Source organism: Micromonospora parva (assembly GCF_040649675.1).
GTDB lineage: Bacteria > Actinomycetota > Actinomycetes > Mycobacteriales > Micromonosporaceae > Micromonospora > Micromonospora parva.
Genome location: NZ_JBEZFX010000011.1, coordinates 1 through 111,210 on the forward strand (window position 1 = coordinate 1; position 111,210 = coordinate 111,210).

Here is a 111,210-nt window from a genome sequence, read left to right on the forward strand (position 1 = left end):
ACTTCCTCCTCCCGGGGGGGGGGGGGGGGGGGGGGGGGGGGGGGGGGGGGGGGGGGGGGGGCCCGGCGCGGGGGGGGCCCCCCCCCCCCCCCCCCCCCCCGCCCGGGTGTGCCGGTGTCGCCACGCGCTCGCCGGACGCGGTACGGTGCGTGGCATCTCGGCACATCGGAGGTCGCTTCATGCCTACCGTCGTCGTTCTCGCGCTGACCCTCGCCCTCGCCCCGGCGCCCTCGCCGTCGGCCACGTCGAATCCGCTCGGCGACATCATCGGTGGGGTCGGTCAGATCGTCGACGACCTGCTCGGCGGCGACCCGCCCAGTGCCGCTCCGACGCCGAGCGCCACCGCGACCGGGGTGCCCACGCCCGGTCGGCCACCGGCCGCCGGTCAGCCCACCCCGGTGCGGACCACGGCGGTCCCGGCGCCCGCCGGTTCGGTGGGTGATGCTCCCGCACCCGCCGCCCCCGCCCCTGATCGCCGCCCCGTCGGCGAGAGCACCGACACCCGCGAGGTCGTCGTGCCGCAGCGCGACGGCGACACCCCCGAACCGGCCGCCCCGCCGGTGTTCGCCAGCCCCACCCGCGACGCCTGGCCACCCGCGTCGTACCTGTTGGTCGTCGTGCTGCTCGCGGTGCTGGCGCTGCTGCTCCTGCGCCGCCGGGCCCCGGCCCCCGCCGTTGCCGCACCCGCGCCGGACCCCGGTCCCGTGCCGGATTCCGGTCCCGCACCGGATCCCGGCCCGGTTCCGGACAACGACAACGTCAGCCGCCTGCCGACCAGCCTCAACGCCATCTACGAGATGGGTCGGCTGGATGAGCGACTCGAACAGGAACGGCGGCGGCGCACCTGATGGCACACCGCCGCCGACGGTCTCAGCGCGCCGGGTAGCCGCCCTCACGCCGGGGGATCTCGTCGTCGTACGCCCCGACCGGGCCGCTGTAGCGGGTCTTGCCCTTCGGGTACGGCCAGGCGTTCGCGGTGCAACCGTGCAGGCCCAGCGTCTGCTGCTGCATCACCGGCGCCGCCCGGCCCCGCCCGGGGCACCGCTCGTGGCCGTACCCGAGTTTGTGTCCCACCTCGTGGTTGACCATGTACTGCCGGTAGGTGTCGAGGCTCGCGCCGTACCGCGGCACCCCCTTGACCCAACGCGCCACGTTGAGCACCACCCGGGCACCGTTGCGGCACGAGGTGTAGGCGTCCGGCACGTCCTGGCAGAGCGTGTCACGGGTGCCGGGGGTCGCCAGGTAGATGGTGAAGTCGGTCGGTTCACCGGCACCGACCCGGCGCAGCCGCCACGCCCCGCCCGCCGTCCACCCGCGCGGGTCGTTCAACGTCGTGGTGATCGCGGTCGCGATGTCAGCCGTCGCCAGGCCCTGGATGTCGCGCTCCACGGCGACCCGGTAGCGCAGCAACCGGCCGCCCGTCGCGCGTCCCGGCGTCGTCTCGCCCGACGCCACCGACCAGCGGTTACCGCCGGTGGCGGGGTAGGTCACCGGGATGACCGCTGGGGAACTGGACCGCACCTCGGTGGTCGCGCTCGGCCGCCCGGCGGGTGTCGCCGGCCCGGCGGGCAGCTCTCCGGCGGCGACCGGCTCGGTGGCCGGTTCCCCGGCGGCCGGCAGACCGCATCCGGTGAGCAACACCATCACCAGCAGCGACGCCATCGATGCGGGACCCCAGCGGCGGGTAACCTTCGTCGACATGTCTCTCCCCTCGCGCAACGCTCAGTGGTGGCGCGGAGGAGAAGACGGGTGACCGGGGCGAAAAGTTGATGTGACCCAGCGCTCAACCTTTTGCCGGCCCCGCCCGTCTCTAGCTCTGTGGCACGGGGAGGGTTCGCGGTGGCGCGGGGGGACGCGGATTTCGTGGAGTTCGCGCGGGCGGCGTCCGCGCGACTGGTGCACGCCGCGTACCTGATGACCGGCGACCACCACCAGGCCGAGGACGCCGCGCAGACCGCGCTGGTCCGTACCTACGCGTCGTGGTCACGGATCCACGACGACGACGCCTACGGGTACGCGCGCCGCACGCTGGTCAACCATCTGGTGGACGGGTGGCGACGGCCGATGCGGGAGTACCCGACCGACGAGGTGCCGGAGCAGCGGCGTGACGACGTGGCCGACGACGTGGCAACCCGGCGCTGGTTGATCGCCATCCTCGGTGCGCTCAGCCCTCGGGAGCGCGCCATCGTCGTCCTGCGCTACTACTTCGACCTGCCGGAGGCGCAGGTGGCCCGGGAACTTTCGGTATCCGTCGGCACCGTCAAGAGCACCAGTTCGCGGGCTCTGGAGAAGTTGCGCAGCGCCACCCCCCGGATGGCCGATGAGGAGGCGCGCCGATGAGCGAGCTGGAACGGCTCCGCCACGCCATGCGGGCGACCGAGCGTCCCGACGCGGGGCTCGATCTGAGCGCCGTGATGCGCGAGGGACGTCGGTTGCGTACCCGTCGGCGCGTCGCCGCGGCCGGGGCGGCGACGCTCGCGACCGGCCTGGCCGCCGCGGTCGTCGCGGTGGCGGTCGGCGTGTCCGGGCCGGGCGATCCGACGCCGACCGAGCCTCTGCCACCGGCCGCTGTCGCTCCACCGACGGTCGCTGACTCGCCGTCGGCGCAGAAGTCGCCGGACCGCACGGCACCTCCGACGCTGGCCAGCGACACGCCACTGGCGAAGCCGTTGGGCCAGTTGGTGGACAGCGGGGTACGGCACGGCAGTGAGCGCCGCATGTACTACTTCGTCCCGGTGTCCGTGCCCGGCGTACCCAAGGTGTCCATCGGCCTGGCCGCCGGTCGCCAAACCACCGGCGGCTCGCTGACCACGGACCTCCTGGTCAACGACGTCGAGGGCAGTGACCGCAGCGCCGGGTTCCACCAGATCGGCTACGACGAGGGGTCTGCCGCCGCGCCGGTGCCCACCTTCGGCTACTTCGTCGGCCCCGCCAAGCGGATCATCGGCACCGTCGACGGTCGGCAGGTCGACGCCCGGGTGACGCGGTGGAGTCTCGACAGCCAGGTGGTGATCTTCTGGTTCGATCCGGCGCACCTCACCCCGGGGGAGCGGCTGGACGGCATCATCGCCCGCGACGGCGGCGGCCGTCGACTCTGACGCGCTGCCGCCGCTCAGGCCAGCCGACGCTCGATGGTCACCGTCGTCCCCTCGGCGGTGGAGACCAGTCGCACGTCGCCGTAGGCGTTCATCAGCAGCGCGCCGCGCCCCCGGTCCATCGCCGGTCGGCGGTCCCGCCAGGTGCCGAAGTCCCGTACCGAGATCCGGACCAGGCCGCCACCCAGTTGGACGCGCACCCGCACCTCCGGGCGGCTGGGCCGCTGCGCGTGCTCGACGGCGTTGTTCATGGCCTCGGAGGCGGCGAGCAGGAGATCCTCCAGGACGTCCGGGTCAACGTCCAGCTCACCCAGGGCGCCGCGCACGTCCCGACGCAGCGCCGCCGCCGAGGTGGGTTCGGACGGGTACGTCCACCCGACGTCCAGGAGATCGCCCAGTACGTCCGGGTCGGCCGGCGTCGGCGGAAGCACCGCCGCGTCGCGGACGGGTTCGACAGCCGGGTCCGCCGTGACGGGGCCGACCGGGGCCGGGTGCGAAGGGGGAGCGGAGGCGGCGACGGTCGCCGGTTCGCCGCCGAGGGCCGCCGCGGGGGTACGGTCGCGGGCCCGGCGGATGCTGGCCCGGATCCGGGCGACCAGCTCGGCTGCGGCGAACGGCTTCACCAGGTAGTCGTCGGCGCCCAGGCTCAGGCCCTCCACGCTGGCCTCACCGCCGGCACGGGCGGAGAGCACCAGCACCGGCAGCGCCCGGGTCGCCGGGTCCGCCCGGAGCCGGCGCACCAGGTCGAAGCCGTCCATCACCGGCATCATCACGTCGGTCAGCACCAGGTCCGGCAGGTCGCGGTGGATCTCGTCGAGGGCCTGCTGACCGTCGGTGACCTCCCGCACCCGCCAGCCCTGCGCGGTGAGCAGCCGGGTGAGGTACGCCCGCATGTCGGCGTTGTCGTCGGCGAGCAGGATCCGGGCCCCGGCCAGCTCGTCCGTGGTCGTTCGGGTCGCGGGGTCGGGTTCGGTCACCGCGTCGCTCGGTTCGGTGAGCCAGCCCACCGCCTCCTCGACGGCGGCCCGGGCCGCGTCACCCCGCCCGCCGACCGTCGGGCCGCTGACCGCGGTGCGGTGCGTCGCCGACCACGGCAGCGTCACAGTGAACCGGCTGCCGACGCCCACCTGGCTGGTCACTCGGACGTCGCCGCCCTCCAGCCGGGCCAACTCGTGCACCAGGGCCAGACCGATGCCCGTGCCCTCGTGACTGCGCGAGCGGGCGCCGCGTACCCGATGGAAGCGTTCGAAGAGTTTCGGCAGGTCCCGTTCCGCGATGCCGATGCCGGTGTCCGCGACGGTGAGACGCACCTCCTCGTCGTCGGCGTCGAGGGTGACCCGGATGCGGCCGATGAACGTGTACTTGAGGGCGTTGGAGAGCAGGTTCGTGACGATGCGTTCCCAGTTGACCGGGTCGACAGAGACCGGCCGGGGCAGCGGTGGGCAGCTCACCTCGAGGGTCAACCCGGCCCGCTCGACGGCGGCCCGGAACACCCCGGCGAGCTCGGCGGTCAGCGCGGCCAGGTCGACCACCCGGGCGTCGCTGCGCGCCCGCCCGGCCTCCAGGCTGGAGAAGGTGAGCAGGCTGTTGACGAGCGTCAACAGTCGCGTCGCGTTACGCCAGCCGGTCTCCACCCGCTCCCGCTGCACCGGTGCCAGCGGCGCGGTGGCGTCGGTGAGGGCGTCGGTCAGCGGGCCGAGGATGAGGGTCAGCGGGGTACGGAACTCGTGGCTGACGTTGGCGAAGAAGTCGGTCTTGAGGCGGTCCAGTTCCGCCATCGCCTCGATGCGGCGCCGCTCCTCCTCGTACTCCTGGGCGTTGCGCAACGCCACCGAGATCTGCTGGGCGAGGAGCTGGTGGAACGAGCGGTACGCCTCGTCGAGCCCACGGCTGGGGCTCACCCCGGCGAGCAGGACGCCGCGGGGCTGACCCTCGTCGGCGGAGGACAGCGGCAGCGCCAGCGCGGTGCGGACCGGGTCGTCCCACGGGCCGGCGGGCAGCGGCAACCGGTCGGCGACGTCGGTCACCTCGGTCGCCCGGCCCTCGGCCGCGTCCGCCAGCCCCCAGGCGTACGCGGGCGGGCCCGGGTCGGTCAGCTCGACGGCGTCCGGCAGGGTCTGGGCGTGCCGCCGGTCGCCGCCGGTGCAGGCGATCCGGCGCAGTGTCGTGCCGTCGCGCAGGTAGATGGCGGCGAACGGCACGTCCAGGGGGTGGTCGTCGATCACGCCGACCAGCCGTGCGCCGGTGGCGTCCACGTCGACGGTGCGCCCGTCGCCGAGCACTGACAGGTCGCGCAGGAGGCGCAGCCGACGTTCGCCGATCACCTGCTGGGTGACCTCGCTGCACACGGTCAGCACGCCGACGGTGCGCCCGTCGTCGTCGCGGGCGGGGGCGTGCGAGACGCTGAAGTACGCCTCTTCGCGGTAGCCGGCCCGGCTGAGCAGCAGTTGCAGCGCGGGGACCCAGCTGGCCACCGAGGTCGCCATGGCCTCCTCGACCAGTGGGGCGAGCACGTCCCAGACCTCGGCCAGGGTCACCCGCACGTCGTCGCCGAGCGCGGCGGGGTGCTTGTCGCCGATCAGCGCCGAGTAGGCGTCGTTGTAGAGCTGGGAGTAGTTCTCGCCCCAGAGCAGCAGCATGGGGTACCGGGAGGAGAGCACCATCCGGACGGCGGCGCGCAGGCTCTGCGGCCATTCGCTGACCGGGCCGAGCGGGGTGCGGGCCCAGTCCAGCTCGGCCATCAACCGCCCGGTTTCGCCGCCGCCGAGGAACAGGTCGCTGCTGGGTCGTGTCACGCTCGATCCGACCCCATCGCAAGCCCCCGTTCCGGGCCTGACGACCCCTGCCGCGTTACCTACCCATCCTGACACTTCTACTCAGCTGTGCTGACGCCGGTACCCACCGTCGAACCGGCGGCGGTTCGGGACGAACGACCGATGCCTAGTACATCGACATCTGTAATTGTCTCGGGTATCCCTCCGACCCCGAGGAGCCCCCATGAGAGGCAGAACGCTGAGCGCGAGAGTCGCGCTCGCCGTGTTCGCCGCGACGACCGTGACGCTGGCCGCCCAACCGGTGACCGCGTCACCCCCGACCGCCACGACGGTGGCCCGGCCGATCGCCGGGTCCGTCGCCGCACTCGCAGCGCCGGACATCTCCGTCAGCAACGTCCAGGCGCACCTGACCCAGTTCAACGCCATCGCCACCAGCAACGGTGGCAACCGACGGGCCGGCTCGGCCGGCTACACCGCCTCGCTCACCTACGTCAAGACCAGGCTCCAGTCGGCCGGCTACACCGTCAGCGAGCAGTACTGCTCCAGTTGCACGTACCCCTCGAACAACCTCATCGCCGAGTGGCCCGGCGGCCCGGCCGACCAGGTGGTCATGTTCGGCGCGCACCTGGACGGCGTCTCGGCCGGTCCGGGCATCAACGACAACGCCACGGGTTCCTCGACCCTGCTGGAGAACGCGCTGGTCCTGGCCGTGCAGAACCCGACGATGACCAAGCGGGTGCGGTTCGCCTGGTGGACCGACGAGGAGCAGGGGCTCAACGGCTCCCGGTTCTACGTCAACTCGCTCACCAGCACCCAGCGCGGCTACATCAAGGGTTACTACAACTTCGACATGGTCGGCTCGGTCAACGGCGGCTACTTCATCAACCGGGTCACCTCGACCACCGCGGTGCCGCTGAAGGCGTACTGGGACTCCCTGGGCCTGCAACCGGAGGAGAACGTCGAGGGGCAGGGCCGCTCCGACGACTACTACTTCCAGCAGGCCGGCATCCCCACCTCGGGCTACGCCGCCGGGGCCAGCGCCCGCAAGACCAGCGCCCAGGCGGCCAAGTGGGGTGGCACCGCCAACTCCGCGTACGACCCGTGCTACCACCGGTCCTGTGACACCACCGCCAACGTCAGCGCCACGGTGCTGAACCGGGCGGCCGACGGTGTCGCGTACGCGCTGTGGCAACTCGCCGTGGGTGGCGGCACCCCGACCTGCGTCGGTGGTCAGGTGGTCGGAAACGGCGGCTTCGAGAACGGCAGCACGCCGTGGACCGCATCCTCCGGGGTGATCACCAACTCCAGCAGCAAGCCGGCCCGGACCGGGTCGTACAAGGCGTGGCTCAACGGGTACGGCAGCACCCGCACCGAGACCCTGTCCCAGTCGGTGACCGTGCCGGCCGGGTGCGCCAGCTACACGCTGTCGTTCTGGACGCGCATCGACACCGCCGAGACGACCACGTCCACGGCGTACGACAAGCTGACCGTGCGGATGGGCTCGACCACGCTGGCGACGTACTCGAACCTCAACGCCTCCAGCAGTTACGTCCAGCGCACGCTCAACGTGGCTGCGTACGCCGGGCAGACGGTGACGCTGACGTTCACCGGCACCGAGGACTCCTCGCTGCAGACCAGCTTCGTGATCGACGACGTGACGTTGCAGGCGAGCTGACCGCGTACCCGAGCAGGGCCGCCGCCGGCAACCCGGCGGCGGCCCGTCGCGTCGTGGTCAGGGAAGCTGGGGGTAGAGCGCGGCGACACCGCCGGCCAGCCCGGCCTGTACCCGCCGACTGACGTCGTCGGCGACGATCTCGTACGCGTCGGCCTCGACGCCGTCGACCGCGATCTTGGCGATCTCCGCCGGGTCGGACTTCGGGCCGGTGATGTCGGCGGCCATGTCGGTGTCCAGGTAGCCGACGTGCAGGCCGGCGACCCGGACGCCCTGGTCGGCGAGGCGCACGCGCACGCCGTTGGTCATCGACCACTGCGCGGCCTTGGCGACGCCGTAGGCCCCGTGGATCGGGGAGCTGAACCAGGACAGCACGGAGAGCACGTTGAGGATCGTCCCGCCGCCGTTGCCGGCGATGATCGGCGCGAACGCCCGGACCATCGACAGCGTGCCGAGGTAGTGGGTCTCCAGTTCCTGCCGCAGCACGTCCAGGTCGCCGTCGAGGAGGTCGGCTCGGAAGTCGGTGCCCGCGTTGTTGATCAGCAGGTTCACGTCGCCGGCCAGCGCGGCGGCGGCGGCCACCGATGCGGGGTCGGTGATGTCGAGGCGTACCGGCGTCACGCCAGGCAGGTCGACGCGGTCGGGGTTACGGGCGCCGGCGTAGACGGTGGCGCCCCGGGCGAGGAGTTCGGCGGCCAGGTGGCGGCCGAGGCCACGGTTGGCGCCGGTGACGAGGGCGGTGCTTCCAGCGAGCTTCATGGCCGTCACGCTATCCGAGCTGACTTCTGTTGAGCAAAGTCAGCTATCTCACCGGAGCGGGGCGAGCGAATCGGGAATACGACCCGGACGCGCCCACAGCCGGACCGGTGACGACTCGTATCCTTTCCGCGAACCTCCGTACGAGCCGAGATGGGAGACGGTGTGAGCAACCAGGCCGAAACGTTGGAATTCCAGGCCGAGGCGCGTCAGCTCCTCCAGTTGGTGGTCCACTCGATCTACTCGAACAAGGACGTCTTCCTGCGGGAACTCATCTCGAACGCGTCCGACGCACTGGACAAGCTCCGGCTGGCCACCCTCGTCGACAAGGACCTCGTCGCCGACACCGACGACCTGCACGTCGCCCTGGAGATCGACCGCGACGCCCGCACCCTCACCGTGCGGGACAACGGCATCGGGATGACCCGCGACGAGGTCGTCCAGCTGATCGGCACGATCGCCAAGTCGGGCACCGCCGAGCTGCTGCGCCAGCTGCGGGAGTCCGCCGACGCCCACGCCAAGCAGGACCTCATCGGCCAGTTCGGCGTCGGCTTCTACGCCGCGTTCATGGTCGCCGACCGGGTCACCCTGCTGACCCGCAAGGCCGGCGAGACCGGCGGCACCCGCTGGGAGTCCACCGGCGAGGGCACGTACTCGATCGAGGCGGTCGACGAGGCGCCGCAGGGCACCGCTGTGACACTGCACCTCAAGCCGGCCGACACCGAGGACAACCTGCACGACTACACCGTCGAGTGGACCGTCCGCGACATCGTCAAGCGCTACTCCGACTTCATCGCCTGGCCGATCCGGATGAGCGTGGAGCGGCCCGGCGCCGACGGTGAGGCCCCCACCAGCGAGGTGCAGACCCTCAACTCCATGAAGGCGCTCTGGGCGCGACCCCGCGACGAGGTCGACGCCGCCGAGTACAACGAGTTCTACAAGCACGTCAGCCATGACTGGGCCGACCCGCTCGAGGTCGTGCACATGAAGGGCGAGGGCACCTTCGAGTACGAAGCTCTGCTGTTCCTGCCCAGCCACGCCCCACTGGACCTGTTCTCCCCACAGGGCCGCCGTGGCGTGCAGCTCTACGTCAAGCGCGTCTTCATCATGGACGACTGCGAGGCGCTGGTCCCGACGTACCTGCGCTTCGTCAAGGGCGTGGTCGACGCGCACGACCTGTCGCTGAACATCTCCCGGGAGATCCTCCAGCAGGACCGGCAGATCCAGATCGTCCGCCGCCGCCTGGTCAAGAAGATCCTCGCCACGGTCAAGGACCTCAAGGCCAACCACGCCGAGCGCTACCGCACCTTCTGGACCGAGTTCGGCGCGGTGGTCAAGGAAGGGCTGATCGACGACACCGACAACCGGGACACCCTGCTGGACATCCTGTCGGTGGCCTCCACCAACGACCCGGCCGAGCCCACCGACCTGGCCGGCTACGTGTCCCGGATGAAGGACGGCCAGAGCGACATCTGGTACGCCACCGGCGAATCCCGGGCCGCCATCGAGAACTCGCCGCACCTGGAGGCGTTCCGGGCCAAGGGGCACGAGGTGCTGCTCCTCACCGACCAGGTCGACGAGGTGTGGGTCGAGCGGGTCGGCACGTACGACGGCAGGACGCTGCGCTCGATCGCCAAGGGCGAGATCGACCTGGACACCGACGAGGAGAAGCAGCAGGCCGAGGCCGAGCGTGAGCAGCAGCGACAGGAGTTCGCGGCGCTGCTCGACTGGCTGGGGACCACCCTCACCGACAGTGTCCGGGAGGTGCGCCTGTCATCGCGGCTGACCACCTCGCCGGCCTGCGTCGTCGGCGACGCCCACGACCTCACCCCGACCCTGGAGAAGATGTACCGGGCGATGGGGCACGAGATTCCGCCGACCAAGCGGATCCTGGAGATCAACCCCGGGCACCCGCTGGTGTCCGGGCTGCGCAAGGCCCACGAGCAGGGCAGCGACCAGGTGGCCCTGACCGAGACCGCCGAGCTGCTCTACGGCTTGGCGGTGCTGGCCGAGGGTGGCGAGCTGACCGACCCGGCCCGCTTCACCCGGACGCTCGCCGACCGGCTGGCCCGCACCCTGTAACCGTAGGGGGATCGCTCGCCCGCTGCTAACGTCACGCGTTCCGCGCGAGAAGGTGGAGTCCGTCGGTGCTCAGGATGGTGCTGCGTACGTCAGCTGCTGTGGTGGCCGTCTGTACGGTGACCGCTTGCGGTTCCTCACCGGCTCGTACAGCGGATCGGTCAGCGGGCGAAGCGATCCCCTCCGCGGCGCAGGCGACGGGCTCGGCCACAGCCACGAAGCCGCCCGAGCCAGCAGTTCCGGCGACGGGCGGGCCGGGCTATTCCGCCGCGTTGTCCGCACGCCTGGTCGCCACGGACTCGGTGCCGCCAGGATTCACTGTGGAGATCGCGACAGTCATGTCGCCTGATGCCGGGGAGCAACGCTCAGAAGCCTGCTCGGGCAGCATGATCCCGCTGTTGTCAGCGAGGCGGCTGACCGGGACTCCGTCAGCGATGGCCGCGGCCACCCTCAGCTATGACGCGGGCCCGGATGACCTGTGGGTGGGGACCGAAGTCCTCAGGACATACGCCGATGACGGTGCACGACGGGCAACGGCCGACCTGCGAACCTTGATCGGCCGTTGTCCCACCGTCGCGTCGTCCAGCCAGGGCGGCAGCCATCGCTTCGCGGTGGCAGCAGGGCCGCGGTTGGGCGATGACAGTATTCACGTCAGGTGCAGCGCGACGTACGGTGCCGACACGCTGAAGTGCGACAGCGTCCTCGTCCGGATCGGAACCACTCTGGTGGTCATCCAGGAGGAGGGCAACAAACCCGGCGGTGACAGATACCTGCACCAGCTCGCCGAAGCTGCGCTCCGCAGATACCAGGCGACCGCCTGAATCGCCTTGTCAGGCCGGGCCGTGGCCGTGTTCGTCACGCCTGCTGTGCCGGCCTGATCGAAAACGGTCCACGATGGTCACTGCACAGACGTCGATCGCCCGCAACCGCTGCGGGACCCACCCCGCGTGGCCCGGTGAAAGAGTTCACAAGAGGTGGGCGACCGTCACCGACCGTGCCTAACGTCGGTCGGGTTCGCCAACGCGGACACCACGGCCGGCAACGCCAAATCCTGCCCCCGGTCGTCGGAACCCAGTCACCCGGGCAGGAGCGGGGGACCCACACGTTCCTCGGTGCATGTCACCTCGGGGTGAAGCCGCCATCGCGCGGCCGGGCTCCTCGGCCCGAACCCGACAGCTCACCTCGCCGGCGTGGAGGAAGCTCACATGACGTCTGTCTACACCCCCCGTCATCGACGGGTCACCACCCGCCGCCTCGCCGTCGGCACCCTTGCCGTTGGCGCGGTCACCGGCGCCGTCGCCCTCTTCGGGCCGGCCGCCCCTGCGCAGGCCGCCGTCAACTGGGACGCGATCGCCAAGTGCGAGTCCGGCGGCAACTGGAAGATCAACACTGGTAACGGGTACTACGGCGGGCTTCAGTTCTCGCAGAGCACCTGGGCCGGTTACGGCGGCAAGAAGTACGCCGCCCGCGCCGACCTGGCCAGCCGCGGCGAGCAGATCGCCATTGCCAAGAAGGTGCTCGACGGGCAGGGCATCGGCGCGTGGCCGACCTGCGGCAAGAAGGGCGGCTCCGCGACCAAGCCCACCGCGAAGCCGTCGACCAGATCCACCGAGAAGTCGACGACGTCGACCGCGAAGCCCACCAAGCCGCAGGAACGGTCGTCGCGTGGCGAGCAGCCGGCGACCCGCGACCACCAGCGCACCGCGCCGGTGGCGGGCGGCCAGACGTACCTGGTCAAGTCGGGCGACACCCTGTCCGAGATTGCTGCCGAACAGCGGGTGGCCGGCGGCTGGCAGGCCCTGTACGAGGACAACCGGCAGGTGGTCGGAGCAGACCCGGGTCTGATCTTTCCGGGTCAGCGGCTCAGCCTCTGACGGATGACACACGAACGCTCGGCCGGGTCACCGGCCGAGCGTTCGTGTGTGTCGTGCTGTCAGCCGGGGTGCCCGTGCCTCGTGCGGGCCGCCGTCACGCCGCCGAGGCGGACGCCTTCGGCCCTCGATGCGACGCTGCCGGGCCGGCGTTCCAGCCCCAGCGGGAGGCCGGCACCGCGGACTCCCCGGGACGGCCCGCGCCCACGTCGTCACTGTCGTCGCCGTCGGTGGTCCTCTCGACCGAGTCGGGCGTGCTGCGGGACAGTCGCAGCGAGTGCTCGGCGCCGTTGCGGGCCGTGCACGGCCAGGACTGCCCGGCGCACTGAAGGTTGCGGCACCGGCCCTCGTCGTCCGGCTCGTGTGCGCTCAGCACATCGACCGCCAACTGCCACAGCAGCGGGTCGGTCACGTCGTGCGGACGCTCGGCGGTGCGGCTCGGTCGGTTGCTGGTGTCGTCGGACATCATGGCCCCCCTCGTCAGGCTGTACCCCCCAAGGGTCACCCGTCAGCCGCCAGCTAAACCGCCGACCTGCTGTGATGTGTCTCTGCTCGCAACTCGACCGCGGACGCCGCACGCGTATCGGTCAGTCCGGCAGGAGTGGCATCTCCACCCCCGGCTCCCGGTTGAGCAACACCGCCCGGGTCAGCGCCGCCGATCCGAACCGGTCGCGGACCGCGTCCACCGCAGCGTCCAGATCGGAACCGGCGTCAGGCTGGAACGGCAGCTCAGGCTGGACGGGGTTGTCGTCGAGATTGCCCACCGAGACACCGATCAGAGTGACACCACGGCGATCGATCTCGGGCAGTGCCGCGCGCAGCAGCGCACGCGCGGCGGCGAGCAGTGGCGTGGTGTCCGCCGTCGCCTTCCCCACCGTGTGCGAGCGGGTCGCCCGGGTGTAGTCGCCGAAGCGCAGCCGCAACACCACCGTGCGGCCGGACCGTCCGGCCGCCCGCATCCGCCGGCTGACCCGGTCGACCAGGCCGGCGAGGATGGCCTCCAACTCCGTCGAGGCGTGCGGGGTGCGACTGAGGGCGTGCTGCGCGCCCATCGACCCGCGCCGCCGCCCCACCTGCACCGCCCGGGGGTCGCGGTTGTGCGCCAACGCGTGCAGGTGCCGGCCGGCGCCCGCCCCGAGCATCGACACCAGCGCCGCCTCGCCGAGGCGGGCCACCTCCCCGACCGTACGGATCCGGCGCTCCCGCAACTTGGCGGCAGTGACCGGGCCGACTCCCCAGAGCCGTTCCACCGGCAGTGGATGCAGGAACGCCAGCTCATCGTCCGGCGCGACCACCAGCAGGCCGTCCGGTTTCGCCACAGCGCTGGCCACCTTGGCCAGGAACTTCGTGCGGGCCACCCCCACCGTGATCGGCAGGTGGACCTGGTCGCGGACCTCCCGGCGCAGCCGTTCGGCGATCTCGGCCGGCGGCCCGACCAGCCGCCCCAGCCCACCCACGTCGAGGAACGCCTCGTCGATGGAGAGCCCCTCGACCAGCGGCGTGGTCTGCCGGAAGATCTCGAAGACCGCGCGGCTCGCCGCCGTGTACGCCGACATCCGGGGCGGCACCACTATCGCGTCCGGGCAGAGCCGACGCGCCTGCTGGCCGCCCATCGCGCTGCGGACACCCCGCGCCTTCGCCTCGTAGCTGGCCGCGAGCACCACCCCACCACCGACGATCACCGGTCGGCCCCGCAGGCGCGGGTCGTCGCGCTGCTCGACCGACGCGTAGAACGCGTCCAGGTCGGCGTGCAGGATGCTGGCGCCGGGCGACACGTACACATGTTCGCATGGCGCCCGGCCGATGCGGCAGTGAGCTGGGCGAACGCCCGATCAGTCGAGGCAGAACTCGTTGCCCTCGGGGTCGGCCATGATGAGGTGACCGGCGGCCAACGGGGGAGTGGGCTCGTGCCGGCCGAGGCGCTTCGCGCCGTGCGAGACGAGCCGTTCGGCCTCCGTCTCCAGGGCCGCCATCCGCGCGTCACCGGTCAGCCCGGGGGCGGCCCGGACGTCGAGGTGGACGCGATTCTTCACCTGCTTGCGTTCCGGCACCCGCTGGAAGAACAGCCGTGGTCGCGCGCCCTCGGGGTCGACCACCGCCGACGCGTCGTTGCGGTTCTCCGGCGGCACACCCATCGCCTCCAGCGCCTGGTCCCAGGATTCGAAGTCTCCGGGTGGGGCCTGCACCTGGTAGCCGAGCGCCTCGGCCCAGAACGTGGCCAACCGGGCCGGGTCGGCGCAGTCGAAGGTGATCTGCACGTCGCGGATCACGGCGGATCCCTGGTGTCTGATCTGGTCGGTCATGAACTGAGCCTCTCGCGGATAGCGGACAGGGTTGTTCCGCTATCCGTGCAACGATCGACGAATGACCGTCGAGGCAACGACCGAGCGGGTGCTGCGCCTGCTGGCGCTGCTGCAACGACGACCGTCCTGGACGGCCGCCGAACTCGCCGTCGAGCTGGGGGTCACCGGCCGTTGCGTGCGCCGCGACGTGCAGCGCCTGCGGACGCTCGGTTACCCCGTGCACGCCGTCTCGGGCGTCGGCGGTGGCTACCAACTCGGTGCGGGCACCCGGCTGCCGCCGTTGCTCCTCGACGACGAGGAGGCGATCGCCACGGCGGTCTCGCTGCGGCTGGCCTCCGGCGGCACCGTCGCCGGGGCGGGCGAGGCGGCGCTACGGGCACTCGCGAAGCTCGACCAGGTGATGCCGTCGCGGCTGCGCGCCGAGGTGCGGGCGGTGCACGGCGCCACCGACACCCTCATCGGCCCGGTCGCCGAGATCGACGCGGAGCTGCTGGTGACGCTGGCCCGCGCCTGCCGGGACGGGGTGCGCGTTCGGTTCGACTATCCCGGCCGGGGCGCCGGGGGCCAGGAACGGACTGTCGAACCGATCCGGATGGTCACCACCGGCCGCCGCTGGTATCTGATGGCCTGGGACGTCGACCGCGACGACTGGCGGACGTTCCGGCTGGACCGGATGCGGGCGGTGGTGGCGACCACCTGGCGGTTCCGGGCCCGCGAGCACCCCGATCCGGTGGCCTTCGTGCAGCGGGCGGTGACCGGGGCGCCGTACCGGTACCTCGCCCGGGTGCGCGTGCACGCCCCGGCCGACCAGCTGCGCGAGGTGGTCCCGCCCCAGGTGGGACGGGTCGAGGACGATCGTGACGGGTGGTCGGTGCTGGTCCTCGGCGGTGACAGCCTGGACTGGCTCGCCGCGCACCTCGCCCGGCTGAGTTACGAGGTCGAGGTGTTGGAGCCTGCCGAGCTGCGCGAGGCCGCGGGCCGGCTGGCCCGTCGCCTCGCGGTGCTGGCCGGTGCGACGTCGGAGCCCGACGCGCGGTGACGCAGCGTGTAGTGCCGCAGCGACACCGGGCCGCCGTCGGGAGCGGTCCACGGCGCCGTGCTCGTGCCGACGCACCGCCATCCCGCGCGCTCGTACAGCGCGACGGCCGCGGTGTCACCGGCGGCCACCTCCAGCACCAGGTCCGTCGCGCGTGTGGCCGCCCACCGGCGGGCCCGGTCCAGCAGCGCGCTGCCCAGCGCCAACCCCCGGGCTTTCGGCACCACGAAGAGACGGGCGACCTCGGCCGTCGGCGGGGCCAGCGGCCCGCCCGCCGGATCGGGCAGCCGGTGCACGGCGATGTGACCCACGACGGCAGCGTCGTCATCGACTGCCACCCAGGCCCGCGCCGGCTGCGGCTCGCGGAGCCAGCGGTGCGGGTCGGCGGGCCAGTTCAGCGGGTACCTGTCGACCCGGTGAACCTCGGTGAGCGCCGCGACGCAGCCGTCCAGGTCGGTGGCGCGCCGCCGGCGGATGCCCGGTGGGTTCACAGGTCGTCGAACGGGCTGGCGTAGCGGAACTCGCCCCGGATCGACTCGTTCCAGGCGTGCAGTGGCCGAGCCATGAAGTACTGCGGCCCCCACGGCTGCGGCGGGGTGACGCCCAACTCGACGGCCGGCCGGAACCCGAAACGCGGGTAGTAGTCGGGGTGCCCGAGCAGGACCACCAGCGGCTCGTCCCGCGCGTCGGCCGCGCCGAGCACCGCGTGCATCAACGCGCTGCCGACGCCGCGCCGCTGCCAGTCCGGCAGCACTCCCAGCGGCCCCAGGCCCAGCGCCACCGCCGCGCCGCCTACCAGGCCGCGGGTGGCCACCACGTGACCGACCACCTGGCCGTCCGAATCGACCGCCACCAGGGAGTACGCGGGCAGCCAGCCCTCGTCGACGCGCAGCGCGTCGACGAGCGTCGCCTCGACCGGTACGCCGTCACCGCCATCGGCCTTGGCGAAGGCCGCGGAGTGCACCGCGCGAATCGCGTCGACGTCGGCGGGTGTCTCGCGTCTGATCAGCACCGCGCCACCATAGACGCGGTGAGTTGCCGGCTCCACGCGTTTATCGCCGGCACCGATCTGCCGGCGGTCGTCGTGGATGGCGGTCGTGGTGGCCGGCGGGCGGCACTTCGCGGACATGGCGGGGAGACGCGTGATGTCTGTGAGTCATCATGATGACTCACAGACATCAAGCTCAGCCGACGGCGGTGGCTGACGGCGGGGCGCTGCCGCCCTGCGGCGCCTCCGGGACCATCAGTCGGATGATCTCCGCCCGGTCGGCGGGCGAGGGCAGCCCCCATTCCGGCCGGTAGCCGTACACCTCATGCAGTGGCGTGGAGCCGGTGCGACCGTCCAGGATCTCCACGGCGTCGGTGCCGATCAGGCCGGGGTGTTCGACGCCGCAGGCCTCGGCGACCTTGGTCAGGTCCCGGCGCAGGGTTCGCACGTAGTTGGCCGCCCGGACCGACTTCGACGCCGGGTCCAGGCCACGGGCGAGCCACGCGTTCTGCGTGGCGACACCGGTGGGGCAGGTGTCGGTGTGGCACTTCTGCGCCTGGATGCAGCCGATCGACAGCATCGCCTCCCGACCGACGTTGACCAGGTCGCAGCCGAGCGCGAACGCCACGATGGCGTTGTCCGGCAGGCCGAGCTTGCCGGCGCCGACGAAGACCACCTGCTCGTGCAGGCCGTGCTCGGCGAAGATCTTGTACACCCGGGAGAAGCCCTGCTGGAACGGGAGCGACACGGAGTCGGTGAAGATCAGCGGTGCGGCGCCGGTGCCGCCTTCACCGCCGTCGATCGTCACGAAGTCCACACCCCGGCCGGTGTTCCGCATCAGGGTGGCCAGCTCCTGCCAGAAGCCCAGGTCACCGACGGCCGACTTGATGCCGACCGGCAGACCGGTCTCGGCGGCCAGCAGCTCCACCCAGTCGAGCAGGCTGTCGCAGTCGGAGAACTCGGCGTGCCGGGACGGGCTGACGCAGTCCTGACCGGCCGGGATGCCCCGGGTGGCGGCGATCTCGGCGGACACCTTCGCCCCGGGCAGCAACCCACCGAGGCTCGGCTTGGCGCCCTGGCTCAGCTTGATCTCCAACGCCTTGACCGGGGCCCCGGCGACCAGGTCCTTCAGCCGGTCGAGGCTGAACCGGCCGTGCTCGTCGCGGCAGCCGAAGTACGCCGTGCCGAGTTGGAAGACCAGCTCACCACCGTTGCGGTGGTACGGCGACAGGCCGCCCTCACCGGTGTTCTGCAGGCAACCGGCGAGCGCCGCACCCTTGTTGAGCGCGGTGACGGCGTTGCCGGACAGCGAGCCGAAGCTCATCCCGGAGATGTTGACGACCGACTCGGGGCGGAACGCCCGGGCCCGCCCCCGTGCCGCGCCGAGCACCTTCGCGCAGGGCAACCGCACATCGTGCCCGGCGGCCGGTGACGACGGAGGCACGGCACGGCCGAACGTACGGTGCTTGATGATCGGGTACCCGGGGGTGTACTCGATGTCGTTGTCCGTACCGAAACCGAAGTAGTTGTTCTCCTGCTTGGCCGACGCGTACACCCAGCGGCGCTGGTCGCGGGTGAACGGCCGCTCCTCGTTGTTGCCGGCCACGATGTACTGCCGAAGCTCCGGCCCGATCGTCTCCAACAGATAGCGGGCGCGGCCGAGGATCGGGAAGTTGCGCAGCAGCGCGTGATCGCGCTGGATCAGGTCCCGCGCGGCGAGCGCCGCGACGGCGGTGGCGACGGCGGGTACGGCTCGACGGGCCCAGGTCATGCCCGGGAGTCTTTCCGCCCGGGCGGCGGATCAAACCGGTGAGCTGGCTGGTGGCGGTGCGGGTGCCCCCACACCGCCACCGGACGCTCAGCGGTGCCGGAACGACTCGCGGATCGATCCGCCGACGATCGTGCACCACGTGCTCGTGCTGAGCTTGCCGTTGCGCGGCAGCCCGTGCAGCGCCTGGAGCTCTTGCACCGCGCTCCGGGTGGCGTGGTCGTACGCCCCGGTCACGGTGACCGCGTACCCCTTGGTGGCGAGGATTTCCTGCACGGCAGTCACCGGCGCTCCGCTGGCGTGCTGGTCCAGCTCAGGCACCAGGGTTTCCCAGGTCGGGGTGGTGAGAGTGGCGTCCACGTCCACAGCGATGCCGTTGCGGGCCTGCCAGTCCTGCACGGCCGCGACGGTCGCGGCGTCGAACGTGCCGCTGACGGTCACCGGGTAGCCCCGGAAGGCGAGCAGGTGCTGCACCACCCGGACCGAGGGGGAGTTGACGAAGCGCCACAGGTCCGGCCAGCGGCGCGCCGGCACGTCACCGAGCGTGGTGCCGAGGGCGGCGTGCACGCGCCGCCGCAGCTCGGGGAACTGCCGGTAGAAGGCCGCGCCCGGGCACTCGGTGGTGCGGAAGTCCCAGTGGCCGAAGATGTCGTGCGCGTGCAGCCCGTACTGCCGGCAGATCGCGACGCAGAGCTTGACCAGCGAGTCGGTCAACGCCTTCGGCGGGGTCTCGGTGACGTAGGTGCCCTCGTTCTCGATGCCGATCGCCCGGCCGTTCTCACCCGGGCAGTGCGCCGAGATCATCTGCCGGTCGCCGGCTTCGAGGCGCTCCAGACTGCCCCGGCGGCCCTCCAGCACGTAGCCGCCGCGGCTGACCGTGAAGTGCTGGCCGGTGTCCGACCAGCCGTTGCCGTCGATGTGCAGGTCCTGGCAGTCGTGGGCGAGCTTCACCGCCTGCTCACGGGAGTAGTCGGTGACGTTCGGGAACGCCATGTGGTGCACGATGATCTTGTTGGTGGCGATGGCGCTCACCGACAGCGGATCCTTCGGCGGGCGGGCGGCCCACTCGTCACAGCTGATGATCCAGTCCAGGTCGGTGCCCGGCGCGGCCTGCGCTGCGCCCGGGAAGGCGAGTTCGCTCCCGACGACGGCGACCGTGGCGGCGCCGAGACCGGCCCGCAGCAGCGTCCGGCGATCCACTTCGGAATGGTCGACGTGCATGGCATCTCCTCCTGCGGCCGACGGCGGGGGATGAAAAGTAGCTCCAGTGGCCGCACGTACTCCGGAGAATATTGCCAAGACTCGCCCGCGCGCTAGAGGGCCGGCAGAGCTCGTGATCACCGGTGTTTCCGCGCGCCGGGTCGGGGGTAGGTCGGGGCAGACCGATCCGGCTGCCCCTTAAGGAATGACCAGATGAGTGACAACGTCAGCGACGCGGTGGGCGACGCGCTCCGCTCGGTGATGCTCTTCCTGCCCAAGGCCGTCGCCTTCCTGGCGATCCTGGTGGCCGGATGGCTGATCGCCAAGGCGGTACTGAAGATCGTGGAGAAGGTCCTCGAACGGGTGGGCTTCGACCGCGCCGTCGAACGCGGCGGCATCCGCCGCGCGTTGAGTCGCTCCCGGTACGACGCCAGCGACATCGTCGCGAAGCTCGCCTACTACGCGGTGCTGCTGTTCACCCTCCAGCTCGCCTTCGGCATCTGGGGGCCGAACCCGATCTCCGACCTGCTCGGTGCGGTGATCTCGTGGCTGCCCCGGGCCTTCGTCGCGATCGTCATCGTCGTGGTCGCCGCCGCCATCGCCAACGCGGTCAAGGACATCATCAGCGGCGCGCTCGGCGGCCTGTCGTACGGCCGGGCGCTGGCCACCATCGCCTCGGTGTTCATCCTCGGCCTCGGCGTCATCGCCGCGCTGAACCAGATCGGGGTGGCCACCGCGGTCACCACTCCGGTGCTGATCGCCGTGCTGGCCACGATTGGCGGCATCCTCGTCGTCGGTGTCGGCGGCGGCCTGATCCGTCCGATGCAGAGTCGGTGGGAGTCGTGGCTGACCCGCGCCGAGCGGGAGTCGCGGCTGATCGCCGAGCACGCCCAGGCGTACCGGGCCGGTCGCCGCGACGCCGAGGCGGAACTGGCCCGCGCTTCGGCCCCCACCAGCGACCCGGAGGCCACCCAGGTGGTGACCCGCCCCGCCGACACCGACGCCACCCAGGTCGTGCGCTTCCCGGTCAGCTCCGACGCCGACGACACCACCCAGGTGGTCAGCCGCTCGGCCGACCCCGACGTCACGCAGGTGGTGGGCGCCGGTGCCGGCTCCGACACGACCCAGGTGGTCACCGGCGGCACCGACCGAGCGGTGCCCGGCCCGCGCGCCGGCGACGACAGCGAGACCACCACTGTCATTCCGCCGGTCGACCGGCGCTGACATCCGGCGTTACGGCGGGGCGGGATCGACCTGATCCCGCCCCGCCTCGCGTTCTGCGCACCGCCTCGCCTACCCGGCCCGGTTCGCGCTGCCCGCACGCCGAAAGCGCTGGCCGCCACCGCGCCGGTTGTCTAGCATCGCGGGCATGACCTGGCGACATTGATCCAGCGGCGTAGGCCGATCCCGTGGGCCACCACGGGCACCGCACGTCCGGTGTCCGTCTCCACTCCCACGGGAAGGCCCCATGATCTCCATCGTCTCGCGCGTGCCCGACCCGGCGGTCCGCCGGCTGACGGCGACCCTCTACGGGTACGCGTTCCTCAGCGACCTTGTCCTGCTCTACCCGCTGTACGTGGTGTTCTTCGCCGACACCGGGCTGTCGGTGGGGCAGATCGCGTCGCTGTTCGTCATCTGGTCGGCCGCCGGAATCCTGTTCGAGGTGCCCTCCGGCGCGTGGGCCGACGTGCTGTCCCGCCGGCTGCTGCTGTGCCTCGCCCCGCTGGTGGCCGCCGCCGGTTTCGCGCTCTGGGTGCTGCTGCCGTCGTACCCGGCGTTCGCTGGTGGTTTCCTGCTCTGGGGCGCCGCTGGCGCGCTGGTGTCCGGTGCCCTGGAGGCGCTGGTCTGGACCGAACTGGACCGGCTCGGCGCGGTCGGCCGGTACGCCCGGGTGCTCGGGCGGGCACGGACGGCGGGTGTGCTGGGCGTGGTGCTCTCCGGAGTGCTCGCCGGTCCGGTGCTCGCCGTCGGCGGGTATCCGGCGGTCGGCGCGGCCAGCGTGGCCGCCTGCCTGCTCGCCGCGATCGCCGCCACCCGCTTTCCGGAGCACCGCGCGCCAGCCGCCGCACGCGTCACGGTCGCCGAGCCGGTGCCGGCTGCCGGGCCGGTGAATGCCGCACCACCCCGGCCGGACCAGCCGGACACCGCCCCACCGGCGGGCCCGGACGAGCCGGACACCGTCCCGCCGGCGAGCCCGGACGACGATGCCGACCTGGGATGGTGGGACACGCTGCGGGCCGGGGTGGCGCAGGTCCGCACCCGCGCGCCGGTGCGGTCGGCAGTGCTGCTGGTGGCGGTGGTCGCCGCCGACTGGGGTGCCCTGGACGAGTACACCCCGCTGCTCGCCCTGGACACCGGTGTCGGGGCGCAGGCCGTCCCACTGCTGCTCCTGCTGCTCTGGGCCGGGGTGACAGTCGGTGGGCTGCTCGCCCCGGCGGGGGAGCGGCTGGGCGGCCGAGGGTACGCCGCGCTGCTGGGGCTGGTCGGCGTCGCGCTGGCCGGCGGTGCACTGCTGCGGCACCCGGCGGGGTTCGTGCTGATCGCGGTGGCCTTCGGCGCGGCGCAGCTGGCCACCGTGCTGGCCGACGCCCGGTTGCAGGCCCGGATCACCGGCACCAGCCGCGCCACCGTCACATCCCTGGCCGGGATGGCCACCGACGTCCTGATCATCGTGACGTACGCCGGTTACGGCCTGCTCGCCACGGCGGCCGGCAACGCGGTGGCGTTCGCGCTGACCGCCGGGGCGTACCTCGTGGTGGCGCTGGTGTTGCTGACCCGCCGCCGGCGCCGCGCGGTGGTGCCCACCGGTGTGGTCGCGGCGGTGACGCCCGGCCGGCACTGACCGGGGCCCGGCGGCGGCCCGAGGGGGTCGCCGCCGGGCCGTGTGGTCAGCCGTCCAGGTGCAGGAACGACCACTGGTGGCCGTCGACGTCCCGGAAGCCACGCATGTACATCGGCCCGTTGGCCATCCCCGGCCCGAGCGACTCGCCACCGGCGACGGCCGCCTGGTCGACCAGCTCGTCGACCTGCCCCCGGCTCTGCGCCGACAGCCCGACGATGACCTCCCGGCTGGTCTCCGTGTCCGGGGTGGCGACACCGGTGAACCTCTCGAAACCCGAGCGCAGGTGCAGCACCAGCCGGGTGGTGTCGGAGATGGTGAGCACCATGCTGTCGCCGTCCGGCTCGCCCTGGTCGCTGGTGAAGCCGATCGCCCGGTAGAACTCGGCGGCGGTGGTCAGGTCGCGCACCGGCAGGTTGATGAACGTCATGGTCATCGGTGGCCTCCGTCCGTTTCGAGCAGTGCCTTGAGTGCGGCGAGTCGTTCCCGCCAGTACGCCTTCAGCTCCGCGGCCTGCTCAGCCCCGGTCAGCTTCTCGTGCAGGACGCTGACCCGGGCCTTTGACTCGCCGACAGCGTCGATGCCGACGACAATCCGGGTCGGGCCACCGGCCCAGCCGGCCCGGAAGATCCGGGGCGCGGTGGCGGTGCGGACGCGTACCTCGACGTCGGGCAGCCAACGGGCGCTCTCGCCGGTCTTCGCCATCCGGTCCGGACCCGGGCCTTGAACGATCTCTGGGTGGTCATCACATGCTCCCGGTCAACGGCACGGTCACCGGGACTCACGCTCGCGCCGACCCTGCCGGAGTGGGGCATGTGGCACCACGTCCCGAGGGCTCCAGGCCCCCTTTGCCTCCGCGTTGCCGGCGGCGTGAGCGCCGGGAGGGAGGTGCGGCGCAGGACGACGCCGACGTCATCGTACGCCCCGACCGGCCGTCGGCGCAGCCGTCAGGGCTGGTCACCGTCGAGGTAGACCCACCGGCCGTCCTCGCGGACGAACCGGCTGTGTTCGGTCACCGTGCCGGGCCGGCCCCCGTGCCGGTAGTGGGCGTGGAAGCTCACCGTGCCGGCGGCGTCGAGTAGGCCGCCCCGCTCGGTCCGCACGATCTCCAGTCGGGTCCACCGCTGCCCCGGGTCGAGCTCCAGAGAGGCGGGCCGGGTCGACGAGTGCCAGCTGCGCAGCAGGTAACCGGAGTCGCCGAGGGCGAAGGCGCTGAACCGGGAGCGCATCAGGGCCTCGGCCGTCGCCGGGGCGTCGCCCGTGTGCGCCGGGGCGCAGCAGTCCGCGTACGCCCGGCCGGAGCCGCACGGGCACACCCGTCCCGCCGTCGCGTTCGCCCGCCGGCGTCCCGCACCCTTGCCCACGTCGCTATCCTGCCGCACCCGTTCTAGTCCAGCGGCACCGGCAGTGGCACCGGCCGCTTGGCCACCCGGTCGTCACCCGAGGACCGGCCGCGCAGGTGCCGGACCAGCCAGGGCAGCAGGTGCCGGCGGGTCCAGGCCAGCTCGGCGCCGAACACCTCACCCCGGCGTCGCCGCGCGGCCGGTGGCAACGGTTGCGTCCAGGAGTCGTCGAATCCGGGCAGACCCGCCGTGTACGCCAACGCGGCGGCGATCCGCTCGTGCCCGGCGCTGTTGGCGTGCAGCCGGTCGTCGCTCCACAGCCGGGGATCGGAGGAGACCGGGTGGGCACCCAGGTCGAGGAGGGTGGCGCCGGTCCGCGCGGTGGCGGCCCGCAGCGCCTCGTTGAGCGCCAGCATGCGACCCCGCAGGGGCCGGGCCAGCGGCATCACGGGCGCCGGGTCCGGCATCGTGAACGTCAGCACGGTGGCCCCCTGATCGACGAGCGCCTGCTGCATCGCCGCCACATCACCGGCGACCTGGTCCGCGTCGAAGGAGGGGCGCAACACGTCGTTCATGCCGGCGACGACGGTGGCCAGGTCGGGGGCCAGGTCGAGGGCCGGCTGGAGCTGCTCGGCCCGGATCAGCGCGGTGGTCCGGCCACGGATGGCCAGGTTCGCGTATTCCAGACCGCCCTGGGCGCGGGCCACCGCCAGGGCGAACCGGTCGGCCCAGCCCCGGTAGCCGCCGGCGCCGTCCGGGTCGTCGAGCCCCTCGGTGGTGCTGTCGCCGATCGCCACGTACCGCTGCCACATCACCCGGGCGAGGTTAGCCCTCCGGCACCTCGGGCGGACCGTCGACCGGTCGACAACGACGGTTGACGATCCTCCCTAGACTCGCGACATGACGCGAGCCCCTGCGGTGGCACTGGCCCCGAACGTCTGGCGTATCCCCACTGTCGGCCGTTCGGCCGTCAACTCGTACGCCTTCGTCGACGACGACGGCAGCGTCACACTTGTCGACTGCGGGCTGGCCAAGGCGCCGGCCCGGATCGTGCGCGGGCTGGCGGCGATCGGCAAGGTGCCGGCGGACGTCACCCGGATCGTGCTCACCCACGCGCACCCCGATCATGCCGGCGGCGCGGCGGAGTTGGCCCGCCGTACCGGTGCTCCGGTCGCGGCGCACGCCGCCGACGTGGCGTACGCGCAGGCGGGCCGCGCGCCGGTCAGCGACCCGGCGGTGACCGGCGGCCGGCTCTTCGCCCGGCTCAACAGCGGCCGGTTTCCGGCGGTCGAGGTGGCCCAGCCGCTGGCCGACGGGGACCTGCTCGACGTCGGTGGCGGCCTGCGGGTGGTGCACACCCCGGGGCACTCGCCCGGGCACGTGTCGCTGCTGCACGAGCCGACCCGCCTGCTGATCACCGGGGACGCGTTGTTCAACGTGCTCGGCGTCCGGTGGCCGATGCGGTGGCTGTGCAGCGACTTCCAGATGACCCGGGAGACCGCGCACGTGCTCGGCGAGTTGGAGTACGACCTGGCGGCCTTCACCCACGGTCCCGAGTTGACCGACAACCCCCGCGACCGCATCCGCGCCTTCCTCTCCGCGCATCGTTGAGCGGCCCGCCGGCGGGCCTCACAGCCAGCCGGACCGGCGGAACAGGCGGTACAGGAACACTGCCGCCGCCGCCATCAGGGTCAGCGCCCCGGCGTAGCCGTAGCGCCAGGCCAGCTCGGGCATGTGGTCGAAGTTCATGCCGTAGATGCCGGCGATGCCGGTCTGGGTTGCCGCGATGGCCGCCCAGGCGGCGATCTTGCGCATGTCGTTGTTCTGCTCCACGGCGAGCTGCGCCAGCCGCGACTGGACGATCGAGGTGAGCAGGTCGTCGTACGCGGCCACCCGATCCACCGCCCGGCTCAGCCGGCCGTCCACGTCGACGAACCAGCGGTGCAGGGCGCGCGGCGGGCCGTCGGGTTCGAGCAGCGTACGCATCGGCGCCTGCAACGGCAGGACCGCCCGCTTGAACTCCACCACCTCCCGTTTGAGCTGGTAGATGTGCTGGATGTCGGCCGTGCGGTCGCGGGCGAACACCGCCTCCTCGACCCGCTCGAGGTCGCGTTCCACGTGCCCGGCCACCTCCAGGTAGGAGTCGACCATGCGGGCGCAGACCGCGTACGCCACCGCCCACGGGCCGGCGGCCAGCAGCGCGGGGCGGCGCTCGATGTCGGCGCGGACGCTGCGCAGCGCCCCGGCGGCACCGTGCCGCACAGTGATGGCGAAGCGGTCACCGAGCAGCACCATGACGTCCCCGGTGTCGATGACCTCCGAGGTGTCGGTCAACTCGTCGTGCTCCACGTACCCGGCGGTGCGCAGGACCAGCAGCGTGACCGGCCCGTTGCGCTGCACGGTGGGCCGGTGCCCGTCGGCGAGCGCCTGTTCGACGGTCAGCTCGTCGAGGCCGAAGGTCCGGCCGACCGCGGCGAGCACGGCCGCGCCGGGATCGTGCAGTCCGAGCCACACGAAGGCGTCGCGGCCGTGCCGGGCCCGGGCATACGCGTCGGCGTAGTGGAGGTGACCGGGTTCCCGGCGGCCGTTGACGTAGACGGCGCAGTCGACCACGGCGTCCGGGTTGGACCGACGGGGGGTGGGGGAGCCGTCCTCGATCCGTCCGAGCAGTCGATGGGCCAGGGCCCGTACGCGTCGACCTGCTCGGTCCCGTACCGGTCGCTGATCCACCGCGTGCCTCCCCGCCGCCGACGCACCACCTCGATCAGGGATGGTGCCACCGCATTCTGCCGAGCAGTGCCCGGCGCACGGCAGCGGGGCGGCGGTGCGGGTGACTGAGGCGGGCCACCCCGTTCAGGCGGTGCGGGTGGCGAAGACGACGACGTTGTCGACGTAGTTGCCGCTCGTGGCGTCGAACCGGCCGCCGCAGGTGATCAGGCGCAGCTCGGCGGCGTCCGCCGGGCCGTAGACCAGCGTGGTGGGGAAGTGCTCCTTGGGGTACGCGCGAACGGCGTCCACTGTGAACGTCGCGACCCGTGCGTCGGCGCGGGTGACCTGGACCTGCTGCCCGGCGCGGAGCCGACCGAGGTCGAAGAAGACCGCCGGCCCCGACGGTGCGTCGACGTGTCCCACCAGGACGGCGTTGCCGGTCTCGCCGGGGCTGACCCCGTGCCGGTACCAGCCGGCGAGGGTGGGCCGGTCCAGTGGCGGCACCTCCAGCACCCCGCTGGCGTCCGCGCCGACGGGAACGATGTCGGCGCGGACGCCGATGGCGGGGATCTGCACCCGGACCGGCGCGGCGGGTGGCAGCGGGGCCAGGTCCGGTGCGAGGTGGGTGCGGGTCGGCGCGTCGGCCGACGGTCGCGGTGGCCGGGCCGGGTCGGCGGTGAGGCCGACGGTGATCAGCCCGAGCCCGGTCACGCCGAGCAGGGCGACCACTGCCGGTAGGGTCCGCCGCCACCACACCTGCGCACCTCCGGGTGGGTTCGTCGGGGTGCCCGCGCCGGTGTCACCGGCGCGGGCACCCGTCTCAGGGATGGAACGGCCGCCGGTCAGGCGACAGTGGACACCGGACGGCGCCGGCGGATCAGGATCACCGCGCCGGCGAGGGCGGTGCCGAGCAGTGTGCCGCCGGCGGCGAGAGCGCCGGTGTCACGGTTGTCGCCTCCGGAGCCGGCGGGCGCGCCGCCGATCGGGGTGACGGTGAAGGTGGCGGTGCCGGCCGAGCTGCCGTCGCCGCAGGTGGCCGCCACCGTGTAGGTGCCCAGGGTGAACCCGGCGGTGAAGAGTTCGGCGCTCAGCCCGCCGCCGGCGGCGGCCGTGGTGGATCGGACGTTCTGGTCGCGGTTGGGGCCGGTGACCCGGAAGAGGGCATCACCCGACTTCGGGTTGCAGGTCGTCGCGGTGAGCACGACGGTTCCACCGACCGGGGTGGTGGCCGGTGACACGGTGGTGTCGGCCAGTGCGGCGCCTGGCAGCAGGAGCGTGCCGAGGCCCACGCCGAGCGCCGCCGAGCAGAGTGCTGTTGAGACCTTCATACGCGTCTTCCCTCACTTTTCGTCCGCTGACTGCGTGGGACGTCGTTCGGGTGGCCAACTCCGTGACTAGCACCGGTGTGCCCAACACTAGGTGGGTTGGGTCCTCGATCAGGTGAAAATGAGAAATCCTCGTTGCCGTCACGTGTCCACCCGAAGGCGGGGAGAGCCGCGAGCTGTCGCCGCTGGGTCGATGGCGAGGTATTGCCGGCGACGCCGCGAATGAGGCGCTGCTTAGTGCGGGCCGGCTGCCCTGGCCGGCCCGTTGCCGTGGGTCAGCCCGCCGGGGTCGGTTCGGGCATCGGCTCGCCGGTCTCCACCAGCGTCTTGAGGCTGGCCAGCAGCTCCGGCCAGCCACCGCTGCCGTCGAGTTGGCCGCTGATCGCCCGGTGCATCTCGCTGTCGGGGGAGAAGTCGTCGTGGATGACTGTCAGTCGGACGGCTCGGTCGCCGTGCGGCTCGATCTCGAAGGTCACCTTCGACCGGCGCTCGCCGAGCCGGGCGGCCAGCTCCTCGGCGGACCAGCCGAAGTGCTCGGCGTGCTCGGGCTGGAAGCCGTGCCAGCTGTAGGAGAGGCGGCGGTACGGCTCGGCGACGAGCACCCGCTGGCCCAGGTCGCGGGGCTCGACGTCCGGCGCGTCCTGCCACAGCACCGGCGATCCGGCCTGCCAGTCCGACATCAGCGCCACCCCACCCCAGTAGCGGCGGGTGAACGCCGGTTCCGTGAGCGCGGCCCACAGTCGCTGCGCGGTGGTGGTGACGTAGGTCGTGTAGACGAAGGTGGGGCTTTCCATGGCTTGTCGCTCCAATGCGGTGGTCAGGTCGGCGAGGGCGGCGGCGCGCTCGCGGTCGTAGCGGCTGAGCCACCGGTCGGCGATGGCGTTGATGGGGGCGGCGTTGAGGTAGTGCAACTTCTCCCGGCCGCGGCGCACCGTGGTGACGAGATTGGCGGCCTCCAGCACCGACAGGTGCTTGCTGACGGCCTGTCGGCTGGTGGCCAGCCCGTCGCAGAGCTCCCGCAGGGTCTGTCCGTTGCGGTCGTTGAGCCGGTCGAGCAGGCGACGCCGGCTGGGGTCGGCCAGCGCCCGGAACGCGTCGTCCATCGACCCTCCCGACAATAGGCAACCCGGCGGTTGCGTATCAACTTAGGCAGCCAGCAAGTTGCCTGTCAATCGGGCTCGCACGCCCGCGCCGACGCGTCCGCCCCGATGGGCTCTGCGTCGTCGCCACCATGGCGACGCGCGGTCGGGCGCGGCGGTGTGGCAGCGTGGTGCGGGTGACCGACTCCGCGCCGCTCGACGTCGACCTCGCGCTGCTCGGTGGCGGCGGCGCGGCGTCACTGCTGCTCGCCGCACTGGACCGACACGGCGTCCGGGATCAGCGGATCGCCATCGTCGACCCGGTGCGCCGACGCGGTCAGGACCGCACCTGGGCGTTCTGGGGCCACCCCGACACCGACCTGGACCCGCTGCTCAGCGCGAGCTGGCAGCAGGTCGAGGTGGCGACCGCGGCGCGCCGCCGCGTCCTGGACCTCACCCCGCTGCGGTACGCCATGCTCCGCTCCGGCCCGGTCTACGACCGGGCTGCCGACGCCGAGCGACGCCTGCACGCCACCCGGATCGTCGCGCCGGCCGACACGGTGCGCGACGACGGCACCCGGGTGCTGGTGCGTACCGGCGACGGGCGCACCGTACGGGCCGGCTGGGTGCTCGACTCGCGTCCCCGCCCGCCGGCCCGAGCGGGGCGAACCACCTGGTTGCAGCACTTCCGGGGGTGGTGGCTGGAGGCGGACCGGCCGGTGTTCGACCCGACCCGCGCGGTGCTGATGGACTTCCGCACCCCGCAGCCGCCCCGGGGCGTCTCCTTCGGCTACGTGCTGCCGGTCAGCGACCGCTACGCCCTGGTCGAGTACACCGAGTTCTCGCCGGACCTGCTCACCGACGCCGGGTACGACGCGGCGCTGACCGGCTACCGGGACCTGCTCGGCCTGGACCCGGCCGGGTTGCGGGTGCGCGAGGTGGAGAACGGGGTCATCCCGATGACCGACGCGCCCTTCCCGGCCCGGCCCACCCCCCGGGTGGTCCGGCTCGGTACGGCCGGTGGCGCGACCCGCCCCTCCACCGGTTTCACCTTCTCCGCCATGTACCGCCAGGCCGACCAGGTGGCCCGCGCCCTCGCCGCCGGCCGGGCGCCGGTGCCCGCGCCGGCGTACCCGCGCCGGCACCGCTGGATGGACGCGGTGGCGTTGCGGGCGCTGGACCGGGGTGGGGTGGGCGGTCCGGAGTTCTTCGACCGGCTCTTCGACCGCAACCCGGCCGAGCGGGTGCTGCGTTTCCTCGACGGCGGCACCACTCCGGCCGAGGAGGTCGCGATCATGAATTCGACCCGGCTGGTGCCGATGATCGCCGCGACCGCTGGTGACGCCGCAGACCGGGTGCGCGACCGGCTGCGCCCCACCCGGCCCGCGCCGGCCATCCCACCGGCGGTGGTGGGTGCGGCGCCCGGCGCGGCCGGCGCACCGCGTCCGACCTGACCGGGGTCGACTCCCGCCCCGAGCGGGTGCCGTGCGGCGCGGGCGTCGCGACGCGCCGGCCCCGAGCGGGGAGGACGACGTCCGCGCCCGGTAGGTTGCCGGGCATGGTGGACGCGGTGGCCGGCAGGGGCGTGCAGATCTGGACCGACGGGGCGTGCAGTGGCAACCCCGGCCCGGGTGGTTGGGGTGCCCTGCTGCGTTACGGCGATCACGAGCGGGAGTTGTGCGGCGGTGAGGCCACGCCCACCACCAACAACCGGATGGAGCTGATGGCGGCCATCCAGGCGTTGGAGAGCCTGAACCGGCCGGTCACCGTGGAGCTGCACACCGACAGCACGTACGTGCGCAACGGCATCACCAGTTGGCTGGCGTCGTGGAAGCGCAACGGGTGGCGGACCGCCGCGAAGCAGCCGGTGAAGAACGCCGACCTGTGGCAGCGGTTGGAGGCGGCCTGCGAACGGCACGAGGTGACCTGGCTGTGGGTCAAGGGGCACAACGGGCACCCGGAGAACGAGCGGGCCGACGGGCTCGCCAACAAGGGCATGACCGAGGCGCGGGCCGCGCTGACCAGCCGCTGAGCCGGGGTCAGCGGGTCGCGTCGGGGTGCCCCGGCATGCTGGAGCCACCACCGCTGCTGCCGGAGGAACCACCGGCGACGCCCGAGTTGTCGGGCTCGGTCACGATGTCCGGCCGGACGTCGGTGTCCGCCGGTGCGGGGACCTCGGTGTCCGTCTCGACCTGCACTAGTGAGGTCTGGCCGGCCTCGTCCTCGCTGTGCTGCGGGTCGCCCGGCTGTTCACCTTGGCGATTTCGGTAGCCCACGCCGTGCCCCCCGTCGATGCCGGTTCGCGTCGGCGCTGGCTACCCGGCGTCGTCCCGGCCGAAACCTCGTGCTCAGCGGCGGCGGCCCCGATGGGCGCGGGCCGGGGACCGGGTCGGCTGGCGGACCGGGGTGAGTGGCAGCGCCGTCCAGTGCGCCGGCCGGGTGAGCGTATGCGGCAGCCCGGTGCGGGTGTCGCCCCGGGCGGCGTCCAGTTGGGTCTGGTGCAGGAAGAGCGTGCGCCGCAGGTCCGCGCCCCGCAGATCGGCCCCGCGCAGGTCCGCGCCGGTGACGTCGGCCAGGCCGAGATCCGCTCCGCGCAGATCGGCGCCGATGAGCAGCGCCCCGCGAAGGTTGGCCCGGCGAAGGTCGACCCGGCGCAGGTCCACCCCGAGCAGGTGCGCGCCCCGCCGGTCGGCACCCACGGGGGCCCGGGCCGCGTCGCTGGCCCGGGACAGCAGCGGGTTGACCCGGGCCCGGTGGGCGTCGACGTCCACCGCGCGAAGCCGCGCGGGGTCACCCTCGGTGAGTGTCAGCGTCTCCGCGCGGGCGCGTTCCAGATCGGCGCGCAGGTCGGCCGGCGGGCGCAGCGCCACCGCCTCGGTGAGGTACCAGAGCAGTTCGTGCAGCGGTCGCAGCACCGCGAAAGCCTCCGCCATCGCCGGCAACGTCTCCGGCGCGTCCCGCCAGTCCCGCCCGCCGAAGGTCACCTGGGCGACCTGCTGCCCGGCGCCGAAGCAGTCGAACACCGTGCAGCCGGGAAAACCGCGTTGCCGCAGCTCGGTGTGGATGCCGCAGCGGTGGTCGGGGCGCAGGTTGGGGCAGGGCGAGCCGGCCGGCTTGTCGATGGCGAAGTCAGTCGACGCGGCGAAGGCGGGCACCACGCAGCACAGCCCGAAGCAGCGTCCGCAGTCGGCGCGCAGCTGCGCCGCCCCGGACGGCGGTGCGGTGCGGTCCGACACGCCGACGGTCCTCCTGACGATCAGGTGGTCACCATTGTTTCCTGTGCCGCGCCGACCGGGCCGGTCGGGGGTCACCGTGCGTGCGGTCAGCGGCCGTCGCCGCCGATGCTGGTCAGACCGATCGCCAGTCGTCGTTCGGCAACGCCGCTGCCTGGGGGCCCATCAGCAACATGCCCCCGTCGACCGGCCAGGACGCGCCGGTGACGTAGCTGGCGGCGGGGGAGGCGAGCAACGCGACCACGGCGGCCACCTCCCGGGCGTCGCCGGGCCGACCCACCGGCACGCCGGGCCGTTCCTGGGTGAACGGGTCGACGTCCTCCTGACCGGTCATCGGGGTGGCGATCTCGCCCGGGGCGACGGCGTTGACGGTGATCCCGTCGGCGGCCAACTCCTGGGCCATCACCCGGGTCAGCAGCCCGAGCCCGCCCTTCGCGGCGCAGTACGCGGCGGAGCCCACCCGGGGCGCGTGCTCGTGCACGCTGGTGATGTTGATGATCCGCCCACCGGTGCCGGCGGCCCTCATCCGTCGCGCGGCCCGCTGGGCGCACAGGAAGGGCGCGTCCAGGTCGACGGCGAGCACCTCGCGCCACTGTTCCCACCCGGTGTCGACGAACGGGGTGGAGGCCCCGACGCCGGCGTTGTTGACCAGTACCCCGATGCCGCCGAGCCGGTCGGCCAGCTCGTCCACCACCGCCGCCGCGTCCGGCAGTCGGGTCAGGTCCACCTCGGCGAGCTCGCAGCGCCGGCCCGTCGCGCGGACCTCGGTGGCTGTCCGCTCGGCGCCGTCGGGATCGCCGTACCAGGTGATGCCGATCTCGAAGCCGGCCGTGGCCAGCGCCACCGCGCAGGCCTTGCCGATGCCGGAGTCCGCGCCGGTGACGACCGCGATCCTCGGGTAGTTCTCGTATCGCTGCGGCATGCTGGCGCACTACCCCCGCAGCGCCGGCCCAACCGCCACGGGCACCCGGACCGCTCTGCCGGCGGCGTACGGTCGCCTGATGCGTATCACCCGGTTCACCCACGCCTGTGTCCGCATCGAGCACGAGGGAGGGGTGCTGGTCGTCGACCCGGGGACGTGGAGCGAGCCGACTGCCCTGGTCGGCGCGGACGCCGTCCTGGTCACCCACGAGCACACCGACCACGTGGACGTGTTGCGGCTCGCCGGTCTCGGTGTCCCCGTGTACGCCCCGGAGGGTGCCCAACTGCCGGATCTCGCCCCGCTGCCGGTGACCTGGGTCCGCGCGGGGCAGCGGTTCACGGCCGCCGGCATGTCGGTCAGCGCGCACGGTGGACGGCACGCCGCGATCCACGAGGGGCAGCCCGACTGCCCGAACCTCGGCTACCTGATCGCTGATCACCTCTATCACCCGGGTGACGCGTTACACGTGCCGGACGAGCCGGTGCACACGGTGCTCGTCCCGGCCCAGGGGTCCTGGCTGCGGCTCGACGAGGCGATCCGATTCGCCGGCGCGGTGGGCGCGGCGGCGGCGTACCCGGTCCATGACGCGCAGCTCAACGACCGTGGCCTGGCCAGCGTCGCCGGCTGGTTCGGCGAGACGATCCCCGGTTACCGTCACCTGATGCCCGGCGACACCGCCTGACCTCTGTCGTCACCGGCCGTCGGAGTGCGGAATCGGGGCGCGGCTCTGGTGAGCACCGCGGTGGCCGTGGGGGCGGACCACTCGTCGGTCAGCTCGGTCACGAGGTCGGCGACCAGCCGGGTCACCGCCGGCTCGGCGCCCGGGTGCAGCGCCTCGGCGACGATCAGCACCGACGAGGTGCCCGCCCGCACGGCCGACCAGCCGCTCTGCCGGTTCGTCCACCGTCGGGCGTGCGCCCGCCCGACGGAGTCGACGAAGGTCACCTCGCCCGGCTCGGGATGCTCGGTGTCGCCCGCGAAGCTCAGGTACGCCTCGTCGCCGTGCGCCGGCCGGACCACCAGGTCGCCGTCGATCCGGTCCAGGTCGAGTGCGGCGACCGGGATGGCGTACGCGGCCGAGACGGCGTTGCACAGGTCGACGAGCGGGTGCACCCGGGGCAGTTCGCCGTCCAGGCGCAGCCGGCGCAGCAGCGCCTCGGCGGCGCACCGGTACCTGGTGGGCCGCAGGCCCATCGCCGCGTACGCCCGCCGCCATGCCTGGATCTCCGGGAACCCGCTCTCGGGCCCGGCGGCCAACCGCCGCCGGGCCTCGGTGAGGTAGCTGGCCGCGTGTCGGGTCACGTCGGCGGTGGCGGTGATTCCGGAGGCCAGCACCACCCCGGCGATCAGATCGGGGTACGCGTCGCGAAGCTGTGGGGAGTGTTCGAACTGCACTGTGGTCCTATCGTTCGGTGAGGGCGAGGGTCACGCCGAGCGCGACGAACGTGCCGGCGGCGGATCGGCGCAGCCAGTCGGTGACCCGGGGTCGGGTCAGCACCCGGTCGCGGACCCGGGCCGCGAAGACGCCGTAGCCGCTGAACACCACGAAGGTGAGCAGCATGAACACCGCCCCGCAGCCGAGCATCGCGCGGGTCGAGCCCGGTGCCGTGGTGTCCACGAACTGCGGCAGGAACGCGACGAAGAACAGCGTCGGCTTCGGGTTGAGCAGGTTGACCAACACCCCGGAGACGATCACCCGCAGCGCCGGGCGGGGCGGGGCGTCGGTGGTCACGGCGAAGGCGTCGCGATCGCGGGCGATGGACCAGGCCAGGTAGAGCAGGTAGCCGACGCCGAGATAGCGGACGGTCTCGAACGCCGCCGCGCTGGTCTGCATCAGCGCGGCCAGCCCGGTCATCGCGGCCAGCAGGTGCGGCAACGTGCCCAGCGTGCAGGCGAACGCGGCGAGCACCCCGGCCCGGGCGCCCCGGGACAGCCCGGCGGAGAGCGTGAAGATCACCCCGGTGCCGGGGGTGACCACCACGATCAGCGTGGTGATCAGGAACGGGATGGTCACGGTCGTCCTCCGGCGGAGTTGGCAGGTCTGGCTCCTGCTCACTCTGCTGCCACAATGGTCCGATGGGCAGAGCCAAACCGACGGCGTCCGAGAGGTCCATATCGGCCGGGTCCGACTTCCTGCACCTGACCATCGCCGACGCGGCGCCGGGCGGGCGCGCCGACTGGCTGACCGACCGGCTGCGCCAGGCCATCGCCGACGGTCGGGTGCCGGTCGGTGACCGACTGCCCCCGACCCGGGTGCTCGCCGCCGACCTCGGCGTCTCCCGGGGTGTGGTCACCGAGGCGTACCAGCGGCTGACCGAGGAGGGGCACGTCGCCGGTCGGGGCCGCGCCGGCACCGTGGTCGTCGCCGCGCCGGCCGCGCCCACCCCCACCCCGGCCGCCGCGCCGGCACCGGTCGCGACCTTCCCACCGGCACCGGGCACCGACATCTTCGACGCGGTACGCGCGGCGCCCGCGACGATCGACCTGACGCCCGGCGTACCCGACCTGGCCGCTTTTCCCCGCACGGACTGGCTACGCGCCGAACGGACAGTGCTGCGCCGCCTCGCCGCGGCCGACCTCGGCTACGGCGACCCCTGCGGCACGCCCGCGCTGCGGCAGGCCGTCGCCGCCTGGCTGGCCCGCAACCGTGGCATCAGCGTCGACCCCGCCGAGGTGATCATCGTGGCCGGCGTCTCGCAGGCGCTGGGGCTGCTCGCCCAGGCGCTCACCGCGGCCGGCGTCGACCGGATCGCGGTCGAGGACCCGGGCTCGCTCGGAGTGCGCCAGCACCTGAACAACTGGCGGATGGCCACTCCGCCGATCAGCGTCGACGACGCCGGCCTGCGGGTCGATGAGTTGGCCGCCAGTGGCGCACCGGCGGTGATGCTCACCCCCGCGCACCAGTTCCCGACCGGCGTGGTGCTCGACGGTGACCGCCGTCGCCACCTCGTCGCCTGGGCGCGGGCCGGCGGCCTGATCATCGAGGACGACTACGACGCCGAGCACCGCTACGACCGCCCCCCGGTGCCGGCGCTGCGCGGTCTGCTGCCCGAGCAGGTCTGCTACGCCGGCAGTGTCTCCAAACTGCTCGCCCCCGCCCTGCGGGTCGGCTGGCTGCTCGTGCCCCCGCGACTGCGCGACGCGGTGGTGGCCGCCAAGCGCAACGCCGACCTGGGCAACGCCGTGCTGCCGCAACTGGTGCTGGCGGAGTTGATGACCTCCGGTGCCTTCGAACGCCACCTGCGGCTGCTGCGCCGCCGACACATCCGCCGACGGGACGCCATGATCGCCGCGCTGGCCCGCGCACTGCCGTCCGCGACGGTGCACGGCGCCGCCGCCGGTCTGCACCTGATGATCACGCTGGACGACGCGGTGGTCGACACCGAGTTGGCGGCGGCGACGCTGGCCCGGGGGGTGAAGGTGCAACCGCTGTCCTGGCACTGCCAGCGGCCCTACCGGCCGGGCCTGGTGCTCGGCTACGCGGCCCGTACGCCCACCGAGATCGACGACGGCGTCGCCGCTGTCGCCGCCGCACTCCGCGACCGCTGACCCGCGGCGATTGACCGCCCGGGTCAGCCCAGGAACAGCTGGACGAGCACCAGCACGGCGAGCAGCGCCGGCCCCCGTGAGCCCTGCCGCAGCAGGTCGACCGGGATCATCCCGAACGGCGTGTTCACCGTCGCGCCGCCGTAGTTGATCGGCGGGCGGGTGCCGGCGCGGAACGCGGCAGCCACCACCCCGAGCGCCAGCGTGGGCGCCAGCCAGGGCGGCCCCGGGTCGACGGTCGGCAGGGTCAGCAACCACCACAGGCCCGCGCCGACGGCCGGCACCACCACGTGGATCCCGCGCAGCAGGTTGTCGCTGCCGCCGAGCGCCCGGCGCAGCCCGGGTGAGCGGCTGACCGCCCGCAGACCGCCGGTCAGCCGGTCGGCGGCGAGGTAGGCGAACACCACCTGCGCGGCCCCCGCCAACCCGGGCAGGGCGAGCGCCGCCGCGTACTGCACCCCGAGCAGCGCCGCCCAGATCAGCACGGCGCTCGGGTGGCGGCGCAGCCGGCGTACGTCGGCCTGCAGCAGCGCCCACCAGCCGGGGCCCGGAAGGAACCGGCGGCTGCGCACCCGGCCGATCCGGCGCCAGCGGCGGCTCTCCACCAGGCCGGCGAGCAGGCTCGGATCCAGCAGGATCGTGGCCGTGGCGGCGGCGTTGGCGAACTGCGCGCCGGTGGTCAGCGAGGCCCGGTCGACCCGGGGGAGCGCGCGTACCGCGAGGACCGTGCCCACGACCGCGAGGGGCACCGCGACGGCGACCAGCGCGACGGTCGGCGTCGTCGCCGGCCGGGGCAGCCCGTCGCCGAGGCGACCCACGAGCACCACCACCGTGGTGATCACGGCCGCCGCCGCCATCGGCACCGCCCCGGCCACCGTCGGCCAGCGTCGCCCCGACCGGCTGCTCTGGGCGACGACGCTGAGCGCCAACGCGGCCACGCCCCACCCCGCGCCGGCCGCCGCCGCCCAGCCCAGCGCGGCCGGTTCGCCGACCCCGGCCAGCGCCGCCACGGCCACGGCGAGCGCCGCGGTGCCGGTCGCCGCGCCCACCAGCAGCAGCACGAAGCGCGGCGCCAGCCAGGCCCGCCGGTCGATGGGCGCGCTGGTCGCCCAGCTCTGCGTGGCCGGGGTGACCAGCAGCGGCCCCAGCGCCCGCAGGCCCCGCCAGGCGAGCCCCGCGCCGGCCAGCAGCGCGGCGACCGCCAGCCACCACCGCACCCCCGGCTCGGCCTGCCCCACGGTGGGGGAGTCCAGCAGGTTGCGGCTGGCGCTCACCGCGAACCAGCCGTACATGCCCACGAACAGGACAATGACGTACGCGTCACCGAGCACGTCGCCGAGGGAATGGTCGTGGTGTCGACTGCGGGCCCGGCGCAGGCGCGTCCGCACCTGCCGGGCGGTGGGCACTCCGGCCGGCGCGTCGGCGACCGTGGCCGGCGCGGCGGTCACTTGCCGATCTCGATGCGCTCGTCGACCACCGCGTCGATCAGCTCCGGGTCGTGCGAGGCCAGCAGCACGGCCACGCCCGCCGCCCGTTCCCGCAGCAGGCGGTCGGCGAGCCACTGCCGCCCGCGGACGTCCAACCGCTGCTCGGGCTCGTCCAGGATCAGCACCCGGCGTGGGCGGACGAAGCAGGACGCCAGCGCCAACCGGCGGCGCTGCCCGCTGGACAGCGTCACCGGCAACTGGTCGCGGGCCGCCTCCAGACCCAGCTCGGCGAGGACTTCCCCGACCGGTTCGGCGTCACCCCCGTGGGCGTACGCGACCAGCTCCAGATGCTCGACCACCGACAGGTCGGGGAAGAAGTCGATGTCGTCCAGGGCCGCCGCCACCAGCGCCCGCACCTGAGGGTCGGTCTCGTCGGCCCGGCGGCCCTGCACCAGCACCTCACCAGCGTCCGGCCGGTCGGCGCCGACGACACAGCGCAGCAGGGTGGTCTTCCCGCTGCCGTTGGGGCCCAGCACCACCGCGATCCGGCCCGCCGGGAGCGTGAAGCTCACCTCGTCGAGCACCACCAGGTCGCCGAAGTTGCGGCTGAGTCCCCGTACCGAGAGCGCGTCCACGATCACAGAGTCTCGCAGAGCGGTGCCACCGACCAACCCGAGCGACCTACGTCACGCGGCGCTCGGCGTCCTCCTCGAGTCGGGCGTCGGCGGCGGCCAACCCCTGCGCGTCGGCGACCTCCTCGGCCACCGCCGCCGCGTCCGCCCAGTGCCGCCGCGCGTCGGCCCGGTCGCCCAGCGCGGCGCAGGCGTCACCCAGGTAGAGCAGGGTACGCGCCAGCCCGGCGCTCGCTCGGGTCTCCTCGCGCAGCCGGCGGCTCTCGGCCAACAGCTCGTACGCCGTCCGCGCCTGCCCCGGGGTGCTGCTCAACAGCGTCGCCCCGGCGTTGAGCAGCGCCGTCGCCCGGCTGGTCGGGTCGTTGACCGACTCGTACTCGCGCAGCGCGGCCCGCCACGCCTGGGCGGCGTCCAGGTGCTCGCCGAGGGCCGCGTGCACCAGCACCAGGTTGGTCAGCGCCGCAGCGTACCCGCGCGCGTCGCCCACCGACCGGAACGTGTTGGCCGCCCGCACCAGGTGGTGGTGGGCGGTGTCCGGTTCTCCCCGGGCGAGGTGGGCCGCGCCCAGGCCCAGGTCGGTGAGGGCGTGCCCGGCCCGGTCCGCGCCGGAGCGGTGCCGGCGGGACATCTCCAGGTGCTCCACCGCGTCGTCGAGCTGCCCCAGGTCGAGCAGGGCCAGGCCGAGGTTCATCCGCGCCTGGGCGTTGCCCCGCCGGCCCCGCTCGTTGACCGCGAGGGTGAGCGCGGCGGCGGCCCCCTGCGGGTCGCCCCGGCGTCGACGCAGCACCCCCAGCTCGTTGTGCGCCCACCCGGCGATCTCCGGGCGGTCGTCGGCGGTCGGGGTGGCCAGCACGGTGCGGCAGACCTGCTCCCACTCGTCGAGCCGCTCGGCGTACGCCAGCCACCCGCACAGCGCCACGGCCAGCCGGAACCACCACCGGCGGACCCGGCGGGGCAGGGTCTCCTTCGCGCCGGCCGGCACCCGCACCACCGCCAGCAGCAGCTCCTGGTGCAGGTCGAACCAGCCGTACGGGTCGTCATCGAGCGGCAGCGACCACTCCCGGTCCGGTGGGGAGCCGAGCACCGCCAGGTTGGCCGCGTGCCGTTCGGCCCGGCGGGCCAGGTGCCGGGTCAGCCGGGCCTGCGCGGCGACCCGGGCCCGGGCCGGATCCGCGTCGCGCAGGTGCAGACGGGCACTGCCGGCCAGCAGGGGGCGGATCTCGTACCGGTCGCCCGGCGCGCCGACCACGAACGCGGCGGCGGCCAACCGGTCGAGCAGCGCGGTCACCAGCTCGGGATGCCGCCCGGCCAGCGCGGCGATGGTGGGCCGGTCCACCGGGGCGGGCACCAGCGACATCAGCCGGTACAACCGTCGGGCCTGACGGGGCAACGCCTGGTACGCGATGTCCCGTTCGGTGACCAGACGGGCCGCCGGCGACACGGCGAGCCGTTGGTGCGGTGGCGTCTGCACCGCGCGGCGCAGCGCCTCCAGCACGTCGGAGTGCCGCCAGCCGTGTTGGGCCGTGCGGTAACCGAGGGCGCGCACGGTGCGCGGCTGCCGCCCGCACAGGTCGACGATCTCGCGGACCGCCGGGTCGGTGCGCGGGTCGGCGCGCCGGATCCGGGCGGCGGGCGCGGCCCCGCCCGCCGTCGCGAACAGCTCCACCGCCTCGGACGTGCCCGGCTCGGCGATCCAGTGCGCGACCACGCCCTCCAGACCGACCAGCGCCGGACCGCCGGCGAGGAGCAGGCGGCAGGTGCGCGCGGTGGGCGGCAACAGCGGCCGGACCTGGTCGGGACGGTCGACGTTGTCCAACACCAGCAGGATCTTGCGACCGTCGAGCTGACCGCGCAGCGCGTCGGCGGCGGCGGCGAGCGCGTCCGGCCGGCCGGAGGTCGGCGGGGCGGTGCCCAGGATCCGGGCCAGCGCGGTGAGGACCTGCCGGGCCGAGCGGGGTCGGCCACGCCGCCGCAGGTCGAGGTAGTACTGCCCGTCCGGGAAGTCCTCCCGGCACTGGTTCGCCGCCTGCACCGCGCACGCGGAGGTGCCCGCCGCGCGTCGTCCCAGCACCGCCACGGCGTGCTCCCGGGCGAGCAGCGCGACAAGCGCGTCGACGTGCTCGCGGCGACCGGTGAACTCGGCCGTGTAGGGCAGGGTGGGCGCCCCGGTGGCCGGTGTGGTGAGGACCTCGGTCGGTTCGGGGCCGACCTCGTGACCGGCCCGGCGGCGGCGCACCTCGTACACCACGTAACCCAGCACGCCGCCGGTGGCCAGCACGATGGTCACCGGCCCGAGCACGCTGGCCACCAACTCGGAGAGGAGATTGCCGGCCAGGTTGCCGGCCACGTTGGCGAGGATGCTGCCGATCACGCCGCCGATCGCGATCAGCGCGGGCCAGCGCGAACCACCGCGCGCGCCACCCGGCCCGGTCACCGCACGCCCCCGGAGACCAGCCCGGCGACCAGGTGCCGCCGGGAGAGGACCACGAGCACCACCGGCAGCACCGAGGCGAGCACCGAACTGGCCGCCAGCGCGCCACTGTTGCTCACGAAGCTGCGGGTCTGCTCGGCCAGGAACGGCCCGAGCGGCGACGCTCCCGACGCGCTGAACAGCCGACCCACCACCAGGTCGTTCCAGACCTGGACGAACTCCAGCACGGAGACCGCTACCACCGCCGACAGGTTGTGCCGGGCCAACCGGCGCAGGGTGTGCCACCACCGGCGCCCACCCAGCCGGGCGTCGCGGACCTGCTCGACCGGCAGGTCGGCGAACGCGTTGCGCAGCACCAGCACCGCGAACGGCACACCCAGCGCGATGTGCACCAGGGCCAGGCCCTGAGCCGTGCCGGAGGAGAGCACCAGCCCCAGCACCTCGTTGACCGGCCCGGCGATGACCTGGATCGGCACGACGCTCGCGGCCAGCAGCAGCAACCCGGTGGCCTGCGCGGCCGGCCCGGTCAACCACGCCAACGGGTACGCGGCCAGCAGCGCGACCACCAGCACCGTGGCGGTCACCGCGGTGGCCAGCACCAGGGTGAAGCCCAGCGTGCGCCACAGCTGGGTGCCGGTGAGCAGGTCGCGGTAGGACTCGCCGTTCGGCGGCGCGGACCACCAGCCGCGCGCGGCGGCGTCCACCCTGCCGTGCGCCGAGGTGGCGACCAGCACCGCCAGCGGCACCAGCCAGGCGACCGCGGCACCCGCCGCGAGCAGCCGGAAAACCCGCCGGGGCGGGGCGACCGGAGCGGGCTCCGGTGCCGCCTCGACGCGCGGCGGGGGCCACGCCTGCCGGACGAAGAGCGCGGCCACCATGATCCCGCCGATGACCGCCACCAGCCACACCACACCGAGCGCCGCGCCGTCGCCGGTGGTGGTGCCGCCGGACGTCTGCCAGATCCGCAACGCCAGCACCGACGCCTCGTCGCGGACCGAACCGGGGGTCATCACCAGGATGAGGTCGAACGTGCGGCTGGTGCCCACCGCCACCAACGCGAACACCACAGCTGTCGTCCGCAGCAGCAAGGGCCGCCACTGCGCGTCCCACAGCACGTGGCGACGCCCGCCGCCGTACGCGCGGACCGCGTCGGCGAGACTCGGCGGCACCGCGTCCAGGGCGGACCGGAAGACCAGCACCGCCAACCCGACCCAGGCCCAGACGAACGCCGACATCAACGCGACGGTCACCATCCCCGGGCCGAGCAGCTGCGGCGCGTCCTCCACCGAGCGGCCGGTCAATCGGGTCGCGACCAGTGTGGCCAGCCCTCGGCTCGGGTCCGGGTCGTACATCAGCCGGAAGGTGACCCCGGTGACGACCAGCGGCAACGCCACCGGCACCAGCAGGATCAACCGCACCAGGCCGCCCTCCTGGGAGCGGCGGGACGCGGCGGCCAGCAGGTAGCCCAACGCCGTCACCACCGCCGGCACCAGCAGGGCCCAGAGGACCGTCCGGCCGACCACCGCGCCGGTGCCCGGGGCGGCGAGGGCGGTCCGGAAGTGCGCCGCGCCGACCCAGCGGCCGTCGGTGGTGACGCTGGCGTGCATGGTCCGCAGCACCGGCCACAGCACCAGCCCACCGAGCAGCACCGCGGCCGGCAGCAGCAGGGCCGACGTCGCTCCCGCCGCCGGATAGGCCCGACCCCGTCGGGCCGGCCCGACGTCGTCGAGGACCGCCAGTTCGCCGAGGACGCGCACCTCACTCATCGGCCGCCCCCCGCGTTGCGGGCCGCCGCGGCGAGCAGGCCGGTGGCCCGGCGGATCGCCTCACCGGCCCGGACCCCGTCGGTGACGTCGGCGAAGAACCCCTGCATGATCCGCCAGATGCCGACCCCGTCGGAGCCGGTGAACGGGCCGGGCAACTGGTCGGAGAGGTCGAATCGCAGCGTGCCGGGCGTCCGCATCTCCTCGGCGAGCCGCTGGGCGACCCGGTCGCGGTAGCTGTCGATCGTGACGTTGGTGTTGGGCGAGAGGTAGCCGCCGGAGCGCAGCCACGGCTGGAACGAGTCGGCCCGGGTGAGCCACTCGACCAGCTCGACACCGCCCCGGGCGTCGGCGAACGCCACCGCCGCGTCCCCGCCGACGATCAGTGGGCCACCGCCCGATGAGGCGCCCGGGAACCGGAACGTCACCGGCGCCTGCGGGCCGCGCTGGAACGGGTCGGCGACGTCGGCGGTGAAGTCGGCCCCGACGAGCATCACCGCCCGCCGGGTGTGCACCACCTGGATCACCGACTCCTCGTACTGGGTGAGCAGGGCGCGACGGCCGCCGCCGACGAACGCCCCGTCGATGCTCCAGAGCCCGGCGAGCCGGTCCAGTGCCTCGCGCACCGCGCTGCCCTGCCAGTCGGCGTCCGCCCGGGCGAGGGCGTTGTAGCTCTCGGGTGCCACGTCGGCCAGGACGTTCTCGAACCAGTCGGTGAGCACCCAGCCGTCCGCGGCGCCGATGGCCAACGGCGCCGGCCCGCCGTCGCGCCGGGCGAGCGCGCCGAGCTCCCGGGTACGCCGGACCAGCTCGTCCCAGTTGGCCGGCGGCACCGGCAGCATCGAGGGCAGGTGCCAGACCAGCGACTTGTGTGCCGCCTTGACCCAGACCCCGTAGCGCTGACCCTCGGCGGTCAGCAGCTCACTGAGCCCGGCGGGTACGGCGTACCCGGTGGACGGGCGCACCGGGCTCAGCCACCCGCGTTGGGCGTACTCGGTGACCAGGCCGGGGCGCGGCAGGATCGCCACGTCCGGGCTGGTGCCGGCGAGGTGCCGGGCGCGCAGGAACGCGTCGATGTCGTTGCCGGCGCTGACCACCTGCACCGGCGCGGGGTAGCCGGCGACGACCTCACGGAACCGGTCCAGTTCGCTGGTGCTCCAGACCACCGCCACCTGCACCGACCGGCTCCCGCCCGAGCAGCCGGCGGCCAGCGCGGTGGCGCCCACGGCGGCGGCGCGCAGCAGCGTACGACGACTCGCCCGGATCGTCGGCCTCATCGGGGCACCTCGCTCGGCTCGGTGACCAGCTCGTGGCGCACCGGAATCTCGGCCAGGGTGGCCGGGTCGGCGCTGCAGACCAGCACCGCCACCCCGGGAGCGTTCGATGGTGAGAGACGGGGCATCAGGTCACCGAGGCGACTGTCGCCCGCCGAGCCGGCCGGCAGGTCGATCACGAGCACCTCGGGCAGGCAGGCCGCCGCTCGGGCGAGCGCCACCCGGAACCGCTGGGCGGCGGAGATCTGGTGCGGCAGCAGGGTGAGGGAGAGCGCCAACTCGAGCCGGTCGACAACGGTGGCCGTCCAGTCGTCGGCCACCTCGTGCACCCGTTCGCGTTTGCGTTGGCCGTACTCGATGTTGCGGCGCACGGTCAGCTGCGGCAGCAACGCGCCACCGGCGGGCACGTAGCCGATCTGCCGGCGGGGCGGCGGCAGGGCGGTGACGTCCCGGTCGCCGACGAGGATGCGGCCGGTCACCGGTGGGGCGAGCCCGGCCAGCACCCGGGCGACCGCCGTGCCGTACCGGGGTGGCGCGACCAGGGCGGCGAGCGTGCCGGCGGGAACGTCGAGGGTCACCGGCCCGGTGCCGGGGACGGCGACCAGTGCGCGTAGCCGTAACGTGACCCTCACCTCCGGTGACCGTTGATGACCGTCCCAGGGTGGCACACCGTGCCGACAACCGACGCCCCCGACCCTTCCACTGTGGAGGGGGCCGGGCCTGTTCAGGTGGGGGAGTACAGCGCGGCGAGCCCGGCCGCGGTGGTGGCCAGCCGTTCGCGCAGCGCCACCGGGGTGAGCACCTCGACCTCGGCGCCGAGGCGCAGCAGCTCACCGTGGGCGTGGGTGAGCGACTCGATCGGCAGCACAGCGGTCACCCAACCCCGCGCGTCGGGTGGCCCGGCGCTGGTGTCCATCGCGGTCACCACCGGGTCGCTGCCGATCTCGCGCAGCCGCTCCCGCCCGGCCGGGGAGAGTCGGACGGTGGCATCGTCGCGGTGCAGCCGTTCCCGGAACCGCACCACGTGCGCCCGCCACCAGGCCGGCAGGTCGAAGTCCTCGGGTCGGTCGAACTCCTGCCCGAGCGGGGTGAGCGTGAGGATCTGGTTGACCCGGTAGGTGGCCGGCGCGCCCCGGCCGGGCTGGTCGGCCACCACATACCACCGGCCGCCCTTGAGGACCAGGCCGTACGGCTCCAGGACCCGGGTCACCTCGCCGTTCCAGCCGCGGTAGCGCACCTCGATGCGGTGCTGTCGCCAGACCGCCTCGGCCGTGCGGGCCAGCTCGGGGGAGGCGTCGCCGTCGGCGTACCACCCGGGGGTGTCCAGGTGGAAGCGTTGCCGCAGTCGGGTCGCCCGGTCGCGCAGCGGCGCGGGAAGCGCGGCGTGCAGCTTGAGTTGCAGCGCCGCCACCACGTCGCCGTAGCCCAGCTCGTCGGCCGGGCCGGGCAGGCCGGCGAGGAACAGCCGGTCGGCCTCCTCGGCGGTCAGCCCGGTGAGCCGGGTCCGCCAGCCGTCGACGAGCTGGTAGCCGCCGGCGTGCCCGGCCTCGCCGTAGAGCGGGATGCCGGCGGCGTGCAACGACTCGACGTCCCGGTAGATGGTACGGGGGGAGACGGCCAACCGCTCGGCGAGCTGCCCGGCGGTCAACCGCCCGTGTGACTGCAACAGCAACAGGACGGAGAGGAGTCGACTGGCCCGCACTTCACTGACACTAGTTGTCAGGGGACCGCTCGTACCGTCCCGGCATGGCATTTCGCGACAAGGATCTGAGAACACCGGGACCGATCACGGTGGACGGTCGGCACCTCAAGCGCTACCACATCGACCAGCCGGAACGGCCGCTCGAACCGGAGGTGGAGAAGGCCGCGTACGACCAGGTGGGCCTGCTGCTGGCCGACGTCGTCGACGACGGCACCCCGGCCGCCGGGTGGGTGGTGCTGCACCGGGGCGCGGACACCGGCGCGTACCTGCTGGCGTACACCTGGGTCTGGGACAACGCGGTGGAGGTCCGCGTCGCGGCGGCCGGGCAGCCGGCGCTGGACTGCCCGGACGACGACCCGACCCACTTCGTCGAGGTCCGTCGACCCGCCGTCGGCTGCGTCTGGGAGCTGGCGGTGCTGGAGCACGAGCGGGCGGCCTGGGTGCGGCACATGCTTGCCCCGCAGGCTCCCCACCTGGCCGGATACCTGCACGACACGCGAGCGGAAGGGCCGGTGGGCCGCTGATGGGCGACTTCGACTTCTTTGTGGGCACCTGGAACGTCGTCAACCGGCGGCTGCGCGAGCGGCTGGTCGGCTCCGACGAGTGGGAGGAGTTCCCGGGGGTGTCGGTGGCGCACGGCTTCTTCGCCGGCGGCGGTCACTTCGACGAGATCACCTTTCCGACCCGAGGCTCCGCCGGCGCCACGGTCCGGATCTTCGACCCGGCCCGGCAGGAGTGGTCGATCTACTGGATGAGCAGCGACACCGGGGTGCTGGGGCAGCCACCGATGGTGGGCCGCTTCGTCGACGGGGTCGGCCGCTTCTACGCCGACGACCAGCACGAGGGACGCCCGGTGCGGTGCCGGTTCGTCTGGTCCGACATCAGCGCGACCACCGCCCGCTGGGAGCAGGCGTTCTCGGTCGACGGCGAGCAGACCTGGGAGACCAACTGGATCATGACCTTCACCCGGGCGTCGGAGGGCTGACCGCCAGGTGGGGTGACCGCGGTCAGGCCTGGTCGGCCACGGCCGCGGTCCGCCCCGCGTCGCGGCCGCGGAACAGCACGGTGATCGTCACGAGGACGACCAGCAGCGCCGCGAGCACGTACACCGGGGCCGGGCCCAGCGGCGTGAGCAGTGCCAGCAGCGCGACGACCGGGAAGGCGACGGCCGTCACGCCGTGCTGCTTGCGGCGTACGTGCAGCACCCAGACGGTGAGCAGGAAGACGGCGACCGGGACGGCCACCGCGTACCCGACGGTCCGCTCCGAGATGTGCGCCAGGTGCCGTTCGTAGTCCACCGCCACGCCCAGGCCGGCGCCGACCCCGGCGATCGCCGCGAAGATCAGATAGTGGCCATAACCCCAGACCAGGGAGTACGGCAGCCGGTCGGGCGCCTCGCTGCGCCGATCGAAGTAGAGCCACCACAGCGCGAACACCATGACCGCGCCGGAGGCGGCGAGGAACCAGAGGTCGTGCTCCCCGGCGTCGAGCCCGTCCTGGATCGCCAACGAGACGGCCGCCACCGCCTCACCGAGCACGATCAGCGTGAACAGCCCGTACCGTTCGGTGATGTGGGCCGGGTGCCACGGGGTCATGCCGGGGCGTTCGGCCACCGCCGGCACCAGCACGTCGGCCAGCCCCAGCAGCACGAACGACGCGAGCCCCCACTCGGGTGGCAGCAACAGGCGCAGCAGCCAGCCGAGCTGCACCACCGTCACCCCGACCGCGTAGCGGCGCGCCGCCGCACGGTGCGCGGGGTCGCCGGCCGCCGCTCGGCTCCAGTGCACGACGGCGGCCAGCCGCATCACCACGTACCCGTAGGTGATGACGGTGAAATCGTTGTCGGCGAAGGCGCGGGGCACCCCGGCCGCCAGGATCAACGCCCCGAGGATCTGCACCAGGGTGGTGATCCGGTAGACGTCGTCGTCGGTGTCGTAGGCCGAGGCGAACCAGGTGAAGTTCACCCACGACCACCAGATCGCGAAGAACACCATCACGTAGCCGGTGACCGCGTGGGCGAGGTGACCCTCGGCCAGGAAGTGGTGCAGGCTGGTGGCGGCCTGCGCCACGGCCACCACGAAGCAGAGGTCGAAGAACAGTTCCAGCGGGGTGGCGGCCCGGTGCGGCTCGTCGCGGCGGTGTGGCCGCATCGGCCGGTAGAACGGCCGCACCGACCGAGGGTGAGTCACCGCGGTCCCTCAGGTGGCCTCAGCCGCGCCGACGGCCGTGAGTCAGCCCCTCCAGCACCAGGGTCAGCCCCGCGCCGACCAGCCAGATGTCCTTGGCGAGCCCCGAACCCGCCTGGGTCGGCCGGACGCTGCCGGCTTCCCGCATCCCCGGCGTCTTCAGGTACAGCTGCACCAGGCCCGCGCCGAACGCGGTCAGGCCGAGCCCGACCAGGGGCGCCGGGACGAACGGCGCGATCAGCGCGGCCCCCAGGGCGATCTCCGAGTACGACAGCAGCTTGGCGAAGCGCGCCGGCTCCAGCTGGCCGAGCTGAGGCATGGCGGCGACCGCCATCCCGTGCATGCCCTCCGCCGCGGCGCCCTCCAGGTTGCGCTTGCCCAGACCCGAGTTGAGGACGTACGCGCCGATGGTGAGCCGCAGCGGCAGGTGGGCGAATTTCATTGTTACCCCCGTTGGCAGTGGTCGAATGCGGCCCGCGTACCCCGCAGCGCCCGCGATAACCCGCCGGGGCGGCTGGGCAGGCTGTGGTGGTCGCGGTAGGTTCGCCGGGGGCCCAGCGCCGAGCCCGTGGCACACCCGCCCACCCCGGCACCCGGCCCTGCCGCAGACCACCAGCAGGAGGCGAAGTGAGCCAGGAAGTCCGGGGAGTCATCTCCCGCAGCAAGGGCGCTCCGGTCGAGGTCACCACCATCGTTGTGCCCGATCCGGGGCCGGGTGAGGCGATCGTCCGGATCCAGTCGTGCGGCGTGTGCCATACCGACCTGCACTACCGCGAGGGTGGCATCAACGACGACTACCCCTTCCTGCTCGGTCACGAGGCGGCGGGCATCGTGGAGCAGGTCGGCGAGGGCGTCACCGACGTCGCCCCGGGCGACTTCGTGGTGCTCAACTGGCGGGCGGTCTGCGGGGTCTGCCGGGCCTGCCGCCGGGGCCGGCCCTGGTACTGCTTCAACACCCACAACGCCACCCAGCGGATGACCCTCACCGACGGCACCGAACTCGCCCCGGCGCTGGGCATCGGGGCGTTCGCCGAGAAGACCCTGGTACATGCCGGGCAGTGCACCAAGGTGGACCCGGCCGCCCGACCCGCCGCGGTGGGCCTGCTCGGCTGCGGGGTGATGGCCGGGCTGGGCGCGGCGATGAACACCGGAAACGTCACCCGAGGCGACTCGGTCGCGGTGATCGGCTGCGGCGGCGTCGGGGACGCGGCGGTGGCCGGGGCAGCCCTCGCCGGCGCCACCACGATCGTCGCCGTGGACACCGACAGCCGCAAGCTCGACTGGGCCCGCCGGTTCGGCGCCACGCACACCGTGAACGCGTCCGAGACCGACCCGGTCGAGGCGATCCGTGCCGCCACCGGTGGCTTCGGCGCCGACGTGGTGATCGACGCGGTGGGTCGACCGGAGACGTGGAAGCAGGCGTTCTACGCCCGCGACCTGGCCGGCACCGTGGTGCTGGTCGGCGTACCGACCCCGCAGATGCAGATCGAGCTCCCGCTGCTGGACGTCTTCGGGCGCGGCGGTGCCCTCAAGTCCAGTTGGTACGGCGACTGTCTGCCCAGCCGGGACTTCCCGATGCTCACCGAGCTGTACCTGCAGGGCCGACTCGACCTCGACGCGTTCGTCACCGAGGAGATCGCACTCGACCAGGTGGAGACCGCGTTCGAGCGGATGCACCACGGCGACGTGCTCCGCTCGGTGGTGGTGTTCTGATGACCGCCCGGGTCGAGCACGCGGTCACCTCGGGCACGTTCTCCCTCGACGGCCAGACCTTCGACGTGGACAACAACGTGTGGGTGATCGGTGACGACCGCGAGTGCGTCGTCCTGGACGCGCCGCACGACGTGGCGGCGATCCTCGCCCTGGTGGGTGACCGCCGGGTGAAGGCGATCCTGGCCACCCACGCCCACGACGATCACGTCCGGGTGGCGCCCGAGCTGGCCGAGGCCACCGGCGCGCCGGTGCTGCTGCACGCCGCCGACCGGGTCCTCTGGGACATGGTCCACCCGCACCTGCCGCCCAACGGCGAGCTGCACGACGGGCAGAGCATCGAGGTGGGTGGCACCACGCTGCGGGTGTTGCACACCCCCGGGCACAGCCCGGGCGCGTGCAGCTTCCACGCGCCGGAGCTGGGCGCGGTGTTCACGGGCGACACGCTCTTCGCCGGTGGCCCGGGCGCGACGGGCCGCTCGTACAGCGACTTCGACACCATCGTCCGGTCGATCCGCACCCGCCTGCTGACCCTCCCGCCGGAGACGGTCGTGCACACCGGCCACGGCGATGACACGACGATCGGCGCGGAGGCGCCGCACCTGCAGGAGTGGCTGGACCGCGGCCACTGAGCCCAGCGCACCGGCCTGCTGGCGTGCGGTCGGCGGGCTCAGCGTTCGTCGGCCGCGCCCAGCACCGGTTTGACGTCCAGGACCGGGGTGCCGTCGAGGGCCTCCAGGTCGGCCACCTCGACGCGCAGCCCGTCCACCGCCAGCACCCGCACCCGGTGCAGCCCGATCGGGTTGGGCCGGTGCGGGGAACGGGTGCTGAACACGCCGGTCTCCGGCCGGGTCTCGTCGCCGCGTGGGTGCACCGCCAGCACGTCGCGCCGGGCCCGGTCCAACCAGGTCAGCACCAGCAGCTCCGCGCCGACCCGCAGGTCACGCACTGCCCGCTCGACGTGCGGGTCGAAGACCAGCCACGCCGTCGGTGCGCCCTCGTCGCCCTGTCGTGGCGCGCTCGCCGCGTCGGTCAGCGGCGAGGCGACCCGGCCGACCGGGCGCAGAGGGTACGTCTCGTCCTGAACTGTCCCAGCCATGACGCTCCCTTGCCGACGGTGCGAGCCTACGGCGTTAGGATCGCGCATGGCCGCCGAGCACCCCACCCCCGCCGTCCGTCAGCTCCGCCTCGTGGTGGAGGCCGACGACTACGACGCTGCCGTCGCGTTCTTCCGTGACGCGCTCGGCCTGCCCGAGGAGGCGGCGTTCGTCGGCGACGGAGACGCCCGGGTGGTGATCCTGGATGCGGGCCGGGCCACCCTGGAGATCGCCAACCCGGCCCAGAAACGCATGATCGACGAGGTCGAGGTGGGGCGGCAGGTCGCCCCCCGCCTGCGGGTGGCCTTCGAGGTGGACGACGCCGAGGCGACTACGGCCCGGCTGGTCGCCGCCGGGGCGAGCGAGGTCGCGCCGCCGACGCGTACACCGTGGCAGTCGCTCAACTCCCGCCTCGACGCGCCCGCCGGCCTGCACATCACCGTCTTCCAGGAGTTGCTCGCGCCGGACGTGCGGGAGGGGACGCGGCATGCGGAGCCCGGACGTGACAGCGACAACTGAGTCCGGCAGTTCCCGGGCTGCCGCTCTCACCCCGGCGCAGACGGCGGCCCTGGCCCACGTCCGGTCCCTGGCCGTGGCCGAGCGGCGCGCCGCCCTGGACATCATCGCCCGGGAACTCACCGCCGCCGGCCTCCACGACCGGCCGGAAGAGCTGCTCGCCGCAGTGGTCCAGTGTGGTCGCCTGACCGTCAACTTCCACCCCGACCGGTTGTGCGTCGACGGGCGGACCGTCGTCGCCGCCCTGGCCGAGGACGGGGTGTACCGCAGCCAGTTCGTCACCGGAATCTCCAACGGCGGGCTCACCGCCTATCCGGGCGGAGACCGGGACCGTTGGGAACAACGGATGTTCGACGGCGCGTACCAGCGAACCGGGGTCACGGCGGCCGACCGCCCCACGTACGGCGGAATGAACCTGCTCGGTCACGCGGACGGCGCCTGTCCCCGATTCGGTTCCTGTCACCTGCGGCTGCGTCCGGCGGTGCTGACCCGGGCGACCTTCTGTCTCGGTGACAGCCACCTCGGTCCGCGGGTGGTGGGGACCGCCGACGCCTTCGAGGCGGTCCTCGCCGGGCTCCTGGTCGGTGTCGCCGCCACCGGTGAGTGTCTGGGACGCACCGGAACGGACGTCGGCACCTTCGTTCGGACGGTGCGGGACGTTCCGACCACGCCGGAAACTGTCGGTCGCGCGCTCGACGACTACGTGGAGGCCCAGATCCACGGCACCCTCGACCTCGCGCGCGATGTCGAGGAACTGGTGGTGGACAAGGCCTTCGCCGGCACCCTGACCGGGGCGACGCTGGAATCAATCGCTGAGCGGCACGGTTTCCCGCTGCTGTGGCACCCGGGCTTCGCGCTGGCCGTCGACCGGGTCGACGCCGAATTCCGAGGGCCGGCGATTCCGGTGCTGGCGGCGCGGCTGCATCGGGAGTTCGCCGGACCGGGCGAGCCGGTGGACGCGGCGCTGGTCGGGCGGGGCGCGGTCTCGGTGGTCACCGAGCCGGAGCGGTGGACCGACCGGGGTCCGGTCGCGGAAACCCTCCAGCACCTCAAGCAGCTCTGGCATGTCCTCGTCCGCTACGGCGAGCCACACGCCAATCTCACCCACAGTGCCGGGTCCGTCGGTCGCTCACGGTAGCGGCAAAACCGCCAGCCGCCCGCCTCCCCACCACGGTGAATTCGCCCTTTGCTCTGCACCCAGATCGGCGCCACGGACCTGAGCTGCGGATGAGCCGTTTCCGCCCCCCGTAGGCGTTCCGCACAGCCGTCACGCACGGTGTCTGGTGCGTGTGTGGGTGCAGAGCAAAGGGTGTGAACGGCGTCTGCCTCCGACCGCTGAATTCACCCTGCGTCACCATTGTCAGGTGTGACGGGCGACGAGCCGCGTCTGTCCGGTTCTGCGTCGTGACCGGGACCGCAGCCGGCCGACGCGAGGTCATTTCCGGAATGACCGACACGTGAACCTGGTTGTGTCCCCCGTACCGCCGGAGCCCAAACCCATTCCGCGGTCATCTCCCGAGGAGTGTTCACCCCGGAGCGCTTCGCACGATCGAAAGGGCAACCATCGTGAAGGTCGACTTCACTCGATGGCTCCCCGCCATCGCTAAGGACTCGTACCGCAAGACCGCGCTGAGCGTGGCGGGCGTGGCCGCCCTCGGCGGCCTGGCGCTCGCGCCGACCGCAGCCGCGGCCCCGGTCACCTCCGGACCGCACCAGGGCGCCGTCGCCGCCATCGACCTCGCCACCGGCAAGGCCGCCACCTCGGCACAGCAGAATGACGAGCAGCCCGTCGAGTCGGGCCTGACCACCGGTTCCGCCACCGGCAAGCCGCCGGAGGGCAAGCCGAGCCGTGCGCAGCTCATCCCGCACGGCATCGAGGGCGCCCAGTCGCGGGTCCCCCTCGACGACGCGCAGCTGGCCAACGCCCGGGCCATCGTCGACGCCGCCAAGAAGACCGGCGTCGGTGACCGGGGCGCGGTGATCGGCATCGCCACCTCGCTGCAGGAGTCGAAGCTGTACAACCTCGGCCACCTCGGCGCGTACAACGACCACGACTCGCAGGGCCTGTTCCAGCAGCGTCCGTCGTCCGGTTGGGGCACGCCCGACCAGATCACCGACCCGGAGTACGCCGCCACGGCGTTCTTCACCGCACTCAAGAACGTCGGCGGCTGGCAGGACCTGCCGCTGACCACCGCCGCGCAGACCGTGCAGGTCTCCGCCTTCCCGTACGCGTACGCGCAGTGGGAGGAGCAGGCGGCGGACATCGTCCAGCAGCTCTGGTGACGACACCCGCACATCCCGCGCCGGCCGGTCCCGTTCAGGGGCCGGCCGGCGTTCGTCGTGCCCTCAGCAGGCCGGGTAGAGACGGCGGGTGCCGACCCCGGCGGCGTACGCGTCCCGGTCGCTGAACCGGCAGCCGTAGTCGGGCCGGGCCACCACCGCCGGGTCGGTGACGGTGTCGCCGGCTGGGCGCTTGCCGGTGCGTACCCAGGACACCAGGTCGTCCCAGGCGGTGCCGGCCTCCGCCGGGGTGAACTCGCAGTGCTGCGTGGCCCGGATCGCCCGCTGAACCACCAGCTTGGCGCGACCGTGCCGCGCCACGTCGGTGGCGTACGCCTGCTCCATGCTGAACGGCACGAACAGGTCCCCCAGACCGTGCAGGCTGAGCACCGGCGCGGTCGGTCGGCCGGCGATCCGCGGCACCTCGGTCAACGTCGGCAGGAGCCGCTGCCGCAGGTTCTCCGGGGCGACCCGCCGCACCGTCGCGTTGATGTTGGCCGGGCTGTTCGGGGTGTAGCGGGTGAGCAGATTGGTGGACAGCTGGCCGGGCTGCTGGGCGGGGGAGTTGCCGCTGCTGGTGGGCACGCTGATCGAGAAGAGGAAGTCCTTCCACACCGCGAACGCGGCGTCTGCTCCCGGACGCGGCCCGCCGGAGCGGTTCACCGTGATCGCCCGCAGCTGCTTGCCCCGCTCGGTGGTGGTGTCCGGCCCGGTGGGGGTCAGCCCGGCCAGGCCGAGCGCCACCTGGATGCGCGGCACCGCGTTGGTCAGGTAGTCGGCCGGCGTGGGATAGGCCGGCACCCCGGCGAGCGCCTGCGCGACCAGGTTGTAGTCCAGGTAGAAGTCGAGAAGCGTCTGATCGCCGAGCACCCCGCACATCGGCAACGCGCCGTCGTAGAAGCCGGGATACTGCTCCAGCGAACGACCGATGACGTACCCGCCCATCGACACCCCGGCGACGTAGGTGTGCTGCGGTCGGCGGACCGTCCGCGCGAAATGGTCGGCGAGGTCCTTCGTGCCCAGCACACCGGAGCGGATGTCGAAGCCGTTGCGGTCGTACGAGGACGACGCCCACGCGTACCCCTGCTCCAGGAGTCGCTGGCGCAGCCCGAAGCCCGGCGGCTCCGGCGAGAGCACGGTGCCCTGGCCACGGTAGCCGTGCGCCCACATCACCAGGTCACCGTTCCACCGGGCGGGGACCTCGATGAGGTACCCGGCGTGGCGGTGCACTCCCTGGCGTACCGTCGTCGGTTTGCCGCCGACGACCAGCGGCGCCAACGGCGGATTCTCGATGGTGTAGCCGGGCAGCGGCTCGCCGCCCCTCGCGTCGCGGCCGGTGGCGCCGGCCGGTGCGGCACCGACCAGCCCGACCGCGAGGGTCAGCGTCGCGGTGGCGGCGAGCAGCCGGCGGAGGGTACGAACGGGTGTGGACAGCATCGATGCTCCCCATCGGACGGATGTCGCCCGGGGGCGACCAGCGGGACGGTTGCCTACCGGCCGGTAGCGTCCTGAACCTAGAACCGCCGTCGACCAGTGTCAATGGGTACGCTGACCGGCGGCTCAACCACGACTGTCCGGCCGAACCCGGTCGTCGGGGTCGGTGGGCCGATCGGGTTGACTGGTCGCCGTGGACGAGTCGATCTGGGAGGCGGCCCGGGTGTCGCGCAGCTGGCTGGACGCGGCGAACGGCACCGGGCAGACCGAGCTGACCTGCCGCATCCTCAAGCTGACCGAAGAGGCGGGGGAGGCGTCGGCCGCCTGGATCGGTCTGCTCGGGCAGAATCCGCGCAAGGGTGTCACCCACACCCGCGATGACGTGGCGGCGGAGCTGGCCGACGTCGCCTTCACCGCGCTGGTGGCCATCGAGAGCCTGGGTCTGGACGCGCAAACGGTCCTGGACGCCTGCGCCGCGAAGGTGCGTTCCCGCCTGGCAGACCAGGACCGTCGGTAGCGTCCGGTTACGCCCACCCACCCTTGCCGGGCCATGGCAGGCCGACCGCATCTGGGCGAATGCGCGCCTGATGCTTCCGTGCTCGACTTGGGTTTCCCTGACAGCGGGCTGTCCCGTCGTCCGGGACACCCCGCTGTCAGTGGATCATCCCGGTGAGGGCGGTTCGACACCGACCGTCCGCCATTGCCTGGGTGGTTTGTCGGGTTGTGGGGGTCAGTGGGTGGTGACCGGGCGCACCCGCAGGCTGGAATCATGGCCGGGCCGGGGTCGTTACACATCCTGACGATCGCAGCACCACCGAGTGGGCCCCGGGCGCTGAGCCTGGTCGCGCAGGTCGGAATGCCAGCCTCCACCCGGTCGTTACAGTCCCCACGACCGACCCGGCACCGCCTCCACGAGGGCGCCGATGGATGGGCCACCCCGGAATGACCCCGGCCCCCCGGTCGTTACACCTGGACCCCCGGTGCCACGAGCCCCCCGCTCGCAGGCCGCCGACCCCTCAGACTTTCCCCGTTTGTTTGTGCAGCGCCGGACGAGGTGCTCACACCCGTGCGTCCCCCGACGTGTGGGTGTTCTTACCCCCGAAGGAGCTACCCCCATGAACACGATCATGCGTAAGAGCGTGCTGTCCGTTGCTGGTCTCGCGTTCGTCGGCGGTGTGTTCGCCGGCCCGATCGCCCACGTGGCCAACCAGGCCGACACCAAGCCGGCCGCGGTCACGGTGCAGGCTGACAAGCCCGACATCAGCAAGCTGATCCCGCACGGCACCCAGGGCGAGCAGTCGCACATCTCCTTGAACGACGAGCAGACCGCCAACGTCAAGGCGATCATCGCCGCGACGAAGAAGGCCGGCCTGCCTGAGCGCGCCGCGGTCATCTCCATCGCGACGAGCCTGCAGGAGTCGAAGCTGGAGAACCTGGGTCACCTGGGTGATATGAACGACCACGACTCGCTGGGCCTGTTCCAGCAGCGCCCGTCCAGTGGTTGGGGTACCCCGGAGCAGATCACCGACCCCGAGTACTCCACGACCGCGTTCCTCAAGGGCCTCAAGCAGGTCGACGGGTGGCAGGACATGCCACTGACCGTGGCCGCGCAGACCGTGCAGGTCTCGGCCTACCCGGACGCCTACGCCCAGTGGGAGCAGCAGGCCGCTGACCTGGTCGCCCAGTACTGGAACAGCTGACCCGGATTCGCACGACCAAACAGCAAGACCACCGCACGACTCCGACCGCTGGCCGGCACCCGCAACACGGGGTGCCGGCCAGCGGCATTCCTGCTGTCGCCGTGCAGGTCGCTAGCCATACCACGCGCGCCCGCGACCACCGGTCGCCGTCGCCGATCACCCGTCGCATCCCCCGCCGTCCGTCGCCTCCCGCCCCCGTCTGCCGCCGTCCGCCGTCCGCTGTCCGCCGTCCGCTGTCCGCCGTCCGCTGTCCGCTGTCCGCTGTCCGCTGTCCGTCGCCCGTCGCCCGTCGCCCGTCGCCTGCCGCCTGCCGCCTGCCGCCTGCCGTCCACGGTCCGCGGTCCGTTGCCTGCCGTCCGCTGTCCCCGCCTGCCGTCCGCCGCCCCTGGCTGAGGGGGCCGGAATCTCGCGCTCCAGGGGTGTGGGGAGGCGGATGGTGTCGTCTGACCGGCGGTGTCCGGAGATCTTGGACAGTTTCCGTTCGGGGCGAACGGAAACTGTCCAAGATCTCCGTCGGCGACGTAGCGGAGTGGCGTGATCGGCGCCGAGTGATCCGATCGGCCGGCGGGTACGTACCCCTGGACGGGGACCGGCGGAGGGACAGAGGCATGGCCGCAGTGGGGAACGGCGTGGATCGCGAACCGGGGTTGGGGCCGGAACCCTCCGGTGCGACCGCGCCGGAGCGGTGGTCGACCGGGGTTCGCCTGTTGGTGGCTGCCGCCGTCGTCGTGCTGCTGCTGGGTGCGGCGGCGGTGGCCGTGATCGTTGCCGATCCCGGCCGCCTCGGCATGACCTACTCCAGCCAACCCGACGGCACCCGCCCGGACGGCACCCGCCCCGACGGCACCCGGCCCGGTGGCGACGGTCGTCCGGGGGACGGCGCTGACCCGGACGCGTCCGACGGTCGCCGCGGCGGTGGGGGTGCTGCTGCCGAGCAACTGCTGACAGCGCCGGTGGCCGGTTGGCGAAAGGGCACCTTCGTGCTCGCGGACGGGTTGACCTCGTTCGAGCTGCGGGTGACCGAGTTGGGCGAGGACCTGTACCGGATCAGTGTCCCGGCCGGCTCGGGGGTGGCGGGACGTCCGACGGTACGGGGGGAAACAGCCCGGCTCGACCTCGTGGAATCCGGGACGCGTGGGCCGCGCGCCGTGCGGGTGTTGCTCAACGAGCGGGTCGCCTGGCGTCTGCACCTCGTCGGTGGGGTGAGCAGTCAGGTGCTGGATCTGAGCCGGGCCCGGCTGCTGGGCGTGGACCTCGCCGGTGGTTCCAGCTGTACCGAAATTCTCCTGCCACCGATCACCGCGGCCGGCCCGGACGACCTCGCCGGTCCGACCTCAGGCAGCCTGACCGTGCGACTCACCGGCGGGACCAGCCAGCTCGACGTCCGGGTCCCCGGGGAGACGCCGGTTCGGGTGCGGGCGGGAGTCGGCGCCGGCTCGGTGGTGGTACGCGACGAGCGTTGGGACGGGGTGGCCGCCGGCTCGGTGCTGGGTACGCCGGGATGGGACCGGTCGGCCGAGCGCCTGTACCTGGACCTGGTCGCCGGTGCCAACAGCGTGATCGTGTCCTCCAGCAACCGCTGACCCGCGTCGCCAAGCCTGCGCCGTCAAGCCCGCGTCGCCAAGCCCGCGTCGCCAAGCCCACGGGCTGGTGACGCCTGTCGGCCCTGGCGGGAAGGGCCGCTGACGCAGGTGGGCGTGAGCGTACAGTCGGGCGGTGGAGCGTACTGAATCAATGCTGGCGCAGACCCGACCGCCTGGCGTGGCCGACGTCGACCCCGGCAGTGTGTTGTTGCCCGGCCACGACGTGCCGTTGGGTCGGTACACCACGGTGCGGCGGCTGCTTCCGCAGCGCGCCCGCCGGATGGTCGGCGCGTGGTGTTTCGTTGATCATTTTGGCCCGGACGATGTGGCGCAGCGGCCCGGCATGGAGGTGCCGCCGCACCCGCACACCGGGCTGCAGACGGTGACCTGGCTGCTCGACGGTGAGATTCTGCACCGGGACAGCCTCGGCAACGTCCAGCCGATCGTTCCCGGCCAGCTGAACGTGATGACCTCCGGGAACGGCATCGCCCACTCGGAGCGGTCACCGGCCACCCACCCGCCGGTGATGCACGGCGTGCAGTTGTGGGTGGCGCTGCCGGATCCGGCGCGCGCCGGGGCGGCCGACTTCGCGCACCACGCCGACCTGCCCCGCTGGCGCGACGGCGACCTGGACGGCACGGTGCTGGTCGGCGAGTTCGCCGGGGAACGGTCACCGGCGGTGGTGCACACCCCGCTGGTGGGGGCGCAGCTGGAGCTGCGCGGCGAGGCGCCGGCGACGATGTCGTTGCGGCCCGATTTCGAGTACGCCGTGCTGGCGATGTCCGGGTCCGCGGAGGCGTCCGGGGTCGGGTTCGAGCCGGGGGCGCTGCTGTATCTGGGTTCGGGCCGCCGGGAGTTGACGGTACGCGGCGGGGCGGGGGCCCGGTTGCTGCTGCTGGGCGGTACGCCGTTCGAGGAGCCGTTGGTGATGTGGTGGAACTTCGTGGGCCGGTCGCACGAGGAGATCGCCGCCGCCCGGGAGGACTGGATGGCCGGTGACGCACGCTTCGGTGTGGTCGCCGACGATCCGGCGCCGCCGCTGCCAGCGCCCGCGCTGCCCACGACCCGCCTCAAGGCCCGTGACCGCACCGGTGGCCTGCACGGCTGACGCCCTCACACCTCGTCGATCTTGCAGTTTCGGTCCCCGGAATGTCGATCCTGCGGGCTTTTGCCGCGACAGAAACTGCAAGATCGGCGGGAGGGGGGGCGGGGCGGGGCGGGCCGGGCGGGGGGGTGTGTGGCCGGGGGCGGCGCGGGTAGTCGCTGGGATGGCGACCAGTTTGATCACCCCGGTGGAGGACCGTAAACGTCTGGCGCGCCGGCTCGCCGGCAGCGGGCGGGGCTTCGCCGAGCAGTACGGGTTCCGGGTGACCAACAACCCGGCGAGCCTGTTCCAGGTGCTGTGTCTGTCGGTGCTGCTGGCCCGTCGTGGTGACTTCCGGCGGGCGTTGGACGGGGCGCGGGCGTTGCGGGACGAGGGGTGGGACAGCGCCGCCCGGCTGGCTCGTTCGCTGCACGAGGACCGGGTGCGGGTGTTGCGCGCCAGCGGCCAGCGCGGCGACGTGGACGGGCTCGCCAGCGTGCTGGGTGACCTGGCCCGGACGGTGGTCGAGCGGTACCGGGGTGATCTGCGCCGGTTGCGGGCGGTGGCGCACCACGACCCGGTCCGGGAGCGGGCGCTGCTCGCCGAGCTTCCAGGGGTGGACAACCACGTCGTCGACCTGTTCCTGCGCGAGGCTCAGGCGTTGTGGCGGGAGGTGGCCCCGGTCGCCGACCGGCGGGCGTTGGCTGCCGCGCGCCGACTCGGGCTGGGCAGGTCGGCCGACGACCTGGCCGGCCTGGCCAGTGGCGAGTCGGAGCAGTTGGCCTGGCTGGTGGGGGCGTTGGCCCGGGTCGACCTGGAGCACCGGTACGCGGAGGTGAGCGGTCGGCGGTGACGTGCCCTGGCCCACACTTCCGCAAATTCTGACCAAACGGGGGATGTTCTGTCGTATGGTTGGACCCGGCAGTGCTGGCCGCTCGGTTCGGGCGGGCCTCCACCGCCTGGTGACCGCGACCGGTTCGGATGCGGTTCACCGCCTGGGCAGGCTTGCGTGGCGCCCTCGGTCGCGGTTCGTGACCAGGGGCGCCCGCCTGTCCCGGCCCTTCGATCGGCCCCGCCCCGTGTCGCGCTCCGGGGGACCGGCCAGCCGGTGTCGTCATCGCGCCAGACCCGCCAGCAGGTTCACTGTCACGGCGATGATGAACGCGCCGAACAGGTACGACACCATCGAGTGGCGCAGCACCGTACGACGCATCTCGTTGCTGGTCAGGTTGGTGTCGGAGACCTGGAACGTCGTCCCGATGGTGAACGCGACGTACGCGAAGTCGGAGTAGCGCGGCGGTTCGGGTTGGTTGAAGTTCACCCCGCCATCCGGGCCCGTGTAGTAGATCCGGGCGTACCGGGCGGCGAACACTGTGTGCACCACGAACCAGGAGAGCACGACGCTGAGCACGCCCAGGCCGCTGTGCAGTTCCCGGGCGAGTCCGGGGGGCGCGCTCTGCGCGCTGGCCACCACCAACCCCACGGCGAGCAGGCTGGCCAGGCAGGCGAAGAGCAGCAGGGCGTCCCGGACCGCCCGGTTCGGGTCCTCGTGCACGGCCAGTTGGGCGGTCCGCTCGGCGTCCATCGGCCAGATCTTGTGCCAGATCAGCACGAGCCAGCTGAGCGCGCCCACGTCCCAGCCGGCCAGCGCGGCGAGCGGCAGCGGCAGCACGAGCGCGAAGGCGCAGCCGGCGACGACCCCGACCACCGCCACGACGGCGAGCTGCCGCGCGGCGGGGAAGCGCACATCCATCGGCCGGGACGGGCCACCGGTGTAGGTCATCGGTGACGATTCCTTCGCCGGGCTGTGGGCGTCACCGCTGGGTCAGATGCCGCGCAGGTGCTGCGAGACCCGGTTGTGCTTCTTGTCCCGGGCCTGCTCGGCCCGCTGGGCGGGGCCGACCTCGGGCGCGGCCTCGATCCCGGCGGACCGGGCCACCTCGGTACCGTTGGCGTAGTCGACCGGCGGCAGGGCGCGCAGCGCCTTCAGCACGTCCGGCGGGGCGCCCTCCCGTTCGGCCTCGCGGACCACGTCGTCCTTCTCGGCCGGGTAGTCCAGGCTCGACAGGTACTGCAGGACGTCGGCGTAGCTCGCCATGGCGTGGGCTCCCTCGGGCATCGATGTGGTGACGACCGACGGCGGTTACCCGTCTGCCGGCCGGTCACGCCCACCCGCCGGGGGTAACCGGGTGCCGTTTCTCCCCGTCCGTCGTGGGTACCCGCTGACGCCGACGCGACCCAAGGGAGTACGCGATGAACTACGACACCTTCATCGACCAGGTTTCCCAGCGCACCGCGACGTCGTCCGAGCGGGCGGTCGAGCTGACCCGGGCCGTGTTGGAGACGTTCGCCGAGCGGTTGACCGGCGGCGAGGTTCTGGACCTGGCCGCCCAGTTGCCCCAACCGCTGCAACTCGTGCTGAAACCGAGCCCGAGCACCGAGCAGGCGGACCGGTTCGGCGCGGCGGAGTTCGTGGCCCGGGTCGCGGTGCGCGCCGGGGTGCAGGAGCCGGCCGCCCGGGACGCCAGTCGGGCGGTTTTCACCACCCTGCGCGAGGCGATCACGGGCGGTGAGTTCGATGACGTGGCGACTCAACTGCCGCGTGACTATCGGGGCCTGGTCGAGCAGGCGATGGCCCCGGGAGCGACGCTGCGCCGCGGCTGACCGCGCCCGTTCCGGGTACGCACAGCGGTTTACCAGGGCAACCATCGATGTCCCGCTTGGCGCGGTGATTCAGCCTGGCCTAACCTTGTCGTGCGAGGGGAGTACTTCCCACGAACCATTCCGGTCAGTACGGCGCGCCCGGCGCGCCTCGGGTGGTTGCCCATCAGGTGGTGGGTGAAGGAGACCTCGAACATGACGGTGTTCGAGGAGACCCCATATGAGCCAAGTGTCGTATCTGTCCGCTGCCAGTGACCTGTCGTCGGTGGGCACGCCCACGCTGTGGGCGGTCACCATCATCGGGGTCATCCTGCTGCTGGTGCTGGACTTCCTGGTCACCCGTCGCCCGCACGAGGTCTCCATGCGGGAGGCCGTCGGCTGGTCGGCGTTCTACATCGCGCTGCCGCTGGCGTTCGGCGCCTGGATCTGGTCCCGCTTCGGCTCCCAGCAGGGCGTCGAGTACCTGACCGGTTACCTGGTGGAGAAGTCGCTCTCGGTCGACAACCTCTTCGTCTTCATGCTGCTGCTGGCCGCGTTCGCGGTGCCGGCGGTGCTCGCCCAGCGGGTGCTGCTCTACGGCATCGCCGGCGCGCTGGTGCTGCGGGCCGTCTTCATCGCCCTCGGCGCGGCGGCGTTGCAGACCCTCGACTTCGCCTTCCTGCTCTTCGCGATCATCCTCATCGCCACCGCGGTGAAGCTGCTGCGCGACGCCTTGTCCGGGCATCAGCAGGAAGTCGACATCAACAAGATGCGGTCGGTGAAGCTGCTGCGCAAGATCATGCCGGTGGTCGACGAGTACCACGGCACCAAGATGACCGTGCGGCAGGGCGCGAAGCGGGCGCTCACCCCGTTCGCCCTGGTGGTGGTCGCGGTGCTGGCCACCGACATCGTCTTCGCCGTCGACTCGGTGCCCGCCGTCTACGGCATCACCGAGGACCCGTACCTGGTCTTCGCCACCAACGCGTTCGCCCTGCTCGGCCTGCGGGCGCTCTACTTCGTCCTGCACGCGGCGCTGAGCCGGCTGGTGCACCTCAGCTACGGTCTGGCCGTCATCCTGGCGTTCATCGGCCTCAAGCTGGGTCTGCACTGGGCGCACGGCATCTGGGAGGGTGTGCCGGAGATCCCCACCCTGGCCTCGCTCGGCGTGATCATCGGTGTGCTGGTGGTCGTCACGGTGACCAGTCTGCGCGCCACCCGCGGCGGCGACCTGCCCGCGGACCGCGAGGTCGTCGCGAAGCGGCACTGACCGCGCCGCGCCAGCCGACGAGGGGGTACGCGGGAAAGCTCCCGCCCCGGCCGGGGCGGATGGTACGACTGTGCAATGGGAATCGTGTCACCCGGCTTTCAGGGCCGGCCCCGAACGCAGGAGCCGGCCCTGCCACCCGGTCAGTACCTGACCGAGGACTTTCCGGTGCTCTCGGCCGGCCCGACGCCCCGGGTGTCCCTGGACACCTGGGAGTTCGTCATCTCCGCCGAGAACGGCAGCGAGCACCGGTGGTCGTGGCAGGAGTTGATGGCCCTGCCGCAGGAGACGCCGACGGTGGACATCCACTGCGTCACCCGTTGGTCCAAGCTCGGCACCAGCTGGCAGGGCGTCTCACTGGACACGCTGCTCGCCGACGTCGACACCGGGGCGCACTTCGCGCTCGCGCACTCCTACGGCGGGTACACCACCAACCTGCCGCTGGACGACCTGCGTGGCGGCCAGGCGTGGGTGGTGCACACCTTCGACGGCGCCCCACTGCCCGCCGAGCACGGCGGGCCGGCCCGACTGCTGGTGCCGCACCTGTACTTCTGGAAGTCCGCCAAGTGGGTGCGCGGCCTGCGGCTCAAGACGATGGACGAGCCGGGGTTCTGGGAGACCGCCGGCTACCACGACTACGGCGACCCGTGGCGCGAACAGCGGTACCAGGGTGACTGAGCGCGCCGTGGCGACGAGCACCCAGCGTCGAACCCCGAACCGCTGGCAGGTGGGCCGGCTGGTGGAGCGCCGGGTGGAGACGGCGACCGCGCAGACCCTGGTGCTGGAGGTGCCGGACTGGCCGGGGCACCTGCCCGGACAGCACGTCGACCTGCGGCTCACCGCCCCGGACGGCTACCAGGCGGCTCGCTCGTACTCGATCGCCGGGCCGGCCGTCGACGGGCCCGGCGGCCCGCGCATCGAGGTGACGGTGCAGCGGGTGCACGACGGCGAGGTGTCCCCGTACCTCATCGATGTCTTTTCCGCCGGCGACCCGGTGGAGGTGCGCGGACCGCTCGGTGGCTGGTTCATCTGGCGCTCCGAGGAGACCGCGCCGGTGCAGCTCGTCGCCGGTGGTTCCGGCATCGTGCCGCTGATGGCGATGATCCGGGCCCGGCGGGCGGTGGGCAGCAAGGCCCCGTTCCGGCTGATCTACTCGGTGCGCACCCCCGCCGACGTCATCTACGCCGACGAGCTGCGCCGCCGGGTCCGTGACGACTTCGGGCTGGACGTCGCGTACGTCTACACCCGCGAGGCGCCCGAGGGCTGGCGCGGCGAACCGCACCGGATCGGCCTGGCCGACGTCAACACGCACGGGTGGCCCCCGGATCTGGAACCGCTCACCTACGTCTGCGGCCCGACCGCGTTCGTGGAGACCGTCGCCGACCTGCTGGTGGGGCTGGGGCACCCGTCACGCCGGGTCAAGACCGAACGCTTCGGCCCCACCGGCTGACGCCCGCCCTGTCGAGGAGATCCGATGACCGAGATGTCGTACCTGGACGGCAACATGCTCGACGGCCCGATGCGTGAGCTGTTCACCGTCGACCTGAGCAGCGCGATGGGCCGCTGTGAGAACTGCGGGATGACCGGCTCGATGGCCAGCCTGCACGTCTACTCGCACGCTCCGGGCCTGGTCGCCCGCTGCCCCTCCTGCGAGGAGGTGATGGTGCGCCTGGTGCGCGGGCCGGACCGGGCCTGGCTGGACATGCGCGGCACCACCTACCTCCAGGTGCCGATGCCGATGGAGCAGCCGTTCCCCGGCCCGCTCTGACGGGTCGCTCGCCCGGCTGAGGCGCCCCGGTCGTACAGGGCCTGCCACACCGGGGCCAGGCTGAGTCCTTCCTCGGTGAGCCGACGCTGGGGCTGGGGTGTGGCAGCGCCCTACCGGGGATGACACCGCCGAAACTCGGGTGCGGTCGACCTGGCACACCCCTAGGCTCCCGCTCCGACGGCCGGCACGGCGTCCGGTCGGATGGGAGACGAGCGCTGCGATGACCGCACACCTGTTCGCGATCAGCTTCGACGCGCGTGAGCCGTTGCGGCTCGCCCGCTTCTGGTCCGCGCTGCTGGGTCGGGAGATGGTGGAGGATCCGCAGGACGGCGTCCTGGTCCTGCCGGGAGCCGACCCGGAACTGCGCCTGCGCTTCGTGCCCTGGGATCAGCCGAAGGTCGTCCAGAACCGGATGCACTTCGACCTGACCAGCAGTTCGCTGGAGGACCAGCGGCAGACGGTGGCCAGGGCGTTGGATCTCGGCGCGCGGCACGCCGACATCGGGCAGGGCCCGGAGATCGATCATGTGGTGCTCGCCGACCCCGAGGGCAACGAGTTCGACGTCATCGCACCGGGCAACAATTTCCTCGCCGGCTGCGGCTTCGTCGGTGCGCTGGCCTGCGACGGATCGCCGGCGGTGGGGTACTTCTGGAGCCGGGCGCTCGGGTGGCCGCTGGTCTGGGACGAGGGCGAGGAGACCGCCATCCAGTCACCGAACGGCGGCACGAAGATCACCTGGGGCGGTCCGCCGTACATGCCGAACGGCGGCCGGGACCGGGTGCGTTTCGATCTCGCCCCGGCCGCTGGGGTCGACTGGCAGGTCGAGGTCGACCGTCTGCTCTCACTCGGTGCGACCCGGCTCGGCACCGACCCGGACGGAACGGGCCGTCTCGCGCTGGCCGACCCTGATGGTCAGGAGTTCAGCCTGCTGATGCCTCGCTAGCGGCGACCAACGCCTGCGTGATCGCGCTCGATCAGTGATGTGGTGGTCACGTGCGCCGCCGGATGCCACTACATCCTTGTTCGAGCACGATCACGCGACGTTCGAGCACGATCACGGAACCGCGGGCGCCACGCACCGGCCGGCCGGTTGGACAACGGCGGCAGCGGTCGGTCAGAGTGGTCGGCCGTGAGATACCTGCGTAGCGGTGGTCCCGCCGCGATCCGGCGGCCCCGGCCCACCGACTCCGACGAGTTCGTCGCCGCCGCGCGGCGCAGTCGGGACCTGCACCATCCGTGGTTGGCCGCGCCGGCCACCCCCGAGGAGTACGACCTCTACCTGCGCCGGATCCGTCGCCGCGACAGCGCCGGTTACCTGATCTGCGACCGGGCCAGTGGCGCGATCGCCGGCTACGTGAACATCAGCGGCATCGTGCTCGGCGCGCTGCGTGGTGGCTTCCTGGGGTACGCGGCGTTCCTGCCGTACAGCGGGACCGGGCACGCCTCGGCGGGCATCGCCCTGGCGATCGACCACGCGTTCACCTCGGTCGGTCTGCACCGGCTGGAGGCGAACATCCAGCCGGGCAACGAGCCGTCGCGGCGGGTGGCCCGCAAGCTCGGTTTCCGGCTGGAGGGTTTCTCCCCGGACTACCTGTTCATCGACGGCGCCTGGCGCGACCACGAACGCTGGGCGATCACCGCGCCCGCCCTCGCCTGACCGCTGGAGCGCTCCGAAGGTCGGGGACGGTCGCAGCGACCACGTTCGGCTGCGGTGCGAGCCGGGCGCGGGTGTCGCGTCGGACGTTTGTCCGGGGCGTCGACGGGAAACGGCCCGCAATGACGAAACCTCGTGTGGTGATCGTGGGGGCCGGGTTCGCCGGTTACCACGCGGCGAAGACGTTGAGCCGGATCGCCAGGGACCGGGCCGAGATCGTGGTGCTGAACTCCACCGACTACTTCCTGTACCTGCCGCTGCTGCCCGAGGTGGCGGCCGGGGTGGTCGAGCCCAAACGGATCGCGGTGCCGCTGACCGGGACGCTCAAGGGCGTACGCGTGGTGATCGGCGAGGCGGACCACGTCGACCTGCAGAACCGCTGGGTCGGCTTCACCCAGGCCGAGGGGGAGAAGAACCGGCTGGCGTACGACCGGTTGGTGCTCGCCGTGGGCAGCGTCAACAAGCTGCTGCCCATCCCGGGGGTCACCGAGTACGCGCACGGCTTCCGCGGCCTGCCCGAGGCCGTCTACCTGCACGACCACATCGTTCGTCAGATCGAGCTGGCCGAGCAGGCCGAGGACCCGGCCGAGCAGCAGGCCCGTGCCACGTTCGTGGTGGTCGGTGCGGGCTACACCGGCACCGAGGTCGCCGCGCACGGGCAGCTGTTCACCGACGCGCTGCACGCCCAGCGGCCCCGGCTCACCGTCCGCCCCCGCTGGATGCTGCTCGACGTCGCGTCGCGGGTGCTGCCGGAGCTGGACAAGCGGATGTCGGACACCTCGCACAAGGTGCTCAACCGGCGTGGGGTGGACGTGCGGATGGGCACCTCGGTGGCCGAGGCGACCTGCGACGGGGTGAAGCTCACCGACGGCGAGTACGTGCCGACCTGCACCCTGGTGTGGTGTGTGGGGGTGCGCCCCGACCCGTTCGTCAACGAGCTGGGTCTGCGGACCGACCGGGGTCGACTGGTCACCGACGAGTTCCTCAACGTCCCCGGCTACCCGGAGGTGTTCGCCTGCGGCGACGCCGCCGCGGTGCCCGACCTGGTCAACCCGGGCAAGGTCTGCGGGATGACCGCCCAGCACGCGCAGCGGCAGGGCAAGCGCGCGGCGTACAACATCGCCGCGTCCTACGGGTTCGGCAAGCGCAAGCCGTACAAGCACCACGACCTGGGCTGGGTCGTCGACCTCGGTGGCAAGGACGCGGCGGCGAACCCGTTGCAGGTCAACCTGGCCGGGTTGCCGGCCAAGGCGGTCACCCGGGCGTACCACCTGATGGCGATGCCGGGAAACCGCACGCGGGTCAGTGCCGACTGGGCGTTGGACGCCGCGTTGACCCGCTCGGCCGTCCAGTTGGGGTTGGTGCCGGCGAACGCGGTGCCGTTGGAGAGCACCACGCCGGAGGTCGCGACCCGGATCCGCTGAGAGCGGTCACCCGGCCGGTCGCCGGGGAGGAGAGCGTCGTAGCCGCGCCGGTCAGTCGGTGGAGCCGGCCGGTCGTCCCGGCCGTGCGGCCGGACCGGCCGGCGGGGCGGGCCGCAACCGGCGCGGGCCGTACTCGCGCAGCAGGGTCTGGATGATGCCGGCGGCGGGGATGGCCAGCAGCGCGCCGAGCAGACCGGCCAGTTCCGCCGCGAGCAGCACGCTGACCAGCACGGTCAACGGGTTCAGCCGGACCGCGCGGGACAGGATGAGCGGCTGGAGCAGGTGGTTCTCCACCTGTTGGTAGACCACGAAGAAGACCAGCACCACCACTCCGGCGGTGGGGGAGTGCAGGAAACCGGCACCGGCCGCGATCACCGCGCCGAGCGTCGCCCCGACCAGCGGTATCAGGTCGGCGACCGCCACCAGCAGGGCGATCACGGCTGCGAAGGGCACGCCGGTGAGAGCCAGCACCGCGTAGGTCAGCGCCCCGCAGATCACGCTGATCAGCAGGTTCCCGGTGAGGTAGCCGGTGACGGTGCGCGACACCTCCCGGCCCACCCGACGCAGCCGCTCGCCCTGACCGTCCCCGGCCGCCGCGAGCAGGCCGCCGGTGATCCGCGGCGCCTCCAACACCATGAGGTACGCGAGCACGACGACAGTGACCAGCCCGGCGATCGACTCGACGACGCCGCGCAGCACGCCGACCGCGGGTTGGCGCAGCTGCCCGCCGAAGCCGCGCAGCTGCTCGGAGTGTTCGCTGGCGTAGCGCCGCGCCCCGGTGCGCTCCAGCAGCTGCCCCACCGGGCCCCGCCCGGCGCGGGCGTCGCGCACCAGCTCGGGGGCCCGGTCGGCGAAGCGGCTCAACTCCCCGAACAGCGGCACCAGGATGAGCGCGGCCAGGATCGCCAGCAGCACGAACGCGGCGAGGAACACCAGCAGCGTGGCCAGCGCCCGACGGCGGACAAGGCGACGTTGCAACCGGTCGACGAGGGGTTTGAGCGCGACCGCGAAGAACGCGGCGAGCACCGCCCAGACCAGCACCCGGCGGGTCGCGTACACGAAGCCCAGCGCGAGGGCGGTCGCCAGCACCAGACCGATCACGACCAGGGTGCGACGCGCGGTGCCCCGGACGTCGGTGTTGCTCATCCGGCGCGCCTTCCCCGCGCAGACCGTCGGAAACCCGGCACGGCGGGCGCAACGGCGATCAGCGCCCGGAGGTGCCGTCCGCGTCGGTGACGGGGTGGGCCCCGGCGACGAACGTGTCGAGCGCGGCGGCGTGCAACAGACCCCCGGGCACCGGGTCACGCAGGGCGGCCACCGCCAACCGGGCGACCGGCAGCCCGCCGGGGCGGGAGGTGGCGGCCAACACCAGATTGCCGTACCGGCGGCCGCGCAACATCCGCCGGTCGCCGACCACGCACACGTCGGCGAAGACCGCCCGCAGCGTGGCCACCTGCACCCGGGTGCCGACAAGTGGCGGCAGGTCGGTGACGTTGAGCAGGTACAACCCGTCGGGGCGCAGGACGCGGGCCACCTCGGCGACGAACTCGACGGTGCGCACGTGCCGGGGCATCCGGGCCGCCCGGTAGATGTCGGCGATCACCAGGTCGTACCGGTCGTCCGGGGTGGCGGTCAGGGCGTCCCGGGCGTCGGCGACCTCCACCCGCACCTGCGGCGGCAGCGGCGGCAGCTCCCGGGCCACCAGGTCGACCACCGCCGCGTCCCGCTCGACGACCCGTTGCGGGGAGCCGGGCCGGGTGGCAGCCAACCAGCGGGGCAACGTCAACGCCCCGCCGCCCAGGTGCAGGACGCTCAGCGGCGCACCGGCCGCGGCCGCCACGTCCACCGCCGAGGCGATCCGCCGGACGTACTCGAAATGCAGGTGGCGCGGATCCTCGAGATCCACGTACGACTGCTCGACCCCGGCGGACAGCAGTGTCCGCCCGGTCCGGCGGACCGGGTCGGCGACCAGTTCCAGCCGGTCGGCGGCGCGGTTCATGTCCGGCACGCTAGCCGAGCCCATGGCCCACCCGGCCGGTGGCCCGGCACGGCCGACGGACCGGCGGACCGGGTTCGCCCCGGCCCGCCGGCCCGCCATGTCGCGGTTGTCCGGTCAGCTGCCGGCCATCCCGGCTCCCACCTCGTCGATCGCGTCGTCGATCTGGCGGGCGAGGTCCACGTCGAGCGCGGTCACCCCGTTGGCCTGGTTGGTCCGCACCGTCAACACGGCGGCGGTGTCGCCCGGACGCCCGATGCTCGGGCCGCGGCCGTTGTCCTGGCGCAGCCGATCCAGCCGGGCGAGCACCCGGTCCAGGTTGTCCGGCGGCAGCGCGACCACCCGGTAGAGGCCCTGGCTGTCGCCGGACCAGTAGGGCAGGTCGTCCAGCGCCGCGCTGATCTCGTCGTCGTCCAGGGTGGGTGTGGTGGTGGAGGCGCCCACCAGACCGCCGCCGGCCTCCGGCGGGTTCAGCAGGTCGCGCAACCCGTCGGGTACGTGCAACGACTCGACCAGGTCGCTGTCCTGCTCGGCGAGCGCGGCGATCGTCGCCTCCGCCTGGTACCGGGCCTGTTCCGGGGTGTTGCCGCTGATCCGGCCCACCTCGGCCAGGAAGCCGGGCAGGTCCCGGTGCCGCTCGATGCCGTCGACCGGCAGCACGTCGTGCAGCGACGACGGCACGGCGGCGAGCAGCCGCTGCCGCTCGGCGGCCTCCAGGGCGAACGCGAGCACCAGCACTGTCGCCTCGGTGCCCACCTTCGCCGTCTTGAAGTCGACCCCGGCGCGACGCCGGACCTCGTCGACCAGGTCGTGGTAACCCATGCTGCTCACCCCGGCCGCGCCGCCCGGCGGGGACGGCTGCGGACGCGGGTTGTCGGCGCTACCGACCGGCGGCGGTGCCGGCCCGCCGCGGGTTGTATCCGACTTGTGCGGTCCGGCCGCTGGTGGGCCGGCCCGCTTGCCCGCATCGAGGCTCGTGAGCTGCTTGGAGGCGCTCAGGCTGGCGCCGATCTCGCTGGGCTGGCGACTCTGTTCACGGGCCTGCCGGGCCAACGCCCGGCGCCGCTGGTTGTCGCCCTCCATCTGCTTGCGCATGGTGGCACCCCTTCCGCTGGGGATCGTGCCTGCGCCAGTCGCCTTCCCGCCGTTCCAGAGAACGAAACGGCGGCCGCCGGCCGGGTCGGCCCGGCCTCCGCCACGCTTCATCCGCCGGGGGTGAGGGGTGCTCACCCGCACGTCCCGCAGGATCGGGTCAGGACCGGAGTTCTTCCGAGGTACACGGAAGGAAGGTCGTCATGAAGGAAGTTGTCGAGATCGTCCCCGCCCGACCCGGTTGGTACGCGCGCTGGCAGCTCACGCCCGAGGTCACCAGGTGTTACCCGGTGAGCCTGTGGGCGCTGCTGGAGGAGGCCGACGGAACGGGCCGCGAGGTGATCGGGATGGACTGCATCGGTCAGTGGCCCGGCGCGGACGACAACGAGGCGGGTGGGCAGTTCGTCCGCTACCTGTACCAGACGCCCGATTCGGGGGAGCCCGAGGACGTCGATGAGACCCCGGTCGGCGATCTGCGTGCCGACGGCCCCCGGCTCCAGCCGATGACGGCGCCCTAGACATTCCTCCGGCCCCCGACCCCAGGTCCCAGGGTCGGGGGCCATCCCCGAACGGATCCGGGGACGGCCGGCGGATCAGCCGATGGCGCGCACGTCGTCGGAGTACGCCACGGCCAGCAACTCACTCAGGCCGGTGCGGTCGAGCATCCGCTGCAAGTGGGGACTGACCCCGGTCAACTGGATCGCCCCGGCGGCACGGTGCACCACCAGCAACGCGCTGAGCCCGGAGGAGTCGCAGAGGGTCACCCCGGTCAGGTCGACCAGCACCGGGACACCGTTGCGCAACTCGGCCGCCGCGGCGATCAGCTCGGGCGCGGTGTCGTAGTCGAGCTCGCCGGTCAGCCGGAGTCGGACGTGCCCGGCGGCGAGCCGGGTTGTCTCGATGGTCAACGGCTGATCAGGCATCCCACCATTCTCCTTGCCAGCCGACAAAACGCAAAGCGGGGCGGTGACCGCGCACCCGTGTCCCTGGTGTGGCGTCCGCCGCCGTGTCGGTGCCCCCCACCTGCCGTGGGATGCCGCTGTCCGTGTTCGGGCGTAGGGTGGGCTGGAGACTTTTGACAGTGGACGCCGGTTCCGGCACGGGTTCGGTGAACGACAAGGAGTGAGGCTCAGCTGGTGACTGCTTCCGACGTCAGGGACTGTGACCCGGGCGACGGACGGCTCTCCACGCCGAGCACGACACGACCCTCGGCGTGGTCCGCCGACGTTCGCCGCACCACGACGGCCCTGCCGCCACTGGCCCCCGACCGGGGTCAGGCCCCACCCGACTGGTTCGAGGTCGTCGAGCATTTCCGTGAGGGCCTGGTGGTCTGCGACGCCGACGGCGTGGTGCGCCACGTCAGCCCGGTGGCCGAGCGGCTGCTGCCCGAGGTGACGTCCGGCGAGCCGCTCAGCTCCGCCGGTGTGCCCGGCCTGAGCGAGGACGCCCGCGGCGGCTTCACCCATCGTGGGCGTCGGCTCACCGCGCGCCGGGTGCCCCTCTCCGGTGCCCGTTGCTGCTGGTACGTCGAGGACGTCACCGACAGCGTCAGCCGTGCCGACGCGCTGCTCGCCGAGCGAGCCCGCTCGGCGTTCCTGGCCGTGGTCGGCGACAAGCTCGGCAACCCGCTGCACCCGGACCGGGCCGCCGCCGCTGTCGTCCGACTCGCCGTGCCGACCCTGGCCGAGGTGGCGGTGCTGGTGCTGGCCCCGCGCGGGGGGCGCGCCCGCTGGTGGCGGGCCTCGCGCACCGACGACGACGCGCCAGCGGTGGACAGCGGCGTGCTGGTCGGCGGCGAGCTGCCGACAGCCATCGCCGACGGGCTGACCGGGGCCGAGCCGCACGCGGTGGACTGGCTGGTCGAGCAGGCGGTCGACGCCGGGTGGCTGCCGGGGCTCGCCGACACCGAGACCGTCGCCCGGGTCGTCCCGCTGCCGGGCCGCGACGCCCCCGTCGGTGTGCTGCTGGTGGCCCGCCGCGCCACCCGCTGGTACGACGAGGACGACGTGGAGCTGGTCCGCGCGTTCGCGGCCCGCGCCGGTGCGGCGTTGACCACCGCGCTGCTCTACCGCGACCAGGCGGAGGTGGCCGACACCCTTCAGGCCAGCCTGCTGCCGGTCGAGCCGGTCGAGGCCGTCGGTGTGCAGTGGGGCACCGCGTACCGCCCGGCGCAGGCGGGGCTGCGCATCGGCGGGGACTTCTACGGTTCGCACCGGCTCACCGACGGTGGCTCGGTGTTCTTCCTGGGCGACGTGTCGGGCAAGGGCGTCGAGGCCGCCGTCTTCACCGGCCAACTGCGCCAGTGCCTTCAGGCGCTGCACCGGCTGGAGTCGAACCCCGCGCGGTTGCTGCGGCTGCTCAACGACGCGCTGCTCGAGACCACCCAGGCGCACGGCCAGGGCCGCTTCGCCACGATCGTGCTCGGCGTGGCCCGCCCGGAGCGCGACGGTGGCCTCACCCTCACCATGGCCGGCGGCGGGCACCTGCCACCACTGGTGCTGCGCGCCTCCGGCGAGGTGGAGACGGTGCCGTTACGCGGCATGCTGATCGGGGTGGTGTCCGACCCCCGCGTCGGGGAGGTGACCGTGCGGCTGGCACCGGGCGAGACCTGCCTGCTCTACAGCGACGGCGTGACCGAGGCCCGGGGCGGCCGGCGCGGCGACGAGCAGTTCGGCCCCGAGCGGTTGGTCACCGCGCTGACCGGTTGCCAGCGGATGCCCGCGCCGGCCCTGGCCGAACGGGTCGAGCAGGTCACCTGCGACTGGCTGGCCCAGGGCGACCACGACGACATCGCCGTGCTGGCGTTGCGGGCGGCCGGCCCGGGCGGGCGCGGAGGGCGGCACCTGCACTCGGTGCCCGCCGGTATCGACCGGACAGAGGAGACCGACGCGTGACCACCGCCATGGCCGCCCCCGACCTCGGTGAGGCGTACTCCGGCTACCTGGACCACCTCGCCGACGCTGACGAGTACGCCGCCACCGACCTGGCGATCGGCCTGCTGGACGCCGGCGTCGCGGCGGAACGGGTGCTGCTCGACCTGGTCGCTCCCGCCCAGGCCGAGGTGGGCGAGCGGTGGGCGCGCAACGAGTGGAGCGTCGCCCAGGAGCACGCGGCCACCCACATCAGCGAGCAGGTGGTGGCGGCGGTGTCGGCGCACGTGAAGCCGCGGCCGACCGGCGGTCGGGTGGTGGTCGCCTGCATGGACGGCGAGTGGCACGCGCTGCCGCCCCGGCTGGTGGCCGAGGTGCTGCGGTTGCGCGGGTGGCAGGTGACCTTCCTGGGGGCCAGCGTGCCCGCCGCGCACCTCGTGTCGTATCTGCACCGCTACGACGCGCACGCGGTCGCGTTGGCGTGCGCGCTGCCGATGCGCCTGCCGTACGCCCACCGGATGATCGAGGCGTGCCGCCGTTCGGACGTGCCGGTGGTGGTCGGCGGGCGCGGGTTCGGTGCTGACGGCCGGTGGGCGGGCCGGCTCGGGGTGGCCTGGGCGCCGGACGCGCCCTCGGCGGCCGAGTTGATCGCCGACGAGCGGGCGCTGCGCGGGGCGCCGCCGGCCCGGCTGGCCCACCTGGCCGACGACGAGTACCCGAGCCTCCTGCGTCGTCGGGGTGAGTTGATCGACAGCGCGTTGGCGGAGCTGCGGGAGCGGGTGCCGGCGACCCGGGAGTACACCGCCGCGCAGCTCGACGCGACAGTGAGCGACCTGGGCCACATCGTTGACTTCCTGGCCGCCGCGGTCTACGTCGACGACGCTTCGCTGTTCACGGAGTTCGTGCAGTGGCTGTCGGGGATTCTGCTCAGTCGTGGGGTGCCCGTCGGGGCGATCGCCCTGCCGCTGGAGCACTACGCCGGCGCGTTGCGGGACTTTCCGCGGGCGGCGCGGGCGCTGGCGCTGGGATCGGCGACGCTGCCTGGCAGGCCCCGCTGACCGACCCACTGGTGGCTCCGGATCGATCACCGCGCTCAGCGGCGGCACGGTCAGCTCTGCGTATACTTGCCGGACTGCAAACGTCCCACCCATGGTGGAGCGAGGGGGAGAACGGTGACGTTCAGCGTCAACTACGTCGAGCGCGGCGGTGGTGGCGCCTACCTGCGGCTCGTCGGCGAGCTGGATCTGAGCACCGCCCCCGAGCTGTCCGCCGTGATCGACCGGCTCACCGCGGCGGGCGAGACCCGGGTGCTGCTCGACCTGACCGACCTCACGTTCTGCGACTCCACCGGGATGGCCGTGTTCGTCCGGGGTGACAACCGAGCGGCCGCCGACGGGGGATGGCTCCGGCTCACCGGCGCCCGTGGGCGGGTCGAGCGGGTGCTGCGGGTGACGGGCCTCGCCGACGTGTTGCGCTACGAACCGGAGTCGGTCGACCCCGCGTCCCGCAGTGCGTCCTGATGGGCTAGATTTCCCCGCCAGCATTTTCCCGCCAGCGCGGTGACCGTCAGGGTCCCGTCTCCGCCGACTCTGAGGCAGGTAGTGATGGGCGTAGACAGCCCGCAGCCGGTACGCATCCTGGTGGTCGACGACGACCCGGGTGACGTCCTGATGATCGAGGAGGCGCTGGCGGACTCCGACGTCGAAAAGATCATCGATGTGGTCAGTGACGGCGAGGAGGCGATGGAGTTTCTCCGCGCCGAGGGCCGGCACCAGCAGGCCCACCGACCGGACGTGATCCTGCTGGATCTGAACATGCCGCGGATGGACGGTCGGCAGGTGCTCGGTGCGGTCAAGCAGGACGAGGATCTGCGGACCATCCCGATCGTCGTGCTGACCACCTCCAACGCCGACACCGACATCGTCGGCAGCTACACGTTGCAGGCCAACGCGTACGTCACCAAGCCGATCGACCTGGACGACTTCAACGACGTGGTCCGCCGCATCGACGAGTTCTTCGGTCGGGTCGTGGTGCTGCCCAAGCGCACCTGACGCCGCCGCCACCTGAGCGGATGCTGAACATTTTCCCCGAACCTCCTCGGCGCGAGCGGTCCCGGCCGAGGATCCAGGTGGGGAAGTAACAGCGGCTGCCTGGGGGCGACAGTATGAGGTTCTCCGTCGTTGACATCGGTTACGACCAGCGGCAGGTGGATTACTGCCTGGACGAGCTGGGGATCCGGCTGTCCCGGCTCGCGGCGCGGGCCGAGAGCGCGGCCGGGGCGGCCCGGGAGTGGGACGAGATCCGTCAGGAGGCGGCCTGGCTCAGCGGGCTGCTGCAACGGCTGGACCTGGGCGACGCCGCCGTCACCCGGCACGCCGGGGACGCGGTGCGGCGCGAGGCCGCCGAGATCCTGGCCCGGGCCCGCGTCGAGCTGGACGAGGCCCGCGAGGAGGCACGGCGGGTGCGCGAGCAGGCGTACGCGGAGGCCGTGCAGGCCCGACGTGACGTCGAGGCGGCGTTGGACGCCCGTCGACGGCGCGAGGCGCGGGTGGAGGAGGTCCTCAGCCAGGTGACGGTCGACCAGGTGCCCGCGGACACCCCGACCGCCGCCGCCGGCATGCCGGGCAGCCGCGTCGGGGCCGGTGGGCCGGACCCGGGCGTGCAGCCGCCGGGTCGTCGCTGAGGCCTGTGCGCGCGAGGCCGGTGGGCCGGACCCGGGCGCGCAGCCGCCGGGTCGTCGCTGGGCCTGTGCGCGCGAGGCCGGTGGGCCGGACCCGGGCGTGCAGCCGCCGGGTCGTCGCTGAGGCCCGTGGGCGCGGGGTCGGTCGCCCGGCTCAGGTGGTGAGCGCGGCCGCGACGGTGGTCGCCCGGTCCTCGTGCTGGGCGTACGCGTCGGGGTAGGCGGAGATCTGGACGGCCTGGGCGGCGGAGGTGACGCTCATGTCCTGCCAGCCGGGGATCTCGTTGAGCGCGCTGTAGAAGGCCCGGGCGGCGTACGACGGACGCATCAGTTGGGCCACCGTGCCCCAGCCGCTGCTGGGCCGCTGCTGGAACAGCCCGACCGAGTCGTGGTCGGAGCCGCTGCCCTGGTTCGGGTACTGCGCCGACTCGGGCAGGACGTCGCTGGCCAGGTTGTAGAGGTTGCTCTCCTGCATGGCGGTCGCCAACGCCACCACCAGGGCGCGGCGCGGCATCTTCATCTCCAGGCCGACGTCCACGATGACTTTCGCGTTGTCCATCTGGGCCTGGTCGAGGCCGGCGACGGGCCGGGGCCGACGGGGCTTGACCGGCTTCTTGGGTGTCTTGCGGACGGCGGTGGGGGTGGGTGTCGGCTTCGCCGTCGGGCTGGGCAGGACCCGGGCGGGGGCGAGGTCGCGGTCCAGTGACCGGGAGGCGCGTTCGTCGGCGATGGCGGCGCGCTCGGCCACCGCCTCGGCGAGCGGCTCGACCGTACGGGGGGTGTCGTCGTTGCCCTGGGCGGTGGCGACCGCGACGAGGCTGAGGCAGCAGGTGACACCGGTGGCCAGCGCCACCCGCACCGGGGTCGAGCCCAGCAGGGCCCGTCGTCGCGGTTCGGGAGCGCGGTGACGGCCGATCGTCCGTTCGGTTGATGCGGCGTCGTCCGGTGGGGTGGTCGGGCGCGCGTCGGTCAGCTTCTGGGCGGAGGGGTCGTCGGGATGCACCTGCCGAGGCTAAAGAGCTGAATGCCCGATGCCATAGGCCGGTACGGTGGCATGCGCCACAATTTGCCCTGATCATGATGACTTTAGCGGGCAAAAGCAGAGCGAAGCTGATGAACCTCGCGGATGCCTCCAGACGGTTATTCCCGACTTGCCGGGTGAATGCGCTCGCGGCGAGGGGCCGTCGGTCCGACGTCCGACCGCGCTCCAGGTTCCACCGAACACCCGATGCGATGCCCCCCGGAAAGCCCACCGCTCCCTCGGCCGATCCTCCGGCGGCGGCGCAGCGAAGTGCCGCGATCGGCAGGCATCGGCGTGCCGCGTCATGGTGCCGCGTCACGGTGCCGGGTCATGGTGCCGGGTTGCGACACCCGGCCCCCTGGCTCGGCCCGCGGGAGTGTTCCCACTGACCGCCGTCGGTTCGCTTGGTGGTGGGGGCGGTCTCGCCGCTCGCGATGATCGTGCTCGATCCTTGTTGTAGTGGCCTCCTCGGCATGGGGAGGGGCCTGTTTACTGGATCGGGCACGATCTTGAGAGTGTGGTGCCTCGTTCGGCCGGCGAGGCCGGCGAGGCCGGCGGAGGCCGGCGGAGGCCGGTTTGGCCGGCGCAGGTTGGTCGCGGGTCCTGCTGGGCGGCCGGGCAAGGGTCTTGATCGACCGGTTGTTCACCACCATCGGGGTTGCCGCACGGCGCGGTGCGCCCGGGTCGGCCCAGTCAGGCTGCGCGAACGACGCAGGCCGACATGATCCACTCGGCTTTCATGAAGTCGGGGTAACCCCGCCACCTGGACACCGCGACTTTCAGAAACCCGAGTCGATCAGCGGGTGATGGCCGCAGTGCCCGTCGGCGTCGTAGACGAGTCGGGGTAACCCCGCCACCTGGACGCCGCGACTTTCAGAAACCCGAGTCGATCTGCGGGTGATGGCCGCAGTGCCCGTCGGCGTCGTAGACGAGTCGGGGTAAACCCCGCCACCTGGACGCCGCGACTTTCAGGAACCCGAGTCGATCAAGCGGGTGATGGCCGCGGTGCCCGTCGGCGTCGTAGACGAAGTCGCCGAGGCCCTCGGCAAGATCGTGCCCGATCCAGGAAACAGGGCCCTCAAGCAGGAACGAGGCACCTACAACCAGGATCAAGCACGATCATGCGGGGCCGACACGCGTCACGATCGTCGGGTCGGGCCCGCCCGGCGGGTCAGTGTCGGCCGTTCTCGGCCGGGGTGACGGTCAGCCGGTGCCGGCTGGCGTCGCCGCTGGAGAACGGCCAGAGCCGGTCGGCGTACTCGACCAGGTCGGCCAGTTGATCTCGGCTCAGGCCGGCCGAGGAGATCTCCGCGTGCACGTCGGCCCGGTACCGGCCGTCGTTGTCGCGTCCCAGCTTCGCCTCCGCCCGGACCTGCACGGTGTGCGCCTCGTCGGTGATCTCCCCGGCCACCTCCACCGCCGCGTGGTGCAGGCACGAGGCGAAGGCCGCGGCCAGCAACTGTTCCGGGGTCAGCCCGGTGCAGTGCGGCGCCAGCGGTGAGGCCAGCGCGGTGGAGAGCCCGCCATCGTCGGTGCGTACGTGACCGCCCTCGGCGGTCGCTGTGGCCTCACGCAGCCAGGAACTCTGATCCGGCATCGCGTTTCTCCCGTCGCTCACCAGGCCGGCTACCCCGCCGTCGCCCGGCGAAACGCCGTGCGCCGTACGGTCAGCGCCGCGAGGGCTCGTCCACCAGTGCCACCGCCTCGGTGGCCTCCGCGGCGGCCCGTTCGGTCCACGGCGATGTCGGGGCCGGCCGTCGGGCCGTCGGGATGGTCATCGGCACGTACACCCGGGCGTCCACCGCCTCGGCCAGCAGCAGCGCCGCGACCAGGCTGCTCGGACGCTGCTCGGGGTCGTCGGCGAGGCAGGAGTGGCACAGCTCGGCGACCTCCGCCGGGAGCCCGGCGATGTCGGGCAGCGGCTCCGGCGGCTGACAGCGGCGGGCGAGGAGCAGTTCGCTGGCGGTCTCCGCGCGGTACGGCAGGCGAGCGGTCAGGCTGTAGTAGAGCAGCACGCCGAGGGCGTACATGTCGGCGGCCGGGGTGGCCGGCGTCTTCTCCAGTTGTTCGGGCGCCAGGTATGCCGGGGTGCCGAGCACCACCCCGGACGGCATCGGGTCCAGTGCACCGGCGGCGATGGCGATGCCGAAGTCGAGCACCTTCACCCCGGCCGGGGTGAGCATCACGTTGGCGGGCTTGACGTCCCGGTGCACGATGCCCTCGGCGTGCGCGGCGGCCAGCGCGGCGGCGACCTCCGCGCAGACCCGCACCGCGATCCGCCAGTCCAGCGGCCCGGAGCGCAGGTGCACCGCGAGCGTCTCACCCTCGGCCAGCTCCATCACGATGTAGGACACCGGCCGGCCGGGCCACGTCGAGGAGGTGCCGAAGTCGTGCACGCTCGCCACGTTCGGGTGCTCCAGGCGGGCCGCCGACCGGGCCTCCGCGCGGATCCGGTCCACCGGGCCGTCCTGGTCGTCGCGACCGGGCGAGATGAGCTTCACCGCGACCGGCCGGTCCAGCACCTGGTCGTACGCCCGCCACACCTCGGACATCCCGCCCACCCCGATGCGCTGTTCGAGCCGGTACCGCCCGTCCAGCGTCCGCATCGACCACTCCTCGCCCTCGCCCCGCCGACGGCCGGGTGCTCGATCGCGGTACCCGTACTCCGAACTGGGCAAACCGAGGCCGGACGGCCCCGGGCACTCGCTGCGCCCCGGCGGCGGGGTGCGGTAGCTTGCGAGCCAGAGCCGGTGTCACCGATTGTGCCGGCACGGTCACCTGGGGGGACACCGCGATGGGCGAGGTCACCGTACGCTTCGTCGGCGGGCCCGCGGACGGCCTGGTCCGGCTGCTGCCGGCGGGGTCGGACGGCGCCCCACCCCAGCGTTGGATCATGCGGCACCCGGACGGTACGGGCCCGGTGCAGCCCGGCCCCGACCATCTCTACGAACGCGACCGGCCCGACGAGGCTGGTGGCTGGAGCATGCGTTTCGTGCGCACCGACGCCTACGGGGTGTCCGAGTGACCATGAGGCGGGGCTGACCGGTGGCGGCGGCCCGGCCGCACAGCTGGCACACAGCGTCCGCAGGGGCCCGGCACAGGCATCGTGGCCACGATGGGGGCATGGTCATGAACGGGCAGGCCGCGCCGAGCCGGATCGAGCTGCGTCGCCCCGACGGTGAACCCGTCCGGGTGCTGGTCGTCGACGACGAACCCACGCTCACCGACCTGCTGTCGATGGCCCTGCGCTACGAGGGGTGGCAGGTGCGCACCGCCGGCAGCGGCATGGCGGCGTTGAGCACCGCCCGACAGTTCCAACCGGACGCGGTGGTGCTCGACGTGATGCTGCCCGACCTGGACGGCTTCCAGGTGCTGCGCCGGCTGCGCGAGGACGCCCCGACCGTGCCGGTGCTCTTCCTGACCGCCCGCGACGCGGTCGAGGAACGCATCGCCGGGTTGACCGTCGGCGGCGACGACTACGTCACCAAACCGTTCAGCCTGGAGGAGGTGATCGCCCGGCTGCGCGCGTTGCTGCGCCGCTCCGGGCTCGCGGTCGCCGCCCGGGAGGAGGCGGTGCTGACCGTCGGTGATCTCAGCCTCGACGAGGACAGCCACGAGGTCCGCCGGGGCGGCCAGCTCGTCACCCTCACCGCCACCGAGTTCGAGCTGCTGCGCTACCTGATGCGCAACCCGCGCCGGGTGCTCAGCAAGGCGCAGATCCTGGACCGGGTGTGGAACTACGACTTCGGCGGCCAGGCCAACGTGGTGGAGCTGTACATCTCGTACCTGCGGAAGAAGATCGACGCCGGTCGGCCGCCGATGATCCACACACTGCGCGGCGCGGGCTATGTCCTCAAACCCGCCGAGTAGCCACCGCCGTCCGCTGCGCGCCGTCCGTGGCTGGCTGGCCGGGCGCTCCCTGCGTACCCGACTGGTGTTCGCCCTGCTCGCGCTGCTGGCGTTGGTCAGCGTCGCCATCGGTGGCCTGACCACCGTGGCGCTGCGGCACTTCCTCATCGACCGGCTGGACGCCCAGCTGGCCCCCGCGACGGCCATGCGGGGGGACCGGCCGGGCCGGCCGGCCTTCCCCGGCAACGGACCGGGCATCCCACCCGGGTTGCCGTCCGGCACCGTGGTCGCCGAGATCACCGACGGCCGGGTGACCAGCGCCCGGACCCTGACCAACAGCGCCTCCAACGCGTTCCCCGACCCGCGGTCCGTGCCGGTGGGGGAGGTCGCCGCGCTGGCGGACCTGCCGGTCGACACCACACCGCGCACCGTCGACCTCGGTGACCGCGGCGACTACCGGGCCGTGGCCCGGCAGTACTGGGACGGCCGGGTACGCGTCGTCGCGATCCCCCTCTCCGGCGTCCAGGAGATCGTCTGGGGGATGATCGCGGCGCAGCTCGGGGTGGCCGCGATCGGGCTGGTCATCGCCGGTGCCGCCGGGGCGTTGATCGTGCGGGCCACCCTGCGACCGCTGCACCGGGTGGCCGCCACCGCCACCCGCGTCACCGAGCTGCCCCTGGACCGTGGGGAGGTGGCGCTCGCGGTCCGGGTGCCGACCGCCGACACCGACCCACGCACCGAGGTCGGTCAGGTCGGCGCGGCGCTGAACCGGATGCTGGGCCACGTCGCCGACGCGCTCGCCGCCCGGCAGGCCAGCGAGACCCGGGTACGCCAGTTCGTCGCCGACGCCAGCCACGAACTGCGCACGCCACTCGCGGCGATCCGCGGCTACGCCGAGGTGGCCCGGCGCGGCCGCGACGAGGTACCCGCCGACGTGGCGCACGCGTTGCGCCGGGTCGAGTCGGAGAGCACCCGGATGACCAGCCTCGTCGACGACCTGCTGCTGCTGGCCCGCCTCGACACCGGCCGTCCCCTCGCTGTCGAACCGGTCGACCTGACCGCCCTGGTGGTGGACGCGGTCAGCGACGCGCACGTCGCCGGCCCCGACCACCGCTGGCAGCTCGACCTGCCCGAGGTGGCGATCCGGGTGCCCGGCGACGCCGCCCGGCTGCACCAGGTGGTGGCGAACCTGCTCACCAACGCCCGGGTGCACACCCCGCCGGGCAGCACCGTCACCACCATTTTGGCCGTCGACGGCACCGACGCCGTGCTCACCGTCGCCGACGACGGGCCGGGGGTGCCGGCGCAGCTGCAACCGGAGATCTTCGAGCGCTTCGCCCGGGGCGACAGCTCCCGGTCCCGCGCGCAGGGCAGCACCGGTCTCGGCCTCGCGATCGTCGCGGCGGTGGTGGAGGCCCACCACGGCACTGTCGGGGTGCACAGCCGTCCGGGTCGGACCGTGTTCACCGTCCGGTTGCCGAATCCCACAGCGGACGCCGAACCGGCGTGACCGGTCGCCGGTCAGCCGGCGGCGGCCTCGCGGACCAGCCGGCGTGCCTCGTCCCGAGGCACGCCGGTGGCTCGGAGGAGGTCGTTGGCGGCGGTCCGCAGCTGGGAGACCACTATCGTCCCGGAGAAACCCAGGTCCTGCCGGCAGGCCACGCCCGCCTCCCGGACGGCGTGCAGCACCCGCTCCCGGGCCCGCACCGGCTCCTGCGCGGCCACGAACTCCCGGTGCAGCAGCCGGACCGCCTCGCCGAGGTGCTCCACGGCGGCGGGCAGCGCCGCCGGCACCGGTTCCTCGTCGCGCAGGGTGGTGCCGATGCGGCGGACCAGACCGCGACTGTTGCGGAAGGCCCGCTCCATGTGCGTCACCCCGGCCCGGTAGGTGGCGATCGCCCGGCGTCGTCGCCACCGCACCGGGGAGAGCCGGACGACCTCGTCGGCGGCGGTCGTCACGGCGACGAGCTGGCGCAGTTGCGGGTCGGCGGCACGCATCCGGTCCAGCACCGCCCGCGCGCGGCCCCAGTCCGCCTCGGCCAGCGCCTGCGCCGAGGCGGTCATCTCCCGGGCGAACAGGTTCAGGGCGGGCTCGGCGGAGCGGCGCACCATCCGCATCGGGTTGAGGGGCAGCAGGACGAGCATCACGAACAGCCCCGCCGCCCCGCCGACCAGGGCGTTGATCGTTCGGGGCAGCTCCAGGTCCGGCGCGGTCGGGGTGAGGGTGGCGATGAGCACGGCGGTACCACCGGCCTGGGTCATCAGCGCGCCGGTGCCGCGTACCAGCACCGACGCGGTGATCGCCAGGAAGACGATCGCACCGGTCTGCCAGGGGCCGGTGCCGAACAGGCTGATCAGGAGATCACCCACGCCGATGCCGAGCACCACCCCGGCGACCAGCTCCAGCGCGCGGTGAGCACGGTTGCCCAGCGACGCCGCGATGACACCGACCGCCGCGGCCGGCGCGAAGGTCGGCTCCGGGTTGCGGAGCAGTTCGCGGGCCACCAGCCAGGCCAGGGCGGCAGCCACACCGGCCTGGAGCGCCACGATCAGATAGAGCCGCATCCGCTGGCGACTCTCCCGCACGGCCCGCCCGGCGCGGGTCCGCAGCCTGCCCGCCGTCCGCGTCCCGGCCGTGAGTCTCATGGCGGGGGCTACCCGGCCCGGCCCCCGACCGAACCTGCGCCGAACGGCTACGCCGGGTACGCCATCGCCGCGGTGAGGGCGACCACCCCGGGCAGCCGGGTGTCCTGGCGCAGGAACTGCACCACCACCGGCACCGGGGAGCGCAGCAGACAGCCGTACGGCCGGTCGAGCCGCACCGCCTCCGGGTCGATCAGGTCGTTGAGTCGCACGTGGCGCACCCGACGGGCGTCGACGGTGATGGCGTACGGACCGACCGGCTCGGCGTCGGCGTAGTAGAGGTGCAGTTCGGTGTCGGCGCGGGTGTCGGTGGTGTTCAGGACGCACAGCTGGTCGAAGCTGGTGAACGCCGGCTCCGGGCCGGTGCTGGGGAACGGGATGTGCCCGCCCGGCACGACCCACAGGCGGGCCCCGATCTCGGTCATCAGCTCTCCTCCAGCAGCCGGGCGAGGTCGGGGCTGAGGAACACCCCGTCCGGGTCGAGCCGGCGGCGGGCGTCCTGGAAGTCGTCCCACCGCGGGTAGAGCGGCCGCAGGTCACGGGCAGTCATCCAGTGCTTCTTGCCCCAGTGCGGCCGGCCGCCGTACTGACGGAAGACCGCCTCCATGTCCCGGAAGTAGTCCTCGTACGGCAGCGACGTGTTCTGCAGGCAGGCGATGGTGGTGGTCGGTCGGCCGTACGCGTTGCTCAACCAGATGTCGTCGGCGGCGATGGTGCGCACCAGGACCCGCCAGCCGACGACGGTGCGGTGCCGTTGCAGGATCCGGCGTCGGACCTCGGCGAAGCAGGCCGGGAACGCCTCCGACGGCAGCATGTACTCGATCTCCTCGAACCGCAGCTCCCGTTCCTGGGGGATGGTGCGGTGGATCGGACCGGACCGGATCTCGTGGGGCGCACCCCACGGGCCGGAGTCCGGCACCCGTGGCGCGGCCCACACCCGTTCGCCGGACGTCCCGTCCGACCGGTTGAGGGTGCGGATCTGGGTCTGGTCGCTGCGCGGGTACCAGTAGAAGTCCATGTTGCGGTTGGTGTGCTGCAACTCGGCGAGGTGGTCGAGGGTCCAGTCGACGTGCGCGCACCACGCCCGACGGCGCAGCTCGTACTGCTGTTGCACGTCCAGGGTGACCTGGGTGACCACCCCGAGAGCGCCCAGCGAGAGCCGGGCCGCCGGCAGCAGGTCCGCGTTGTCGTCGGCGGAGATGTCCAGCACCTCGCCGGTGCCGGTGACCAGGCGGACGCCGACCACCTGGGTGCACAGGTTGCCGAAACCGACGCCGGTGCCGTGCGTGCCGGTGGCGGTCGCGCCGGCGATCGACTGGTAGTCCACGTCGCCGAGGTTGTCCATGGCCAGCCCGGCGTCGTACAGGCCCTCACCGAGGGCCTTGAGTTTGGTGCCCGCACAGGCCCGCGCCCGGTCGGCGTCCTCGGCGATGACACCGGCGAGCCGGTCGACGCTGAGCAGGATGTCGTCGGTGCGGGTCAGCGGGCTCGACGAGTGGCCCGACCCGACCGGCCGGATCGTCCGCCCGGACTCCCGCGCCCGGACGACCAGCTCCCGCACCGCGTCCTCGTCGGCCGGCTCGGCGAACTCCCTCGCGGTGAACGAGAGGCTGCCGGACCAGTTGACGAACTGTCGCATGCGGCGGTGTACCCACCGGCATGACCGGTAGTCGCGTTTCCGCGCCGACCCGCCGGGTAGGCAGTCGCGTGCCGGCCTTCGGCTCCGCGAGCACGCCGCCGATCGACTCGTACGCGTTCCTCTCCGACACCCACACCGGGGCGCTGATCGGCGCGGACGGCGCTGTCGACTGGTTCTGTGTGCCGCACTTCGAGGGCGACGCGGTCTTCGCCCGGCTGCTGGACCGTCGCGTCGGTGGCGCGTTCACCTTCTCCGTCGCCGCTGACGCCGCGCCGGTCCGCCGGTACCTGCCCGGCACCCTGGTGGTGGAGAGCGCGTACCGGGCCGCCGGTGGCACCGCGACCGGTCAGGACTTCCTCGCCGTCCGGACCGGCGACGAGGCGCAGCCGTTCCGCGCGGACATGCTGCTGGTGCGCCGCCTGCACGTGGGTGCCGGGTCGGTGCGGGTACGGGCCGAGGTGACACCGCGCCCCGGGTACGGTTCCCGCCCGGTGGACTGGCGGTGGGACCACGGCCAGTGGGTGGCCGCCGAGGCGGGGCTGCGGCTGCGTTCCGGGCTGTCGTTCCGGGTCGACGGCGCGACGCTGCGCGCCGAAACGGTGCTGCGCGCGGGGCAGACGGTCGACGTACTGCTCGGTTACGGCCCCGGCCGCATCGACGAGGTCGACCCGGCCGAGCTGCTGGCGCGGACCTGCCGGACCTGGCGGGAGTGGACGGACCGTACCGACTACACCGGGCGGGGCAGCGCCGAGGTGCGGCACAGCGCGGCCGTCCTGCGGGGCCTGTCGTTCGACGAGACCGGTGCGTTGCTCGCCGCGCCGACCGCCTCGCTGCCCGAGGAGATCGGCGGCGTGCGCAACTGGGACTACCGCTTCACCTGGCACCGCGACGCCGCGCTGCTGCTGCTCGCGCTGTTCCGGCTGGGTCACGCCGAGGAGGGCCGTCGTTACCTGCACTTCCTGCTCACCATGTGCGATTGTGCCGGCGAGGTTCTCACCCCCCTCGTCGGGATCCACGGGGTGACCCGCGAGGAGGCGGTGCTTGAGCACCTCGACGGGTACGCCGACTCACGGCCGGTGCGTATCGGCAACGAGGCCGCCCACCAGCTGCAGTTCGACACGTACGGGCACGTGCTCGACGCCACGCTGTCGTACCAGCAGCTCACCGGCGAGTTGACCACTGAGCAGTGGCAGGTGCTGCGCCGGCACGTGGACACCATGGCCACCCGGTGGCGGGAGCCGGACCACGGCATCTGGGAGATCCGCGGGCCGCTGCGGCACTACGTCAACTCGAAGATGATGGCCTGGGTCTGCCTCGACCGGGGCATCCGCCTCGCCGACCTGGTCGGCGACCACGACGCCCCCGTCGAGCGGTGGCGCGGGGAGCGCGACGCCATCCACGCCGAGGTCGTCGAGCGTGGTTTCGACAGCGGCATCGGCAGCTTTGTGCTGGCGTACGACTCGACCGAACTCGACGCGTCGTTGCTGCGGATGCCCTTGGTCGGGTTCCTCGCCGGTGACGACCCGCGGGTGCTGTCCACCATCGATCGCATCCGGCGGGATCTGGCCGTCGCCCCGGCGCTCATCCGCCGGTACACGGCCGACGACGGGTTGCCCGGGCAGGAGGGCGCGTTCCTGCTCTGCTGCTTCGAGCTGGTCTCGGCCCTGGTCCTGGCGGGGCGACGCGAGCAGGCCGCCGAGTTGTTCGACCAGTTGTGCGGGTACGCCGGGCCGCTCGGCCTGTACGCCGAGCAGCTCGACGCCGACGGCACCGCGTTGGGCAACTACCCGCAGGCCTTCACCCACCTGGCGTTGATCGAGGCGGCGCTGAACCTCGACGGTGCCGGCGACCGCGACGCGCTGCACGCGTGGGCGCAACGGGCGGCGCGACCGGGAACAGCCGACGGCTGACCGCGTCTCGGTGAGGTCCCAGCGCGTGTCCGCAGCGTGCCGGCGTGCCCGGCCGTCGTTGCCGCATTCTGTGCCGAGTCTGGGAGTCCGCCGATGTGCCCGCGACGGCAACGGGGACCAGCGTACGGTGATGGACAAGTCCGGCTTTCCGGGTTAAAAGCCTCATTGGTGATGACCGGGATGCCGGTGTCGAGACGGCGAGGGCAAGGAGCGATCCGTGGAACATCTGGCCTACCTGGACGCGGGGTCCGGCAGCCTGATCGTGCAGGCGGTCGTGGGTGGGGTGGCCGGCGCCGCGGTCGCCGCGAAGCTCTACTGGCGACGGCTCGTCGACCGGTTCCGCCGGCAACCCACCGACCAGCGCTGAGCAGGCCAGTCCCGACCATGGCGATCTCACCCACCGGGGTACGGCCCGAGCCGGCCTCCTTCCGCGACCCGGCCAACCGGGTCTTCCACGTCGGCGACGAGGTGCTGCGCGGGCTGGACCCCCAGGCCGCGCAGCACTGGCGGGCGTTGACCGGCAGCACGTTCTTTCCGGCACTCGTCGCCGCGCGCAAGGTCTGCGCCACCGATGACGCCCCGCCCACACTGGTGCCCGCCGCGACCGGAACACCGTGGGCCGCCGTGCTGCGTCACGAGCGCATCCCGTTCGTCTCCCACCCGTACGAGTGGTCGTTCAGCATGCTGCGCGACGCCGCCCTGCTGCACCTGGAGATCCTCAACGCCGCGCTCGGCGAGGGTTTCACCACCAAGGACGGCTCCGCGTACAACCTCCAGTGGCGCGGCGCCGAACCGGTCTTCATCGACATCGGCTCGTTCGAACCGGTCCGCGACGGCGAACCGTGGGCCGGCTACCGGCAGTTCTGCCAGACAGTGCTCTACCCGCTGATGCTCACCGCCCACCTGGGCGTCGACTTCCAACCCTGGCTGCGCGCCCGGGTCGACGGCATCGAGGCCGACGAGCTGCGGCCCCTGTTCACCGGTGCCCGTCGGCTGCGCCCCGGCGTGCTGACCCACCTGCATCTGCACGGGGCCATGCAGCAACGCAACGCCGCCGCCAGCACCACCGAGGTCCGCGACCAACTGCGGGCTGCCGGCTTCTCCCGGGAGTTGCTGCTCGCCACCGTCCGCGGCATCGAGAAACTGGTCCGCAAGCTGGAGCACCGCCCGGCCGGGACCCACTGGTCGGACTACCAGCGCACCTGCGGCTACTCGGCCCGCGACCGGGTGGCGAAGGAGCAGTTCGTGGCCGCCTCGGTGGCTGCCGCCGGCACCCGCCCCCGCCTGGTGCTCGACCTCGGCGCCAACGACGGCCGGTACTCCCGGTTGGCGGCCGGGCACGCCGACTACGTGGTCGCCGTCGAGCAGGACCCGGCCGTTGTCGACGAGCTGTACCGCAAACTGCGCTCCGAGGGGCAGCGCCGCATCCTGCCGCTGGTGCTGGACCTGGCCGACCCCTCGCCGGGCGGCGGCTGGCGCGGCGTCGAGCGGGCCGGCTTCGCCGAGCGGGCGTCCGCCGACGTGGTGCTCGCCCTGGCCGTCGTGCACCACCTGGCGATCGGGCGCAACGTGCCGCTGCCGGAGGTCGTCGACTGGCTCGCCGGGCTGACCGCACCGGGCGGGGCGGTGGTGGTGGAGTTCGTCCACCCGGAGGACCCGATGGCGACCCGGCTGCTGGCCAACAAGCCCGCCGACCTCTTCCCGGACTACCGCCGCGACGCCTTCGAGACGGTGCTCGCCGCCCGGGGACGGATCACCGACCGGCTGGAGCTGCCCTCGGGCACCCGCACCCTCTACCGGACGGTGATGGGTGGCTGAACCGGCCTCCGTCGACCCGCCCGCCCTGCCGGACCCGCCGGCCGGGCGGTGGGAGCGGGGCTGGCGCGCAGAGCTGGGCCGGCTGCTGGAGATCGTCGCGCTGGTCGGTCTCGTGGTCACCCAACCCCTGCTGGACGTGCTCGGCCGCAGCCCCGACTTCTTCCTCTTCCACCGCGCCGACCCGGCCGAGATCCTGCTGCTGGTCGCCCTGGTGACGGTGGTTCCCACCGTCGCGGTGGCGCTGCTCGGGGCGCTCAGCCGACTCGCCGGCCGGACCGCCCGCGCCGTCACCCACACCGGGCTGGTCGGGCTGCTGGTCGCCGCGCTCGCCGTGCAGGTGGGCCGACACGTGACGCCGCTTCGGGGCGTACCGCTGCTGCTGGTGGCCGTGCTGGCCGGAGCCGCCGGCGCGCTCGCGCACCGGCGGTGGCGGGCGCCGGGCCGGGCCCTGCGACTGGCCGCCGCCGGCCCGGTGGCCTTCGTGGCGCTCTTCCTGCTCGTCTCGCCCACCTCGGCGGTGGTCCTGCCGCGCGGCGACGGCGGTGCGGCAGGGACCGCGCAGGGTTCGGCCGTGCACCCACCGGTGGTCATGCTGATCCTCGACGAGCTGCCACTGGTCAGCCTGCTCGGCCCGGACGGACAGATCGACGCCGGTCGGTACCCGCACTTCGCCGAACTGGCCGGCGCCTCCACCTGGTACCGCAACTCGACAGGGGTCAGCGGGTGGACACCGAACGCGCTGCCGGCGATGCTCACCGGCCGCTACCCGGCGAAGCCCGTCGCCCCGCACTACTCGCAGTACCCGGACAACATCTTCACCGCCTTCGGCGGCCTCTACGACATCAAGGCCGAGGAGAGCATCACCCGGCTGTGCCCACCCAGCCGGTGCGAACAGCCGGTCACCCCGGAACAGGGGATGGGCGTGCTGGTCCGCGAGACCGGCAAACTGCTCGGCCGGGTCGCCGGGCCGACCGAGAGCACCGTCGACCCGGAAGACTCCTATCGCGAGCAGACCCGGGCCGAAGCCGGCCTGGACGCCGCCGAACCGGTGCCGGCCGACCCGAAGTTCCGGTGGGACAGCCTGGACGACAACCAACCGGCCCGGTTCACCAGCTTCCTGGCCGGCCTGAAGCCGACCGCCCGCCCCACCCTGCACTTCCTGCACCTGCTGATGCCGCACTCACCGTGGGCGTACCTGCCGTCCGGTGCGCGCTACGACGCCCCCGAGGACCTGCCCAACGACGGCGCCGGCTGGGTCGACCTGGCCCGGCAGCGGCACCTCGCCCAGCTCGGCTACACCGACCGGCTGATCGGCGAGACACTGCGGACGCTGCGCGCCAGCGGCCTCTACGACCAGGCGCTCGTCGTGGTGACCGCCGACCACGGGGTGAGCTTCCGCCCCGGCGCCCAGGGCCGGGGCATGGACGCCATCAAGGCCGCCGCCGGCGAGGTCGCCTGGGTGCCGACGTTCGTCAAGGAACCCCGGCAGCAGACCGGCCGGGTCGACGACCGCAACTGGGAACACGTCGACCTGCTGCCGACGGTGGCCGACGAGGCCGGCATCCGGTTGCCCTGGCGGGTCGACGGGCGCTCCGCCCGGCAGGCGCCCCGCACCGACGGTACGAAGCACTTCTACGACCGCCCCGGCGAACCGGTCACCTTCCCCGGCGGCGTACCCACCCCGCCGCCGCTGCCCACACCGCACCCTCTGGTCGGCACCGAGGTACGCGCCGGCCCGGCCGCCGGCAGCGCCCGGGTCGCCGACCTGGCCGCGTTCACCGCCACCGACCCGGACACCGGCACCCTGCCGGCGCTGGTCTGGGGCGACGTCCCGGACCGGATCCCGGACGGCACCCTGCTCGCCGTCGCCGTCAACGGTCGCGTCGGCGCGGTCGTCCCGGTGGTGCCGGCCGACCCCGGCGGACGCCGGTTCGCCGCGCTGCTCGCCGACGACAAGCTGTTCCACGCCGGCACCAACACACTCGACGTCTACCAGGTCGCGGCGGACGGTGCGCTGCGCCGCCTCACCCTGTCGTGACCTGGCCTCCGGGGTCGGCCCAGCCCGGTTACCGGGGTTGGCCCGGCCTGGTTGCCGGGGGTCGGTCCGGTCTGGCTTCCGGGTCCGGTCCGGTCCGGTCCCGGTTGGCGGGATGCCGGGTTTCCCGGCCGCCTGGTCGGGAATCGGGTGACGCATACCTCACCGCCGAACCACGGCGGGCGTTGTCCCCCGAGCCGCAATTACGGTAGAAGCGAAGGCAATTCAACGTAGATCTGCCGGCGAAGCGAGGAACCACATGACGGAAGTCAAGCTCGATCACCCCGGTGGGCAGCTGTCGATGCCGGTGCATCCTGCGGTCGAGGGCCCCGCCGGTATCGGGGTGAGCAAGCTGCTGAAGGAAACCGGGATGACCACGTACGACCCCGGTTTCGTCAACACCGCCGCTGCCTCATCCGCGATCACCTACATCGACGGCGACGCGGGCATCCTGCGTTACCGGGGGTACCCGATCGAGCAGCTGGCCGAGAAGTCCTCCTTCCTGGAGGTCTCCTACCTGCTCATCTACGGTGAGCTGCCGACCGAGCAGCAGCTGACCGAGTTCACCGAGTGGATTCGGCGCCACTCGCTGCTGCACGAGGAGATGCGTCGCTTCTTCGACGGCTTCCCCCGGGACGCCCACCCGATGGCGGTGCTCTCGTCCGCGGTGAGCGCCCTGTCCACCTTTTACCAGGACAGCCTGGACCCGTTCGACTCCGAGCACGTGGAGATCTCCACGGTCCGGCTGATGGCCAAGGTCCCCACCATCGCCTCGTACGCGTACAAGAAGTCCATCGGTCAGCCGCTGCTGTACCCGGACAACTCGCTGGGCTACGTGGACAACCTGCTGCGGATGACGTTCGGCGTGCCGGCGGAGCCGTACGAGGTCGACCCGGTGATGTCGAAGGTGCTGGACATGCTCTTCGTCCTGCACGCCGACCACGAGCAGAACTGCTCCACGTCGACAGTCCGGCTGGTCGGCTCCAGCAACGCCAACCTGTTCGCCTCGGTCTCGGCCGGCGTGAACGCGCTGTTCGGCCCCCTGCACGGCGGCGCCAACCAGGCGGTGCTGGAGATGCTCCAGCAGATCCACGCCGGCGACGACGACGTCCGGTCCTTTGTCCGTAAGGTCAAGGACAAGCAGGACGGCGTCAAGCTGATGGGCTTTGGCCACCGGGTCTACAAGAACTACGACCCGCGGGCGGCGATCGTCAAGAAGGCCGCGCAGGACGTGCTGGGCCGGATGGCCAAGCCCGACCCGCTGCTGGACATCGCCATGGAGCTGGAGGAGATCGCCCTCGCCGACGACTTCTTCGTCTCGCGTCGGCTCTACCCGAACGTGGACTTCTACACCGGTCTGATCTACAAGGCCATGGGCTTCCCGACCAAGATGTTCACCGTGCTCTTCGCGCTCGGCCGGCTGCCCGGCTGGATCGCCCAGTGGCGCGAGATGATCAACGACCCGGAGACCAAGATTGGCCGTCCGCGGCAGGTCTACGTCGGCTCCGCCGAGCGGAACTACGTCCCCTTCGGCGAGCGCTGACCCGCTCTTCGTTGCACAGCAGGCCGTCGACCCCTCCGGGTCGGCGGCCTGCCGCGTTTCCGCTCTGGCCGTGCCCGATCGACCTTGATCGACTCGGGTTTCGTGAAGGCGCGGTGTTCCTCGGTCCGGGACACCCCGACTTTCAGGAAGCCGAGTCGATCACGACCGGGCACCGCCGGGAGTCAGAATGCCGAGATGTCCTGGGACCGCTCGCTGCGGCTCAGGGCGCTGATCAGCGCCGACTGACCACGGCGGCGCACCGCCAGGCGGACCAGCAGGTCCCGGACGGGGTCGAAGACGTCCGCCGGGAACTCCGGCGTGGGTACGCCGACGCTCACCGCGAGGTCGTCGGAGTGCACGACGATCTCCAGCTGGCGGGTGAGCAGGAAGTCCCCGCGCCGCAACGACCAGCCCTGCCACGGGATCGGCACGACCTCACCGGCGGCACCCCGGGAGAGCAGGTCGCCGACCACTTCCAGCGCCTGGGCGCAGCGGGCGTGCAGGTCGGCCGGTCCGCGGGCCGCGTCCGCCTCGTCGTTGCTCTCGGCGACCGACTTCTCGTCCGGGGTGCCCTCGCTGACCCACGGTGCCTGCGCGTAGTGGTCGTCCGCCGAATCCAACGTCGGTAGGTCGGTCGGCATCGGCAGCAACTCGGCGGCGCGGACCGCCTGACGTCCCAGGTGGCACGCCAGGCCACCCACTGACAGGTGTGGCAGCGCGCTCGGGTGTGACCACCGCTCGGTCACCTCGGGGCGTCGGATCAGGTCCAGCGCGACGGCGGCGGCGGTCGGAAAGGCGGCATCCAGGGCGTCGACAGCGCGAAACATCAGCACATTCTGGCAGGACCGGCCGACAGCCGCCGAGCGGCGCGGCCCGGCCCGACGGGCACCATACGCGGCGGGCCCAGCGTGATCGACTCGGCCCGGCCGGCACCATACCCGGCGGGCCCACCCGCGCGGCCCGCCCCGACGGGCATCACACCCGCCGGGCCCAGCGTGATCGACTCGGCTTTCAGGAAGTCGGGGCGTCCCCGGCACTGGGACACCCCGACTTCAAGAAAACCGAGTCGATCAACCGCACAAGGCAAGGCCCCGCCCGGCCCGCCCGCCCCGCCCGGCCAACCGCAAGGGCCGGGCCGGCGTGGTCAGCGCAGGCCGGCGGCGGCGAGCAGGTTGCCCTCGGGGAGCGCCGGAAGCGCACGGCCCTGCGACATCCGCTGCTCGGCGCGTTCGGCGGTGAACGCGGCGTCGTGCTGGATGGCGGCGGCGTAGCTGGCGGCGGTGTGCTGGGCGATCGCGGCCCAGCCGTACTGGTCGTGGACCATCCGGCGGGCGTGGCGGGCCATGGCACGGGTGCGGTCGGCGTCGGACAGCAGGGCGTGCACGGCGTCGGTCAGGCTGTCCGGGTCGTGCGGGCGGAAGGTCATCCCGGTGACACCCGGTTCGACGATCTCGGCGAGGCCACCGGTGGCGGCGACGGCGAGCGGCGCACCGGCCGCGGCGCCTTCCAGGGCGACCATGCCGAACGGCTCGTAGATGCTGGGCACGGCGAAGCAGTCGGACGCGGCCATCAGCGCCGGCAGGTCGGTGCCGCCGAGGAAGCCCGGCATGCTGACCATGCCGCCGAGGCCGCGGCGGTGCACCTCGGCCTCCAACTCGGCGCGGTACGGGCCGTCGCCGGCGATCACGGCACGCAGCCCGGGGTGCCGTTCGCGCAGCCGGGGGAGCGCGGCGATCAGGTGCTGCACGCCCTTCTCGTACACCAGGCGGCCGGCGAAGGTGACCAGCGGGCCGTCCCCGGCGAACCGGGCGCGGGCGGCGGCCACCGCGCTCGCGGGCACCCGCCAGCGGTGCGGCTCCACGCCGTTGGCGACCACGTCGACCCTCCCGGCCGGTACGCCGAACAGCGCGTTCACCTCGTCGCGCATGTACCCGGAGCAGACGATCACCCGGTTGGACTCGCTGCTGAGCCAGTGCTCGACACCGTGGATGGTGCGGTTCATCTCCTCCGGCAGCCAGCCCTGGTGCCGACCGGCCTCGGTGGCGTGGATCGTGCTGACCAGCGGGATGTCCAGGTGCTCGCGCAGCGTCATCGCGGTGTGCGCGACGAGCCAGTCGTGGGCGTGGATGACGTCGTACGAGCCGGCCTGGGTGGCGCGCAGCGCGGTGCGGGTGAGGGTGTGGTTGAAGGCCATCGTCCAGGCCAGCAGCGAACCGGTGGCGAGGGGGAAGGTGACCGGGTCCTCGGGAGCGCGCAGGATGCGTACGCCCTCGGCGTACTCCTCCAGGGGCGCGCCCTCGCTGTGCCGGGTGACCACGGTGACCTCGTGGCCGGCGGCGGCCAGGGCCACCGACAGGGCGTGCACGTGGCGGCCGAGGCCACCGACGAGCACCGGCGGGTACTCCCAGGACAGCATGAGGATGCGGCGGGTCTGCGGGGGCACCCCGGGGCCGGACTGCGCCGGCACGACCGGGCCGGACTGCGGGCTCGGGCCGGGCTGCGCGTTGGGCCGTGAGGTGAGGGTGGGCCGGTGGGCCCGGTCCTTGGTGGCAGCGAGCTGCTCGTCGACCCGCAGGGTCGTCACATCAATCTCCGTCCATGCATGGTGGTGCGCGCCGGCGTCAGTGGCGGCGGAGCGAGAGGTGTAAGGGGTGGCCGAGGGCCTGGCGGGCGCGAGCGGACGCTTGCCCCCGAACAAGGAAAGGGCATCCGGCCCAAGAACGCATCTCGAAAAGGGCCATCGTGACGGAGGACACCCGATGGTTTAGGTCGCATCAGACAGGTGGTTTCCGGGCACCGCCTGAAAGGATGGATTGGCGCGTACGGGCAGGGGGCACTACCTGCCTGCGCGCGGGGCAGCGTCGGCCGGTGCGCACATCACCATGGGTTGAGGGAGCAAGATGCAGGTCTGGCCGGGCGAGCGGTACCCCCTTGGCGCCACCTACGACGGGATGGGCACCAACTTCGCCATCTTCTCCGAGGTGGCCGAGCGGGTCGAGCTGTGCCTCTTCGACGAGTGGGACACCGGCGCGGAGCGCCGCGTCGAGCTGCGCGAGGTGGACGCCTACGTGTGGCACGCGTACCTGCCGGGCATCGAGCCGGGCCAGCGCTACGGCTACCGGGTGCACGGTCCGTACGACCCCGCGAACGGGCTGCGCTGCAACCCGAACAAGCTGCTGATCGACCCGTACGCGAAGGCCATCGACGGTGACGTGACGTGGGACCCGGCGGTCTACGACTACGACATGGACGAGCCGGAGCGGATGAACGAAACCGACTCCGCGCCGTTCATGCCGAAGTCGGTGGTGGTGAACCCGTACTTCGACTGGGGCAACGACAAGCCGCCGCGCACCCCTTACCACCACTCGGTGATCTACGAGGCGCACGTACGCGGGCTGACCATGCGCCACCCGGACATCCCGGAGGAGCTGCGCGGCACGTACGCGGGCATCGCCTCCCCACCGATGATCGACTATCTGACCCGGCTCGGGGTGACGGCGATCGAGCTGATGCCGGTGCACCAGTTCATCCACGACAACCGCCTCGCCGACCTGGGGCTGCGCAACTACTGGGGTTACAACACCATCGGCTTCTTCGCCCCGCACCACGGCTACTCGGCGCTGGGCCGGCTCGGCCAGCAGGTGCAGGAGTTCCGGGGCATGGTGAAGGCGCTGCACGCGGCCGGCATCGAGGTCATCCTCGACGTGGTCTACAACCACACCGCCGAGGGCAACCACCTCGGGCCGACGCTGAGCTTCAAGGGGGTGGACGCGCCGAGCTACTACCGGCTCAGCGAGGAGGACCCCCGCTACTTCGTCGACTACACCGGCACCGGCAACAGCCTCAACGTGCGCAGCCCGCACTCCCTGCAACTGATCATGGATTCGTTGCGGTACTGGGTGACCGAGATGCACGTCGACGGCTTCCGGTTCGACCTGGCCGCCACCCTGGCCCGCGAGTTCTACGAGGTGGACCGCCTGTCCACCTTCTTCGAGGTGGTGCAGCAGGACCCGGTGGTCAGCCGGGTGAAGCTGATCGCCGAACCGTGGGACGTCGGCCCCGGCGGCTACCAGGTGGGCAACTTCCCGCCGCTGTGGACCGAGTGGAACGGCAAGTACCGCGACACCGTGCGGGACTTCTGGCGCGGTGAGCCGGCCACCCTGGCCGAGTTCGCGTCCCGCATCTCCGGCTCGGCCGACCTCTACCAGGACGACGGCCGCCGCCCGTTCCACAGCATCAACTTCGTCACCGTGCACGACGGGTTCACCCTCAACGACCTGGTGTCGTACAACGACAAGCACAACGAGGCCAACGGCGAGGACAACCGGGACGGCGAGAGCCACAACCGGTCCTGGAACTGCGGGGTCGAGGGCGACACCGACGACGAGGCGGTGCTCGCGCTGCGGGCCAAGCAGCGGCGCAACTTCCTGGCCACCCTGATGCTGTCGCAGGGCGTGCCGATGATCGGCCACGGTGACGAGCTGGGCCGCACCCAGCACGGCAACAACAACGTCTATTGCCAGGACAGCGAGCTGGCCTGGGTCGACTGGGACAACGCCGACGAGCAGCTGCTGGACTTCGTCCGCACGCTCACCGCGTTCCGCAAACGACACCAGGTGTTCCGCCGCCGCCGGTTCTTCACCGGCCTGCCGGTGGGCGGGCGCGGCATCGACGAGCCGCTGCCCGACCTGGCCTGGTACACCCCGGACGGGCGGGAGATGACCGGCGAGGACTGGGGCAACGACTTCGGCCGCTCGGTGGCGCTCTTCGTCAACGGCGAGGGCATCCGCGAGCGCGGCCAGTACGGCCAGAAGCACCACGACGCGTCGTTCCTGCTCTGCTTCAACGCCCACGACGCGCCACTGGACTTCACCATGCCCGGCAGCGAGTACGGCCAGAAGTGGGAGCGGGTGATCAGCACCGCCGAGCCGGAGCCGGACGACGCCACGGTGATCAGCGCGGGCGGCACCATCCGGGTGCCGGACCGCTCCCTCGTCGTGCTGGAGAGGATGATCTGACATGCCGGCCACCCCTCCGAAGGCCACCTACCGCGTCCAGGTCCGCCCCGGTTTCGACCTGGACGCCACCGCCGCGATCGTCGACTACCTGGCCGACCTCGGCGTCAGCCACCTCTACAGCGCCCCGCTGCTGACCGCCACCCCCGGTTCCCAGCACGGCTACGACGTGGTCGACCACCGGGCCGTCAACCCGGAGCTGGGCGGGGAGGCCGCCCGGCAGCGGCTGCTGCGCGCGCTGCGCGACAAGGGCCTCGGCCTGGTCGTCGACATCGTGCCCAACCACGCCGGGGTGGCCGTCCCGGCCGCCAACCCGGCCTGGTGGGACGTGCTGCGCCGGGGGCGCGACTCGGCGTACGCCGACTGGTTCGACATCGACTGGGACCGTGGCCGGCTACTGCTGCCGGTGCTGGCCGACGACGCGGGCGCCCTGGACGACCTCAAGCTCGTCGACGGGGAGCTGCGCTACCACGAGCACCGCTTCCCGGTCGCCGACGGCACTGGCGACGGCACCGCGGCCGAGGTGCACGACCGGCAGCACTACGAGCTGGTGTCCTGGCGGCGCGGTGACGCCGAGCTGACGTACCGCCGGTTCTTCGCCATCGCGGGCCTGGCGGGCCTGCGGGTGGAGGACCCGGCGGTGTTCGCCGCCACCCACGAGCTGATCCTGCGCTGGGCCGCCGCCGGGGAGGTCGACGGCATCCGCGTCGACCACCCGGACGGCCTGCGCGACCCGGCCGGCTACCTGGCCCGGCTGCGGGCCGCCGCGCCGGACGCGTGGCTCGTGGTGGAGAAGATCCTGGAGTACGGCGAGGAGCTGCCGGACTGGCCGGTGGACGGCACCACCGGCTACGACGCCCTGGCCATGGCCGGTGGGCTCTTCATCGACATCGACGCCGAGGGCGACTTCACGGTGCTGGACACCCAGCTGGCGGGTCGGCGTACCTCCTGGGAGGACCTGACCCACACCACCAAGCTGGCCGCCGCCACCCAACTGCTCGCCGCCGAGCTGACCCGGCTGGCCGCTCTCGCCCCCGAGGTGCCCACCGAGCAGGCCCGCGCGGCGCTCGCCGAGCTGGCCGCCGCGTTCGACGTCTACCGCGGCTACCCGCCGCACGGCGCCCGGCACCTCGCCGCCGCCCGCTCCGAGGCCGGCCGCCGCCGCCCCGACCTGGCCGCCGCCCTGGACGCGATCACCCGCCGGCTGCGCAACCCCGACGACGAGCTGGCCATGCGGTTCCCCCAGCTCACCGGCGCGGTGATGGCCAAGGGCGTGGAGGACACCGCGTTCTACCGGTGGACCCGGTTCGTGGCGCTCAACGAGGTCGGCGACAGCCCCACCCGCTTCGGGGTGCCACCCGCGGAGTTCCACCGCTTCGCCGCCGCCCAACAGGTCCGCTGGCCGGCCACCATGACCACCCTCTCCACCCACGACACCAAACGCGGCGAGGACGTCCGCGCCCGCCTCGCCGTGCTCAGCGAACTGCCGGGCCGCTGGGCCGAGCAGGTCAAGACCTGGATGGAGTACGCGCCACTGCCCGACCCGGCGTTCGCCCATCTGCTCTGGCAGACCGCCGTCGGCGCGTGGCCGATCGAACGGGAGCGGCTGCACGCGTACGTCGAGAAGGCCGCCCGGGAGGCCGGCGCCTCGACCAGCTGGGGGGACCCGAACCCGGCCTTCGAGCAGGCACTGCACGACGTGGTCGACCGCATGTACGACGACCCGAGCCTGCACGACGAGCTGACCGAACTCGCCGCCGCGATCACCCCGGCCGGCTGGTGCAACTCCCTCGGGCAGAAGCTCATCCAGCTCACCATGCCCGGGGTGCCGGACACCTACCAGGGCACCGAGCTGTGGGACAACTCCCTCGTCGACCCCGACAACCGCCGCCCGGTCGACTTCGACGTACGCCGAGAGTTGCTGGCACGCATCGACGGCGGCTGGCGTCCCCCGATCGACACCGACGGAGCGGCGAAGCTGCTCGTCGTGTCGCGGACCCTGCGGTTGCGGCGGGCGCACCCGGAACTGTTCACCACCTACCGGCCGGTGCCCGCGCACGGGCCGTTGGGCCGGCACGCCCTGGCCTTCGACCGGGGTGGCGTGATCGCCGTGGCGACCCGGCTGCCGCTGGGCCTGGCCCGCGCCGGCGGGTGGTGCGACACAGCCCTGTCACTTCCCGTTCACGAGATGAAGGACCTGTTCACCGGGCGGGTCTACAGTGGCGGGGAGACGCCGCTGGACAATCTCCTGGCCGACTATCCCGTCGCTCTGCTGGCTCCTCCCACCGCTGCCGAGGAGGCCGTTTCATGACCGAATTCTCCGTCTGGGCACCGGACGCCACCCGGGTGCGGCTGCGCCTGGCCGGCGACACCGACCACGAGATGCGCGCCGCCGCCGACGGCTGGTGGCGGGTCGAGGTGCCCGACGCCGGCCTCGACTACTCCTTTCTGCTGAACGACGACGAAACCCCACTGCCCGACCCCCGGTCACCGTGGCAGCCTGCGGGAGTGCACGGGCCCAGCCGCCGCTACGACCATTCCGCCTTCGCGTGGACCGACAGCTCGTGGACCGGCCGGCAACTGCCCGGCAGCATCCTCTACGAGCTGCACATCGGCACCTTCACCCCGGACGGCACCTTCGACGCGGCCATCGACCGCCTCGACCACCTCGTCTCGCTCGGTGTCGACCTGATCGAACTGCTCCCGGTCAACGCCTTCAACGGCGAACACAACTGGGGGTACGACGGCGTCTGCTGGTACGCCCCACACGAGCCCTACGGCGGCCCCGACGGCCTCAAACGGTTCGTCGACGCCGCCCACGCCAAAGGGCTGGGGGTGATCCTCGACGTTGTCTACAACCATTTCGGGCCCTCCGGGGCCTACGCGCCGCAGTTCGGGCCCTACCTCGCCGAGCAGAGCAACAGTTGGGGCCGCTCGGTCAACCTGGACGGCCCGCACTCCGACGAGGTACGCCGCTACATCATCGACAGCGTTCTCATGTGGCTGCGCGACTACCACGTCGACGGGCTACGCCTGGACGCCGTGCACGCGCTGCCGGACACGCGGGCGGTGCCGCTTTTGGAGGAGCTGGCGATTGAGGTCGAGGCTCTGTCGACGCACCTGGGTCGGCCGCTGTCGCTCATCGCCGAGTCTGACCTCAACGACCCGCGGCTGATCACGCCTCGGGAGGCTGGTGGGTTCGGGCTGCACGCCCAGTGGAACGACGATGCGCACCACGCGCTGCACACGTTGTTGACGGGGGAGCGGCAGGGGTACTACGGCGACTTCGGCTCCCTGGAGACGCTGACGGACGTGCTGACCGGTGGGTTCTTCCACGCGGGGACCTGGTCGAGCTTCCGCAATCGGCACCATGGGCGGCCGCTGGATTCGCGGGTGCCTGGTCATCGGCTCGTGGCGTATTTGCAGAACCATGATCAGATCGGCAACCGGGCTACCGGGGATCGGATCTCCGCTTCGTTGTCGCCCGCGCTGCTGCGGGTTGGCGCTGTGCTGCTGCTGACCGCGCCGTTCACTCCCATGCTGTTCATGGGGGAGGAATGGGCGGCCTCCACGCCGTGGCAGTTCTTCACGTCGCACCCCGAGCCGGAGTTGGCGTCTGCGGTGCGGACGGGGCGGCGAAGGGAGTTCGCGTCGCACGGGTGGCCTGAGGGGGACGTGCCGGACCCGCAGGACCCGGAGACGTTCGTACGGTCGCGGTTGGACTGGGCGGAGCTGGACAAGCCTGAGCATGCTTCGATGTTGTCGTTTTACCAGCGGTTGATTGGGCTGCGGCGGTCTCTTCCTGATCTCTCGGATCCTCGGTTGAACGCGGTTTCTGTGCAGCACGGGGATCAGTTTTTGGTGATGCGGCGGGGGGACACGCTGGTCGTGGCGAACTTGGCTGGGCGTGGGCAGGGGGTGTCGTTGCCTGGGGTGGCTCGGCGGGTGCTTCTTGCCACGGGGGAGGGGGTCACCGTGATGCGGGACCGGATCGAGCTTCCTGCGGAGACTGCGGCGATCGTGGCGCTGTGACTGGGCACGTTGACGGGCGAGATGTTTTTGCACACGTCACCCGGGCTTACCGAGCAACGCTCGGGGCCGGAGTGGCTGACTCGACCGCTCCGGCTCTTAATCAAGTATGAGCAATGCTGGTGTGCGTAGAACCGATGATCAGCCCAATAGCTGTTCAGGTTGAACCGTCGTCGGCTGTTTCACGTAGGCTGCGCGACGCAGCCTGAAGGCGAGCAGCGGCAACTACTCGATGAATGTGCCCCTGCGCGGCGGCGTCCATGTGAGCGCCAGCCTCCAGCGCGGCTGGGAGCCATCTTGCACCCTTCTTAACCGCTAGGTGAGGTGCGAGTGATTCCAGTTCACCATCTTGGACGACTACTAATCCGAGCTTAGCAAGGGCATCGACGAGACGCACTGCTGCTGCTCTTTCCGCGCCAATCTTGAGATCTGTGCGACTGAAGTCCCTCGCCCTTGCCCTGTCCACCGCAGGCCTGCTGGCCACCATCCCCGCCGCGTCGGCCTCCGCCGCCGGCCCGTGGCCGAGTGAGGAGCCGTGGCCGCCCGGCAACTGCCAGCAGGGCACCTTCTGCGCCTGGCCCAACTGGGCTCCGGTGAACACCGGCCCCACGGAGACTCCGTCCCTGGTGACCACCGGCCCGTGGACCGGCAGCGCCCCGACGAAGACCTTCTACAACTACACGACCGCGAACGTCGAATTGGAATACCACCACACGTGGCAGGACGACTCGACTGTCATCACGCACTGCGCTACTCCGCGCGGCAACATTTTCTACCTTCAGGTCATCGTGACAAAGGTGAATTGGCACGGCTCCTGCTAGCCGCGTAGCGTCGGCCGCCGGTGTGGGCGCGACGGGCCACGCTCATCGACCCCACCCGGCGGCCCGGCCGCTGATGCCGCAGACGATTCAGCTCCACAGGCACTGACCATCACGGCAGCCGCCCCCGCCGCGCCAGCGTGCCGCGGATGGCCGCCAGGCGACGAACGTCCAGCCGGCGATGATGTCACGAGCGCACTCCGACCGTGGGTGCCGTCGCCAGCCGTCAAACGCCGGGCTCAGCGGCAGTGCCAGCCAACTGCGGACGTCTTTATGCTCGGATTTCCATCTCTGCCACCAACCCGTCGTTGAATCGGTAGACATGCGTGACGGTGTGATCCGCGATTGTCGCTCCGGTTTTGTTGCGGACGACCTGGTGGACGGTGACGACGATTCGCCCGTCGGCCTCCGCGACGAACGCGGTCGGCATGACGGTCGGTTCGAGCTGGTCCCATTGCCTGCGCCAGTAGGCACTCACCTCGTCGCGGCCGTGAACGAGGCCTCCCTCCCAGCCATTTGGCCACGACACATCCGGCGTCATGGCGGCCAGCAGTGCGGGGATGTCGCGCTCGTTGAATGCCGCGTAGAGGTTCGTGAGCAGCCTCTCCGACGTTGCGAGATCCGGCGACTTCATCGAGCCAGCATGGTTGGTGGACCAGACCTCAGGGAAGTCACTTCGCGGTCAGCAGAATGTGGGCGGTGGGTGGGAGCTGCTGTTCCAGGGCCCCTGCGGCCGCCGGGTGCGGTGAGCGCCGCCGACGCGGCGCGGCTCACTGACGCAGCGCGAGGGCTCGCAGGGCGATGTCGACCGAGGCGTGGAGGTCTTCGCGGCTCGCGCCGGACGCGGCGTGGACAGCGTGCCCTTCGCTGAGGGCCATCACGAACCGCGCCAGCGCGCCGGGATCCATGCCGTCCGGGAGGTCCCCCTCCTTCGCGGCGCGGGACAGTCGCTCCTCCACGGCCGCCTCGGTGGCGGCGCGGCCGGCGGCCAGGATCTCGGAGATGCGGGCGTTCTCCGGCGAGCAGGCCAGGCCACCCTGGATGGAGAGGCAGCCCGCCGGGTGGTCACGGTCGGTGAGGCCGTCGGCGCTGGCGCGCAGGAAGGCTTCGATCGAGGCGTACGCGGTGGGTTGGCCGAGTGCGGCGCGGGCGTTGGCCACCTGGGTGTCGTGGTAGCGGGCGAAGGCACGCTGGAACAGCTGTTCCTTGCTGCCGAAGGCGGCGTACAGGCTCGGCCGGTTGATGCCCATCGCGCTGGTGAGGACGCTCAGGGACGCGCCCTCGTAGCCGTGCCGCCAGAAGGCCTCGGTTGCCCGGTCGAGGACCGTCTCCTCGTCGAAGGCCCGGGGGCGTCCCACGGCGGGCGTCTCGGTGCTCATGGCGCCAGCGTACCGCTCGGTACAGATCGTGACCCGGGTCACCAACTGATCAGTACAAAACCCTGTTACGGTCATTGGCAACCGAGCGGTACAAAACCAGCGGCGGTCGCTCACAGGGCGCCCCGTGGTTGCACATGTAGGAGATAAGAATGACCGTCACGCTCATCACCGGTGGCAACAAGGGCATCGGGTTCGAGACCGCCAGGCAGCTTCTCGAACTGGGCCACACCGTCTACATCGGTGCCCGCGACGTCGAGCGGGGCGAGAAGGCCGCAGCCGAATTGGGCGCACGGTTCGTGCAGCTCGATGTCACCGACGACGCGTCGGTGAGCGGCGCGCTGGCGACTGTCGACTCGGCGGAGGGTCGACTCGACGTCCTCGTGAACAACGCGGGCATCCTCGGCGACGGCCCCGTCGACGGCCCCACCGCCCTGCGGGTGTTCGACACCAACGCGGTGGGGATCGTCCGCGTCACCGAGGCGGCACTACCCCTGCTCCGACGGTCGTCGAACCCGACGGTGGTCACCGTGTCCAGCAGCATGGGGTCCTTCTGGGCGGTCACCAACCCGGAACGGCCGGAATTCAATCTTCCGGCGGCGCTCTACGCGGCTTCCAAGTCGGCGGCGACCATGCTCACGATCCAGTACGCCAAGGCAAATCCGGGCATCAAGTTCAACGCGCTGGAGCCCGGCACCACCGCCACCGACATGACCGCCGCCCTCGGAATCGGACGGCCGGTGGCGGAGAGCGCCAAGACCGTCGTACGCCTGGCCACCCTTGGCCCCGACGGCCCGACCGGCACCTTCACCGACGAGCTCGGTCCCTTGAACTGGTAGTACGGGCAAACAGGGCCGGGGATGGTCGGTGGGGGAGTGGGCGGCGGGGGACGGCCCTTGGGCGACACCGATGTCCGGCGTCGCTCAAGGGCCGCTCCTGCGTCAGGTCACAGTCGCGCGGTGCTCAGCAGCTGGGATCGTTGTAGCCGCCGTGGTACGTGTTCACCTGTATCTCGAACCAAGTGCTTTCCTAGGCGTTGCGACGTTGGGCGAGCGCGTCGCGGATGGCGAGAACGACGAGCGAGAGCGGCACGAACACCCAGAGCTGGAGCACCGTGTACCGGCGCAGCTCCCGGTCGATGTCGACGCCGGCCAGTTCCGCGTCGAGGGCGCCGGGCCGCATCAGCGCGAGCGCGTGCAGGGACAGGGGCGCGTAGTTGAGACCCGCGCCGACCAGCCACACGCCGATCGCTCGGCTGCCGAAGCCGGTCGACGACGCCAGCAGCCAACTGCCCCACGTCACCATCAACACCACGCCGACGAGGAACTCGGCCAGGATGATCCGCCGTCGGCGGGTGGTTCCCCGGCTGCCGTGCATGTCGATGGCCGCCAGGCGACGAACGTTCATCAGACCGATGCTGCCAGCGGCGGGCAACCTCTGGTCGGGGCGCGGCGCTGGGCTGGCGAGCGCCCGTGACGTCCGTCCGCTCAGCCGGCGTCGGCGCAGAGTTGGGAGGTCAGGGTGGCGCGGGCCCACTCTTCCCACGCCTCCGGTGACCAGCCGCGGTCGCGGACGAAGATCAGATAGAGCTCCGGGCTGAGCACGCCGTACAGCAGGTCCGCCGCCATCTCGACGGTGAGGCCGGGGCGGGCGTCGGGCTTGCCCACCAGGGCTTCGGCTGCCGCGTACTGCACTGTGTAACGCGGATCGGCGTCGTCCGGCCACTGTGCGGCGATCTCCGGGTCGGTGGCTGCGGCGGCCGCGATCAGCGGCATGATCGGGGCGACCCGGCCCAGGATCTCGCTGGCGCCGTGCACGTGCCCGCGGAGTTGCCCGGCTGCGGTGGGGTCGGCGCACGCGGCGCGAAACCACTCACGGTCCATGGTGGCGACCGGCGCGGTGTCCCCGGCGATGGACGTGTCGACGACGTCCTTGAACAGCGTGCGCTTGTTGCGGAAGACGAAGTAGACCGTCTGGACGGCCACGCCCGCCCGGTCCGCGACCTCCTGCAGGCTCGTCGCCCCGTAACCCTGCGCGACGAACAGCTCGCGAGCCGCCTCGATGACCTTCTCGCGGGTGCGTTGTGAGCGCTCGGCCCGCTTGTCCGGCCGCTTGACCTTCTCCATGGTGCGAGCCTATCTTTAGAGTACGCCACTAGAGTTCAACTCTAAATCTCTGGAGGAGACGATGGCCCAGCTCGACGCCAGCCAGAACCCGGCCACGACGCGGCGGGACCCGGAGGAGGAGGCCGTTCACCGCGCCCTGGAGGGCTACTACCGCACCGGCAAGCCGCCGTGGGACACCGGCGTGACGCCGCCCGAGTTGGTGGACCTGATCGAGGGGCATGGCGCGCTGCCGCCCGGCCGGGCTCTCGAACTCGGCTGCGGCACCGGGACCAACGCCATCTACCTCGCGCGGCACGGCTGGGAGGTGGCCGCCGTCGATCTGATCGACAGCGCCGTCGACCAGGCCAGGGAGAAGGCCGCGGCGGCGGGAGTGGCGGTACGGGTGCGGCACGGAAACGCCACCCGCCTCGACGACCTGGACGTGCCGGGCCCGTTCGACCTGTTCTTCGACCTGAGCTGCTACTGCGGAATCCCGCTGCACCGCCGCGACGCCTACGCCGCCGGGCTCACCCACCGCGCCGCTCCCGGAGCGCTGTTGCTGATGTTCGGGTACGGCCCCGAGACACTCGACAATCCCGTCTCCGAGATCACGTCATGGGCGGCGGGCGTCACCGCCGACGAACTCCGCGACAGGTTCCCCGGCTGGGCACTCATCGACGTCACGCCGGGCACCAACTCGGTGCCGACCTTCTGGTTCACGCTGCGCCGCGACGCCTAGCACCTTCCGACCGCGTGGAGCCGGCGTGCGCGTTGCGCGATCACTCGAAGAACTTGAGGCTGAACCCGGTGTCGCTGGTCGGGCCGGGCACGTTGGCGCGGCGGTAGGTGGTGTTGCCCCACCAGCAGAAGGTGCCGGTGTACCAGAACCGGTTCGCCCACGAGTACGCGGTGCCCTTGGGTACGGCGTGGAACATCAGCGGGAACCTCGGCCCGGCGGGTGGGCTCGTGGCGATGTCGCCGTTGAGCAGCACGAAGCTGTGGTGCCCGGGGCCGTTCACGTACAGGGTGGGATCCCAGCCGGCCATCATGGTGGCCCGGTTCGAGCCGAACAGGCAGCCGTTGGACTTGTACCAGTCCCACACGTACGTGGGGTCGCCGCCGGCGCGCAGTCGCAGGTCGGCCAGGCAGTACTGGTCACTCCAGCTGCCGTTGGCGGAGTAGACGATGTGCAGCTGCCCGTTCGGGTCCCTGATCGCCTCGGGGGACTCGTTGATGAACGGGTTGCCCACCACACGCTCCCAGCTCTCGCGCGGCTGGGAGATGACGTACCGGCTACCGGTCGGGGTGAGCGGGTCGCTCATCCGGCTGAGGTAGATGTTCTGCTCGACGTTGGTGTCGCCGGCCCAGCCGGACCAGACGAACCACCGCTGCCCGTTGAAGGTGAACAGGCTGCCGTCGATGGCCCACTTGCCGCCCGGCAGCGCGAGCTGCCGCTCCGTCGTGTAGCCGCTGGCCGGCGACGCCGAGTGGATCACGTACATGCGGTGGGCGGTGCTGCGCCCGGCCGAGAAGTAGATGTAGTAGCGGCCACCGTCGGTGACGATCTCCGGAGCCCAGACCTCACCGAGGTTGCGGCTGTCCGTCCACACCTGCCGCGCGGTCGCGGCGGCCAGCGCGTCGGGTGACGCTGCCTGCCGTACGGCGATCCCGCCGTTGAGCGACTGGACGGAGATGTAGGTGGAACCGACGCGGATCACGCTCGGGTCGGCGGCCCGGAGGCTGGTCTGCCCGGCTGCCGCCGGCCCGGCGCCGACCACTGACAGGCCGGTGGCGAGCACGGCGGCCAACAGGGCGGAGAGGAGTCGCGGAAGGGTTCGACTGTCGGCGTTCACGATCGGGATTCCTCTCCGCGACGTGAGCTGGCCGGGGTCGGACCCGGATCGGGTCGGCCAGCCGTCGCGCACCTCAGAACGACAACGACTGATATCGATAGATTAGGCCAGGAGTCGACGAGCCGCAGCGTGGATTGATGGGCATGGAGCCGGCGGGGTTTCCGGGAACGTGAGAATCGGGCATGTATCTCGGCACTGCTGGAGGGGAGTGACGGCAATGCTGGTATACGGCTATCTCGGCGCGGTGCTCATCGGTGCCCTCGTCGGCCTGCTCGGACGACTCATCCTGCCGGGAAGGCAACGGATCGGCGTCGTCGCCACGTTCGTTATCGGCGTCGGCTCGGCGGTGCTGGGCACAGTGGTCGCCAAGGCGCTGCACATCGACGACGACGCAGGCGTGCGGGTCTGGGTGCTGCGCTGGGACTGGATCGTGCTCGCCATCCAGGTCGGCGTCGCGGTCATCGCCGTGGCGCTGGCGAACATGCTCACCTTCACCCGGCTCGCCGGCGGCGACGAGACGCCCCGTCGGCGGGTCCGTCGCAGCAAGGCCAAAAAGCTGAGCTGACCCCGACCAGCGCAGGGACCACCCGCGAAAGGCCGCCCCGGTTCAGATCTTCTCCGAGCATCCGCACCTGCGGCTGTTCGCCGGGAACTCGATAGCGGTCCTGGAGTGTCCGCCCCCGCCCGACTGACAGTCCCGCCGGCGCGCGTGAGCGAACAAGCGCCTACCCACTCGAGATGGCCTTGAGTGCCGCGTCGAGTGCCTGGTCCGCCGGGACGGGTACGTCGGGGACCACGCCGACGCCTTCCCAGTTGGTGCCGGTGACGCTGTTGATGGTCCGTGCGGTCGGCACGGTCACGAGGATGTGTTCGGTGACCGGGTGGCGGGCCGTCGGGTGTGCGCCGCCGCGGGTCGTCTCACCGACGACGGCGGCCCGACCGTGCGCCTGGAGGGTGTACGCCACATCCTCGCCCCCGGAGAACGTCATCGCGCTGGTGAGCACGTGGACCGGGCGGTCCACGTAGCGCGGCGCGGGAAGGTGCGCGGTCGTCCAGAACTGGCGGGTGTTGCCGGTGGACCTCTCGTAGAAGTCGTTGAGGTGCACCTGGTCGTCGCGGAAGAAGTAGCTGCACCACATCGCGGCTCCCTCCGGCGTTCCGCCGGAGCAGGCGCGCAGGTCCAGGATGAGCGCGGAGCTGAGGGCGACCAGTTGCATGGCCGCGCCGATCGCGGCGGCGCCTTCGTCGGCGTACGCGATGCGCCGCACGTCGATCAGCCCGATGTTCCCGTCCAGGTGCTCGACCCGGCGGATTCCCTGGTTCTCCGTCCTGAGGAGTGCGAGGAACGCGGCCCGCCCCCCGTCTTCGTCGGCGGGGTCCAGCGACTGCGGCTGGTCCGTCCAGAGCAACCGCAGATGCTTGTCCGGGCAGGCCTGTTGAAGATGGGCGGTCACCGTCTCGCAGAGCGCCGGTCCGTCCAGGTCGTCGTACTCTCCTGCTGCGAGACGGCGCCGGATCGCGGCGTCGATGTCCGCGACCTTCTCAGGAAAGACGTACCCGGCCTCGATCCGGTCCAGGGCCTGTCCGATGATCTGTTCGTGTGAGGGCACGGCGGGCCACGGTAGACCGCGAACGGCCTCACGGCCATCGAATTTCGCGCTCCGACCCAGACGCTAGGAGCGCGGTAGCATGCCCACGAGCGACGTGATGATCGCGACCCGCAGGGCCGTCCGCAGGTCGACATGGTGGACCGCGAGCGCCGGCTCGGACTCGTAGACGGCGAGCAGGCTGGGCGGCGGCGAGTCGTAGGCGGACAGCGCGCCAGCGATGAGCAGGGCGTGCAGGCAGAACAGCTCGGCGGGGTCGCCGACCTCGGGCAGGTGTCGCCGGACGAGGGCGGCCATCACCGCGAGGTTGCCCAGTGAGGCCCGCTTGTGGCGGCGGACCGCCTCGACCGACACGTTGTGCTCCAGCACCCCGCCCTGCGCGCCGTAGAGATCACAAAGCACCGGCTGGGCGGCGAGTGACCGGCTGAGCACGTCGGCCATCTGCTCGGCCCGTTCCGGCGCGGACCGGCTGCTGTCGACGCCGTCGGCCAACTCCTGCTCCAGCTCGGCCAGCCAGGTTGCCGTCCGGTCGTCCATCAGGTCGAGCAGCACCGCCTCGCGGGACTCGAAATAGCGCAGCACCGCCGTCTTGGCCAGGCCGACCCGCCGGCTCAGCTCGTTGAGGGTCACCTCGGCCACCGGCATCTCGTCGAGCATCGCCGAGGTGGTCTCCAGGATCGCCCGGCGCCGGATCTCACGCTGCTCCTCGCTGCGCGCCCGCTGGAACGTCATGACACCAACCCTAACTTAGGTACCGCCGGTCCCTTGACAGTGTACCGGCGGTACCTTACCGTTTCGAGCATAAGTTACCGGCGGTACATTGGGGAGCCTGAGATGAAGTGGACCGAGCAGCAGATTCCGCGCCAGGACGGCCGGGTGGCAGTGGTCACCGGGGCCAACACCGGGCTGGGCTTCGAGACCGCCCGGCTGCTCGCCGAACGCGGCGCGTCCGTCGTGCTGGCCGTACGCGACACCGCGAAAGGCGAACGGGCTGCCGCCCGGATCAACGGCGACGTCTCCGTACGGGAACTGGACCTGACCTCGCTGGAATCGGTGCGCGCCGCCGCGGCCGGCCTGCACGCCACCCATCAGCGGATCGACCTGTTGATCAACAACGCCGGGGTGATGTACACCCCGAAGCAGACCACCAGAGACGGCTTCGAACTGCAGTTCGGCACCAACCACCTGGGCCACTTCGCCCTCA

The 111,210-nt window shown here is 72.4% G+C and carries 113 protein-coding genes and 1 riboswitch (1 of these 114 only partly in view); of the genes, 57 read left to right on the forward strand and 56 right to left on the reverse strand.

The genetic code is table 11. From position 1 onward, the window contains the following. The first annotated feature begins 179 nt into the window (after positions 1-179). Positions 180-848 carry a hypothetical protein gene (locus AB0C03_RS25315; protein ID WP_210866310.1) on the forward strand — a complete coding sequence of 223 codons (669 nt, stop codon included), beginning with the start codon at positions 180-182 and terminating at the stop codon, positions 846-848. Between the two features lie 22 nt (positions 849-870). On the opposite strand, the gene AB0C03_RS25320 is transcribed toward AB0C03_RS25315, so the two are convergent. Then, positions 871-1,701, reverse strand: a complete 831-nt coding sequence (locus AB0C03_RS25320) for a DUF3152 domain-containing protein (protein ID WP_210866309.1) — start codon at positions 1,699-1,701, stop codon at positions 871-873. Positions 1,702-1,839: 138 nt separating this feature from the next. Here AB0C03_RS25320 and AB0C03_RS25325 point away from each other — a divergent pair, with 138 nt between their 5' ends. Continuing rightward, the gene (locus tag AB0C03_RS25325; protein ID WP_210866308.1) at positions 1,840-2,340 is read left to right on the forward strand and encodes a SigE family RNA polymerase sigma factor; all 501 of its coding nucleotides are present in this window, start codon (positions 1,840-1,842) and stop codon (positions 2,338-2,340) included. Continuing rightward, positions 2,337-3,098 carry a hypothetical protein gene (locus AB0C03_RS25330; RefSeq protein WP_210866307.1) on the forward strand — a complete coding sequence of 254 codons (762 nt, stop codon included), beginning with the start codon at positions 2,337-2,339 and terminating at the stop codon, positions 3,096-3,098. Before AB0C03_RS25325 ends, AB0C03_RS25330 begins: the two co-directional genes overlap by 4 nt. Positions 3,099-3,112: 14 nt before the next feature. On the opposite strand, the gene AB0C03_RS25335 is transcribed toward AB0C03_RS25330, so the two are convergent. After that, complete coding sequence (locus AB0C03_RS25335) at positions 3,113-5,890, reverse strand: ATP-binding protein (RefSeq protein ID WP_357639232.1); 2,778 nt, start codon at positions 5,888-5,890, stop codon at positions 3,113-3,115. Positions 5,891-6,092: 202 nt separating this feature from the next. Between AB0C03_RS25335 and AB0C03_RS25340 the strand changes: the two genes are divergently transcribed. Continuing rightward, on the forward strand, positions 6,093-7,544 hold the full coding sequence (locus AB0C03_RS25340) for a M28 family peptidase (protein ID WP_357639235.1): 1,452 nt from the start codon (positions 6,093-6,095) through the stop codon (positions 7,542-7,544). Positions 7,545-7,601: 57 nt separating this feature from the next. Here the strand turns inward: AB0C03_RS25340 and AB0C03_RS25345 are convergent, their stop codons facing one another. Continuing rightward, positions 7,602-8,300 (reverse strand): SDR family oxidoreductase, encoded by a 699-nt coding sequence (locus AB0C03_RS25345; RefSeq protein ID WP_030332460.1) that lies wholly within the window; start codon positions 8,298-8,300, stop codon positions 7,602-7,604. 150 nt (positions 8,301-8,450) lie between these two features. On the opposite strand from AB0C03_RS25345, the gene htpG reads away from it, so the two are divergent. The 3 genes from htpG to AB0C03_RS25360 all read left to right on the forward strand — a co-directional run bounded on the left by htpG (position 8,451) and on the right by AB0C03_RS25360 (position 12,250). After that, positions 8,451-10,379 (forward strand): molecular chaperone HtpG, encoded by a 1,929-nt coding sequence (htpG, locus tag AB0C03_RS25350; RefSeq protein ID WP_357639238.1) that lies wholly within the window; start codon positions 8,451-8,453, stop codon positions 10,377-10,379. A 317-nt stretch (positions 10,380-10,696) separates the two neighbouring features. Then, positions 10,697-11,197 carry a hypothetical protein gene (locus AB0C03_RS25355; protein WP_357639241.1) on the forward strand — a complete coding sequence of 167 codons (501 nt, stop codon included), beginning with the start codon at positions 10,697-10,699 and terminating at the stop codon, positions 11,195-11,197. 211 nt (positions 11,198-11,408) lie between these two features. Next, a riboswitch (cyclic di-AMP (ydaO/yuaA leader) is annotated at positions 11,409-11,581 on the forward strand. Continuing rightward, positions 11,582-12,250, forward strand: coding sequence for a transglycosylase family protein (locus tag AB0C03_RS25360; protein WP_357639244.1), 669 nt, complete (start codon positions 11,582-11,584; stop codon positions 12,248-12,250). Positions 12,251-12,344: 94 nt separating this feature from the next. Here AB0C03_RS25360 and AB0C03_RS25365 read toward each other — a convergent pair whose 3' ends face one another. The 3 genes from AB0C03_RS25365 to AB0C03_RS25375 all read right to left on the reverse strand — a co-directional run bounded on the left by AB0C03_RS25365 (position 12,345) and on the right by AB0C03_RS25375 (position 14,550). Next, a complete protein-coding gene (locus tag AB0C03_RS25365; protein ID WP_357639246.1) occupies positions 12,345-12,713 on the reverse strand; it encodes a hypothetical protein in 369 nt (122 codons plus the stop codon). A gap of 121 nt (positions 12,714-12,834) precedes the next feature. Then, complete coding sequence (gene dinB / locus AB0C03_RS25370; RefSeq protein ID WP_081883864.1) at positions 12,835-14,022, reverse strand: DNA polymerase IV; 1,188 nt, start codon at positions 14,020-14,022, stop codon at positions 12,835-12,837. Between the two features lie 57 nt (positions 14,023-14,079). Next, positions 14,080-14,550, reverse strand: a complete 471-nt coding sequence (locus AB0C03_RS25375) for a VOC family protein (protein WP_209444557.1) — start codon at positions 14,548-14,550, stop codon at positions 14,080-14,082. 61 nt (positions 14,551-14,611) lie between these two features. On the opposite strand from AB0C03_RS25375, the gene AB0C03_RS25380 reads away from it, so the two are divergent. After that, complete coding sequence (locus AB0C03_RS25380; RefSeq protein ID WP_030332469.1) at positions 14,612-15,589, forward strand: helix-turn-helix transcriptional regulator; 978 nt, start codon at positions 14,612-14,614, stop codon at positions 15,587-15,589. On the opposite strand, the gene AB0C03_RS25385 is transcribed toward AB0C03_RS25380, so the two are convergent. From AB0C03_RS25385 to AB0C03_RS25400, 4 genes are all read right to left on the reverse strand, one after another. Then, positions 15,481-16,077, reverse strand: a complete 597-nt coding sequence (locus tag AB0C03_RS25385; RefSeq protein WP_081883837.1) for a GNAT family N-acetyltransferase — start codon at positions 16,075-16,077, stop codon at positions 15,481-15,483. The genes AB0C03_RS25380 and AB0C03_RS25385 overlap by 109 nt on opposite strands. After that, positions 16,074-16,598: a GNAT family N-acetyltransferase gene (locus AB0C03_RS25390; RefSeq protein ID WP_030332472.1), complete on the reverse strand. Its 525-nt coding sequence runs from the start codon at positions 16,596-16,598 to the stop codon at positions 16,074-16,076. Before AB0C03_RS25390 ends, AB0C03_RS25385 begins: the two co-directional genes overlap by 4 nt. A 172-nt stretch (positions 16,599-16,770) precedes the next feature. Continuing rightward, complete coding sequence (locus AB0C03_RS25395) at positions 16,771-18,345, reverse strand: FMN-binding glutamate synthase family protein (RefSeq protein ID WP_210866303.1); 1,575 nt, start codon at positions 18,343-18,345, stop codon at positions 16,771-16,773. An 87-nt stretch (positions 18,346-18,432) separates the two neighbouring features. Further along, positions 18,433-19,563, reverse strand: coding sequence for a peptidoglycan recognition protein family protein (locus tag AB0C03_RS25400; protein ID WP_210866302.1), 1,131 nt, complete (start codon positions 19,561-19,563; stop codon positions 18,433-18,435). Between the two features lie 192 nt (positions 19,564-19,755). On the opposite strand from AB0C03_RS25400, the gene AB0C03_RS25405 reads away from it, so the two are divergent. Both AB0C03_RS25405 and AB0C03_RS25410 read left to right on the forward strand, forming a co-directional pair. Continuing rightward, entirely contained in the window at positions 19,756-20,766 is a 1,011-nt protein-coding gene (locus AB0C03_RS25405) for a mechanosensitive ion channel family protein (protein ID WP_357639253.1), read from the forward strand. A 244-nt stretch (positions 20,767-21,010) separates the two neighbouring features. After that, positions 21,011-22,384, forward strand: coding sequence for an MFS transporter (locus tag AB0C03_RS25410; RefSeq protein ID WP_357639256.1), 1,374 nt, complete (start codon positions 21,011-21,013; stop codon positions 22,382-22,384). A gap of 46 nt (positions 22,385-22,430) precedes the next feature. On the opposite strand, the gene AB0C03_RS25415 is transcribed toward AB0C03_RS25410, so the two are convergent. The 4 genes from AB0C03_RS25415 to AB0C03_RS25430 form a co-directional block, all read right to left on the reverse strand. Continuing rightward, positions 22,431-22,817: a VOC family protein gene (locus AB0C03_RS25415; protein WP_357639259.1), complete on the reverse strand. Its 387-nt coding sequence runs from the start codon at positions 22,815-22,817 to the stop codon at positions 22,431-22,433. Further along, positions 22,814-23,086, reverse strand: coding sequence for a hypothetical protein (locus AB0C03_RS25420; protein WP_357639262.1), 273 nt, complete (start codon positions 23,084-23,086; stop codon positions 22,814-22,816). Before AB0C03_RS25420 ends, AB0C03_RS25415 begins: the two co-directional genes overlap by 4 nt. Before the next feature lie 242 nt (positions 23,087-23,328). Next, complete coding sequence (locus AB0C03_RS25425) at positions 23,329-23,745, reverse strand: YchJ family protein (RefSeq protein ID WP_357639521.1); 417 nt, start codon at positions 23,743-23,745, stop codon at positions 23,329-23,331. Positions 23,746-23,768: 23 nt separating this feature from the next. Continuing rightward, a complete protein-coding gene (locus AB0C03_RS25430) occupies positions 23,769-24,536 on the reverse strand; it encodes an SGNH/GDSL hydrolase family protein (RefSeq protein ID WP_247680948.1) in 768 nt (255 codons plus the stop codon). Positions 24,537-24,624: 88 nt separating this feature from the next. On the opposite strand from AB0C03_RS25430, the gene AB0C03_RS25435 reads away from it, so the two are divergent. Next, complete coding sequence (locus AB0C03_RS25435) at positions 24,625-25,335, forward strand: MBL fold metallo-hydrolase (RefSeq protein ID WP_030332488.1); 711 nt, start codon at positions 24,625-24,627, stop codon at positions 25,333-25,335. Positions 25,336-25,353: 18 nt separating this feature from the next. On the opposite strand, the gene AB0C03_RS25440 is transcribed toward AB0C03_RS25435, so the two are convergent. The 4 genes from AB0C03_RS25440 to AB0C03_RS25455 all read right to left on the reverse strand — a co-directional run bounded on the left by AB0C03_RS25440 (position 25,354) and on the right by AB0C03_RS25455 (position 28,861). Beyond that, on the reverse strand, positions 25,354-26,454 hold the full coding sequence (locus tag AB0C03_RS25440) for a magnesium and cobalt transport protein CorA (protein WP_357639266.1): 1,101 nt from the start codon (positions 26,452-26,454) through the stop codon (positions 25,354-25,356). Between the two features lie 123 nt (positions 26,455-26,577). Further along, the gene (locus AB0C03_RS25445) at positions 26,578-27,189 is read right to left on the reverse strand and encodes a class F sortase (RefSeq protein ID WP_357639268.1); all 612 of its coding nucleotides are present in this window, start codon (positions 27,187-27,189) and stop codon (positions 26,578-26,580) included. 86 nt (positions 27,190-27,275) lie between these two features. Then, a complete protein-coding gene (locus AB0C03_RS25450; RefSeq protein ID WP_030332494.1) occupies positions 27,276-27,761 on the reverse strand; it encodes a hypothetical protein in 486 nt (161 codons plus the stop codon). Between the two features lie 272 nt (positions 27,762-28,033). Next, entirely contained in the window at positions 28,034-28,861 is an 828-nt protein-coding gene (locus AB0C03_RS25455) for an ArsR/SmtB family transcription factor (protein WP_357639271.1), read from the reverse strand. A 173-nt stretch (positions 28,862-29,034) separates the two neighbouring features. Here AB0C03_RS25455 and AB0C03_RS25460 point away from each other — a divergent pair, with 173 nt between their 5' ends. Together AB0C03_RS25460 and rnhA are read left to right on the forward strand one after the other, a co-directional pair. Then, on the forward strand, positions 29,035-30,291 hold the full coding sequence (locus AB0C03_RS25460; protein WP_357639274.1) for a lycopene cyclase family protein: 1,257 nt from the start codon (positions 29,035-29,037) through the stop codon (positions 30,289-30,291). A gap of 104 nt (positions 30,292-30,395) precedes the next feature. After that, positions 30,396-30,869, forward strand: a complete 474-nt coding sequence (rnhA, locus tag AB0C03_RS25465; protein WP_357639277.1) for a ribonuclease HI — start codon at positions 30,396-30,398, stop codon at positions 30,867-30,869. Positions 30,870-30,876: 7 nt separating this feature from the next. Here rnhA and AB0C03_RS25470 read toward each other — a convergent pair whose 3' ends face one another. The 3 genes from AB0C03_RS25470 to AB0C03_RS25480 form a co-directional block, all read right to left on the reverse strand. Further along, the gene (locus AB0C03_RS25470) at positions 30,877-31,113 is read right to left on the reverse strand and encodes a hypothetical protein (RefSeq protein ID WP_030332502.1); all 237 of its coding nucleotides are present in this window, start codon (positions 31,111-31,113) and stop codon (positions 30,877-30,879) included. Positions 31,114-31,185: 72 nt separating this feature from the next. Continuing rightward, positions 31,186-32,073: a pentapeptide repeat-containing protein gene (locus AB0C03_RS25475; RefSeq protein ID WP_051708502.1), complete on the reverse strand. Its 888-nt coding sequence runs from the start codon at positions 32,071-32,073 to the stop codon at positions 31,186-31,188. Between the two features lie 112 nt (positions 32,074-32,185). Then, complete coding sequence (locus AB0C03_RS25480) at positions 32,186-32,992, reverse strand: SDR family oxidoreductase (RefSeq protein ID WP_051708504.1); 807 nt, start codon at positions 32,990-32,992, stop codon at positions 32,186-32,188. Between the two features lie 79 nt (positions 32,993-33,071). Here AB0C03_RS25480 and AB0C03_RS25485 point away from each other — a divergent pair, with 79 nt between their 5' ends. Further along, positions 33,072-33,674, forward strand: coding sequence for an MBL fold metallo-hydrolase (locus AB0C03_RS25485; RefSeq protein WP_210860305.1), 603 nt, complete (start codon positions 33,072-33,074; stop codon positions 33,672-33,674). Here AB0C03_RS25485 and AB0C03_RS25490 read toward each other — a convergent pair. After that, complete coding sequence (locus AB0C03_RS25490; RefSeq protein ID WP_357639284.1) at positions 33,647-34,387, reverse strand: B3/B4 domain-containing protein; 741 nt, start codon at positions 34,385-34,387, stop codon at positions 33,647-33,649. The genes AB0C03_RS25485 and AB0C03_RS25490 overlap by 28 nt on opposite strands. A gap of 7 nt (positions 34,388-34,394) precedes the next feature. Beyond that, entirely contained in the window at positions 34,395-35,006 is a 612-nt protein-coding gene (locus tag AB0C03_RS25495; RefSeq protein WP_030332511.1) for a LysE family translocator, read from the reverse strand. A 62-nt stretch (positions 35,007-35,068) separates the two neighbouring features. Between AB0C03_RS25495 and pdxR the strand changes: the two genes are divergently transcribed. After that, positions 35,069-36,541, forward strand: a complete 1,473-nt coding sequence (gene pdxR / locus AB0C03_RS25500) for a MocR-like pyridoxine biosynthesis transcription factor PdxR (protein ID WP_357639287.1) — start codon at positions 35,069-35,071, stop codon at positions 36,539-36,541. A 23-nt stretch (positions 36,542-36,564) separates the two neighbouring features. Here pdxR and AB0C03_RS25505 read toward each other — a convergent pair whose 3' ends face one another. The 7 genes from AB0C03_RS25505 to AB0C03_RS25535 all read right to left on the reverse strand — a co-directional run bounded on the left by AB0C03_RS25505 (position 36,565) and on the right by AB0C03_RS25535 (position 45,767). After that, a complete protein-coding gene (locus AB0C03_RS25505) occupies positions 36,565-37,986 on the reverse strand; it encodes a DUF6297 family protein (protein WP_030332518.1) in 1,422 nt (473 codons plus the stop codon). Beyond that, complete coding sequence (locus tag AB0C03_RS25510; RefSeq protein WP_245233639.1) at positions 37,983-38,600, reverse strand: ABC transporter ATP-binding protein; 618 nt, start codon at positions 38,598-38,600, stop codon at positions 37,983-37,985. The genes AB0C03_RS25505 and AB0C03_RS25510 overlap by 4 nt, the downstream gene beginning before the upstream one ends. 46 nt (positions 38,601-38,646) lie before the next feature. Next, positions 38,647-41,031 (reverse strand): tetratricopeptide repeat protein, encoded by a 2,385-nt coding sequence (locus AB0C03_RS25515; protein ID WP_357639291.1) that lies wholly within the window; start codon positions 41,029-41,031, stop codon positions 38,647-38,649. After that, complete coding sequence (locus tag AB0C03_RS25520) at positions 41,028-42,794, reverse strand: ABC transporter permease (RefSeq protein WP_210866294.1); 1,767 nt, start codon at positions 42,792-42,794, stop codon at positions 41,028-41,030. The genes AB0C03_RS25515 and AB0C03_RS25520 overlap by 4 nt, the downstream gene beginning before the upstream one ends. Beyond that, positions 42,791-44,068 carry an extracellular solute-binding protein gene (locus AB0C03_RS25525; RefSeq protein WP_210858805.1) on the reverse strand — a complete coding sequence of 426 codons (1,278 nt, stop codon included), beginning with the start codon at positions 44,066-44,068 and terminating at the stop codon, positions 42,791-42,793. Before AB0C03_RS25525 ends, AB0C03_RS25520 begins: the two co-directional genes overlap by 4 nt. Next, positions 44,065-44,697, reverse strand: a complete 633-nt coding sequence (locus AB0C03_RS25530) for an ATP-binding cassette domain-containing protein (protein WP_357639296.1) — start codon at positions 44,695-44,697, stop codon at positions 44,065-44,067. The genes AB0C03_RS25525 and AB0C03_RS25530 overlap by 4 nt, the downstream gene beginning before the upstream one ends. Before the next feature lie 92 nt (positions 44,698-44,789). Then, the gene (locus AB0C03_RS25535) at positions 44,790-45,767 is read right to left on the reverse strand and encodes a helix-turn-helix transcriptional regulator (RefSeq protein WP_210858801.1); all 978 of its coding nucleotides are present in this window, start codon (positions 45,765-45,767) and stop codon (positions 44,790-44,792) included. Between the two features lie 44 nt (positions 45,768-45,811). Between AB0C03_RS25535 and AB0C03_RS25540 the strand changes: the two genes are divergently transcribed. Together AB0C03_RS25540 and AB0C03_RS25545 are read left to right on the forward strand one after the other, a co-directional pair. Then, entirely contained in the window at positions 45,812-46,291 is a 480-nt protein-coding gene (locus tag AB0C03_RS25540) for a hypothetical protein (RefSeq protein ID WP_210866291.1), read from the forward strand. After that, the gene (locus AB0C03_RS25545) at positions 46,291-46,752 is read left to right on the forward strand and encodes a hypothetical protein (protein WP_030332532.1); all 462 of its coding nucleotides are present in this window, start codon (positions 46,291-46,293) and stop codon (positions 46,750-46,752) included. Before AB0C03_RS25540 ends, AB0C03_RS25545 begins: the two co-directional genes overlap by 1 nt. A 22-nt stretch (positions 46,753-46,774) precedes the next feature. Here the strand turns inward: AB0C03_RS25545 and AB0C03_RS25550 are convergent, their stop codons facing one another. Together AB0C03_RS25550 and AB0C03_RS25555 are read right to left on the reverse strand one after the other, a co-directional pair. Next, complete coding sequence (locus AB0C03_RS25550) at positions 46,775-47,938, reverse strand: low temperature requirement protein A (RefSeq protein ID WP_307857877.1); 1,164 nt, start codon at positions 47,936-47,938, stop codon at positions 46,775-46,777. Between the two features lie 37 nt (positions 47,939-47,975). Then, the gene (locus AB0C03_RS25555; protein WP_030332534.1) at positions 47,976-48,395 is read right to left on the reverse strand and encodes a hypothetical protein; all 420 of its coding nucleotides are present in this window, start codon (positions 48,393-48,395) and stop codon (positions 47,976-47,978) included. Positions 48,396-48,580: 185 nt separating this feature from the next. Here AB0C03_RS25555 and AB0C03_RS25560 point away from each other — a divergent pair, with 185 nt between their 5' ends. Then, entirely contained in the window at positions 48,581-49,666 is a 1,086-nt protein-coding gene (locus AB0C03_RS25560) for an S-(hydroxymethyl)mycothiol dehydrogenase (protein ID WP_030332535.1), read from the forward strand. Next, positions 49,666-50,295 carry an MBL fold metallo-hydrolase gene (locus AB0C03_RS25565; RefSeq protein ID WP_210866289.1) on the forward strand — a complete coding sequence of 210 codons (630 nt, stop codon included), beginning with the start codon at positions 49,666-49,668 and terminating at the stop codon, positions 50,293-50,295. The genes AB0C03_RS25560 and AB0C03_RS25565 overlap by 1 nt, the downstream gene beginning before the upstream one ends. Positions 50,296-50,333: 38 nt before the next feature. Here AB0C03_RS25565 and tsaA read toward each other — a convergent pair whose 3' ends face one another. Further along, positions 50,334-50,762: a tRNA (N6-threonylcarbamoyladenosine(37)-N6)-methyltransferase TrmO gene (gene tsaA, locus AB0C03_RS25570; RefSeq protein WP_210866288.1), complete on the reverse strand. Its 429-nt coding sequence runs from the start codon at positions 50,760-50,762 to the stop codon at positions 50,334-50,336. A 46-nt stretch (positions 50,763-50,808) separates the two neighbouring features. Here tsaA and AB0C03_RS25575 point away from each other — a divergent pair, with 46 nt between their 5' ends. From AB0C03_RS25575 to AB0C03_RS25585, 3 genes are all read left to right on the forward strand, one after another. Further along, positions 50,809-51,279 (forward strand): VOC family protein, encoded by a 471-nt coding sequence (locus tag AB0C03_RS25575; protein ID WP_030332538.1) that lies wholly within the window; start codon positions 50,809-50,811, stop codon positions 51,277-51,279. Next, on the forward strand, positions 51,263-52,414 hold the full coding sequence (locus AB0C03_RS25580) for a DUF3626 domain-containing protein (protein ID WP_357639304.1): 1,152 nt from the start codon (positions 51,263-51,265) through the stop codon (positions 52,412-52,414). The genes AB0C03_RS25575 and AB0C03_RS25580 overlap by 17 nt, the downstream gene beginning before the upstream one ends. A gap of 428 nt (positions 52,415-52,842) precedes the next feature. Continuing rightward, complete coding sequence (locus AB0C03_RS25585; RefSeq protein WP_030332540.1) at positions 52,843-53,559, forward strand: hypothetical protein; 717 nt, start codon at positions 52,843-52,845, stop codon at positions 53,557-53,559. Positions 53,560-53,622: 63 nt separating this feature from the next. On the opposite strand, the gene AB0C03_RS25590 is transcribed toward AB0C03_RS25585, so the two are convergent. After that, complete coding sequence (locus AB0C03_RS25590; protein WP_357639307.1) at positions 53,623-54,993, reverse strand: alpha/beta hydrolase family protein; 1,371 nt, start codon at positions 54,991-54,993, stop codon at positions 53,623-53,625. A gap of 190 nt (positions 54,994-55,183) precedes the next feature. Between AB0C03_RS25590 and AB0C03_RS25595 the strand changes: the two genes are divergently transcribed. The 5 genes from AB0C03_RS25595 (at position 55,184) to AB0C03_RS25615 (ending at position 60,210) form a co-directional block, all read left to right on the forward strand. Further along, on the forward strand, positions 55,184-55,507 hold the full coding sequence (locus AB0C03_RS25595) for a MazG-like family protein (protein WP_030332544.1): 324 nt from the start codon (positions 55,184-55,186) through the stop codon (positions 55,505-55,507). A 598-nt stretch (positions 55,508-56,105) separates the two neighbouring features. Then, on the forward strand, positions 56,106-56,690 hold the full coding sequence (locus AB0C03_RS25600; protein WP_357639310.1) for a hypothetical protein: 585 nt from the start codon (positions 56,106-56,108) through the stop codon (positions 56,688-56,690). 608 nt (positions 56,691-57,298) lie between these two features. Continuing rightward, positions 57,299-58,273, forward strand: coding sequence for a hypothetical protein (locus AB0C03_RS25605; protein WP_357639313.1), 975 nt, complete (start codon positions 57,299-57,301; stop codon positions 58,271-58,273). A 133-nt stretch (positions 58,274-58,406) separates the two neighbouring features. Then, positions 58,407-59,381, forward strand: coding sequence for a pirin family protein (locus AB0C03_RS25610; RefSeq protein ID WP_030332548.1), 975 nt, complete (start codon positions 58,407-58,409; stop codon positions 59,379-59,381). A gap of 160 nt (positions 59,382-59,541) precedes the next feature. Next, positions 59,542-60,210 (forward strand): hypothetical protein, encoded by a 669-nt coding sequence (locus AB0C03_RS25615; protein WP_210867017.1) that lies wholly within the window; start codon positions 59,542-59,544, stop codon positions 60,208-60,210. Positions 60,211-60,471: 261 nt separating this feature from the next. On the opposite strand, the gene AB0C03_RS25620 is transcribed toward AB0C03_RS25615, so the two are convergent. Both AB0C03_RS25620 and AB0C03_RS25625 read right to left on the reverse strand, forming a co-directional pair. Beyond that, positions 60,472-61,140, reverse strand: coding sequence for a DUF1345 domain-containing protein (locus AB0C03_RS25620; RefSeq protein WP_210859667.1), 669 nt, complete (start codon positions 61,138-61,140; stop codon positions 60,472-60,474). 42 nt (positions 61,141-61,182) lie between these two features. After that, a complete protein-coding gene (locus tag AB0C03_RS25625; protein ID WP_030332551.1) occupies positions 61,183-61,455 on the reverse strand; it encodes a DUF2795 domain-containing protein in 273 nt (90 codons plus the stop codon). 155 nt (positions 61,456-61,610) lie between these two features. Between AB0C03_RS25625 and AB0C03_RS25630 the strand changes: the two genes are divergently transcribed. The 8 genes from AB0C03_RS25630 to AB0C03_RS25665 all read left to right on the forward strand — a co-directional run bounded on the left by AB0C03_RS25630 (position 61,611) and on the right by AB0C03_RS25665 (position 68,107). Further along, positions 61,611-62,021 (forward strand): DUF2267 domain-containing protein, encoded by a 411-nt coding sequence (locus tag AB0C03_RS25630; RefSeq protein WP_030332553.1) that lies wholly within the window; start codon positions 61,611-61,613, stop codon positions 62,019-62,021. A gap of 217 nt (positions 62,022-62,238) precedes the next feature. Beyond that, positions 62,239-63,264, forward strand: a complete 1,026-nt coding sequence (locus AB0C03_RS25635) for a TerC/Alx family metal homeostasis membrane protein (RefSeq protein ID WP_030332554.1) — start codon at positions 62,239-62,241, stop codon at positions 63,262-63,264. 75 nt (positions 63,265-63,339) lie between these two features. After that, positions 63,340-63,939 carry a sulfite oxidase-like oxidoreductase gene (locus tag AB0C03_RS25640; protein WP_030332555.1) on the forward strand — a complete coding sequence of 200 codons (600 nt, stop codon included), beginning with the start codon at positions 63,340-63,342 and terminating at the stop codon, positions 63,937-63,939. A gap of 7 nt (positions 63,940-63,946) precedes the next feature. After that, entirely contained in the window at positions 63,947-64,711 is a 765-nt protein-coding gene (locus AB0C03_RS25645; protein ID WP_357639525.1) for a ferredoxin reductase, read from the forward strand. A gap of 24 nt (positions 64,712-64,735) precedes the next feature. Further along, entirely contained in the window at positions 64,736-65,029 is a 294-nt protein-coding gene (locus tag AB0C03_RS25650; protein ID WP_210859668.1) for a DUF6510 family protein, read from the forward strand. A gap of 220 nt (positions 65,030-65,249) precedes the next feature. Beyond that, positions 65,250-65,972 (forward strand): VOC family protein, encoded by a 723-nt coding sequence (locus tag AB0C03_RS25655; protein WP_357639320.1) that lies wholly within the window; start codon positions 65,250-65,252, stop codon positions 65,970-65,972. 186 nt (positions 65,973-66,158) lie between these two features. Beyond that, the gene (locus AB0C03_RS25660; RefSeq protein ID WP_357639323.1) at positions 66,159-66,686 is read left to right on the forward strand and encodes a GNAT family N-acetyltransferase; all 528 of its coding nucleotides are present in this window, start codon (positions 66,159-66,161) and stop codon (positions 66,684-66,686) included. Positions 66,687-66,805: 119 nt separating this feature from the next. After that, a complete protein-coding gene (locus AB0C03_RS25665; protein WP_357639326.1) occupies positions 66,806-68,107 on the forward strand; it encodes an NAD(P)/FAD-dependent oxidoreductase in 1,302 nt (433 codons plus the stop codon). 51 nt (positions 68,108-68,158) lie between these two features. On the opposite strand, the gene AB0C03_RS25670 is transcribed toward AB0C03_RS25665, so the two are convergent. The 3 genes from AB0C03_RS25670 to AB0C03_RS25680 form a co-directional block, all read right to left on the reverse strand. Next, on the reverse strand, positions 68,159-69,253 hold the full coding sequence (locus AB0C03_RS25670) for an AI-2E family transporter (RefSeq protein WP_210867001.1): 1,095 nt from the start codon (positions 69,251-69,253) through the stop codon (positions 68,159-68,161). Between the two features lie 58 nt (positions 69,254-69,311). Continuing rightward, positions 69,312-70,106 carry a spermidine synthase gene (locus tag AB0C03_RS25675; RefSeq protein ID WP_357639330.1) on the reverse strand — a complete coding sequence of 265 codons (795 nt, stop codon included), beginning with the start codon at positions 70,104-70,106 and terminating at the stop codon, positions 69,312-69,314. A gap of 114 nt (positions 70,107-70,220) precedes the next feature. Continuing rightward, positions 70,221-71,198, reverse strand: a complete 978-nt coding sequence (locus tag AB0C03_RS25680) for a DUF2267 domain-containing protein (protein ID WP_030332568.1) — start codon at positions 71,196-71,198, stop codon at positions 70,221-70,223. Between the two features lie 200 nt (positions 71,199-71,398). Between AB0C03_RS25680 and AB0C03_RS25685 the strand changes: the two genes are divergently transcribed. Further along, positions 71,399-71,713 carry a hypothetical protein gene (locus AB0C03_RS25685; protein ID WP_030332569.1) on the forward strand — a complete coding sequence of 105 codons (315 nt, stop codon included), beginning with the start codon at positions 71,399-71,401 and terminating at the stop codon, positions 71,711-71,713. A 75-nt stretch (positions 71,714-71,788) separates the two neighbouring features. On the opposite strand, the gene AB0C03_RS25690 is transcribed toward AB0C03_RS25685, so the two are convergent. Next, positions 71,789-72,118: an STAS domain-containing protein gene (locus AB0C03_RS25690; RefSeq protein WP_210863418.1), complete on the reverse strand. Its 330-nt coding sequence runs from the start codon at positions 72,116-72,118 to the stop codon at positions 71,789-71,791. A gap of 213 nt (positions 72,119-72,331) precedes the next feature. Between AB0C03_RS25690 and AB0C03_RS25695 the strand changes: the two genes are divergently transcribed. From AB0C03_RS25695 to AB0C03_RS25715, 5 genes are all read left to right on the forward strand, one after another. Continuing rightward, a complete protein-coding gene (locus AB0C03_RS25695) occupies positions 72,332-74,089 on the forward strand; it encodes a PP2C family protein-serine/threonine phosphatase (RefSeq protein WP_357639335.1) in 1,758 nt (585 codons plus the stop codon). A gap of 8 nt (positions 74,090-74,097) precedes the next feature. Continuing rightward, a complete protein-coding gene (locus tag AB0C03_RS25700) occupies positions 74,098-75,123 on the forward strand; it encodes a cobalamin B12-binding domain-containing protein (RefSeq protein WP_030332579.1) in 1,026 nt (341 codons plus the stop codon). 114 nt (positions 75,124-75,237) lie between these two features. Beyond that, positions 75,238-75,585, forward strand: a complete 348-nt coding sequence (locus AB0C03_RS25705) for an STAS domain-containing protein (RefSeq protein ID WP_030332581.1) — start codon at positions 75,238-75,240, stop codon at positions 75,583-75,585. 84 nt (positions 75,586-75,669) lie between these two features. Beyond that, complete coding sequence (locus AB0C03_RS25710) at positions 75,670-76,116, forward strand: response regulator (protein ID WP_030332583.1); 447 nt, start codon at positions 75,670-75,672, stop codon at positions 76,114-76,116. Between the two features lie 113 nt (positions 76,117-76,229). Continuing rightward, positions 76,230-76,748 (forward strand): F0F1 ATP synthase subunit B family protein, encoded by a 519-nt coding sequence (locus tag AB0C03_RS25715; RefSeq protein ID WP_357639341.1) that lies wholly within the window; start codon positions 76,230-76,232, stop codon positions 76,746-76,748. Positions 76,749-76,899: 151 nt separating this feature from the next. Here AB0C03_RS25715 and AB0C03_RS25720 read toward each other — a convergent pair whose 3' ends face one another. The 4 genes from AB0C03_RS25720 to AB0C03_RS25735 all read right to left on the reverse strand — a co-directional run bounded on the left by AB0C03_RS25720 (position 76,900) and on the right by AB0C03_RS25735 (position 80,372). Beyond that, the gene (locus tag AB0C03_RS25720; RefSeq protein WP_210867005.1) at positions 76,900-77,748 is read right to left on the reverse strand and encodes a hypothetical protein; all 849 of its coding nucleotides are present in this window, start codon (positions 77,746-77,748) and stop codon (positions 76,900-76,902) included. A gap of 891 nt (positions 77,749-78,639) precedes the next feature. Further along, the gene (locus AB0C03_RS25725) at positions 78,640-78,879 is read right to left on the reverse strand and encodes a hypothetical protein (protein WP_357639346.1); all 240 of its coding nucleotides are present in this window, start codon (positions 78,877-78,879) and stop codon (positions 78,640-78,642) included. A gap of 58 nt (positions 78,880-78,937) precedes the next feature. Continuing rightward, a complete protein-coding gene (locus AB0C03_RS25730) occupies positions 78,938-79,363 on the reverse strand; it encodes an OsmC family protein (RefSeq protein ID WP_030332593.1) in 426 nt (141 codons plus the stop codon). Positions 79,364-79,433: 70 nt separating this feature from the next. After that, complete coding sequence (locus AB0C03_RS25735; protein ID WP_210867006.1) at positions 79,434-80,372, reverse strand: serine/threonine-protein kinase; 939 nt, start codon at positions 80,370-80,372, stop codon at positions 79,434-79,436. A gap of 128 nt (positions 80,373-80,500) precedes the next feature. On the opposite strand from AB0C03_RS25735, the gene AB0C03_RS25740 reads away from it, so the two are divergent. The 3 genes from AB0C03_RS25740 (at position 80,501) to AB0C03_RS25750 (ending at position 83,125) form a co-directional block, all read left to right on the forward strand. Continuing rightward, a complete protein-coding gene (locus AB0C03_RS25740) occupies positions 80,501-80,791 on the forward strand; it encodes a DUF8847 domain-containing protein (protein ID WP_245233643.1) in 291 nt (96 codons plus the stop codon). A 98-nt stretch (positions 80,792-80,889) separates the two neighbouring features. Continuing rightward, complete coding sequence (locus tag AB0C03_RS25745; protein ID WP_030332598.1) at positions 80,890-81,636, forward strand: response regulator transcription factor; 747 nt, start codon at positions 80,890-80,892, stop codon at positions 81,634-81,636. Next, positions 81,614-83,125 carry a sensor histidine kinase gene (locus AB0C03_RS25750; RefSeq protein WP_400445735.1) on the forward strand — a complete coding sequence of 504 codons (1,512 nt, stop codon included), beginning with the start codon at positions 81,614-81,616 and terminating at the stop codon, positions 83,123-83,125. The genes AB0C03_RS25745 and AB0C03_RS25750 overlap by 23 nt, the downstream gene beginning before the upstream one ends. 11 nt (positions 83,126-83,136) lie before the next feature. Here AB0C03_RS25750 and AB0C03_RS25755 read toward each other — a convergent pair whose 3' ends face one another. From AB0C03_RS25755 to AB0C03_RS25765, 3 genes are read right to left on the reverse strand one after another with little or no spacing between them, the layout of a single operon-like run. After that, on the reverse strand, positions 83,137-84,261 hold the full coding sequence (locus tag AB0C03_RS25755; protein ID WP_357639350.1) for an FUSC family protein: 1,125 nt from the start codon (positions 84,259-84,261) through the stop codon (positions 83,137-83,139). Positions 84,262-84,308: 47 nt separating this feature from the next. After that, positions 84,309-84,683 carry a sensory rhodopsin transducer gene (locus AB0C03_RS25760; protein ID WP_030332602.1) on the reverse strand — a complete coding sequence of 125 codons (375 nt, stop codon included), beginning with the start codon at positions 84,681-84,683 and terminating at the stop codon, positions 84,309-84,311. Beyond that, a complete protein-coding gene (locus tag AB0C03_RS25765; protein WP_030332605.1) occupies positions 84,683-85,897 on the reverse strand; it encodes a D-arabinono-1,4-lactone oxidase in 1,215 nt (404 codons plus the stop codon). The genes AB0C03_RS25760 and AB0C03_RS25765 overlap by 1 nt, the downstream gene beginning before the upstream one ends. Positions 85,898-85,965: 68 nt before the next feature. Between AB0C03_RS25765 and AB0C03_RS25770 the strand changes: the two genes are divergently transcribed. The 5 genes from AB0C03_RS25770 (at position 85,966) to AB0C03_RS25790 (ending at position 93,203) form a co-directional block, all read left to right on the forward strand. Continuing rightward, entirely contained in the window at positions 85,966-87,807 is a 1,842-nt protein-coding gene (locus AB0C03_RS25770; protein ID WP_357639354.1) for a glycoside hydrolase family 15 protein, read from the forward strand. Positions 87,808-88,024: 217 nt separating this feature from the next. Further along, the gene (locus AB0C03_RS25775) at positions 88,025-88,174 is read left to right on the forward strand and encodes a hypothetical protein (protein ID WP_165947858.1); all 150 of its coding nucleotides are present in this window, start codon (positions 88,025-88,027) and stop codon (positions 88,172-88,174) included. Positions 88,175-88,191: 17 nt separating this feature from the next. Beyond that, positions 88,192-89,625 carry a class I SAM-dependent methyltransferase gene (locus AB0C03_RS25780; RefSeq protein ID WP_030332609.1) on the forward strand — a complete coding sequence of 478 codons (1,434 nt, stop codon included), beginning with the start codon at positions 88,192-88,194 and terminating at the stop codon, positions 89,623-89,625. Further along, positions 89,618-91,663 carry a sulfatase-like hydrolase/transferase gene (locus tag AB0C03_RS25785; RefSeq protein WP_051708519.1) on the forward strand — a complete coding sequence of 682 codons (2,046 nt, stop codon included), beginning with the start codon at positions 89,618-89,620 and terminating at the stop codon, positions 91,661-91,663. Before AB0C03_RS25780 ends, AB0C03_RS25785 begins: the two co-directional genes overlap by 8 nt. Before the next feature lie 256 nt (positions 91,664-91,919). Then, on the forward strand, positions 91,920-93,203 hold the full coding sequence (locus AB0C03_RS25790; protein ID WP_030332612.1) for a citrate synthase: 1,284 nt from the start codon (positions 91,920-91,922) through the stop codon (positions 93,201-93,203). Positions 93,204-93,385: 182 nt separating this feature from the next. On the opposite strand, the gene AB0C03_RS25795 is transcribed toward AB0C03_RS25790, so the two are convergent. Continuing rightward, a complete protein-coding gene (locus AB0C03_RS25795; protein ID WP_357639357.1) occupies positions 93,386-94,030 on the reverse strand; it encodes a maleylpyruvate isomerase N-terminal domain-containing protein in 645 nt (214 codons plus the stop codon). 317 nt (positions 94,031-94,347) lie between these two features. After that, positions 94,348-95,787, reverse strand: coding sequence for a glycosyltransferase family 4 protein (locus AB0C03_RS25800; protein ID WP_030332616.1), 1,440 nt, complete (start codon positions 95,785-95,787; stop codon positions 94,348-94,350). Positions 95,788-96,103: 316 nt separating this feature from the next. Here AB0C03_RS25800 and glgX point away from each other — a divergent pair, with 316 nt between their 5' ends. The 4 genes from glgX (at position 96,104) to AB0C03_RS25820 (ending at position 103,068) form a co-directional block, all read left to right on the forward strand. Beyond that, on the forward strand, positions 96,104-98,221 hold the full coding sequence (glgX, locus tag AB0C03_RS25805) for a glycogen debranching protein GlgX (protein ID WP_357639360.1): 2,118 nt from the start codon (positions 96,104-96,106) through the stop codon (positions 98,219-98,221). 1 nt (position 98,222) lies between these two features. After that, positions 98,223-100,529: a malto-oligosyltrehalose synthase gene (gene treY, locus AB0C03_RS25810; protein ID WP_030332620.1), complete on the forward strand. Its 2,307-nt coding sequence runs from the start codon at positions 98,223-98,225 to the stop codon at positions 100,527-100,529. Further along, entirely contained in the window at positions 100,526-102,250 is a 1,725-nt protein-coding gene (treZ, locus tag AB0C03_RS25815) for a malto-oligosyltrehalose trehalohydrolase (protein ID WP_030332622.1), read from the forward strand. The genes treY and treZ overlap by 4 nt, the downstream gene beginning before the upstream one ends. Before the next feature lie 428 nt (positions 102,251-102,678). Beyond that, on the forward strand, positions 102,679-103,068 hold the full coding sequence (locus tag AB0C03_RS25820; RefSeq protein WP_030332624.1) for a hypothetical protein: 390 nt from the start codon (positions 102,679-102,681) through the stop codon (positions 103,066-103,068). A gap of 268 nt (positions 103,069-103,336) precedes the next feature. Here AB0C03_RS25820 and AB0C03_RS25825 read toward each other — a convergent pair whose 3' ends face one another. Beyond that, the gene (locus AB0C03_RS25825; protein ID WP_030332625.1) at positions 103,337-103,699 is read right to left on the reverse strand and encodes a nuclear transport factor 2 family protein; all 363 of its coding nucleotides are present in this window, start codon (positions 103,697-103,699) and stop codon (positions 103,337-103,339) included. 136 nt (positions 103,700-103,835) lie between these two features. Further along, positions 103,836-104,444, reverse strand: coding sequence for a TetR/AcrR family transcriptional regulator (locus AB0C03_RS25830; protein ID WP_030332627.1), 609 nt, complete (start codon positions 104,442-104,444; stop codon positions 103,836-103,838). Between the two features lie 149 nt (positions 104,445-104,593). Between AB0C03_RS25830 and AB0C03_RS25835 the strand changes: the two genes are divergently transcribed. Continuing rightward, positions 104,594-105,280: an SDR family NAD(P)-dependent oxidoreductase gene (locus AB0C03_RS25835; RefSeq protein WP_030332630.1), complete on the forward strand. Its 687-nt coding sequence runs from the start codon at positions 104,594-104,596 to the stop codon at positions 105,278-105,280. 190 nt (positions 105,281-105,470) lie between these two features. Here the strand turns inward: AB0C03_RS25835 and AB0C03_RS25840 are convergent, their stop codons facing one another. After that, on the reverse strand, positions 105,471-105,848 hold the full coding sequence (locus tag AB0C03_RS25840; RefSeq protein ID WP_357639367.1) for a hypothetical protein: 378 nt from the start codon (positions 105,846-105,848) through the stop codon (positions 105,471-105,473). 80 nt (positions 105,849-105,928) lie between these two features. After that, positions 105,929-106,567 (reverse strand): TetR/AcrR family transcriptional regulator, encoded by a 639-nt coding sequence (locus AB0C03_RS25845; RefSeq protein ID WP_357639371.1) that lies wholly within the window; start codon positions 106,565-106,567, stop codon positions 105,929-105,931. 61 nt (positions 106,568-106,628) lie between these two features. On the opposite strand from AB0C03_RS25845, the gene AB0C03_RS25850 reads away from it, so the two are divergent. Beyond that, positions 106,629-107,285, forward strand: coding sequence for a class I SAM-dependent methyltransferase (locus AB0C03_RS25850; protein ID WP_357639374.1), 657 nt, complete (start codon positions 106,629-106,631; stop codon positions 107,283-107,285). A 40-nt stretch (positions 107,286-107,325) separates the two neighbouring features. Here the strand turns inward: AB0C03_RS25850 and AB0C03_RS25855 are convergent, their stop codons facing one another. Then, positions 107,326-108,399, reverse strand: coding sequence for a glycoside hydrolase family 43 protein (locus tag AB0C03_RS25855; protein WP_357639377.1), 1,074 nt, complete (start codon positions 108,397-108,399; stop codon positions 107,326-107,328). A 217-nt stretch (positions 108,400-108,616) separates the two neighbouring features. Between AB0C03_RS25855 and AB0C03_RS25860 the strand changes: the two genes are divergently transcribed. Continuing rightward, positions 108,617-108,964: a GlsB/YeaQ/YmgE family stress response membrane protein gene (locus tag AB0C03_RS25860; protein WP_357639380.1), complete on the forward strand. Its 348-nt coding sequence runs from the start codon at positions 108,617-108,619 to the stop codon at positions 108,962-108,964. Positions 108,965-109,124: 160 nt separating this feature from the next. On the opposite strand, the gene AB0C03_RS25865 is transcribed toward AB0C03_RS25860, so the two are convergent. Continuing rightward, a complete protein-coding gene (locus AB0C03_RS25865; protein WP_357639383.1) occupies positions 109,125-110,009 on the reverse strand; it encodes a S41 family peptidase in 885 nt (294 codons plus the stop codon). A 63-nt stretch (positions 110,010-110,072) separates the two neighbouring features. After that, positions 110,073-110,738, reverse strand: a complete 666-nt coding sequence (locus tag AB0C03_RS25870; protein WP_210866889.1) for a TetR/AcrR family transcriptional regulator — start codon at positions 110,736-110,738, stop codon at positions 110,073-110,075. Between the two features lie 102 nt (positions 110,739-110,840). Here AB0C03_RS25870 and AB0C03_RS25875 point away from each other — a divergent pair, with 102 nt between their 5' ends. Then, positions 110,841-111,210, forward strand: partial view of an SDR family NAD(P)-dependent oxidoreductase gene (locus AB0C03_RS25875; protein ID WP_357639386.1) — the start only. Its footprint extends 545 nt past the window's final position; only the first 370 of its 915 coding nucleotides appear in the window; it begins with the start codon at positions 110,841-110,843; its stop codon lies beyond the right edge, outside the window.

What these genes read in the sequence shown, in the direction of transcription:
- AB0C03_RS25315 (WP_210866310.1), top strand. Translation starts at nt 180, where the DNA reads ATGCCTACCGTCGTCGTTCTCGCGCTGACCCTCGCCCTCGCCCCGGCG.
- AB0C03_RS25320 (WP_210866309.1), bottom strand. Translation starts at nt 1,701, where the DNA reads ATGTCGACGAAGGTTACCCGCCGCTGGGGTCCCGCATCGATGGCGTCG.
- AB0C03_RS25330 (WP_210866307.1), top strand. Translation starts at nt 2,337, where the DNA reads ATGAGCGAGCTGGAACGGCTCCGCCACGCCATGCGGGCGACCGAGCGT.
- AB0C03_RS25340 (WP_357639235.1), top strand. Translation starts at nt 6,093, where the DNA reads ATGAGAGGCAGAACGCTGAGCGCGAGAGTCGCGCTCGCCGTGTTCGCC.
- AB0C03_RS25345 (WP_030332460.1), bottom strand. Translation starts at nt 8,300, where the DNA reads ATGAAGCTCGCTGGAAGCACCGCCCTCGTCACCGGCGCCAACCGTGGC.
- htpG (WP_357639238.1), top strand. Translation starts at nt 8,451, where the DNA reads ATGGGAGACGGTGTGAGCAACCAGGCCGAAACGTTGGAATTCCAGGCC.
- AB0C03_RS25360 (WP_357639244.1), top strand. Translation starts at nt 11,582, where the DNA reads ATGACGTCTGTCTACACCCCCCGTCATCGACGGGTCACCACCCGCCGC.
- AB0C03_RS25365 (WP_357639246.1), bottom strand. Translation starts at nt 12,713, where the DNA reads ATGTCCGACGACACCAGCAACCGACCGAGCCGCACCGCCGAGCGTCCG.
- AB0C03_RS25375 (WP_209444557.1), bottom strand. Translation starts at nt 14,550, where the DNA reads ATGACCGACCAGATCAGACACCAGGGATCCGCCGTGATCCGCGACGTG.
- AB0C03_RS25380 (WP_030332469.1), top strand. Translation starts at nt 14,612, where the DNA reads ATGACCGTCGAGGCAACGACCGAGCGGGTGCTGCGCCTGCTGGCGCTG.
- AB0C03_RS25395 (WP_210866303.1), bottom strand. Translation starts at nt 18,345, where the DNA reads ATGACCTGGGCCCGTCGAGCCGTACCCGCCGTCGCCACCGCCGTCGCG.
- AB0C03_RS25400 (WP_210866302.1), bottom strand. Translation starts at nt 19,563, where the DNA reads ATGCACGTCGACCATTCCGAAGTGGATCGCCGGACGCTGCTGCGGGCC.
- AB0C03_RS25405 (WP_357639253.1), top strand. Translation starts at nt 19,756, where the DNA reads ATGAGTGACAACGTCAGCGACGCGGTGGGCGACGCGCTCCGCTCGGTG.
- AB0C03_RS25410 (WP_357639256.1), top strand. Translation starts at nt 21,011, where the DNA reads ATGATCTCCATCGTCTCGCGCGTGCCCGACCCGGCGGTCCGCCGGCTG.
- AB0C03_RS25415 (WP_357639259.1), bottom strand. Translation starts at nt 22,817, where the DNA reads ATGACCATGACGTTCATCAACCTGCCGGTGCGCGACCTGACCACCGCC.
- AB0C03_RS25420 (WP_357639262.1), bottom strand. Translation starts at nt 23,086, where the DNA reads ATGGCGAAGACCGGCGAGAGCGCCCGTTGGCTGCCCGACGTCGAGGTA.
- AB0C03_RS25430 (WP_247680948.1), bottom strand. Translation starts at nt 24,536, where the DNA reads ATGTGGCAGCGGTACGTGGCGATCGGCGACAGCACCACCGAGGGGCTC.
- AB0C03_RS25435 (WP_030332488.1), top strand. Translation starts at nt 24,625, where the DNA reads ATGACGCGAGCCCCTGCGGTGGCACTGGCCCCGAACGTCTGGCGTATC.
- AB0C03_RS25450 (WP_030332494.1), bottom strand. Translation starts at nt 27,761, where the DNA reads ATGAAGGTCTCAACAGCACTCTGCTCGGCGGCGCTCGGCGTGGGCCTC.
- AB0C03_RS25455 (WP_357639271.1), bottom strand. Translation starts at nt 28,861, where the DNA reads ATGGACGACGCGTTCCGGGCGCTGGCCGACCCCAGCCGGCGTCGCCTG.
- rnhA (WP_357639277.1), top strand. Translation starts at nt 30,396, where the DNA reads ATGGTGGACGCGGTGGCCGGCAGGGGCGTGCAGATCTGGACCGACGGG.
- AB0C03_RS25480 (WP_051708504.1), bottom strand. Translation starts at nt 32,992, where the DNA reads ATGCCGCAGCGATACGAGAACTACCCGAGGATCGCGGTCGTCACCGGC.
- AB0C03_RS25485 (WP_210860305.1), top strand. Translation starts at nt 33,072, where the DNA reads ATGCGTATCACCCGGTTCACCCACGCCTGTGTCCGCATCGAGCACGAG.
- pdxR (WP_357639287.1), top strand. Translation starts at nt 35,069, where the DNA reads ATGGGCAGAGCCAAACCGACGGCGTCCGAGAGGTCCATATCGGCCGGG.
- AB0C03_RS25520 (WP_210866294.1), bottom strand. Translation starts at nt 42,794, where the DNA reads ATGAGTGAGGTGCGCGTCCTCGGCGAACTGGCGGTCCTCGACGACGTC.
- AB0C03_RS25525 (WP_210858805.1), bottom strand. Translation starts at nt 44,068, where the DNA reads ATGAGGCCGACGATCCGGGCGAGTCGTCGTACGCTGCTGCGCGCCGCC.
- AB0C03_RS25540 (WP_210866291.1), top strand. Translation starts at nt 45,812, where the DNA reads ATGGCATTTCGCGACAAGGATCTGAGAACACCGGGACCGATCACGGTG.
- AB0C03_RS25545 (WP_030332532.1), top strand. Translation starts at nt 46,291, where the DNA reads ATGGGCGACTTCGACTTCTTTGTGGGCACCTGGAACGTCGTCAACCGG.
- AB0C03_RS25555 (WP_030332534.1), bottom strand. Translation starts at nt 48,395, where the DNA reads ATGAAATTCGCCCACCTGCCGCTGCGGCTCACCATCGGCGCGTACGTC.
- AB0C03_RS25565 (WP_210866289.1), top strand. Translation starts at nt 49,666, where the DNA reads ATGACCGCCCGGGTCGAGCACGCGGTCACCTCGGGCACGTTCTCCCTC.
- tsaA (WP_210866288.1), bottom strand. Translation starts at nt 50,762, where the DNA reads ATGGCTGGGACAGTTCAGGACGAGACGTACCCTCTGCGCCCGGTCGGC.
- AB0C03_RS25575 (WP_030332538.1), top strand. Translation starts at nt 50,809, where the DNA reads ATGGCCGCCGAGCACCCCACCCCCGCCGTCCGTCAGCTCCGCCTCGTG.
- AB0C03_RS25590 (WP_357639307.1), bottom strand. Translation starts at nt 54,993, where the DNA reads ATGCTGTCCACACCCGTTCGTACCCTCCGCCGGCTGCTCGCCGCCACC.
- AB0C03_RS25600 (WP_357639310.1), top strand. Translation starts at nt 56,106, where the DNA reads ATGAACACGATCATGCGTAAGAGCGTGCTGTCCGTTGCTGGTCTCGCG.
- AB0C03_RS25605 (WP_357639313.1), top strand. Translation starts at nt 57,299, where the DNA reads ATGGCCGCAGTGGGGAACGGCGTGGATCGCGAACCGGGGTTGGGGCCG.
- AB0C03_RS25615 (WP_210867017.1), top strand. Translation starts at nt 59,542, where the DNA reads ATGGCGACCAGTTTGATCACCCCGGTGGAGGACCGTAAACGTCTGGCG.
- AB0C03_RS25620 (WP_210859667.1), bottom strand. Translation starts at nt 61,140, where the DNA reads ATGACCTACACCGGTGGCCCGTCCCGGCCGATGGATGTGCGCTTCCCC.
- AB0C03_RS25625 (WP_030332551.1), bottom strand. Translation starts at nt 61,455, where the DNA reads ATGGCGAGCTACGCCGACGTCCTGCAGTACCTGTCGAGCCTGGACTAC.
- AB0C03_RS25630 (WP_030332553.1), top strand. Translation starts at nt 61,611, where the DNA reads ATGAACTACGACACCTTCATCGACCAGGTTTCCCAGCGCACCGCGACG.
- AB0C03_RS25635 (WP_030332554.1), top strand. Translation starts at nt 62,239, where the DNA reads ATGAGCCAAGTGTCGTATCTGTCCGCTGCCAGTGACCTGTCGTCGGTG.
- AB0C03_RS25640 (WP_030332555.1), top strand. Translation starts at nt 63,340, where the DNA reads ATGGGAATCGTGTCACCCGGCTTTCAGGGCCGGCCCCGAACGCAGGAG.
- AB0C03_RS25650 (WP_210859668.1), top strand. Translation starts at nt 64,736, where the DNA reads ATGACCGAGATGTCGTACCTGGACGGCAACATGCTCGACGGCCCGATG.
- AB0C03_RS25655 (WP_357639320.1), top strand. Translation starts at nt 65,250, where the DNA reads ATGACCGCACACCTGTTCGCGATCAGCTTCGACGCGCGTGAGCCGTTG.
- AB0C03_RS25665 (WP_357639326.1), top strand. Translation starts at nt 66,806, where the DNA reads ATGACGAAACCTCGTGTGGTGATCGTGGGGGCCGGGTTCGCCGGTTAC.
- AB0C03_RS25670 (WP_210867001.1), bottom strand. Translation starts at nt 69,253, where the DNA reads ATGAGCAACACCGACGTCCGGGGCACCGCGCGTCGCACCCTGGTCGTG.
- AB0C03_RS25675 (WP_357639330.1), bottom strand. Translation starts at nt 70,106, where the DNA reads ATGAACCGCGCCGCCGACCGGCTGGAACTGGTCGCCGACCCGGTCCGC.
- AB0C03_RS25680 (WP_030332568.1), bottom strand. Translation starts at nt 71,198, where the DNA reads ATGCGCAAGCAGATGGAGGGCGACAACCAGCGGCGCCGGGCGTTGGCC.
- AB0C03_RS25685 (WP_030332569.1), top strand. Translation starts at nt 71,399, where the DNA reads ATGAAGGAAGTTGTCGAGATCGTCCCCGCCCGACCCGGTTGGTACGCG.
- AB0C03_RS25690 (WP_210863418.1), bottom strand. Translation starts at nt 72,118, where the DNA reads ATGCCTGATCAGCCGTTGACCATCGAGACAACCCGGCTCGCCGCCGGG.
- AB0C03_RS25700 (WP_030332579.1), top strand. Translation starts at nt 74,098, where the DNA reads ATGGCCGCCCCCGACCTCGGTGAGGCGTACTCCGGCTACCTGGACCAC.
- AB0C03_RS25710 (WP_030332583.1), top strand. Translation starts at nt 75,670, where the DNA reads ATGGGCGTAGACAGCCCGCAGCCGGTACGCATCCTGGTGGTCGACGAC.
- AB0C03_RS25715 (WP_357639341.1), top strand. Translation starts at nt 76,230, where the DNA reads ATGAGGTTCTCCGTCGTTGACATCGGTTACGACCAGCGGCAGGTGGAT.
- AB0C03_RS25730 (WP_030332593.1), bottom strand. Translation starts at nt 79,363, where the DNA reads ATGCCGGATCAGAGTTCCTGGCTGCGTGAGGCCACAGCGACCGCCGAG.
- AB0C03_RS25735 (WP_210867006.1), bottom strand. Translation starts at nt 80,372, where the DNA reads ATGCGGACGCTGGACGGGCGGTACCGGCTCGAACAGCGCATCGGGGTG.
- AB0C03_RS25745 (WP_030332598.1), top strand. Translation starts at nt 80,890, where the DNA reads ATGGTCATGAACGGGCAGGCCGCGCCGAGCCGGATCGAGCTGCGTCGC.
- AB0C03_RS25750 (WP_400445735.1), top strand. Translation starts at nt 81,614, where the DNA reads ATGTCCTCAAACCCGCCGAGTAGCCACCGCCGTCCGCTGCGCGCCGTC.
- AB0C03_RS25755 (WP_357639350.1), bottom strand. Translation starts at nt 84,261, where the DNA reads ATGAGACTCACGGCCGGGACGCGGACGGCGGGCAGGCTGCGGACCCGC.
- AB0C03_RS25760 (WP_030332602.1), bottom strand. Translation starts at nt 84,683, where the DNA reads ATGACCGAGATCGGGGCCCGCCTGTGGGTCGTGCCGGGCGGGCACATC.
- AB0C03_RS25765 (WP_030332605.1), bottom strand. Translation starts at nt 85,897, where the DNA reads ATGCGACAGTTCGTCAACTGGTCCGGCAGCCTCTCGTTCACCGCGAGG.
- AB0C03_RS25780 (WP_030332609.1), top strand. Translation starts at nt 88,192, where the DNA reads ATGGCGATCTCACCCACCGGGGTACGGCCCGAGCCGGCCTCCTTCCGC.
- AB0C03_RS25790 (WP_030332612.1), top strand. Translation starts at nt 91,920, where the DNA reads ATGACGGAAGTCAAGCTCGATCACCCCGGTGGGCAGCTGTCGATGCCG.
- AB0C03_RS25795 (WP_357639357.1), bottom strand. Translation starts at nt 94,030, where the DNA reads ATGTTTCGCGCTGTCGACGCCCTGGATGCCGCCTTTCCGACCGCCGCC.
- glgX (WP_357639360.1), top strand. Translation starts at nt 96,104, where the DNA reads ATGCAGGTCTGGCCGGGCGAGCGGTACCCCCTTGGCGCCACCTACGAC.
- treY (WP_030332620.1), top strand. Translation starts at nt 98,223, where the DNA reads ATGCCGGCCACCCCTCCGAAGGCCACCTACCGCGTCCAGGTCCGCCCC.
- treZ (WP_030332622.1), top strand. Translation starts at nt 100,526, where the DNA reads ATGACCGAATTCTCCGTCTGGGCACCGGACGCCACCCGGGTGCGGCTG.
- AB0C03_RS25825 (WP_030332625.1), bottom strand. Translation starts at nt 103,699, where the DNA reads ATGAAGTCGCCGGATCTCGCAACGTCGGAGAGGCTGCTCACGAACCTC.
- AB0C03_RS25830 (WP_030332627.1), bottom strand. Translation starts at nt 104,444, where the DNA reads ATGAGCACCGAGACGCCCGCCGTGGGACGCCCCCGGGCCTTCGACGAG.
- AB0C03_RS25835 (WP_030332630.1), top strand. Translation starts at nt 104,594, where the DNA reads ATGACCGTCACGCTCATCACCGGTGGCAACAAGGGCATCGGGTTCGAG.
- AB0C03_RS25840 (WP_357639367.1), bottom strand. Translation starts at nt 105,848, where the DNA reads ATGAACGTTCGTCGCCTGGCGGCCATCGACATGCACGGCAGCCGGGGA.
- AB0C03_RS25845 (WP_357639371.1), bottom strand. Translation starts at nt 106,567, where the DNA reads ATGGAGAAGGTCAAGCGGCCGGACAAGCGGGCCGAGCGCTCACAACGC.
- AB0C03_RS25850 (WP_357639374.1), top strand. Translation starts at nt 106,629, where the DNA reads ATGGCCCAGCTCGACGCCAGCCAGAACCCGGCCACGACGCGGCGGGAC.
- AB0C03_RS25860 (WP_357639380.1), top strand. Translation starts at nt 108,617, where the DNA reads ATGCTGGTATACGGCTATCTCGGCGCGGTGCTCATCGGTGCCCTCGTC.
- AB0C03_RS25870 (WP_210866889.1), bottom strand. Translation starts at nt 110,738, where the DNA reads ATGACGTTCCAGCGGGCGCGCAGCGAGGAGCAGCGTGAGATCCGGCGC.